Source organism: Streptomyces sp. NPDC003284 (assembly GCF_053589675.1).
The window spans coordinates 1-115,343 of sequence record NZ_JBSFSI010000021.1 but is presented as its reverse complement, the minus strand read 5'-3'; the positions used below and the strand labels follow the sequence as shown (position 1 = coordinate 115,343).

The 115,343-nt window shown below is 74.5% G+C and carries 64 protein-coding genes and 2 pseudogenes (1 of these 66 running past the window's edge); 39 read left to right on the top strand and 27 right to left on the bottom strand.

From position 1 onward, the window contains the following. From ACWDYF_RS31530 to ACWDYF_RS31520, 3 genes are all read right to left on the bottom strand, one after another. Nucleotides 1-900 carry the 5' portion of an ACP S-malonyltransferase gene (locus tag ACWDYF_RS31530; RefSeq protein ID WP_026252616.1) on the bottom strand. The gene continues 54 nt to the left of window position 1, outside the view, so the window shows 900 of its 954 coding nt (coding positions 1-900); its start codon is at nucleotides 898-900; its stop codon lies beyond the left edge, outside the window. Between the two features lie 85 nt (nucleotides 901-985). Then, the gene (locus ACWDYF_RS31525) at nucleotides 986-1,837 is read right to left on the bottom strand and encodes a mycofactocin-coupled SDR family oxidoreductase (protein ID WP_018568373.1); all 852 of its coding nucleotides are present in this window, start codon (nucleotides 1,835-1,837) and stop codon (nucleotides 986-988) included. Between the two features lie 310 nt (nucleotides 1,838-2,147). Beyond that, entirely contained in the window at nucleotides 2,148-3,671 is a 1,524-nt protein-coding gene (locus ACWDYF_RS31520) for an MFS transporter (RefSeq protein WP_018568372.1), read from the bottom strand. Nucleotides 3,672-3,832: 161 nt separating this feature from the next. Here ACWDYF_RS31520 and ACWDYF_RS31515 point away from each other — a divergent pair, with 161 nt between their 5' ends. Further along, nucleotides 3,833-4,660, top strand: a complete 828-nt coding sequence (locus tag ACWDYF_RS31515; protein ID WP_389471176.1) for an SDR family NAD(P)-dependent oxidoreductase — start codon at nucleotides 3,833-3,835, stop codon at nucleotides 4,658-4,660. Between the two features lie 30 nt (nucleotides 4,661-4,690). On the opposite strand, the gene ACWDYF_RS31510 is transcribed toward ACWDYF_RS31515, so the two are convergent. Further along, nucleotides 4,691-5,110 (bottom strand): VOC family protein, encoded by a 420-nt coding sequence (locus tag ACWDYF_RS31510; protein WP_381741660.1) that lies wholly within the window; start codon nucleotides 5,108-5,110, stop codon nucleotides 4,691-4,693. 230 nt (nucleotides 5,111-5,340) lie between these two features. On the opposite strand from ACWDYF_RS31510, the gene ACWDYF_RS31505 reads away from it, so the two are divergent. Together ACWDYF_RS31505 and ACWDYF_RS31500 are read left to right on the top strand one after the other, a co-directional pair. After that, nucleotides 5,341-6,528, top strand: coding sequence for a DUF993 family protein (locus ACWDYF_RS31505; RefSeq protein WP_018568369.1), 1,188 nt, complete (start codon nucleotides 5,341-5,343; stop codon nucleotides 6,526-6,528). Nucleotides 6,529-6,588: 60 nt separating this feature from the next. Next, nucleotides 6,589-17,226, top strand: coding sequence for a type I polyketide synthase (locus tag ACWDYF_RS31500; protein WP_389471322.1), 10,638 nt, complete (start codon nucleotides 6,589-6,591; stop codon nucleotides 17,224-17,226). Between the two features lie 105 nt (nucleotides 17,227-17,331). Here ACWDYF_RS31500 and ACWDYF_RS31495 read toward each other — a convergent pair whose 3' ends face one another. Continuing rightward, on the bottom strand, nucleotides 17,332-18,693 hold the full coding sequence (locus tag ACWDYF_RS31495) for an epoxide hydrolase family protein (protein ID WP_389471180.1): 1,362 nt from the start codon (nucleotides 18,691-18,693) through the stop codon (nucleotides 17,332-17,334). A gap of 286 nt (nucleotides 18,694-18,979) precedes the next feature. On the opposite strand from ACWDYF_RS31495, the gene ACWDYF_RS31490 reads away from it, so the two are divergent. The 20 genes from ACWDYF_RS31490 to mftE all read left to right on the top strand — a co-directional run bounded on the left by ACWDYF_RS31490 (nucleotide 18,980) and on the right by mftE (nucleotide 56,030). Then, nucleotides 18,980-20,209: a cytochrome P450 gene (locus ACWDYF_RS31490; protein ID WP_026252614.1), complete on the top strand. Its 1,230-nt coding sequence runs from the start codon at nucleotides 18,980-18,982 to the stop codon at nucleotides 20,207-20,209. Continuing rightward, nucleotides 20,203-20,412 carry a ferredoxin gene (locus ACWDYF_RS31485; protein WP_206311824.1) on the top strand — a complete coding sequence of 70 codons (210 nt, stop codon included), beginning with the start codon at nucleotides 20,203-20,205 and terminating at the stop codon, nucleotides 20,410-20,412. The genes ACWDYF_RS31490 and ACWDYF_RS31485 overlap by 7 nt, the downstream gene beginning before the upstream one ends. Nucleotides 20,413-20,428: 16 nt before the next feature. Beyond that, a complete protein-coding gene (locus ACWDYF_RS31480) occupies nucleotides 20,429-21,823 on the top strand; it encodes an FAD-dependent monooxygenase (protein ID WP_389471186.1) in 1,395 nt (464 codons plus the stop codon). A 217-nt stretch (nucleotides 21,824-22,040) separates the two neighbouring features. Then, entirely contained in the window at nucleotides 22,041-30,485 is an 8,445-nt protein-coding gene (locus ACWDYF_RS31475) for an SDR family NAD(P)-dependent oxidoreductase (protein WP_389471191.1), read from the top strand. 19 nt (nucleotides 30,486-30,504) lie between these two features. Continuing rightward, entirely contained in the window at nucleotides 30,505-35,427 is a 4,923-nt protein-coding gene (locus tag ACWDYF_RS31470) for a type I polyketide synthase (RefSeq protein ID WP_451584315.1), read from the top strand. After that, complete coding sequence (locus ACWDYF_RS31465) at nucleotides 35,405-41,497, top strand: type I polyketide synthase (RefSeq protein ID WP_389471197.1); 6,093 nt, start codon at nucleotides 35,405-35,407, stop codon at nucleotides 41,495-41,497. Before ACWDYF_RS31470 ends, ACWDYF_RS31465 begins: the two co-directional genes overlap by 23 nt. Before the next feature lie 13 nt (nucleotides 41,498-41,510). Further along, nucleotides 41,511-42,416, top strand: a complete 906-nt coding sequence (locus ACWDYF_RS31460; RefSeq protein ID WP_389471199.1) for a proline iminopeptidase-family hydrolase — start codon at nucleotides 41,511-41,513, stop codon at nucleotides 42,414-42,416. Between the two features lie 152 nt (nucleotides 42,417-42,568). Beyond that, nucleotides 42,569-43,165, top strand: coding sequence for a TetR/AcrR family transcriptional regulator (locus ACWDYF_RS31455; protein ID WP_018568359.1), 597 nt, complete (start codon nucleotides 42,569-42,571; stop codon nucleotides 43,163-43,165). Between the two features lie 296 nt (nucleotides 43,166-43,461). Then, complete coding sequence (gene mftA, locus ACWDYF_RS31450) at nucleotides 43,462-43,581, top strand: mycofactocin precursor MftA (RefSeq protein WP_018568358.1); 120 nt, start codon at nucleotides 43,462-43,464, stop codon at nucleotides 43,579-43,581. A 14-nt stretch (nucleotides 43,582-43,595) separates the two neighbouring features. After that, complete coding sequence (mftB, locus tag ACWDYF_RS31445; protein ID WP_389471205.1) at nucleotides 43,596-43,916, top strand: mycofactocin biosynthesis chaperone MftB; 321 nt, start codon at nucleotides 43,596-43,598, stop codon at nucleotides 43,914-43,916. Beyond that, nucleotides 43,913-45,130, top strand: coding sequence for a mycofactocin radical SAM maturase (gene mftC / locus ACWDYF_RS31440; RefSeq protein WP_389471208.1), 1,218 nt, complete (start codon nucleotides 43,913-43,915; stop codon nucleotides 45,128-45,130). Before mftB ends, mftC begins: the two co-directional genes overlap by 4 nt. 2 nt (nucleotides 45,131-45,132) lie before the next feature. Next, nucleotides 45,133-47,127, top strand: a complete 1,995-nt coding sequence (locus ACWDYF_RS31435) for an oxidoreductase (protein ID WP_389471326.1) — start codon at nucleotides 45,133-45,135, stop codon at nucleotides 47,125-47,127. Continuing rightward, nucleotides 47,124-49,091, top strand: coding sequence for a mycofactocin system FadH/OYE family oxidoreductase 2 (locus tag ACWDYF_RS31430; protein WP_389471211.1), 1,968 nt, complete (start codon nucleotides 47,124-47,126; stop codon nucleotides 49,089-49,091). The genes ACWDYF_RS31435 and ACWDYF_RS31430 overlap by 4 nt, the downstream gene beginning before the upstream one ends. Beyond that, entirely contained in the window at nucleotides 49,088-50,086 is a 999-nt protein-coding gene (locus ACWDYF_RS31425) for a mycofactocin-associated electron transfer flavoprotein alpha subunit (RefSeq protein WP_389471213.1), read from the top strand. The genes ACWDYF_RS31430 and ACWDYF_RS31425 overlap by 4 nt, the downstream gene beginning before the upstream one ends. Next, complete coding sequence (locus tag ACWDYF_RS31420; RefSeq protein ID WP_018568352.1) at nucleotides 50,076-51,437, top strand: FAD-dependent oxidoreductase; 1,362 nt, start codon at nucleotides 50,076-50,078, stop codon at nucleotides 51,435-51,437. The genes ACWDYF_RS31425 and ACWDYF_RS31420 overlap by 11 nt, the downstream gene beginning before the upstream one ends. Further along, a complete protein-coding gene (locus ACWDYF_RS31415; RefSeq protein ID WP_389471215.1) occupies nucleotides 51,434-51,799 on the top strand; it encodes a ferredoxin family protein in 366 nt (121 codons plus the stop codon). The genes ACWDYF_RS31420 and ACWDYF_RS31415 overlap by 4 nt, the downstream gene beginning before the upstream one ends. Next, a complete protein-coding gene (locus ACWDYF_RS31410) occupies nucleotides 51,796-52,827 on the top strand; it encodes a mycofactocin-associated electron transfer flavoprotein beta subunit (RefSeq protein WP_389471218.1) in 1,032 nt (343 codons plus the stop codon). The genes ACWDYF_RS31415 and ACWDYF_RS31410 overlap by 4 nt, the downstream gene beginning before the upstream one ends. 34 nt (nucleotides 52,828-52,861) lie before the next feature. Beyond that, nucleotides 52,862-53,719 carry a mycofactocin-coupled SDR family oxidoreductase gene (locus tag ACWDYF_RS31405; protein ID WP_389471221.1) on the top strand — a complete coding sequence of 286 codons (858 nt, stop codon included), beginning with the start codon at nucleotides 52,862-52,864 and terminating at the stop codon, nucleotides 53,717-53,719. Beyond that, nucleotides 53,716-55,161, top strand: a complete 1,446-nt coding sequence (gene mftF / locus ACWDYF_RS31400) for a mycofactocin biosynthesis glycosyltransferase MftF (RefSeq protein WP_389471224.1) — start codon at nucleotides 53,716-53,718, stop codon at nucleotides 55,159-55,161. Before ACWDYF_RS31405 ends, mftF begins: the two co-directional genes overlap by 4 nt. Next, the gene (gene mftE / locus ACWDYF_RS31395) at nucleotides 55,158-56,030 is read left to right on the top strand and encodes a mycofactocin biosynthesis peptidyl-dipeptidase MftE (RefSeq protein WP_389471227.1); all 873 of its coding nucleotides are present in this window, start codon (nucleotides 55,158-55,160) and stop codon (nucleotides 56,028-56,030) included. The genes mftF and mftE overlap by 4 nt, the downstream gene beginning before the upstream one ends. A 22-nt stretch (nucleotides 56,031-56,052) precedes the next feature. On the opposite strand, the gene ACWDYF_RS31390 is transcribed toward mftE, so the two are convergent. From ACWDYF_RS31390 to ACWDYF_RS31375, 4 genes are all read right to left on the bottom strand, one after another. Then, complete coding sequence (locus tag ACWDYF_RS31390) at nucleotides 56,053-57,057, bottom strand: NAD(P)H-dependent glycerol-3-phosphate dehydrogenase (RefSeq protein WP_389471230.1); 1,005 nt, start codon at nucleotides 57,055-57,057, stop codon at nucleotides 56,053-56,055. Between the two features lie 72 nt (nucleotides 57,058-57,129). After that, entirely contained in the window at nucleotides 57,130-57,918 is a 789-nt protein-coding gene (locus ACWDYF_RS31385; RefSeq protein ID WP_389471233.1) for a class I SAM-dependent methyltransferase, read from the bottom strand. Continuing rightward, nucleotides 57,911-59,053, bottom strand: coding sequence for a YcaO-like family protein (locus ACWDYF_RS31380; RefSeq protein ID WP_389471236.1), 1,143 nt, complete (start codon nucleotides 59,051-59,053; stop codon nucleotides 57,911-57,913). The genes ACWDYF_RS31385 and ACWDYF_RS31380 overlap by 8 nt, the downstream gene beginning before the upstream one ends. Continuing rightward, nucleotides 59,050-60,063, bottom strand: coding sequence for a TfuA-like protein (locus ACWDYF_RS31375; protein ID WP_389471239.1), 1,014 nt, complete (start codon nucleotides 60,061-60,063; stop codon nucleotides 59,050-59,052). Before ACWDYF_RS31375 ends, ACWDYF_RS31380 begins: the two co-directional genes overlap by 4 nt. Here ACWDYF_RS31375 and ACWDYF_RS31370 point away from each other — a divergent pair. Continuing rightward, a pseudogene (locus ACWDYF_RS31370) lies at nucleotides 60,007-60,987 on the top strand (IS630 family transposase); the annotation flags it as partial. The gene ACWDYF_RS31375 and the pseudogene ACWDYF_RS31370 overlap by 57 nt on opposite strands. Before the next feature lie 30 nt (nucleotides 60,988-61,017). Here ACWDYF_RS31370 and ACWDYF_RS31365 read toward each other — a convergent pair. Both ACWDYF_RS31365 and cutA read right to left on the bottom strand, forming a co-directional pair. Continuing rightward, a complete protein-coding gene (locus tag ACWDYF_RS31365) occupies nucleotides 61,018-61,527 on the bottom strand; it encodes a DinB family protein (protein WP_389471242.1) in 510 nt (169 codons plus the stop codon). 282 nt (nucleotides 61,528-61,809) lie between these two features. Beyond that, on the bottom strand, nucleotides 61,810-62,130 hold the full coding sequence (gene cutA, locus ACWDYF_RS31360; protein ID WP_389471245.1) for a divalent-cation tolerance protein CutA: 321 nt from the start codon (nucleotides 62,128-62,130) through the stop codon (nucleotides 61,810-61,812). Nucleotides 62,131-62,339: 209 nt separating this feature from the next. Here cutA and ACWDYF_RS31355 point away from each other — a divergent pair, with 209 nt between their 5' ends. From ACWDYF_RS31355 to ACWDYF_RS31320, 8 genes and pseudogenes are all read left to right on the top strand, one after another. Further along, on the top strand, nucleotides 62,340-63,584 hold the full coding sequence (locus ACWDYF_RS31355; RefSeq protein ID WP_389471250.1) for an FAD-dependent monooxygenase: 1,245 nt from the start codon (nucleotides 62,340-62,342) through the stop codon (nucleotides 63,582-63,584). Between the two features lie 313 nt (nucleotides 63,585-63,897). Further along, a complete protein-coding gene (locus ACWDYF_RS31350; protein ID WP_389471254.1) occupies nucleotides 63,898-65,382 on the top strand; it encodes an AMP-binding protein in 1,485 nt (494 codons plus the stop codon). Further along, nucleotides 65,379-66,632, top strand: coding sequence for a type III PLP-dependent enzyme domain-containing protein (locus ACWDYF_RS31345; protein ID WP_389471257.1), 1,254 nt, complete (start codon nucleotides 65,379-65,381; stop codon nucleotides 66,630-66,632). The genes ACWDYF_RS31350 and ACWDYF_RS31345 overlap by 4 nt, the downstream gene beginning before the upstream one ends. Then, on the top strand, nucleotides 66,629-67,129 hold the full coding sequence (locus ACWDYF_RS31340; protein ID WP_018568331.1) for a cobalamin B12-binding domain-containing protein: 501 nt from the start codon (nucleotides 66,629-66,631) through the stop codon (nucleotides 67,127-67,129). The genes ACWDYF_RS31345 and ACWDYF_RS31340 overlap by 4 nt, the downstream gene beginning before the upstream one ends. Beyond that, nucleotides 67,126-68,469 (top strand): methylaspartate mutase, encoded by a 1,344-nt coding sequence (locus ACWDYF_RS31335; protein WP_389471261.1) that lies wholly within the window; start codon nucleotides 67,126-67,128, stop codon nucleotides 68,467-68,469. The genes ACWDYF_RS31340 and ACWDYF_RS31335 overlap by 4 nt, the downstream gene beginning before the upstream one ends. A gap of 130 nt (nucleotides 68,470-68,599) precedes the next feature. Beyond that, a complete protein-coding gene (locus ACWDYF_RS31330; protein ID WP_389471264.1) occupies nucleotides 68,600-84,826 on the top strand; it encodes an SDR family NAD(P)-dependent oxidoreductase in 16,227 nt (5,408 codons plus the stop codon). A 105-nt stretch (nucleotides 84,827-84,931) separates the two neighbouring features. Further along, nucleotides 84,932-86,269: pseudogene (locus ACWDYF_RS31325) on the top strand (type I polyketide synthase); the annotation flags it as partial. A 58-nt stretch (nucleotides 86,270-86,327) separates the two neighbouring features. Next, a complete protein-coding gene (locus ACWDYF_RS31320) occupies nucleotides 86,328-87,080 on the top strand; it encodes a thioesterase II family protein (RefSeq protein ID WP_381741709.1) in 753 nt (250 codons plus the stop codon). 120 nt (nucleotides 87,081-87,200) lie between these two features. Here the strand turns inward: ACWDYF_RS31320 and ACWDYF_RS31315 are convergent, their stop codons facing one another. The 5 genes from ACWDYF_RS31315 to ACWDYF_RS31295 form a co-directional block, all read right to left on the bottom strand. Continuing rightward, nucleotides 87,201-87,995, bottom strand: a complete 795-nt coding sequence (locus ACWDYF_RS31315; protein WP_381741711.1) for an ABC transporter permease — start codon at nucleotides 87,993-87,995, stop codon at nucleotides 87,201-87,203. Further along, nucleotides 87,992-89,011: an ATP-binding cassette domain-containing protein gene (locus ACWDYF_RS31310; RefSeq protein ID WP_389471268.1), complete on the bottom strand. Its 1,020-nt coding sequence runs from the start codon at nucleotides 89,009-89,011 to the stop codon at nucleotides 87,992-87,994. Before ACWDYF_RS31310 ends, ACWDYF_RS31315 begins: the two co-directional genes overlap by 4 nt. A gap of 120 nt (nucleotides 89,012-89,131) precedes the next feature. Continuing rightward, nucleotides 89,132-89,974: a DUF4097 family beta strand repeat-containing protein gene (locus tag ACWDYF_RS31305; protein ID WP_389471271.1), complete on the bottom strand. Its 843-nt coding sequence runs from the start codon at nucleotides 89,972-89,974 to the stop codon at nucleotides 89,132-89,134. A gap of 120 nt (nucleotides 89,975-90,094) precedes the next feature. Next, nucleotides 90,095-90,643 (bottom strand): hypothetical protein, encoded by a 549-nt coding sequence (locus ACWDYF_RS31300; RefSeq protein ID WP_389471274.1) that lies wholly within the window; start codon nucleotides 90,641-90,643, stop codon nucleotides 90,095-90,097. A gap of 277 nt (nucleotides 90,644-90,920) precedes the next feature. Continuing rightward, nucleotides 90,921-92,225 (bottom strand): aminotransferase class V-fold PLP-dependent enzyme, encoded by a 1,305-nt coding sequence (locus ACWDYF_RS31295; RefSeq protein ID WP_389471277.1) that lies wholly within the window; start codon nucleotides 92,223-92,225, stop codon nucleotides 90,921-90,923. Nucleotides 92,226-92,660: 435 nt separating this feature from the next. On the opposite strand from ACWDYF_RS31295, the gene ACWDYF_RS31290 reads away from it, so the two are divergent. Both ACWDYF_RS31290 and ACWDYF_RS31285 read left to right on the top strand, forming a co-directional pair. Then, a complete protein-coding gene (locus tag ACWDYF_RS31290) occupies nucleotides 92,661-93,050 on the top strand; it encodes a hypothetical protein (RefSeq protein WP_381741721.1) in 390 nt (129 codons plus the stop codon). A 381-nt stretch (nucleotides 93,051-93,431) separates the two neighbouring features. Then, a complete protein-coding gene (locus ACWDYF_RS31285; protein ID WP_389471280.1) occupies nucleotides 93,432-98,795 on the top strand; it encodes an amino acid adenylation domain-containing protein in 5,364 nt (1,787 codons plus the stop codon). A gap of 134 nt (nucleotides 98,796-98,929) precedes the next feature. On the opposite strand, the gene ACWDYF_RS31280 is transcribed toward ACWDYF_RS31285, so the two are convergent. Together ACWDYF_RS31280 and ACWDYF_RS31275 are read right to left on the bottom strand one after the other, a co-directional pair. Then, on the bottom strand, nucleotides 98,930-100,186 hold the full coding sequence (locus tag ACWDYF_RS31280) for a helix-turn-helix domain-containing protein (protein WP_389471283.1): 1,257 nt from the start codon (nucleotides 100,184-100,186) through the stop codon (nucleotides 98,930-98,932). Nucleotides 100,187-100,622: 436 nt separating this feature from the next. Then, a complete protein-coding gene (locus tag ACWDYF_RS31275) occupies nucleotides 100,623-101,855 on the bottom strand; it encodes a beta-ketoacyl-[acyl-carrier-protein] synthase family protein (RefSeq protein ID WP_389471288.1) in 1,233 nt (410 codons plus the stop codon). Nucleotides 101,856-101,919: 64 nt separating this feature from the next. On the opposite strand from ACWDYF_RS31275, the gene ACWDYF_RS31270 reads away from it, so the two are divergent. Beyond that, nucleotides 101,920-102,537: a TetR/AcrR family transcriptional regulator C-terminal domain-containing protein gene (locus ACWDYF_RS31270; RefSeq protein WP_381741726.1), complete on the top strand. Its 618-nt coding sequence runs from the start codon at nucleotides 101,920-101,922 to the stop codon at nucleotides 102,535-102,537. A gap of 18 nt (nucleotides 102,538-102,555) precedes the next feature. On the opposite strand, the gene ACWDYF_RS31265 is transcribed toward ACWDYF_RS31270, so the two are convergent. The 3 genes from ACWDYF_RS31265 to ACWDYF_RS31255 form a co-directional block, all read right to left on the bottom strand. Next, on the bottom strand, nucleotides 102,556-102,999 hold the full coding sequence (locus tag ACWDYF_RS31265; RefSeq protein ID WP_389471292.1) for a hypothetical protein: 444 nt from the start codon (nucleotides 102,997-102,999) through the stop codon (nucleotides 102,556-102,558). A gap of 32 nt (nucleotides 103,000-103,031) precedes the next feature. Continuing rightward, nucleotides 103,032-103,415 carry a VOC family protein gene (locus ACWDYF_RS31260; protein WP_381741729.1) on the bottom strand — a complete coding sequence of 128 codons (384 nt, stop codon included), beginning with the start codon at nucleotides 103,413-103,415 and terminating at the stop codon, nucleotides 103,032-103,034. Nucleotides 103,416-103,492: 77 nt separating this feature from the next. Beyond that, the gene (locus ACWDYF_RS31255) at nucleotides 103,493-104,197 is read right to left on the bottom strand and encodes an acyltransferase domain-containing protein (protein ID WP_381741730.1); all 705 of its coding nucleotides are present in this window, start codon (nucleotides 104,195-104,197) and stop codon (nucleotides 103,493-103,495) included. 527 nt (nucleotides 104,198-104,724) lie between these two features. Between ACWDYF_RS31255 and ACWDYF_RS31250 the strand changes: the two genes are divergently transcribed. The 3 genes from ACWDYF_RS31250 (at nucleotide 104,725) to ACWDYF_RS31240 (ending at nucleotide 108,110) form a co-directional block, all read left to right on the top strand. Next, on the top strand, nucleotides 104,725-104,997 hold the full coding sequence (locus ACWDYF_RS31250) for a PqqD family protein (protein WP_037873735.1): 273 nt from the start codon (nucleotides 104,725-104,727) through the stop codon (nucleotides 104,995-104,997). Between the two features lie 163 nt (nucleotides 104,998-105,160). Further along, the gene (locus ACWDYF_RS31245; RefSeq protein WP_389471298.1) at nucleotides 105,161-107,755 is read left to right on the top strand and encodes a helix-turn-helix transcriptional regulator; all 2,595 of its coding nucleotides are present in this window, start codon (nucleotides 105,161-105,163) and stop codon (nucleotides 107,753-107,755) included. 103 nt (nucleotides 107,756-107,858) lie between these two features. Then, the gene (locus ACWDYF_RS31240; protein ID WP_018568312.1) at nucleotides 107,859-108,110 is read left to right on the top strand and encodes a phosphopantetheine-binding protein; all 252 of its coding nucleotides are present in this window, start codon (nucleotides 107,859-107,861) and stop codon (nucleotides 108,108-108,110) included. A gap of 106 nt (nucleotides 108,111-108,216) precedes the next feature. Here the strand turns inward: ACWDYF_RS31240 and ACWDYF_RS31235 are convergent, their stop codons facing one another. After that, nucleotides 108,217-109,038 carry an AfsR/SARP family transcriptional regulator gene (locus ACWDYF_RS31235; protein WP_026252606.1) on the bottom strand — a complete coding sequence of 274 codons (822 nt, stop codon included), beginning with the start codon at nucleotides 109,036-109,038 and terminating at the stop codon, nucleotides 108,217-108,219. A gap of 334 nt (nucleotides 109,039-109,372) precedes the next feature. Here ACWDYF_RS31235 and ACWDYF_RS31230 point away from each other — a divergent pair, with 334 nt between their 5' ends. Continuing rightward, on the top strand, nucleotides 109,373-110,170 hold the full coding sequence (locus tag ACWDYF_RS31230; protein ID WP_389471303.1) for a thioesterase II family protein: 798 nt from the start codon (nucleotides 109,373-109,375) through the stop codon (nucleotides 110,168-110,170). Nucleotides 110,171-110,252: 82 nt separating this feature from the next. Here ACWDYF_RS31230 and ACWDYF_RS31225 read toward each other — a convergent pair whose 3' ends face one another. The 5 genes from ACWDYF_RS31225 to ACWDYF_RS31205 all read right to left on the bottom strand — a co-directional run. Next, the gene (locus tag ACWDYF_RS31225; RefSeq protein ID WP_389471306.1) at nucleotides 110,253-111,185 is read right to left on the bottom strand and encodes a 4'-phosphopantetheinyl transferase family protein; all 933 of its coding nucleotides are present in this window, start codon (nucleotides 111,183-111,185) and stop codon (nucleotides 110,253-110,255) included. Continuing rightward, entirely contained in the window at nucleotides 111,182-113,077 is a 1,896-nt protein-coding gene (locus tag ACWDYF_RS31220) for a beta-ketoacyl synthase N-terminal-like domain-containing protein (protein WP_389471309.1), read from the bottom strand. The genes ACWDYF_RS31225 and ACWDYF_RS31220 overlap by 4 nt, the downstream gene beginning before the upstream one ends. Before the next feature lie 12 nt (nucleotides 113,078-113,089). Then, entirely contained in the window at nucleotides 113,090-113,800 is a 711-nt protein-coding gene (locus tag ACWDYF_RS31215; RefSeq protein ID WP_389471312.1) for a phosphopantetheine-binding protein, read from the bottom strand. A gap of 62 nt (nucleotides 113,801-113,862) precedes the next feature. Then, nucleotides 113,863-114,759, bottom strand: a complete 897-nt coding sequence (locus ACWDYF_RS31210; RefSeq protein WP_381741742.1) for an AfsR/SARP family transcriptional regulator — start codon at nucleotides 114,757-114,759, stop codon at nucleotides 113,863-113,865. A 305-nt stretch (nucleotides 114,760-115,064) separates the two neighbouring features. Beyond that, nucleotides 115,065-115,343 (bottom strand): carboxyl transferase domain-containing protein (locus tag ACWDYF_RS31205; protein ID WP_389471318.1); only part of this gene is annotated, 279 nt, incomplete at its 5' end.

Genomic DNA, 115,343 nt, shown 5'->3' with positions numbered 1-115,343 from the left:
CGAGACGACCCGGAAGTTCTTCGCGGCGGCGCCGACCCGGCCGAACAGGGCGTCCTGTCCGGCGACGCAGAGCGTGCCGACGCCCCGTTCGCGCAGCGAGCCGAGCGCGGTGGGCCAGTCGACGGCGCGGACGCAGCAGTCGAGCAGCAGGTCCCTGATCTCCTCGCCGGTGGTGAGCAGGGTGCCGTCCTGGTCGGAGACGACGGCCAGGGTCGGGTCGCGGAACTCCAGTCCGTCCATGACCTCGACGGCGGCCCGGCGGCGCAGTCCGGCGAAGGCGGCCGAGTGCATGGGGGGCCGCATGACGTACAGGGGCAGGCCGCCGGCGGCGCGCAGCCGCTGCTGGAGCCAGTCCAGCCGGGAGGCGCGCAGGGTGAGCATGGCGAAGTCCTCGTCGACCACGCAGGTGATGTCGTACCACTCGTCCTGCGCGGTGAGTTCGGCGAGGATCTCGTCGAGCACGGGGCGCGGGGTGCGGGCGAAGGACTGGGTGGCGACCTGTTCGGGGTACTCCTCGGCGAAGTACGCGTCGAGGGTGTGGGCGAACCGCTCGGTGAGGCGGACGCCGTCGGCGAAGGACAGGGCGCCGGAGCGTACGGCGGTGGCCTTGCCGCCGAAGCTGGGTCCGGTGACGAAGGAGGGTTCGAGGCCGAACTCGTGCTCTGCCCAGGCGGCGAGGGCGAGGCAGTTCACGAAGAAGGCGAGCTGGGCGGGGACGGAGTAGTCGCCCTCCGCCTCGCGGAAACCGTCGAAGAGGGAGCGGCCGAGGGTGTCGTCGGCCTCCGCGACCAGTTTCCGGGCGAACGGGTTGACCAGCATGAACTTGCCGACCTCGGCGAAGGGTGAGGGCCCCATCCCGGGGAACACCAGGGCGCTTCTCGTCCGGTTGTCAGTCTCCATGCGGCCCAGTGTGGTGAAGGGGCCGCCGGGCAAGAACCCCTAACGGCCCCTTACAACCGGCGCTCTCACCGGGTGGGCGGGTGCGTCACAGTCCGGCCTTGACCAGGGCGCCCGCGTCGATCTTGAGGTGCAGACCGGTGACGTAGCGGGACTCGTCGGAGGCGAGGAACACCACGGCGTGGGACACGTCGGCCGGGGCGACGTAGGGCACGGCCAGGGAGTGCATCGCGACGAAGCCCTGTTCGGCCTCCTCGCGGCCGGGGTTCTCCAGGTCGGGGCGGATGGCCCGGTACATGGCGTCGTTCTGCACCATGGCGGTGTCCACGTTGGTGGGGTGGACGGCGTTGATCCGGCGGCCGGTGGGACCGAGCTGGACGGCGAGGGTGTTGACGAAGTCGACCAGGGTGCGCTTGGCGAACTTGTAGGCGGCGAAGCCGGGGCCCGCCTGGGCGACGTCGCCGTGGCCGGGCATGAGTCCGGCGGCCGATCCGGTGACGACGACGGAGCCGCCCTCGCCGAGGTGCGGCAGGGCCGCGTGCACGGTGTTGAGGACGCCGCCGAGGTTGGTGTCGACGGTCTCGGTGAACGCCTCGATCGGGCGGTGGGCGCCGATCGGCAGGATGCCGGCGTTGGCGACGACGGCGTCGAGGCGGCCGCCGAGTTCGGCGACGGCCTCGTCGATCGCGGCGCGCAGCGCGGCGCGGTCGCGCACGTCGACCTGGCGGACGACGGCCCGGCGGCCGGTCTTCTCCACCAGGCGGGCGGTCTCGGCCAGTTCCTCGGCGGTGGCCAGCGGGTATTCGGTGATGCCGGTGTCGGAGGGGATGTCGATGGCGATGATGTCGGCGCCCTCCTCGGCCAGCCGGACGGCGTGGCTGCGGCCCTGGCCGCGCGCCGCTCCGGTGATGAGGACTGCCTTGCCCGTAACCCGGCCCATGCCTGGCTCCTTCAGTCGTCCGTTCGGTGGGGTCCCGGGTCCCGCCGGGCACATGTGTGTGTGCCGTACGCGGGTCGGTCCGTCGTCCTTCTTACTGCGATCCCGGCCCCGCGGGCCCGGACCGGGGCCCCCTAACCGGCGCGGGCGGGCGACTTTAGGGGGATGCGGTGTGCCGCGCGGGACTCCTCGCGGACCTACCGGGGCGGACATGCCGGGGCGGGTGTGCGGGGGCGGGTGTGCGGGGGCAGCGCGACGCCCCGGGCACCAGGTCGTGGTGTCCGGGGCGGGTGTGGGTGCGCGGCCGGGCCGGTCAGGCCGCTGCCGTGCTGTGCTCGCGTTCGGCGGCGGCCTCTTCCGCCGCGGGTGCGGCGGGGGCCTCGGGGACCACGTGCCGCAGGGAGATCAGGACGAAGACGGACATCAGCGCGAGGACGCCGATGGCGGTGTAGCCCGCCGGGGTCAGGGACTTGACGAACGCCTCCTGTGCGGTGTGGAACAGGTGTCCGGCCTGCGGTTCCTTCAGGGTCATGGAGTAGTTGTGCGCGCCGCCGAGGGTCTGGCGGGACGCCTCCAGGGCGCCGTCGGGCAGTCCGGCGGGGACGGTGCGGTCCATGGTGCTGCCGAAGACGGAGGCGCCGATGCTGCCGAGCACCGCGACGCCGAGGGCGCCGCCCAGCTCCTGGCAGGTCTGGAGCATGGCGGAGACCCGGCCGGACTGGGCCTCGGAGGTGTAGCCCATGATCTGGTCGGTGACGATGGTGTTGGAGATGACGACGCCGACGCCCATGCACACGGTGCCGCTGATGATCAGCGGGATGTTGCGGTCGGTGCCCAGCCGGGTGACCAGGAAGCAGCCGGTCGCGGCGATCAGGAACCCGGCGACGATGACGTAGGCCGGGCGGACCACCGCGGCCGTCTTCACCGCGATCGGCGCGAAGAACATGATGGCGACGGGGCTGGCCAGGGTCCACAGGGCGGCTTCGAGCGGGCTCATCCGCAGCACCTCCATGAGGTACTGCGTGGTGAAGATGCCGAAGCCGACCATGGTGAAGTAGGCCACCACGTTGCAGCTCATGGACGGGCCGAAGCCACGCCTGCGGAACAGGGTGAGGTCGATCATCGGGTGGGCGTGGCTGCGCTGGCGCAGTACGAAGGCGACGCCGAGGACGACGCCGATCGCCACGGAGACGGCCGGTTTCACGGAGAAGCCGTCGGCGGCGAACTTCTTCAGCGCCCACACGGTGGGCAGCACCGCGCCCATCGACAGCAGCGCGGAGGGCAGGTCCAGGCGGGTCGCGCGGTCGCGGTACTCGGGGACGAGCAGCGGCAGCGCGAGCAGCAGCACGGCGATGAACGGCAGGTTCACCAGGAAGATCGAGCCCCACCAGAACTTGGTGAGCAGCAGCCCGGACAGGACGGGGCCGATGGCCGAGCCCATGCCCATGCCGACGGTCCACACCGCGATGGCGTTACGGCGCTGCCGGGCGTCGTGGAACATGTTGCGGATCAGCCCGAGCGTGGAGGGCATGAGGGTGGCGCCGCCGACGCCCTGGAGCGCGCGGGCGGCGATGAGCACCGCGGGCGAGCCGGCGAAGGCGGCCAGGGCGGACGCGCCGCCGAAGACGATGCTGCCGAGCACGAGCAGGCGCCTGCGGCCGATGCGGTCGCCGACGCCGCCCATGGTGATGAGCAGCCCGGACAGGACGAAGCCGTAGATGTCGATCATCCACAGCTGCTGGGTGCCGGAGGGGTGCAGGCTCGCCGAAATCGACGGCAGTGCGAAGTAGAGGACGGTGATGTCCATGGACACCAGCAGCACCGGGAGGATCAGCACGGCGAGCCCGATCCATTCCCGGCGTCCTGCCTTGCTCGGGACGGGCGTTGTGGGGGGTGTATCTATACGCACGTCTCAGACTCCTGTATAGTACGGATGTATAGATGCTCGGTGGACGAAGAAGTGATCTGCCCAGCGCCAGGTCGAGAACGGAGAAAGCCATGAACCTGCAGGGCAAGACTGTGGTCGTGACCGGTGCCAGCTCGGGCCTCGGCGAGGCGGCGGTACGCCGCCTGCACGCCGCCGGAGCACAGGTGATCCCGGTCGGACGTTCGGCGGAGAAGACCGCTGCCGTCGCCGCCCAACTGGGCGCCGAACCGCTGACCGCCGATTTCTCGGAGCTGACGGAGGTGCGCCGACTGGCCAAGGTGCTGCTGGACCGCTGCCCCCGGATCGACGTGCTGGTCAGCAACGCGGGCTGCATCATGGCCAAGCACACCGTCACCAAGGACGGCTTCGAGGAGACCTTCCAAGTCAACACGCTGGCCCCGTACCTGCTGATGAACCTGCTGACCGAGCGGCTGCGCGACAGCGGCGGCCGGGTGGTGGTCACCTCGTCGCAGACCATCGAGGGCCGCCGCCAGCTCGACCCGAAGAACGTCAACGGCAAGGCCAAGTACGAGCCGTACGAGGCCTACGCCGACAGCAAGCTCGCGCTCGCGCTGCTGACCCGCGAGTACGCCCGCCGCCACCCGGAGATCCAGGTCGCCGACTTCCACCCGGGGGTGTTCGTCGGCGGTCTGGCCCGCGGGCTGTGGCGGGAGCGGCTGCTGACCAACAGCCCGCTGCGCGGGACGGTGGAGCGGTTCGTCGGCACCCCCGACAAGGGCGTCGACACCCTGCTCCACCTGGCCGGCACCGACACGCCGCTGCACGGCGAGTACTACAAGGACGGCCGCCGCACCGACCCCGGCGCCACCGCGGAGGACGCGGTCGTCGCGGGTCAGCTGTGGGACATCTGCGCGCATGGCACTGGCCTTCCGCTCTGATTCCGCCGTCGCCGGACCGGCCCGCACGGGTCAGTCCGGCGACGCCTGAAGCTCGATCAGGTGGCCGGCCGGGTCGCGGACGTAGGCCAGGACGGTCTCCGGACCCCACTCGGGGTGCGGCGCCGCCCCGGCGACGACGGTGGCGCCGTACTCCTCGCACAGGCTCTGCGCCGCCTCGACGTCGTCGAGGCGCAGGCAGAGCAGCGCCGTGTCGGCCGTGCCCTCGCGCACGTCGAGCATGGTCCGCATGGCCGCGCGGTCGATGAGCGCGAGCACCGGCTCCTCCTCGACGTTCCAGCGCGCGTACGGGCCCTGCGGGACGCCCTCGGCCACCTTGGCTCCGCACAGCTCGCCGAGCACGGCGTCGTAGAAGCGGAAGGCGGCGGCGAAGTCGTCGACCAGCAGCCGTGGATGGAGGGTCCCCACGAGAATGGGCGGTCGAGGGCTCATCTTCACTCCGTTTCTGGGTCGGACGACAGGGGTGTGCACGACTCGCCGACCGTAGCCAGCCCGGGGCGCCCCAGAGCACCCCTACCGGGCCCCGGCGGGGAGTTCAGGGGTGTTTTCAGGGGGCGTCAGCGGTGGAGATCTCCCGGCGCGCACGGCTTGAATGTGGCGGAAAGACCGCGGCTTCAGCACGCGGCCGAGGCCACCGCCGATCGAGTCTTGGAGCCACCTCCGTGATCGAACTTCCGGAATACGACGGCACACTGACGGCATATCAGCCGCGTACCGCACCCAGGGTGTTCACCCCTTCGGCCGATCCCATCCGCAGCCGGGCGGTGTTCTCCACCGCACATGTGGTGGCCGATCCGCTCGCCCCCAACTCCCCTCTCCTGATGGGCTGGGAGCCCTTCGCCGCGCCCGGCCTCGACTGGGACGCCACGCTGGCCTTCCGCCGCCACCTGTGGGCGCACGGCTTCGCGCTGGCCGAGGCGCTCGACACCCAGAACCGCGCGATGGGCCTGGACTGGGCCACCTCGGCGGAGCTGATACGCCGCTCGGCGGCCGAGGCCAGGGCCGTCGGCGGACGCATCGGCGGCGGGGTGTGGACCGACCAGCTCGACCCGATGCGCCCGCACACCCTCGACGCGGTCGTCGCCGCCTACGAGGAGCAGATCGAGACCGTCCAGGACGCGGGCGCCGAGCTGATCATCATGGCCAGCCCGCAGCTGCCCGCCGTCGCCCAGGGCCCCGACGACTACGCCCGCGTCTACGAGCGGCTGCTCTCACTGGCCGAGCGGAAGGTCATCCTGCACTGGGTGCTGCCGGAGTCCGACCCGCGGCTGACCGGCTACTGGGGCTACACCGAGTGGGACAAGGCCCTGGAGGCGTTCCTCGACGTCGTCCAGGCCAACGTCGAGCGCATCGACGGCGTCAAGGTGTGGCCGCTGGGCCGCGAGCAGGAGATCGAACTGCGCCGCCGCGTCCCGGCCGGGGTGCATGTCTACAACGGTGACATCACCGACTTCCCCGAGCTGATCGCGGGCGACGGGCAGGGCCACAGCGACGCGCTCGCCTCGGTCTTCGACCCGCTCGCGCCCATCGTCGCCGAGGGCTTCCGGGCGCTGGACGCCGGGGACGGCGACCGCTTCGCCGAGGAGCTGCGCAGCACGCTCCCGCTGGCCCAGCACCTCTTCGAGGGCAACGCGCTGACCATGCGCTTCTTCAAGACCGGCTTCGTCTTCCTGGCCTGGCTCTCCGGGCACCAGGACCACTTCCGGATGGTCTGGGGCGAGCAGTCCGCCCGTTCGGTCCCGCACCTGGCCAAGGTGTACCGGCTCGCCGACGGACTCGGCCTGTTCCCCGACCCGGAACTGGCGGAGCGCCGGATGCGGACGGTGCTGGCCACCGCCGGCCTGGACTGAACCCGCAGCCGCCCCCGCCCGCCCGGAGATTGGTGATCACCGATGTCGAACGACCAGAAGCTGCTCGATTACCTCAAGGCGGTCACCGCCGACCTGGCGCAGACCCGCAAGCGGCTCCAGGAGGCCGAGACGGCCGGCCAGGAGCCGATCGCCGTCATCGGCATGAGCTGCCGCTACCCCGGCGGCGTCGCCGGCCCCGAGGACCTGTGGAAGCTGGTCGCCGAAGGCCGCGACGCCATCGGTGAGTTCCCCGCCGACCGCGGCTGGGACCTGGACGCGCTGTTCGCCGAGGACGGGCCCGGCCGCACCGCCGTGCGGGTGGGCGGGTTCGTCCACCAGGCCGCCGACTTCGACGCGGCCTTCTTCGGCATCTCGCCGCGCGAGGCGGTGGCGATGGACCCGCAGCAGCGCATGCTGCTCGAACTGGCCTGGGAGGCCTGCGAACGCGCCGGGATCGACCCGCACGCGCTCGGCGGCGAACGCGTCGGCGTGTACGCGGGCACCGGCGCCCAGGACTACGAGTACGTGCACGCCCAGAACCCGGACGCGGTCGCCGACTACGGCGCCACCGCCACCGCGGCGGCCGTCCTCGCCGGGCGCGTCTCCTACACACTCGGCCTGGAGGGACCGGCCGTCACGGTCGACACCGCCTGCTCGTCCTCCCTGGTCACCCTGCATCTGGCGGCCCAGGCGCTGCGCGCCGGGGAGTGCTCGCTCGCGCTGGCCGGCGGCGCCGCCGTGATCTCCACGCCCGGCGTCTTCGTCGCGTTCAGCCGCCAGGGCGCGCTCTCCTTCGACGGCCGCTGCAAGGCGTTCTCCGACGACGCGGCCGGTACCGGCTGGGGCGAGGGCGCCGGACTGCTGCTCCTGGAACGCCTCTCCGACGCGCGCCGCAACGGCCACCCGGTGCTCGCCGTGGTGCGCTCCTCCGCCGTCAACCAGGACGGCGCCAGCAACGGGCTGACCGCGCCCAACGGGCCCTCCCAGCAGCGGGTCATCCGGCAGGCCCTGGCGAGCGCCGGACTGACCACGTCCGACATCGACCTGGTCGAGGCGCACGGCACCGGCACCACCCTCGGCGACCCCATCGAGGCACAGGCGCTGCTGAACACCTACGGGCAGAACCGGCCCGCCGACCGCCCGCTCCGGCTGGGCTCGCTCAAGTCGAACATCGGGCACACCCAGGCCGCCGCCGGTGTCGCCGGTGTCATCAAGACCATCATGGCCATCCGCAACGGCGTGATGCCCAGGACCCTGCACGTCGAGCGGCCCACCTCGCACGTCGACTGGGACTCCGGCCGCGTCGAACTCCTCACCGAGGCACGGCCCTGGCACACCGAGGACGGCCGGCCGCGCCGCGCCGGGGTCTCCTCCTTCGGCGTCTCCGGCACCAACGCGCACGTCATCATCGAGGAGGCCGTCGAGGACACCGCCGAGGAGCCCGCCGGGCAGCGTCCCGACGACGCCCCGCACACGGCCCGCACGGCCCCCACGGCTCCCGCGGGCACCGTCGTGCCCTGGCCCGTCTCCGCCCGCAACGCCTCCGGACTCGCCGCCCAAGCCGCCCGCCTGCACGCCGCGCTGTCCGGCACGCCCGGGGACGACGTACGCGACACGGCGTACGCCCTGGCCACCGGCCGGGCCGCGCTGGAGCACCGCGCCGTGGCCCTCGGCACCGACCGGGCCCAACTCCTGGACGCCCTCGGGGCGGTGGCCGAGGGCGGCGAGTCGTCGAACGTCGTGCGCGGCAGCGTCGTCACCGACGCGCCGCCGGTGTTCGTCTTCCCCGGACAGGGCTCGCAGTGGGCGGGCATGGCCGTGGAACTCCTGGACACCGCACCCGCGTTCGCCGCGTCGATGACCGAATGCGCCGAAGCCCTGCGCGAGTTCACCGACTGGGACCTGTTCGACGTCCTCAACGAGCGGCCCGGCGCCCCCACCTTCGACGAGGTCGACGTCGTCCAGCCCGTGCTGTGGGCCGTGATGGTGTCCCTGGCCCGGCTGTGGGAGTCCTTCGGCGTCCGGCCCGGCGCCGTCGTCGGCCACTCGCAGGGCGAGATCGCCGCCGCCACCGTCGCCGGGGCGCTCTCCGTGCAGGACGGCGCCCGCGTCGTCGCCCTGCGCAGCCAGGTCATCCGCGACGAACTCGCGGGCCTGGGCGGCATGATGTCCGTCGGCCTGCCCGCGCGCGAGGCCGCCCGCCGGATCGAGGACTGGCCGGGCAAGCTCTCCCTGGCCGCCGTCAACGGCCCCGGCTCCACCGTCGTGTGCGGCCATGTGGACGCCCTGGAGGAACTGCGCGACACCCTGGAGGGCGAGGGCGTACGGGCCCGGATGATCCCCGTCGACTACGCCTCCCACTCGGTCTTCGTGGAGAACGTCAGGGAACGCATCCTGGAGGTGCTGGCACCGGTCGCGCCGCGCTCCGCCGACGTCGCGTTCTACTCCACCGTCACCGGCGACCTCATCGACACCACCGTGATGGGCGCCGAGTACTGGTACACCAACCTGCGCCGGACCGTGCTGTTCGAGGATGCCACCCGCGCCCTGCTCGGCGCCGGTTTCGGGCTGTTCGTCGAGGCCAGCCCGCACCCCATCCTCAAGCTCGGGGTGGCGGAGACCTTCGCCGACGCCGGGGCCAACGCGGTGGCCGTGGGCTCGCTGCGCCGCCGCGAGGGCGGCCTGGCCCGGTTCGCGGCCTCCCTCGCCGAGGCGTACACGCACGGCGCGGCCGTGGACTTCTCCCCGCTGCTCGCCGGGCGCCCGGGGCGGCGCGTGCACCTGCCGACGTTCGCCTTCCAGCACCGCCGCTACTGGCTGGAGGCCGCGCCCGGCGCCGCCGGTGACGTCGTCTCGGCCGGTCTGTCGGCCGCCGGGCACTCCCTGCTCAGCGCGGTCGTGGTGGCACCCGAGGACGGCGGGGTGACCCTCACCGGCCGGCTCTCCGCGCACACCCAGCCATGGATCGCCGACCATGTGGTCCAAGACGCGGTGTTCTTCCCCGGCACCGGATTCGTCGAACTCGCCGTCCGCGCGGGCGACCAGGTCGGCTGCGCCTTCCTGGACGAACTCACCCTGAACGCACCGCTGGTGCTCGGCGCCGGTGAGGCCGTGCAGCTCCAGGTCGTCGTCGGCGGCCCGGACGAGACCGGCCGCCGCGAGCTGGGCATCCACTCCCGGCCCGAACAGGCCGGACCCGACGAGCCGTGGACCCGGCACGCCACCGGCGCGCTGTCCGCCTCCGCCGCCGCGGCACCCCAGGGCCTGCCCGAGTGGCCGCCGCGCGACGCCGAACCCCTGGACGTCTCCGCGCTCTACCCGGACCTCGCCGGGGCCGGACTGCGCTACGGCCCGCAGTTCCAGGGCCTGACCGCCGCCTGGCGCGCGGGCGGTGACGTGTACGCCGAGGTCACGCTCGCCGAGCAGACCTCCGCCGACCGCTTCGGACTGCACCCCGCGCTGCTCGACTCCGCGCTGCACGCCGTCGCCCTGACCGACGCGGTCGGTGACGAGGCGGCGCTGCCCTTCGCCTGGTCCGGTGTGCGGCTGCACGCCACCGGCGCCCGCACCCTGCGGGTCCGGCTGACCCCGGTGCGCGCGGGCGAGGTCGCGCTGACCGCCGTGGACGCCTCGGGCGCGCCGGTGGTCTCCGTCGACTCCCTGGTGCTGCGCCCGGTCGCGGGCGCCCCGGCACCGCGCCGCGTGGACTCCCTGTACCGGATCGACTGGCGGCCCGCCGCCACACCGGGCACCCCGGCGGGGCCGGTCGCCCGGACCGACTGGAGCGCCTGGGCGGACCGGGCGGACGCGGGGGTCCCCGTACCGGACGCGGTCGTCCTGGCCACCGGGCCCGGCACCACCACCGAGGCCGTGCACACCGGGGTCCACCGGGTGCTCGCCGCGCTCCAGCGGTGGATCGCCGACGAACGCCCGGAGGACTCCCGCCTGGTCGTGGTCACCCGGGGCGCGGTCGCCACCGGCGGCGAACCGGTCACCGACCTCGCGGGCGGCGCCGTGTGGGGCCTGGTGCGCTCGGCGCAGTCCGAGCACCCGGACAGCTTCGTGCTGGCCGACCTGGACGCGGACACCGCGCTCGACGACGTGCTCGGCGCGATCCTGGCCTCCGGCGAACCACAGGTCGCGGTGCGCGGCGGCACGGTCCTCGCCGCCCGGCTGGCCCGCGCCGTCCCCGGCGAACCCCCGGCCGCACGGCCCGCGTTCGGCCCCGACGGCACGGTCCTGATCACCGGCGGCACCGGCATGCTCGGCCGCCTCGTGGCCCGGCACCTGGTCGCGGAGCACGGCGTACGGCACCTGCTGCTGCTCGGCCGCCGCGGTCCCGACGCACCCGGCGCCGCCGAGCTGGTCGCCGAACTGGCCGCGCTGGACGCCGAGGTGACCGTCGCCGCCTGCGACGCCGCCGACCGGGAGGCGCTCGCCGCCGTGCTGGACGCGGTCCCGGCCGACCGGCCGCTCACCGGCGTGGTGCACGCCGCCGGTCTGCTCGACGACGGCACGCTCTCCTCGCTCACCCCCGAACGCGTCGACCGGGTGCTCGCCGCCAAGGCCGACGCCGCGCTCCACCTGCACGAGCTGACCGCGGATCTCGACCTGAGCGCCTTCGTGCTGTTCTCCTCCGCCGCCGGGGTCATCGGCGCGCCCGGCCAGGGCAACTACGCCGCCGCCAACGCCTTCCTCGACGCGCTCGCCGCCCACCGCGGCGCGGCCGGGCTCGCCGGGCAGTCCCTGGCCTGGGGCTTCTGGAGCCAGGCCAGCGGCATGACCGGCGACCTCGACGACACCGACCGCGGGCGCATGTCCCGCAACGGGCTGCTCGGGCTCGCCGACGAGCAGGGCCTCGCCCTGTTCGACGCCGCCGCGTCCTCGGCCGCCACGCTGCTGGTGCCGGCCCGGTTCGACCTGGCCGGGATCCGCGCCGACGACGCCGCCCCGCAGCCGGTCTTCACCGCACTGGTCCCGGCCGTGCGCCGGGGCACCGCCCAGGCCGCCTCCGCCGCCGGTTCCTTCGCCGAGCACCTGCTGCGGCTGCCCGAGACCGAGCGGACCGCGGCGGCCCTCGACCTGGTACGCCAGAAGGTCGCCGCCGTCCTCGGCTACGGCTCACCGGACGAGGTCGAGGCCGAACGCGCCTTCCGCGAGCTGGGTTTCGACTCGCTCAGCGCGGTCGAGCTGCGCAACCGGCTCGGCGAGGCGGCGGGCGTACGCCTGCCCGTCACCGTGGTGTTCGACCACCCCAACCCGACCGCGCTCGCCCGGCACCTGGTCACCGAGACCTGCGGCGACCAGGCCGCCACCGCGGCCCCCGCGAGCCGCGCGGCCACCACCGGCACGGCCGACGAGCCGGTCGCCATCGTCGCCATGGCCTGCCGCTACCCCGGCGACGTCCGCTCCCCCGAGGACCTGTGGCGGCTGGTCGCCGAGGGCACCGACGCCATCGGCCCGTTCCCCGCCGACCGCGGCTGGGACCTGGAGCAGCTCTACGACCCGGACGGCGAGCGCCCGCACACGACCTACGTCCGCGAAGGCGGATTCGTGTACGACGCGGGCGAGTTCGACGCCGACTTCTTCGGGATCAGCCCGGTCGAGGCCGAGGCCATCGACCCGCAGCAGCGGCTGCTCCTGGAGACCTCCTGGGAGGTGTTCGAGCGGGCCGGGATCGACCCGGCGGCCCTCAAGGGCTCGGCCACCGGCGTCTACGCGGGCGTCATGTCCCACGACTACGCCGCCAACAGCGGCACCGGCGCCATCGCCTCCGGGCGCGTCTCGTACACGTACGGCTTCGAGGGCCCGGCGGTCACGGTCGACACGGCCTGCTCGTCGTCCCTGGTCGGCATGCACCTGGCCGCGCAGGCGCTGCGCTCCGGCGAGGTCGACCTCGCGCTGGCCGGAGGTGTGACCGTCATGGCGAGCCCGGAACTCTTCGTGGAGTTCAGCCGCCAGCACGGTCTGTCCAAGGACGGCCGCTGCCGCTCCTTCGCCGGGGCCACCGACGGCACCGGCTGGGGCGAGGGTGTCGGCCTGCTGCTGCTGGAACGGCTCTCCGACGCCCGCCGCAACGGCCACCCCGTGCTCGCGGTGCTGCGCTCCTCCGCCATCAACCAGGACGGCGCCAGCAACGGCCTGTCGGCGCCGAGCGGCCCCGCCCAGCAGCGGGTCATCCAGCAGGCGCTGGCGACGGCCGGGCTCACCGCCGCGGACGTCGACGCGGTCGAGGCCCACGGTACGGCGACGACCCTCGGCGACCCGATCGAGGCGCAGGCGCTGCTGGCGACCTACGGCCAGGACCGGCCCGAGGACAGCCCGGTGTGGCTCGGCTCGCTGAAGTCGAACATCGGCCACGCCCAGGCAGCCGCCGGTGTCGGCGGCGTGATCAAGATGGTCATGGCCATCCGCGAGGGCGTCCTGCCCAAGACCCTGCACGTGGACGAGCCCACCCCGCACGTCGAGTGGGAGTCCGGCGCGGTCCGGCTGCTGACCGAGTCCCGTGCCTGGCCCGAGACCGACCGGCCGCGCCGCGCGGGCATCTCCTCCTTCGGCATGAGCGGCACCAACGCCCATGTCATCGTCGAGCAGGCCCCCGCCGAGGCCGAAGCGCCCCGGCCGGACACGGGCGCCCCCGACGCCCCGGGCACTGAGGAGATCCCGGACACCCCGGCTCCGGTCACGCTGCTGGTCTCCGCGAAGTCCGCCGAGGCCCTGCCCGCCCAGGCGCGGCAGCTCCACGACTGGCTGACCGCCCGCCCCGGCCACTCCCCCGCCGACGTGGCCCACACCCTGGCCACCGCACGCGGCACCCTCGACCACCGCGCCGCCGTCACCGGCCGGGACACCGAGACCCTGCTGCGCGGCCTCGACGCGGTCGCCGAGGACCGCGACCTGCCGGGCGTGACCGCCCGCGGGCGCGCCCAGGGCGGACGGCTGGCGTTCCTGTTCACGGGGCAGGGGGCGCAGCGGCTCGGGATGGGCCGGGAGCTGGCCGAGGCCCACCCCGTCTTCGCCGAGGCGTTGGAGGCCGTACTCACTGCTGTGGACGCGCACTTGGAGCGGCCGTTGCGGGAGGTGATGTGGGGCGAGGACGCCGACCTGCTCAACCAGACGCAGTACACGCAGCCCGCCCTGTTCGCCTTCGAGGTCGCCCTGTACCGGCTGGTCGAGTCGTGGGGCATCACTCCCGACCACCTGGCCGGTCACTCGATCGGCGAGATCGCCGCCGCGCATGTGGCGGGGGTGTTCTCGCTGGAGGACGCGGCCAAGCTGGTCACCGCCCGCGGACGGCTCATGCAGAGCCTCCCGGCAGGCGGCACGATGATCGCCGTACAGGCGACGGAGGAGGAGATCCTGCCGCTGCTCACCGAGCAGGCCGGGATCGCCGCACTCAATTCGCCTCAGTCCACGGTCGTTTCGGGCGCCGAGGCCGAAGTACAGGCCATCGCGCAGCACTTCGCCACGCAGGGCCGCAAGACCAAGCAGCTCGCCGTCAGCCACGCCTTCCACTCCCCGCTCATGGAACCGGTGCTGGAGGAGTTCCGGGCGGTCGCGGAGTCGCTGACGTACCACCAGCCCCGTATCGCGTTCGTGTCGACCGTCACGGGCGAGGCCGTAACCGACGAGCTGACCACCGCCGACTACTGGACCGAGCACATCCGCAAGCCCGTCCGGCTGACGGACGCGCTCGCCCGCATCCCCGCCGCCGCCTTCCTGGAGATCGGCCCGGACGCGGTGCTCACCGCTCTGGGTCCCGCGAGCCTGGACGAGGCCGTGTTCGTCTCCGCGCAGCGGCGTGAGCACGACGAGGCGGCCGGGCTGCTGCACGGGGTGGCGCGGCTGCATGTCGCGGGTGTGCCGGTCGACCGGGCGGCCTGCTTCGCGGGCGGCGGTGCCCGGCGGATCGACGATCTGCCGACGTACGCCTTCCGGCGCACCCGCTACTGGCTGGACGCGAAGGACTACTTCAGCGAGCTGTGGCACGGTGAGTCCGGGGCGGCGAACGTCGTCGGCGCCGGTCTGGAGACGGCGGCGCACCCGCTGCTCGGGGCGGCCGTGTGGTCACCGGAGTCGGACGGAGTGGTGTTCACCGGGCGGCTGTCGCTGGAGGCGCAGCCCTGGCTGGCCGGGCACGCGGTGCGCGGTGCGGTGCTGCTGCCGGGCACGGCGTTCGTGGAACTCGCGCTGGCGGCCGGCGCCCAGGTCGGCTGCGAACTGCTCGACGACCTCGCCCTGGAGGCGCCGCTGGTGCTCCCCGAGCGCGGGGGCGTGGCCTTCCAGATCACGGTGGGCGAGGACGCGGGCGGCAGCCGTACGTTCGCCCTGCACACCCGGGACGAGGGTGGCACGGGAGCATGGACCCGGCACGCCACCGGTCTGCTCACCACCGCCGCGCCCGTCCCGTCGGAGAACCTGGCGGTGTGGCCGCCGTCCGGTGCCGAGCCGCTGCCCGTCGACGGGCTCTACGAGGCCCTGGCGGAGGCCGGGTTCGGGTACGGGCCCGCCTTCCAGGGGCTGACGGCCGCCTGGCGCGACGGGGACGACCTGTACGCCGAGATCACCCCGCCCGAGGGCACCGACGTCGAGGGCTTCGGGCTGCATCCGGCGCTGTTCGACGCCTCCCTGCATGTGCTGGGGGCGGCCGGGGACGACGCCACGGCGCGGCTGCCGTTCGCCTGGTCGGGGGTCGCGCTGCACGCCTCGGGCGCGTCCCGGGTGCGGGTGCGGCTGCGGGCCCTGCCGGGCGGTGCCGTGTCGGTGCTGATCGCGGATGCGCTGGGTACGCCGGTGCTGACGGCCGAGTCGCTGGCGCTGCGCGAGCTGACCGAGGTGCCGCGGGCCGCCGCCCAGGATCTGTACCGGGTGGAGTGGACCGAGGTCGCGCCGCGTACCGGCGGCGCGGGGGCCGGGACCGGGTCCGCGTCCGGGTCCGGGTCCGGGTCCGGGTCCGGGGCGTCGGCGGCGGAGTACGCCGTGCTGCGCACCGAGCCGGGGGCGGGGGCCGCGCAGGCGCACGCCGCCGTGGCGCGGGCGCTGGCCGAGGTGCAGGCGCGGCTGGCGGACGGGACGCGGCTCGCGGTGGTGACGAGCGGGGCGGTGGCGCTGCCCGGCGAGGACGTCACCGACCCGGCCGGAGCCGCCGTCTGGGGCCTCGTACGCTCCGCACAGGCCGAGAACCCCGGCCAGTTCGTCCTCGTCGACACCGACAACTCCCTTCCGGGAGACACCTTCCTGGAGACCGCCCTCACCACGGGCGAACCCCAGGTCCTGATCCGGGGCGGGCACCTCCACGCCGCCCGCCTCACCCGGCACACCCCCACCGGGAGCGGCCAGCCCACAGCCGTCTTCACCTCCGACAGCACCGTCCTGGTCACCGGAGCCACCGGTGCCCTGGGGCGTACCGTCAGCCGCCATCTGGTCACCGCGCACGGCGTCACGCGTCTGGTGCTGGTGGGGCGGCGCGGCGCCGAGGCACCGGGGGCCGTGGAGCTGCGGGACGAACTGGCCGCTCTCGGTGCGGAGGTGACACTCGCCGCGTGCGACGTGGCCGACCGCGAGGCGACGGCCGCGCTGCTGGACGCGCATCCGGTGGACGCGGTGGTGCATGTCGCCGGTGTCCTGGACGACGGGCTCGTCACCTCCCTCACCCCGGAACGGGTGGCGGCGGTGCTGCGGCCGAAGGTGGACGCGGCCTGGAACCTGCACGATCTCACCCAGGACCGCCCGCTGACCGCGTTCGTCGTGTTCTCCTCGGCGGCGGGTGTCCTGGGCAACGCCGGACAGGCGTCCTACGCCGCCGCCAACTCCTACCTCGACGCCCTCGCCACCCACCGCGCCCACCACGGACTGCCCGGCCTCTCCCTGGCCTGGGGCCTGTGGGCCGGCGGATCAGGCATGGCGGGCGAGCTGGCCGAGGCGGACCGGGAGCGGCTGGACCGCTCCGGGGTGCGGGCGCTGGCACCCGGGGAGGCACTGGCGCTGTTCGACGCGGCGGGCGGGCAGGAGACGCCCGTGGTGGTTCCCATCCGGTTCGCGTTCGGCGCGTACGAGGGTGATGTCCCGGCGGTCCTGCGCAAGCTGGTGCGGGTCACCGCGCGGCGGGCGGCGGCCGCCGCCGGGCCGGACGCGGGCGGCGGGCTGCGGGAGCGGGTGGCCGGGCTGCCGGCGGCCCGGCGCACCGGGCTGCTGCTGGACGTGGTGCTCGAAGAGGCCGCGGCGATCCTGGGGCACGCGTCGGCGGCGGCGATCGATCCGGACCGGTCCTTCAAGGATCTCGGATTCGACTCGCTCGGCGCGGTGGAGTTCCGCAACGGCGTCAACGCGCGGACGGGGCTGCGGCTTCCGGCGACCCTGGTGTTCGAGTTCCCGAACGCGCGGGCGCTGGCCGAGCACCTGGCCGCCGAACTGGCGCCCGCCGAGGACACCGTGGCGGGCGCGGGTACGGGCACGAGTACGGGCTCGGGCGCGGGTTCCGCCGTGGAGGAGGAGCGGCTGCGGGAGATCCTGCGGTCGATCCCGGTGGAGCGGCTGCGGACGAGCGGGCTGGCGGACGCGCTGCTGTCGCTGGCCGAGGACGCGGGGGCGGCCGGTGCCGTGGCCGTGGCGGACCGGGAGGAGGCCGCCGGGGACGGCGACTCGCTCGACGACCTGGACGCGGACGCCCTGATCAACCTGGCGCTCGGGGACGCCTGACGGACCGGGCCCGGCCGCCCTCTCCCACCGGGGCGGCCGGGCCCTGCCATGCCGTGGACCTGCCGTCAGCGCAGCCGTGCAGCCGCCGTCACCGCGTCCCGGTGCCTACCGCAACGACCGGAAGGCGGTGCGGAGTTCGTCGGTGAAGATCTTCGGCTGCTCCCAGGCGGCGAAGTGACCGCCCTCGGCGACCTCGTTCCAGTGGATGATGTTGCCGTAGGCGCGCTCGCCCCAGCTGCGCGGCGCGGGGTAGATCTCGCCGGGGAAGACGGAGACGGCGACGGGCACCCTGGGGATGGAGACCGCGTCGAACGGACCGCCGCCGGCCTGGGTGCCCTCCCAGTACAGCCGGGAGGAGGACGTACCGGTGTTGGTCAGCCAGTACAGCGAGATCGCGTCGAGGATCTCGTCGTAGGTGAAGATCTTCTCCGGCCGGCCGTCGGAGTCGCTCCACTCGGCGATCTTGTCGTAGAAGTACGCCGCCATGGCGACCGGGGAGTCGGCCAGGGCGTAACCGATGGTCTGCGGGGACTGGTTCATCATCGCGGCGTAGCCGTAGCCGTCGCGGTAGAAGTGGAGCAGCCGGTCGTAGGCCCGCTTCTCGGCGGCCGACAGGTTGCCCGGGGCCGGGTCGTAGTTGCGCAGACGCCTGACGATCTCCTTGGGCACGGTGCCGGGCATGTTGACGTGGATGCCCAGCAGTCCCTTGTGCTGCTGGTCGGCGAGGACCTGGGAGATGATCGAGCCCCAGTCGCCGCCCTGGGAGACGTACTCCTGGTGGCCGAGGCGCCGCATCAGCTCGTGGAAGGCGCGGGCGGTGCGGGCGGGGTTCCAGCCGCTGCGGGCCGGGTTGCCGGAGAATCCGTAGCCGGGCAGCGTCGGCAGGACCAGGTGGAAGGCGTCGCGGGCCCGGCCGCCGTGTGCCGTCGGGTTCGTCAGCGGGCCGACGACCTTGAGGAGTTCGACGATGGAGCCGGGCCAGCCGTGCGTCATCAGCAGTGGCAGGGCGTCCTTGTGCGGGGAGCGGATGTGGGCGAACTGGATGTCCAGGCCGTCGATCTCCGTGATGTACTGCGGCAGCGCGTTGAGGCGGTTCTCCAGGACGCGCCAGTCGTACGACGTGCCCCAGTGCTCCATCAGCGGGCGCATCCGGTCGAGCTGGGCGCCCTGGGAGCGGTCGCGCACGGTCTCCCGGTCGGGCCAGCGGGTGTCGCGGATGCGGCGCCGCAGCGCGTCGAGTTCCCGCTGCGGGACCCTGATGCGGAAGGGCCGGATCCCGGAGCCGGGCCGCGGCGCCCACTCGGCGGCAGCGGCGGCGGGCGCCGGCGGTACCCCGGCAGCGGCCTGCGCCTGCCCGGCCGCACCCAGGGCGCCCGCGACGGCGGCGCCCGCGGTGCCTGCCGCCGCGTAGCCCAGGAAGCGGCGCCGGTCGGAGCCCAGCCGGTCCATGTGTTCGTGCTCTGTCATCACGTACTCCTTCAAGCTCGCCTGTTTCACACGTACTTGGGACATCCCGGTCAGCACACTACCCGAGTGTGCACACGTATCTACCGACGCCCCGCCAAAGCACATGTGAACTTCGGAGCGTCATCCTCCGGTCACCGGGCGGCCGGTGGTCACGCAAGTGGCAGGCCCTAGGGGGCGGTTAGGGGTGGGCCGAGGTGCGGGGGCTGCGTAGTTTCCGGATGAAGGATCGTCATCTCTTCGGTCCGGACAACCGTTTCGCGCCCACGATCGAGAAGGTAACTGTCACATGGCAGACCTCGCCAACGATGAACGAACGGAAACCGAGATCCCCTCTTTTCCGCTGGTGGAGAAGTGCCCGTTCCGGCACACCCCGGAATACGCGCGACTGCGGGCCGAAGAGCCGGTCTCGAAGGTCAAGCTGGAGGTGTCGGGCCGGGAGGCGTGGGTGATCGCCACCCATGACCTCGTCAAGCAGGTGCTCACCTCCCCGGCGATGAGCTCCAACTGGCGCAACCCGGGCTACCCGCACCAGGTCGCGCTGTCGGAGGAGATCCTCAACACCCTCGACCTGCCGCTGCTGGCCCTGGACCCGCCGGAGCACACCGTGCGCCGCCGGCTGCTGATCCCGGAGTTCACGGTCAAGCGCGTCAACGCGCTGCGCCCGCGCATCCAGGAGTTCGTCGACGCCTGCATCGACCGGATGCTCGCCAAGGGCGGCCCGGTGGACCTCGTCCAGGAACTGGCCGTGCCGGTGCCCACGCTGCTGTTCGCCGAGCTGATGGGCGCGCCCGCCGAGGACGCCACCTCCTTCCGCGAGCACGCCGAGGGCACCATGACGCGCGGGGTGGACTTCGACGAACTCGACCGTCTCCAGATGGAGATGGAGAAGCACCTGGCCGCGCTGGTCACCGAGAAGGAGCAGCACCCCACCGACGACCTGCTCAGCCGGATCATCGCCAAGAACAAGGAAGACGGCGCCCTGGAGCACCACGACCTGGTGGCCATCGCCCGGATGCTGATGTACGGCGGCTTCGACACCGCCGCCAACATGATCTCGCTCGGTACGGTCACGCTGCTCCAGCACCCCGACCAGCTCGGCCAGCTCAAGGCCGACCCGTCGCTGGCCCAGAAGGCGATCGGCGAACTGCTGCGCTATCTGTCGATCAACGACTCGGCGAGCGCGCGGGTGGCCACCGAGGACACCCGGCTCGGTGACGTGACGGTCCGCGAGGGCGAGGGCGTCATCCTGCTGTACGGCTCGGCCAACCGCGACGAGGCCGCCTTCGAGAACGCCGACGTGTTCGACATCCACCGCGACACCCGCGGCCATGTGGCCTTCGGCGGCGGCGTCCACCAGTGCCCCGGCGCGAGCCTGGTGAAGGTCGAACTGGAGATCGTCTTCAACACGCTGTTCCGCCGCATCCCGGAGCTGCGGCTCGCGGTGCCGTTCGAGGAGCTGCCGTTCAAGAACGACACGCTCATGTACGGCATGTACGAGTGCCCGGTCACATGGTGAGCGGGCTGCGGGTCAGCGTCGACCGGGAGCGGTGCACGGGCACCGGTTCGTGTGTGTTCGCCGCCCCCGCCGTGTTCGAGCAGGACGACGCCGACGGCCGCGTGGTCCTGCTGCGGGAGCACCCCGAGCCGGGTGAGTCGGACGACGTGCAGGAGGCGGCCGACGTCTGCCCCGTGGCCGCGATCAAGCTGCACCGACGATGACGTATCGGAGATCACCATGACCAAGGCAGTAGTGCTCGGCGGCGGGATGGCGGGGATGCTGGCGGCCTCCGTCCTGACCCGTCACGCCGACGAGGTCACCATCGTGGAGGGCGACCGGCTGCCCGACCGGCCCGTGCCGCGGCGGGGTCTGCCGCAGGGCTACCACAGTCACATGTTCATGGGCGGCGGGGCGCTGGCCCTGGAGGACCTGCTGCCCGGCGTCCTGGACCGGCTGTACGCGGCCGGCGCCTCCCGGCGGGGCATGCCGTGGAACACGCTGACGCTGTCGGCGGGCGGCTGGTTCCCGCGGCACCGCGGCGACGCGTTCATCGTGGTGTGCAGCCGGGAGCTCACCGACCACGTGGTGCGTCAGCGGGTGCTGGAGTCCGGCACCGTCGAGGTCGTGCAGTCGGCGAAGGTCGTCGGCCTGGCCGGGGACTCCGGCCGGGTGACCGGGGTGCGGGTGCAGGACGAGGACGGCGAGCGGGTGCTCGGCGCGGACTTCGTGGTGGACGCCACCGGCCGCCGCTCAAGGGCGCCGCAGTGGCTCGGCGAACTCGGCGTCCCCGCCGTCGAGGAGGAGTCCGTCGACCCCGGACTCGCCTACTCCACCCGCCTGTACCGGGCCCCGGAGGGCGTGCACCCGGACTTCCCGGCGCTGTTGATCCAGCCGCAGGCGGGCACCGGGCAGCCGGGCCGCGGCGCGACGCTGTTCCCGATCGAGGGCGGCCGCTGGATCGCCACGATGACCGGGACGCGCGGCGCGCAGCCGCCCACCGACGAGGCCGGGTTCGACGCGTTCGCGCGCGGCCAGCGGCACACGATGATCGCCGACCTGCTCGCCCAGGCCGAACCCATCAGCGAGGTCCGCCCCTACAAGGGCACCGTCAACCGGCGCAGGCACTACGAGCGCCTGCCGCTGCCGGAGGGCTTCGCCGTCGTCGGTGACGCCGTCGCCGCCCTCAACCCGGTGTACGCGCACGGCATGTCGGCCTCCGCGTTCGGCGCGCTCGCGCTGCGCGGGGCGCTGGAGGACACCGGTCTCAAGCCGGGCCTGGCCGCCACGGCGCAGTCGGCGATCGCCGAGGCCGTCGAGACGCCGTGGTCGATGGCCGTGCAGCAGGACGTGGCCTTCCCCGACGTCCGCATCGACAACGTGGTGGTGCCGGTTCCGGCGCCCGAGGAGCAGGAGTTCATGGCGCGGCTCGCGGCGACCTCGCTGAGCGAACCGGTCGTCGCGAACGCCATGTTCGGGGTGTTCACCCTGATGTCCCCGGCGTCCGGGATGGTCACCCCCGAGATCCAGGAACTGGTGCTGCGCGGTCCGAGCCGCCCGCAGCTGACCGCCGAGGAGGCCATCGCGCAGTTCCCGGAGCTGGGCGGCCTGCTCACCCCTGCCGCCGTGCGCTAGCCCGACAGGGTCTGGGCACGGTCTCTCCCGTACGCCACCGCCGTCCGGCCACACGGACGGCGGTGGCCGCCGGCCGGCGGGCCGTCAGGGTCCGCGGCTCGCCCGGGGCGGCGGCCGGACGACCGCGCCGCCCACCCCCCGGCGGCGGTCGCTTCGGCCGCCGCCGCTGAATCGTCCGCCGCTGACTTGAAGAGGGATGGCGTTGTCAAGGAATCTGGTGGCTTGGCCGGTCTCGGGCAAGAGTGCCGCCGCACTGCGTGCCCAGGCCCGGCGACTGCGCGATCATCTCGTGGCGACGCCGGGCACCCGGCCCGCCGATGTGGCGCTGACCCTGTCCGCACGGGCCGTGCTGGAGCACCGTGCCGTCGTCCTCGGTGCGGACGAGGAGCAGTTGCTCGCCGGTCTGGGCGCGGTGGCCGAGGGCCGCGGCGGCGCTCCGGTGCGCGCGGGCGTGGCGCACGGCGATCCGCGCCCGGTGTTCGTGCTGCCCGGCACGGGCGTGCCCGAGGACACCGCCCGACTGCTCGACGTCTTCCCCGCGTTCGCCGCGCGCATGGCCGAGTGCGCGCGGGTCCTGGACCCGCTGACCGGCGGAAGCCTGCTGGACGCGGCGCGCTCCGCCCGGACGGCGCCCGCCGCCTCCGGGCCGCTGCGCTGGGCGGTGTCGGTGTCGCTGGTCGCGCTGTGGCGGGCGCTCGGCGTACGGCCGGCCGCGCTGACGGGCGAGGGCGACGGGGAGACGGCGGCGGCCTGCGCGGCCGGTGCGCTGTCCCTGGAGGACGGCGCCCGGCTCGCCGTACGCGGCGGGCGCCCCGCACCCGGCACCCCGCGCACCGGTGGGTTCACCCCGTCCGCCGGGTCGCCCGAGGACACCGTACGGGCGCTGCGGGACAAGCGGCACGAGGTGTTCGTCGTCCCGGACGCGGACCTCGCCGCCCGGGTGGCCGCCGTCACCGGCGCGGAACGGGTCGTGGCACCCGACGGCGACGGGCTCCCCGGTCTGCTGGCGCAGGCACATGTGCGGGGCGTGACGGTCCGCTGGGGCGCCCTCCTGGAGGGTTCCGGAGCGAGGGGCACCGACCTGCCCACGTACGCCTTCCAGCGGCGCCGCTACTGGTCGGTGCCGGTCGTCGCGGCGGACGCCGCCGAACTGGGCCTGAACGCCGTCTCCCACCCGCTGCTGGGCGCTGCGGTGGAGCTGGGCGAGCGGGGCGCGCTGGTGTTCACCGGCCGTGTCTCGGCCCGCACCCACCCGTGGGTCGCCGACCACGCGGCGCTGGGCAGCACCCTGCTGCCGGGCACGGCCTTCGTCGAGCTGGCCGCGCACGCGGGCGGCACCGTGGGTCTGGACCTGCTGGAGGAACTGACCCTGCACGAACCGCTGGTGCTGCCCGACGAGGGCGCGGTGCTGCTCCAGGTGATGCTGGACGCGCCGGACGCCTCCGGCCGCCGTACGGTCACCGTGCACGGCCGGTCCGAGGACCAGGGCACTCCGTGGGTGCGGCACGCCACCGGTGTGCTGGCCACGGGCGCCGCCGAGGCCGCCGACCTCGCGCAGTGGCCGCCCGCGGGCGCCGAACCGCTCGCCCTGGACGGCCTCTACGAGCGGCTGCGGGCCCGCGGCTACGACTACGGGCCGGTGTTCCAGGGCCTGCGCGCGGTGTGGCGGTCGGGCGAGGACGTGTTCGCCGAGGTCGTGCTGCCCGGCCAGACCCGCGACGAGGCGGGCCGGTTCGGTCTGCACCCCGCGCTGCTCGACGCGGCCCTGCACGCCTCGCTGGCCGCCGAGGAGGCCGACGCGGCGGACGGTGCGGCGGACGGCGGCGAGGGCACCGGGACGGTGCTGCCGTTCGCCTGGACCGGGGTGTCCCTGCACGCCACCGGCGCCAGTGAACTGCGCGTGCGGCTCAGCCCGGTGGGCCAGGACGGTACGGCGATCAGCGCCGCCGACGCCACCGGGCGCCCGGTGCTGTCCGTGGCCTCGCTGGTGGCCCGGCCGGTCGCCGCGGGCAGCCTGGGCGAGCAGCCCTGGCGCCTGGAGTGGACTCCGCGGCCGCTGCCCGCTGCGGACACCGCGCACACCGCCGCGCCCGTCACGCTCGGCGCCCCTCTCCCCGGCCTGCCCGGGACACCCGCGTACGCCGACCTGGCGGCCCTCGCCGCCGCCGTGGACGACGGCCTGCCCGCGCCCCGGTGGGTGCTGTGCCCGCTCGCCCGCCCCGAGGGCGAGGTGCCGCAGGCGGTGCGCTCCGTCACCCACCACGCCCTGGACCTCGTCCAACGATGGCTGGCCGACGACCGGTTCGCCGACTCCCGGCTGGTGTTCGTCACCGAGGGCGCCGCCGCACCGGACGCCACGGATCTCGTCCTCGCCCCCGTGTGGGGCCTGGTCCGGGCTGCGGAGGCGGAGAACCCCGGCCGGTTCGTCCTCGCCGACCTCGACGGCACCCCCGGCACCCACGACCGGCTGACCGCCGTACTGGCCAACGGGGAACCGGAGTTCGCGCTGCACGACGGCACCCTGCGCGTCCCGCGCCTGGTGCGCGGCGCGGGCCCCGACACGGCGGCCGCCCCGGATCCCGAGGGCACCGTCCTGGTCACCGGAGGCACCGGCGGCCTGGGCGCGCTCATCGCCCGCAGGCTGGTCACCGAGCACGGCGTACGCCGACTGCTGCTGACCAGCAGGCGCGGCGCCGACGCCCCCGGGGCGGCCGAACTGACCGCCGAACTGGGGCGGTTGGGCGCCGAGGTGACCGTCGCCGCGTGCGACGTCGGTGACCGCGCCGCGCTCGCCCGGGTCCTGGCGGCCGTGCCCGCCGCGCACCCGCTCACCGGTGTGGTGCACGCGGCCGGTGTCCTCGACGACGGTGTCGTGGAGTCCCTGACCGCCGACCGCCTCGACACCGTACTGGCCGCCAAGGCGGACGGCGCCTGGCATCTGCACGAGCTGACCGCCGGGCACGACCTGGCCTTCTTCCACCTGTTCTCCTCCGCCGCCGGCATCCTGGGCGCGGCGGGCCAGGCCAACTACGCCACCGCCAACACCTTCGTCGACGCGCTCGCCCGCCACCGCCGGAGCACCGGCCTCCCGGCGACCTCGCTGGCCTGGGGCCTGTGGGCGACCGGCGGCATGGCCGAGCAGCTGACCGGCGCCGACGTGGAACGGCTGCGCCGCCAGGGCTTCCCGCCGCTCTCCGCCGACGAGGGCCTCGGCCTGTTCGACGCGGCCCTGCGCAGCGCCGAACCGCTGTTGCTGCTGCTGCGTCTGGACGTCACCGCGCTGCGCGCCCAGGCCGCGGCCGGGTCCGCGCAGACGGTCCTGCGCGACCTGGTCCCGGCCCCGGCCCGCCGCACGGAGGGCGGCACGGCCCAGGCCGCCGCCACCGGCGGTCTCGCCGAGCGGCTGGCCGGGCTGTCCGCCGAGGACCGCGCCCGCGAACTGCTGCACCTGGTGCGCGCCCAGGCCGCCACCGCGCTCGGCCACGACTCCGCCGACGCCGTCGAACCCGACCGCGCCTTCCAGGAGATGGGCTTCGACTCGCTCGCCGCCGTCGAGCTGCGCAACGCGCTGCGCGCCCTCGTCGGCCAGAGCCTGCCCGCCACGCTGGTCTTCGACCACCCGAGCGCCCGCGCGGTCGCCGCCCACCTGGACACCCTGCTCTCCGGCGCCGACGACCGCACGGCGGCCACCGCCCCGGCGCCCGGCGGCGCGTCCGGCGACGACGATCCGATCGTCATCGTCTCCATGGCCTGCCGCTACCCCGGCGACGTCGCCTCCCCCGAGGACCTGTGGAAGCTGGTCGCCGACGGGGTCGACGCGGTCGGCGGCTTCCCCGCCGACCGGGGCTGGGACGTCGAGGGCACCTACGACCCCGAGCCCGGCAACCCCGGGAAGACCTACACCCGTTCCGGTTCCTTCCTCTACGACGCCGCCGACTTCGACAACCGCTTCTTCGGCATCAGCCCGAACGAGAGCCTCGGCATGGACCCGCAGCAGCGGCTGCTGCTGGAGACGGCCTGGGAGCTGTTCGAGCGGGCCGGGATCGACCCGGCGGCGCTCAAGGGCTCGGCCACCGGCGTGTTCACCGGCGTCATGTACCACGACTACCCGTTCGCCTCCGCCACCGGCTCGATCATCTCCGGGCGGCTCGCCTACCACTACGGCCTGGAGGGCCCGGCCGTCTCCCTGGACACGGCCTGCTCGTCCTCGCTGGTCGCCCTGCACCTGGCGATCCGGGCCCTGCGGGCGGGCGAGTGCTCCCTCGCGCTGGCCGGCGGTGTGACCGTGATGTCGACGATGGAGACGTTCATCGAGTTCAGCAGCCAGCGCGGTCTGTCCGCCGACGGCCGCTGCCGCTCCTTCGACGCCGCCGCCGACGGCACCGGCTGGGGCGAGGGCGCGGGCCTGCTGCTCGTCGAGCGGCTGTCCGACGCCCGCCGCAACGGGCACCCGGTGCTCGCGGTGATCCGCGGCTCGGCCGTCAACCAGGACGGCGCGAGCAACGGCCTGACCGCGCCCAACGGGCCCGCGCAGCAACGCGTGATCCGCCAGGCCCTCGCCGACGCCGGACTCGGCACGGACGACGTCGACGCCGTCGAGGCGCACGGCACCGCGACCGTCCTCGGCGACCCGATCGAGGCCCAGTCGCTGCTGGCGACCTACGGCAAGGACCGGCCCGCCGACCGGCCGCTCTGGCTGGGCTCCCTGAAGTCGAACATCGGCCACACCCAGGCCGCCGCGGGCGTCGGCGGCATCATCAAGACCGTCCAGGCCATGCGGCACGGCGTCCTGCCCAGGACCCTGCACCTGAACGAGCCCTCCCCCAAGGTCGACTGGTCCGAGGGCCAGGTGCGGCTGCTGACCGAGGCCACCCCGTGGCCCCGCCAGGGCCGCCCGCGCCGCGCGGGAGTCTCCTCCTTCGGCATCAGCGGCACCAACGCCCACGTGATCCTGGAGCAGTCCCCCGACGAGGGCGGCCTCGCCTTCCTGTTCACGGGGCAGGGGGCGCAGCGGCTCGGTATGGGCCGGGAGCTGGCCGAGGCCCACCCCGTCTTCGCGGAGGCGCTGGACGCCGTACTCACCGCTGTGGACGCGCACTTGGAGCGGCCGCTGCGGGAGGTGATGTGGGGCGAGGACGCCGACCTGCTCAATCAGACCCAGTACACGCAGCCCGCCCTGTTCGCCTTCGAGGTCGCCCTCTACCGGCTGGTCGAGTCGTGGGGCGTGACCCCGGACCACCTCGCCGGACACTCCATCGGCGAGATCGCCGCCGCACACGTCGCCGAAGTCTTCTCCCTGGAGGACGCAGCACGGCTCGTCACCGCACGCGGACGCCTTATGCAGGCCCTCCCGGCGGACGGTGCGATGGTCGCCGTGCAGGCCACCGAGGACGAAGTGCTGCCGCTGCTCACCGAGCAGGTGGGCATCGCGGCCGTCAACGGGCCGTCGTCGGTGGTCGTCTCGGGCGCCGAGGACGCCGTCCTCACCCTCAAGGCGCACTTCGACAGCCTCCGGCGCAAGACCAAGCAGCTCGCCGTCAGCCACGCCTTCCACTCCCCGCTCATGGAACCGGTCCTGGAGGACTTCCGGGCGGTCGCGGAGTCGCTGACCTACGAGCGTCCCCGTATCCCCTTCGTCTCCACGGTCACCGGCGACACCGTCACCGACGAACTCACCACCCCCGCCTACTGGACCGAGCACATCCGCAAGCCCGTCCGGCTGGCCGACGCCGTCAGCCGCATCGCGGCCGCCTCCCACCTGGAGATCGGCCCGGACGCCGTCCTCACCGCCCTCGGCCCTGCCATCGCGGAGGACGCCGGCTTCACGGCGGCCCAGCGGCGCGGCCGCGGGGAGCGGGAGGAGTTCGCCGCCGCGATGGCCGCGCTCGGCGGCACCGAACGCGGCACGGGACCCGCGCTGCTGCCGCTGCTGCTGTCCGCGCGCACCGCCGAGGCGCTGCCCGCCCAGGCCGAGCGCCTGCACCGGCTGCTCGCCCAGGACCAGGCCCCCGGCCTCGCCGACGTCGCCTGGTCCACCGCCGCCACCCGCGTCCCGCTGGACCACCGCGCCGTCGTGTGGGCCACCGACCGCGCCGACGCCCTGGAGAGCCTGCGCGCCCTCACGGACGACCGGGAACTGCCCCAGGTCGTGCGCGGACGGGTCCAGGGCGGCGAGGGCACGGGCTTCCTGTTCACGGGGCAGGGGGCGCAGCGGCTCGGGATGGGCCGGGAGCTGGCCGAGGCCCACCCCGTCTTCGCCGAGGCGCTGGACGCCGTACTCGCGGCAGTGGACGCGCACTTGGACCGGCCGCTGCGCGAGGTGACGTGGGGCGAGGACGCCGACCTGCTCAACCAGACCCAGTACACGCAACCCGCCCTGTTCGCCTTCGAGGTCGCCCTCTACCGGCTGGTCGAGTCATGGGGCGTGACCCCTGACCACCTGGCCGGGCACTCCATCGGCGAGATCGCCGCCGCACATGTGGCAGGGGTGTTCTCGCTGGAGGACGCGGCCAAGCTGGTCACCGCACGCGGACGGCTCATGCAGAGCCTCCCGGCGGGCGGCACAATGATCGCCGTACAGGCGACGGAGGACGAGATCCTGCCCCTGCTCACCCAGCAGGCCGGGATCGCCGCCCTCAACTCCCCCCAGTCCACGGTCATCTCCGGTGCCGAGGCCGAAGTACAGGCCATCGCGGAGCACTTCGCCGCCCAGGGCCGCAAGACCAAGCAACTCGCCGTCAGCCACGCCTTCCACTCCCCGCTCATGGAGCCGGTGCTGGAGGAGTTCCGGACGGTCGCGGAGTCGCTCACCTACGAGCGTCCCCGTATCCCCTTCGTCTCGACCGTCACCGGGGAGTCCGTCACCGACGAACTCACCACCCCCGCCTACTGGACCGAGCACATCCGCAAGCCCGTCCGGCTGACGGACGCCCTCGCCCGTATCCCCGCCGCCACCTTCCTGGAGATCGGCCCCGACGCCGTCCTCACCGCGCTCGCGCAGGACATCGTGCCGGGTGCCACGGCGGTCGCGGCGCAGCGCAGGAAGCGGGTCGAGACGGAGGAACTCGCGGGTGCGGTCGGCCGGTTGCACACGGTGGGTGTGCGGGTCGACTGGGCGGCGTACTTCGGGGGCAGTGGCGCGCGGCGGGTGGAGCTGCCGACGTACGCGTTCCAGCGGGCCCGGTACTGGCTGGTGCCGCAGGACTCGGGCGAGGGTGTCGCGGGGATCGGGCAGGCGCCGGGCGGGCATCCGCTGCTGGGTGCCGAGGTGGAACTTCCGGACGACGGCCTGGTGTTGACCGGGGTGCTTGCTCCGGGGTCCGAGGGCCTGCTCGCCGGGCACGCCCTGCTGGGCACGCCCGTGCTGCCCGCCTCGGCGCTGGCCGAGCTGGCGCTGAGCGCGGGTGAGCGGCTGGGCTGCGGGACGCTGGCGGAGTTCGGGGTCGACCGGCCGCTGGTGCTCCCGGCGGACGCGGCGGTGACGCTGCGGGTCGTGGTCGGCGCGGCGGACGAGGCGGGCGGTCGGTCCGTGGCCGTGCACTCCCGGCGGGGCGAGTCGGACGGCTGGGTGCGGCACGCGGGCGGCGCGCTGCGTCCGCAGGAGGCCGAGGGGACGGCCGTACCGGAGGCGTGGGCCGAGGTCTGGCCGCCGGCCGGGGCCGTGCCGGAGGCGTGCGACGACGTGTACGACGTGCTGGCCGGGCGGGGGTACCACTACGGTCCCGGTCTGGAGCTGGTGCGGGCGCTGTGGCGGCGCGGCGACGAGGTGTTCGCCGAGGTCGCCCTCGACGGGGAGGAAGCGGCGGCCGAGGGCTTCGGGCTGCATCCGGCGCTGCTGGAGGCCGTGTTCCATCCGCTGTGGGCGGCGGGCGCGGACGCCGGGCCGGTGCTGCCGTCCGGCTGGCGGGAGGTGGTGCTGCACGCCGCCGGTGCCTCGGCGCTGCGGGTGCGGCTGGCCCCGGCCGACGACGGCTCGGGCGGTGTCACGCTGGGCGCCGCCGATCCCTCGGGTGCTCCGGTGCTGTCGGCGCGTTCCGTGGACTTCCGTGCGGTGGCGGCCGGTGAACTGGGCGCCGGGGAGGGCGCGGTGGCGCCGGTGCGGCGGCGTGCGGCGGTCCGGCGGGCCTCCGCGGGCGGCGCTGCCGGGCTGCGGGAGCGGCTGGCGGCGCTGCCCGAGGGCGAGCGCGACCGGGAGCTGCTGGAGCTGGTGCGCACGCAGGTCGCCGAGGTGCTGGGGCATCCGTCGGGTTCCTCGGTGGAGCCGGACGAGGCGTTCCAGGAGCTGGGCTTCGACTCGCTGGCCGCGACCGAGCTGCGCCGCAGGCTGGGCGCGGCGGCCGGGCTCGACCTGCCGGCGACGCTCGCCTTCGACCAGCCCAGCGCGCGGGCCGTGGCCGCGTATGTGCGGGCCGCGCTGGCGCCGCCGCCGGTGGATCCGGTGGCCGTGGTGCTGACGGAGGTGGACCGCCTGGCGGAGGCGCTGGCGTCGGTGCCCGTGGCCGGTGACGGCGAACGGGCCCGGGTGGGTGCACGGCTGGAGGCGCTGGTGCGCCGCTGGCAGGACCTCGCGGGGCGCGAGGACGAGGCCGCCGGGGAAGACCTCGGCGCGGCCACCGACGACGAACTGTTCGAGGCGCTCGACCGCGAACTCGGCTTGTCCTGACGGGAGAGTGTGGGAACCGATGGCGAACGACGACAGGCTCAGGGACTACCTCAAGCGGGCGACCGGCGAACTCCAGCAGGCCAAGCGGCGGTTGCGGGAGCTGGAGGACCAGAAGGCGGAACCCGTCGCGATCGTGGCGATGGCGTGCCGCTACCCGGGGGGTGTGACCTCGCCGGAGCAGTTGTGGGAGCTGGTCGCCGCGGGCGGTGACGGCATCACGTCCTTCCCGGACAACCGGGGCTGGGACGCCGAGGCGCTGTACGACCCGGAGCCGGCGACGCCGGGCCGGACGTACTCGACGCGGGGCGGCTTCCTGCACGACATGGGCAGCTTCGACGCCGATCTGTTCCGGATGAGTCCGCGGGAGGCGAAGGAGACGGATCCGCAGCAGCGGCTGCTGCTGGAGATCTCCTGGGAGGCGCTGGAGCGGGCGGGCCTGGATCCGACCGGGCTCAAGGGCAGCCGTACCGGGGTGTTCGCCGGGGTCGCCTACCACGACTACGCGGGGCGCAGCGGGCTCGGTGAGCGCGGGATCGGCACGCTGGGCAGTGTGGTGTCCGGGCGGGTGGCGTACAGCTTCGGTTTCGAGGGGCCCGCGGTCACGGTGGACACGGCCTGCTCGTCGTCGCTGGTGGCGCTGCACTGGGCGGTGCGCGCGCTGCGCGCGGGCGAGTGCTCGCTGGCGCTGGCGGGCGGGGTGACGGTGATGAGCACTCCGGACGCGTTCGTCGGGTTCAGCCAGGACCGGGGGCTGGCGCCGGACGGCCACTGCAAGTCGTTCGCGGCGTCCGCCGACGGCACCGGGTGGGGCGAGGGTGCCGGGATGCTGCTGCTGGAGCGGCTGTCGGACGCGCGCCGCAACGGGCATCCGGTGCTGGCCGTGGTCCGGGGCAGCGCCATCAACTCCGACGGCGCGAGCAACGGCCTGACCGCGCCGAACGGGCCCTCGCAGCAGCGGGTGATCCAGCAGGCGCTGGACGACGCGCTGCTGGCGGCCGCCGATGTGGACGCGGTGGAGGGGCACGGCACGGGCACGGTGCTCGGTGATCCCATCGAGGCGCAGGCGCTGCTGGCGACGTACGGGCGGGGGCGGCCGGAGGACCGGCCGCTGTGGCTGGGGTCGCTGAAGTCGAACATCGGGCACACCCAGGCGGCGGCCGGGGTGGGCGGGGTCATCAAGATGGTGCAGGCGATGCGGCACGGGGTGCTGCCGAGGCTGCTGCACCTGGACGAGCCGACGCCGAAGGTGGACTGGTCGGCGGGCGCGGTGCGGCTGCTGGCCGAGGACACGCCGTGGCCGGACGGCGGGCGGCCGCGGCGTGCGGGGGTCTCCTCGTTCGGGCTGAGCGGCACCAACGCGCATGTGATCGTGGAGCAGGCGCCCGCCGAGGCGGTGGACGCAGCCGGTGAACCGGGCGGTTCCGAGGGTTCCGGGACGGCGGCCGGGACCGGGCGGCCCGCGGCCGACGGCGGGCCGGTGCCGCTGGTGGTGTCGGGCAAGAGCGAGGAGGCGCTGCGCGCGCAGGCCGGGCGGCTCGCCGCGCATCTGGCGGAGAGCGGCGACACCGGCCTGCGGGACCTCGGGTTCTCGCTGGCGACCGGCCGGGCGGCGCTGGAGCACCGGGCGGTGGTGAGCGCCACCGACCGCAAGCAGGTGCGGCGCGCCCTGGCGGCGCTGGCCGCCGGTGAGCCCGCCGCGAACGTGGTCACCGGGGTGGCCCGGGGGGAGGCGGTCAACGCGTTCCTGTTCACCGGACAGGGCGCGCAGCGCCTCGGCATGGGCCGTGAACTGCACGCCGCGCAACCGGTGTTCGCCCAGGCGCTGGACGCGGCGCTGACCGAGCTGGACCGGCATCTGGACCGGCCGCTGCGCGAGGTGATGTGGGGTGAGGACGCCGAGCCGCTGAACCGCACCGAGTACGCCCAGCCCGCGCTGTTCGCGGTCGAGGTGGCCCTGTTCCGGCTGCTGGAGTCCTGGGGTGTCACGCCCGACTGCCTGGCCGGGCACTCCATCGGTGAGATCGCCGCCGCGCACGTGGCGGGTGTGTTCTCGCTCGCCGACGCCGCCGCGCTGGTCGCGGCGCGCGGCCGGCTGATGCAGGCGCTGCCCGCGGGCGGGGCGATGGCCGCGGTGGAGGCCACCGAGGAGGAGGTGCTGCCGCTGCTCACCGGGCAGGTGGGCGTCGCGGCGGTCAACGGGCCCTCGTCGGTGGTCGTCTCGGGCCCCGAGGACGGCGTCCTCGCGGTCGCGGAGGCACTGCGGGCGCTGGGCCGCCGCACCAAGCGGCTGAACGTGTCGCACGCCTTCCACTCGCCGCTGATGGAGCCGATGCTCGCCGAGTTCGCCCGGGTCGCCGAGGGCCTGTCGTACGCTCCCCCGGCGCTGACCGTCGTCTCCACCGTCACCGGCGCCCCGGCCGGCGCCGAGGAGCTGTGCTCCGCCGACTACTGGGTGCGGCACGTACGGGAGCCGGTGCGGTTCCTGGACGCGGTGCGCGCCCTGGAGTCGCGGGGCGTGACCACCTTCCTGGAACTGGGCCCGGACGCGGCGCTGTCGGCGACCGGACCGGACTGCCTGCTCGCCCCGGAGGAGGGTGTGTTCGCACCGCTGCTGCGCCGGGACCGCCCGGAGCGGCAGGAGACCGCGGGCGCCCTGGCCACCGCGTACACGCGGGGTGTACGGGTGGACTGGGCGGCGTACTTCGCGGGCGCGCGCCGGGTGGAGCTGCCGACATACGCCTTCCAGCACCGCTGGTACCTGTGGCAGCCGTCCACCACCGGGGGCGGCGGGGCCGATCCGCTGGACGCGGGCTTCTGGGACGCGCTGGAGCGGCAGGACGACGCGGCGGCGCTGGCCGGGCGGCTGGGGGTGTCCGGTGACGCGCTCGCCGAAGTGCTGCCCGCGCTGGGCGAGTTGCGCCGTACGCACCGGGAGCGGGCGCTGACCGACACCTGGCGCTACCGGGTGACCTGGCACGCGCTGCCGCGCCCGCAGGCCCCGAGCGGGCCCGCCGCGTGGCTGCTGGCCGTGCCCGCCGGGCGGGCCGCCGATCCGGCGGTGGCCGCGGTCGTGGAGGGGTTCCGGGAGCGCGCCGGGGACGTCACCGTGGTCGAGGTGGGCCCGGACGGCACACGGGACGCGCTCGCCGCGCGGCTCGGCGCGGCGGCGGACGACGTCCGTCCGGCCGGGGTGCTGTCGCTGCTGGGCCTGGACGGGGCGCCGCACCCGGAGCACCCGGAGCTGTCCGCCGGTACCGCGGCGACGGTCCTGCTGGCGCAGGCGCTCACCGACGCGGGCGTCACCGCTCCCCTGTGGTGCGTGACGGCGGGCGCGGTGGCCGTGGACGGCACCGAGTCCGTCGGCGAGCCGCTGGCGACCTCGCTGTGGGGCCTGGGCATCGGGCTCTCCCTGGACCAGCCGGACACCTGGGGCGGCCTGGTCGACCTCCCGGCGGGAGCGGACGCGGCCGACGCGGCGGTCCTCGACGGGCTGTACGCGGTCGTGTCGGCGGGCGGCGGCGAGGACCAGGTCGCGCTGCGCGCCCAGGGCGCCTACGGCCGCCGGATGGAGCGCGCGCCGCTGGGCGACCGGGAGCCCGCGCGGCCCTGGCAGCCGCGCGGCACCACCCTGATCACCGGCGGCACCGGCGGCCTGGGCGCCCATGTGGCCCGGCTGCTGGCCTCGCACGGCGCCCCGCACCTGGTCCTCACCAGCAGGCGCGGCGCGGAGGCGCCCGGCGCGGCCGGGCTGACGGAGGAACTGACCGCGCTGGGCGCCCGGGTGACGGTCGCCGCCTGCGACGTGGCCGACCGGGAGCAGGTGGCCGCCCTGCTGGCCGGGCTGCCCGAGCTGACCGCCGTGGTGCACGCGGCCGGTGCCGCGCAGCGGCCCGTCCCGCTGGGCGATCTGCCGCTGGCCGAGTTCGCCTCGGTCGGCACCGCGAAGGTCGCGGGCGCCGCCCATCTCGACGACCTGCTCGGGGACCGGGAGCTGGACGCGTTCGTGCTGTTCTCCTCGGGTGCCGCCGTGTGGGGCGGCGCCGGGCAGACGGCGTACGCGAGCGCCAACGCCTTCCTGGACGGGCTGGCGCGGCGGCGCCGGGCGCGCGGCCTGGCCGCGACCTGTGTCGCGTGGGGCTCCTGGGACGGCGGCATGGTCACCCCGGAGATCGCCGCGGCCTCGCGGCGGATCGGCGCGCCCGCGATGGCGCCCCGCTCGGCGCTGGCCGCGCTGCGCCGGATCCTGGAGCACGGCGAGTCCCATGTGGTGGTCGCCGACATCGACTGGGCGAAGTTCGCCCCCACCTACACGCTGGCCCGGCCGCGCCCCCTGCTGGACCTGCTGCCGGAGGCCGCCGAGGGCGGCGTACCGGAGCAGAGCGCGGGCGGCGGCGACCGCCAGGACCTGGCCGCCCGCCTGGAGCGGCTGACCGGGCCCGAGCAGGCGGCGGCCCTGCTGGACCTGGTCCGCACCCAGGTGGCGGCGCTCCTCGGCCACGAGGACGGCGCGGCGGTCGAACCCCACCGGTCCTTCCAGGACCTGGGCTTCGACTCGGTGTCCGCCGTGGACCTGCGGACCCGGCTGAGCGCGGCGACCGGCCGCAAGCTGCCCACCACGCTCGTCTTCGACTACACCACGCCGCGCGCCCTCGCCGACTACCTGCGCACCGAGCTGTGCCCGCAGGACGGCGGCGCGGGCGGCGGCTCGGTCGACGAGGAGCTGGAGCGGTTCGGCGCGTATCTGGCCGCTCTGACACCCCAGCAGGTCGAGGAGTCCCGCATCGTCTCCCGGCTGCACGCGCTGACCGCCCGGCTCACGGGCGGCGGCGGTGAGGAGGCCGGCGCCTCCGCTCAGGCCACACTCGAGTCCGCCAGTGCGGACGACGTGTTCGACTTCATCAACACCACGCTCGGACTCGATGTCGACTCGATCCGCGAATAGGACAGCAGCGATGACCAACCCCCAGACGGGCACCGATCAGAAGCTGGTGGCGGCGCTGCGCGCGTCGCTGAAGGAGAACGAACGGCTGCGCGCGCACCACCGCAGGCTCGACGAGGCCGCGCGGGAGCCGGTGGCGGTCGTCGCGATGGCCTGCCGCTTCCCGGGCGGGGTCAGCTCGCCCGAGGACCTGTGGCGGCTGGTCGCCGAGGGCACCGACGCGGTCGCCCCGTTCCCCGCCGACCGCGGCTGGGACCTCGCGAAGCTGTACGACCCGGACGGCGAGCGGCCCGACACCAGCTACGCCCGCGAGGGCGGGTTCGTGGACGACGCGGGCGGCTTCGACGCCGACTTCTTCGGGATCAGCCCCCGCGAGGCCCGCTACATCGACCCGCAGCAGCGGCTGCTCCTCGAAGTGTCCTGGGAGGTGTTCGAGCGGGCCGGGATCGACCCGGCGGCCCTCAAGGGCTCGGCCACCGGTGTCTACGCCGGGATGATGTACCACGACTACCCGGCCAACTCGAACACCGGTTCGGTGCTGGCGGGCCGGGTCTCGTACACGTACGGCTTCGAGGGCCCGTCCGTCACCGTGGACACGGCCTGCTCGTCGTCCCTGGTCGGCATGCACCTGGCCGCGCAGGCGCTGCGCTCCGGCGAGGTCGGCCTCGCGCTGGCCGGCGGGGTCACCGTCATGGCCAGCCCGGAGACCTTCGTGGAGTTCAGCAGGCAGCGCGGGCTGGCCCCGGACGGCCGCTGCAAGTCCTTCGCCGCCTCGACGGACGGCACCGGCTGGGCGGAGGGCGCCGGTCTCCTGCTGCTGGAACGGCTCTCCGACGCCCGCCGCAACGGCCACCCCGTGCTGGCCGTGATCCGCTCCTCCGCCATCAACCAGGACGGCGCCAGCAACGGCCTGACCGCGCCGAGCGGCCCCGCCCAGCGCCGCGTCATCCAGCAGGCGCTGAGCGCCGCCGGGCTCACCACGGCCGACGTCGACGCGGTCGAGGCGCACGGCACCGGCACCACCCTCGGCGACCCCATCGAGGCGCAGGCGCTGCTCGCCACCTACGGCCAGGACCGGCCCGAGGGCCGCCCGCTCTGGCTGGGCTCCCTCAAGTCGAACATCGGCCACGCCCAGGCCGCCGCCGGTGTCGGCGGTGTGATCAAGATGGTCATGGCCATCCGCGAGGGCGTCCTGCCCAAGACCCTCCACATCGACGAGCCCACCCCGCACGTCGACTGGGAGTCCGGCGCCGTCGAACTGCTCACGGAGTCCCGGGCCTGGCCCGACACCGGCCGCGCCCGCCGCGCCGGTGTGTCGTCCTTCGGCCTCAGCGGCACCAACGCCCATCTGATCATCGAGCAGGCCCCCGCCGAGGAGCCCGCCGCAGACCCCGGCGAGGAGCCCGCGCCGGGCGCGCGCCCGGCCGGTACGGTCCCGCTGGCGCTGTCGGCCGCCTCCCCCGAGGCCCTGCCCGACCAGGCCCACCGGCTCCACACCTGGCTGGCCGCCCGTCCCGGCACCGCCCTGCCCGACCTGGCCCACACCCTGGCCACCGCACGCGGCGCCCTGCGCCACCGCGCCGTCGTCTGCGCCGGGACCCACGAGGACGCCCTCCAGGGCCTGGCCGCCCTCGCCGAGGGCCGCACCGCGCCGGGCGTCCTGCGCGGCCGGGCGCGGACCACCGGGAAGCTGGCGTTCCTGTTCACCGGGCAGGGGGCGCAGCGGCTCGGCATGGGCCGGGAGCTGGCGGACACCTATCCGGTGTTCGCCCAGGCCCTGGACGCCGTACTGGCCGCCGTGGACGCCCACTTGGAGCGGCCGTTGCGGGAGGTGATGTGGGGCGAGGACGCGGACCTGCTCAACCAGACGCAGTACACCCAACCGGCGCTGTTCGCCTTCGAGGTCGCGCTGTACCGGCTGGTCGAGTCGTGGGGCGTGACCCCGGACCACCTGGCCGGGCACTCGATCGGTGAGATCGCCGCCGCACATGTGGCGGGTGTCTTCTCGCTGGAGGACGCGGCACGGCTCGTCACCGCACGCGGACGGCTCATGCAGGCCCTCCCGGCAGGCGGCACGATGATCGCCGTACAGGCCACCGAGGACGAGATCCTGCCGCACCTGACCGAACGGGTCGGCATCGCCGCCCTCAACTCGCCCGATTCCACCGTGATCTCGGGCGCTGAGGCCGAAGTACGGGCCATCGCGGACCACTTCGCCACCCAGGGCCGCAAGACGAAGCAGCTCGCCGTCAGCCACGCCTTCCACTCACCGCTCATGGAGCCGGTGCTGGACGACTTCCGGGCCGTCGCGGAATCCCTCACCTACGAGCAGCCGCTCATCCCCTTCGTCTCCACGGTCACCGGCGACACCGTCACCGACGAACTCACCACCCCCGCCTACTGGACCGAGCACATCCGCAAGCCCGTCCGGCTGACGGACGCCCTCGCCCGCATCCCCGCCGCCACCTTCCTGGAGATCGGCCCCGACGCCGTCCTCACCGCGCTCGGACCGGCCGTGGCCGAGGACGCCGTGTTCGTCCCCGCGCAGCGCCGCAACCGCGAAGAGCTACGTGAACTCGTCTCCGCGCTGGGTCAGTTGCACACGTCGGGTGTCCGGGTCGACTGGGCCGGGTACTTCGCGGGCACCGGTGTCCGGCGGGTCGACGACCTGCCGACGTACGCCTTCCGGCGCACCCGCTACTGGCTGACGCCCAAGGAGTACGCGGGCGGTTCCTGGCCGGGCGCGGGCGGCGGTGACGTGTCCGAGGCGGGGCTGTGGGCGCCGGAGCATCCGCTGCTGGGGGCGGCGGTGCCGTCACCGGAGTCGGACGGGGTGGTGTTCACCGGGCGGCTGTCCCGCGACAGTCACCCCTGGCTCGCCGATCACGCGGTCGGGGGCACCACGCTCTACCCGGGCACCGGTTTCGTCGAGCTGGCGCTGGCCGCCGGGGCGCAGACCGGCTTCGAGACACTGGCCGAAATGACCCTGGAAGCCCCGCTGGTGGTGCCCGAACAGGGCGGGGTCGCCTTCCAGGTCGTCGTCGGGGAGGGCACCGAGACCCGTACCGTCGCCGTCTACGCCCGGGAGGAGGACGCGGAGGCAAGCGCCTCCTGGACCCGGCACGCGACGGGCACGCTCAGCGCCACCCCGGCCTCCCCGACCACCGCGGCCACCGCGCCCGTCCCGTCCGGGGACCTGGCGGTGTGGCCGCCGGCCGGTGCCGAGCCGCTGCCCGTCGAGGGGATGTACGAAGAGCTGGCCGAGGCCGGGTTCGGGTACGGGCCCGCCTTCCAGGGGCTGACGGCCGCCTGGCGGGACGGGGACGACCTGTACGCCGAGATCGGCGCGCCCGAGGGCACGGTGGTCGAGAGCACGGCCGCCGAGGGCTTCGGGCTGCACCCGGCGCTGTTCGACGCCTGTCTGCATGTGTTCGGGCTGGTGTCGGACGGGGAGTCGGCGCGGGTGCCGTTCGCCTGGTCGTCGGTGGCGCTGCACGCCTGGGGCGCGTCGGCGCTACGGGTGCGGCTGACGCCGTCGGCGGACGGGGACGGCATGGCGCTGGAGGTCGCGGACGCCCAGGGCGCGCCGGTGCTGTCGGTGGGTTCGCTGGTGCTGCGGGAGGTCGCGGCGTCGCGTCCGGCGGGCGGCGACAGCCTCTTCCGGGTCGAGTGGACCCCGCTGGACGGGGCGCCTGCCCCGGCCGGGAGCGCGAGCACGGCAGCAAGCGGGGGCGCTGCGGCCGGGGTGGCGGTGCTGCGGACCCGGCCGGGGGTGAGCGCCGCCGAGACACACACGGAGGTGCTGCGGGTCCTCGGCGAGGTCCAGGAGGCGGTCACCTCCGGTGCCCGGCTCGCGGTGGTGACGAGCGGGGCGGTGGCACTGCCCGGCGAGGACGTCACCGACCCCGCCGGAGCCGCCGTCTGGGGCCTCGTACGCTCCGCACAGGCCGAGAACCCCGGCCAGTTCACCCTCGTCGACACCGACACCGACCCCTCCGCAGGAAACACCTTCCTGGAAGCCGCCCTCACCACGGGCGAACCCCAGGTCCTGATCCGGGGCGGGCACCTCCACGCCGCCCGCCTCACCCGGCACACCCCCACCGAGAGCGACCAGCCCACAGCCGTCTTCACCCCCGACAGCACCGTCCTGGTCAGCGGGGCGGGCGGCGCGCTCGGCCGGGCGGTCGGACGGCATCTGGCCGGCGCGTACGGGGTGCGGCGCCTTGTGCTGGCGAGCCGCCGCGGTCCGTCCGATCCGGCGATGACCGCGCTGCGCGACGAACTGGCCGCCCTCGGCGCGGACATCGCGGTCGCGGCCTGCGACCTGGCCGACCCGGCGGCCACGGCCGCGCTGCTGGACGCGCATCCGGTGGACGCCGTCGTGCATGTCGCCGGTGTCCTGGACGACGGGCTCGTCACCTCCCTCACCCCGGAACGGGTGGCGGCCGTCCTGCGGCCCAAGGTGGACGCGGCCTGGAACCTGCACCAGCTCACCCAGGACCGCCCGCTCACCGCGTTCGTGCTGTTCTCCTCGGCGGCGGGCACCGTCGGCAACGCGGGCCAGGGCTCCTACGCCGCCGCCAACTCCTACCTGGACGCGCTCGCCACCCACCGCGCCCACCACGGACTGCCCGGCCTCTCCCTGGCCTGGGGCCTGTGGGCCGACGGATCGGGCATGGCCGGGGAACTGGCCGAGGCGGACCGCGCCCGGCTGGACCGCTCCGGAGTGCGGGAGATGTCCGAGGCGGAGGGTCTCGCGCTGTTCGACACGGCGTGTGCGGCGGACCGGGCGGCGCTGGTGCCGATCCGGTTCGACTTCAAGGCGCTGGCCGCGGCGGGCGAACCGCCCGCGCTGTTCCGCTCGTTGGTGCGCACGGCCGTACGGCGGCGGGCCGCGGGCGACGACCCGGCGGCGCTGCGCGCCCGGCTGGCCCGGCTGGACGACGGAGAGCGGGAGCGCGAGATCCTGGCGCTGGTGCTGCGGCACTCGGCGACGGTGCTGGGGCACGGCGGCGCCGACGCGGTCGATCCCGAACGGGGCTTCCTGGAGGCGGGGTTCGACTCGCTGAGCGTGATGGAGCTGCGCTCGGCCCTGCACGACGACCTGGGCGTGACGCTCCCGTCGACGGCGGTCTTCGACAGCCGCACGCCCGCGGGGCTCGCCCGCAGGCTGCGCGAGGAGTTCACCGCGGAACCCGCGGCGAGCACGCCGGCCGCACGCGGCGAGACGGTTCCCGGGCTGTTCCGTGACGCGGTGCTGGCGGGCGACTCGGACGGCGGCTTCGCGCTGCTGCGGGCGGTGGCCGATCTGCGGCCGCACTTCGCCTCGGCGGCGCAGTTCACCGGCGAGCTGGGGCCGCAGCGGCTCGCCGAGGGCCCGGCGCGGCCGCGGCTGGTGTGCCTGAGCACGCCGATGGCGACCGGGGGCCAGCACCAGCACGCCCGGCTGGCCTCGCACTTCCGCGGGGTGCGCCCGGTGAGCACCCTGCCGACGCCCGGGTTCACCCCCGGCGACAGCCTGCCCGGCTCGGTGGACGCGCTCACCGCGATTCTCGCGGACGCCGTGCTGAACGCCGCCGAGGGCGAGCCGTACGTGCTGTTCGGCTACTCCTCCGGTGGTCTGATCGCCTACGCGACGGCGGCCCGCCTGGAGGCGATGGGGGCCGGGCCCGCCGGTGTGGTGCTGGTGGACAGCTACCAGGTGTCCGGCGGCGGGGTCAGCGCGCAGGTGTTCCAGGAGATGGCCGTGACGCTGGTCGAACAGGACGCGGAATTCGGCCTGTTCGGCAGTACGGGGCTGTCGGCGATGACCCGCTACTTCGATCTGCTGCCGCAGTGCCCGCTGGACCCGATCTCCGCGCCGGTGCTGTTCCTGGGCGCCGACCGCTCGTTCCTGCCCGAGGAGTCGGCGGCGGCCGAGGAGGAGTGGCGGGCCAGGCCCTGGCGTCCCGAGCACACCTACCGGCCGGTGCCGGCCACGCACTTCACCGTCATCGAGGACGACGCCGAGGCCACCGCCGCGCTGGTGGAGGAGTTCCTCGGCACGCTCGCTCCCGTTCCCGCCCGTACCTGACGAGGTGTCCGACATGTCCGTGCCCCACACCGTCAAGGGGACCGTCCCCTTCGGCGAGTACAAGACCTGGTACCGCCTCAGCGGCGATCCGGGCACCTCCCCGCGGCCGACGCTGGTGGCCGTGCACGGCGGGCCCGGCAGCACGCACGACTATCTGCGCGCCCTGGAGGTGTTCGCCGCGGTGGGCTGGCCGGTGGTCCTCTACGACCAGCTCGGCAACGGCGGCTCCACGCATCTGCCGGACAAGGGACCGGAGTTCTGGACGCCCGAGCTGTTCCTCGACGAGCTGGACAACCTGCTCGACCGGCTGGGGATCGCGGACAACTACGTGCTGTTCGGGCAGTCCTGGGGCGGTCTGGTGGTCGCCCGGCACGCCGCGGCACGGCCCCGGGGACTGCGCGGCCTGGTCGTCGCCAACGCCCCGGCGTCGTACCCGCTGTGGCTGCGGGAGATGGAGGTGCTGCGCGCGCAGCTGCCGCCCGGGGTCAACGACGTGCTGCTGCGGCACGAGGCGGCCGGGACGACGGACAGCGAGGAGTACCACGCGGCGATGCGGGTCTTCTACGACCGGCACGTGTGCCGGCTCAAGCCGTGGCCGCGCGACTACCAGGCGTCGTTCTACGAGATCACCAACGACCCGACCGTGTACCACGCGATGAACGGCCCCAGTGAGTTCCATGTGATCGGCACGCTCAAGGACTGGGGGGTGGAGGACTGCCTGCCGGACATCGAGGTGCCCACGCTGGTGCTGTCCGGCGCCCATGACGAGGCCACGCCCGAGACGGTGCGGCCGTACGCGGAGCTGATCCCCGACGCACGCTGGGAGGTCTTCCCCGAGTCGAGCCACCTGCCGCACCTGGAGGAACCGGAGCGGTTCATCGCCACCATGATCGAGTACCTGAAGGGGCTGCCCGGCTGACCCACGCCTGCGGGCGGGCACACGAGAACACGGGAGCCGCCCTCCGGGACACACCCCGGGGGGCGCCCGGCCACCTACGGCGACAGACACCAGACGACTGTATAAGACGCTTGACTTAGACGGTCGTATGGAAAATGTGGTAAGGTCGTGGAATGGGACATCGCGACGCTCTACTCGAAGGTGCGAAGCAGTGCCTGACTGAAAAAGGCTATGCGCGCACGACCGCCCGTGACATCGTCGCCGCTTCCGGCGCGAACCTCGCCTCCATCGGCTACCACTACGGTTCCAAGGAGGCGCTTCTGAACGAGGCGCTGATCCAGGCGAACGCCGAGTGGGGCGAGGCCCTGGAGAAGTCCATGGTCTACGACGCCGACGCCACCGCCGCGCCGCACGAGCAGTTCGAGGCGATCTGGACCAAGGTGATCGAGCTGTTCTCCGGCCACCGCCGGCTGTGGGCCGCCAACTTCGAGGCGTTCACGCAGATCGAGCACTCGCCGGAGATCCGCGAGGCGCTCGCCAGCGGTCTCCAGGAGGCCCGGTTCGGCATGGGCGAGAGCCTGCTGGCACGGCTGGCGGAGGGGCACGACGAGCGGGCCGTGCGCGCGGTCGGCTCCTTCTTCCAGGCGCTGCTGACCGGCGTCATGGCCCAGTGGCTGATCGACCCGGAATCCGCGCCCACCGGCCAGGACCTTTCCTACGCACTGCTCGCGATCACCGCCGGGCTGCGTGAGAAAGAGATGTCCGAGTGAGCGGACGCACCGGCCGGTGAACGGGCGGAAATCTGGCTGACCCGGCCCCGCCCATTACCGGCGGCCTTTCCCGGACGCCCGACGCCCTTTCCGGCACACCACGCGATGGACCCGAAAGACCTGCGCTCCCCGAAAGACCCGAAAGATTGCAAGTCCCGCAAGACCTGCAAGACCTGAAGGCCCGCAAGCCCCGAAGGACCACCCCTGATTTGTTAGGGGTGGTCCTTTTCCGCGTCCTCCTGCACGCTTTTTCCCAGGACGGTCACCCACCCCATCTCAGCGAAGGAGGGCCGACTGTGGACGGCGAGGAGACGACCCGGACCGCCGAGGCGCCCGAGTTCCCGGCGGAGGCCGAGTACACGGAGGAACTGCTCGTCGAGGAGGTCTCCATCGACGGCATGTGCGGCGTCTACTGACCGGAGGCCCACCCGTGTTCACCCCCGAGCGCCCCTACCGGTGCTCCCCCAGCGTGGCCCTGCGCCCGGAGCCCTTCGGGGCGCTCGCCTACCACTTCGGCACCCGCAGGCTCTGCTTCCTGAAGACCCCCGAACTCGTCACGGTCGTCACCTCGCTCGCCGAACACGCCGATGTGCACGCCGCCCTGGACGCGGCCGGGCTGCCCGCCGGGCAGCGGCCCGGCACCCTGCACGCCCTCGCCGCGCTCGCCGCCGGGGGCGTGATCGAACCGCGCGGCGACGCGGCCGCCGGTCCGGCGCCGCGCTCCGGCGACCTTCTGGAGGAGACAGCGTGAAGCTCGTCGACCACTTCGAGCGCGGCCTCGACGCCCCCATCTGCCTCACCTGGGAGCTGACCTACGCCTGCAACCTGGCGTGTGTGCACTGCCTGTCCTCCTCCGGGCGGCGCGACCCCCGGGAGCTGACCACGGCCGAGTGCAGGGCCGTGATCGACGAGCTGGAACGCATGCAGGTCTTCTACGTCAACATCGGCGGCGGCGAACCCACCGTGCGCCCCGACTTCTGGGAACTCGTCGAGTACGCCACCGCCCACCGGGTCGGGGTGAAGTTCTCCACCAACGGGGTGCGGATCACCCCCGAACGGGCCCGGTGGCTGGCCGCGAGCGACTACGTCGACGTGCAGATCTCGCTGGACGGCGCGGACGCCGCGACCAACGACGCGGTGCGCGGCCCCGGTTCGTTCGACACCGCGATGACGGCGATCCGCAATCTGGCCGACGCCGGGTTCGGCGGCTTCAAGCTCAGCGTGGTCGTCACCCGGCAGAACGCCGGCCAGCTCGACGCCTTCAAGGCCATCGCCGACGCCCACGGCGCCCAGCTGCGGCTGACCCGGCTGCGGCCCTCCGGGCGCGGCGCCGACGTCTGGGACGAGCTGCACCCCACCGCCGGACAGCAGCGCACGCTGTACGAGTGGCTGCTCAAGCACGGCGAGACCGTGCTGACCGGCGACTCCTTCTTCCACCTCAACGCCCTCGGCCCGGCCGCGCTGCCGGGCCTGAACCTGTGCGGGGCGGGCCGGGTGGTGTGCCTGATCGACCCGGTCGGCGACGTGTACGCCTGCCCGTTCGCGATCCACGACACGTTCCTCGCGGGCAATGTGCGCGCCCCGGGCGGATTCACCACCGTGTGGCGCGAGTCCGAGCTGTTCACCGAGCTGCGCTCGCCGCAGTCCGGGGGCGCCTGCACGTCCTGCTCGGCGTACGACGCCTGCCGGGGCGGCTGCATGGCGGCCAAGTTCTTCACCGGGCTGCCGCTGGACGGGCCGGACCCCGAGTGCGTCAAGGGCAACGGGGAACGGGCGCTGGCCGCGGTCGGCGCGGGCGCGGCGCCGCGCCCCTCCGGCGACCACTCGCACCGTACCCGCGCCGCCCGCGGCCCCGTCCCGGTCACCATCGGACGGCGTCCGGCGCACCCCGCGGCCGTGCCGGACCGGGCCTGCGCGACCAGTCCGCTGGCCGGGTTCGGCACCGGCCGTCCGGGGGCGGCGTGACCATGCGCCTGACCGAGCCCGTCACCCTGGGCCCGCGCACCGCCCCCAGCCGGGTGGTGTTCGGGCCGCACGAGACCAACCTCGCCCGCGGCCGGGCCCTTTCGGACCGGCATGTCGCCTACTACGCGCGGCGCGCGGCCGGCGGCGCCGGCCTGATCGTCACCGAGACCGCGAGCGTCCACCCCTCCGACTGGCCCTACGAGCGTGCCCCGCTGGCCGCCGACTGCGGCCCCGGCTGGGCGGCGACCGCGGCGGCCTGCGCCCCGCACGGGGCACTGGTGGTGGCCTCCCTCGGCCACTCCGGATCGCAGGGCTCGTCCGCCTATCACCAGTCGGCGCTGTGGGCGCCGTCCCGGGTCGCCGACGTGGTGAGCCGGGAACTGCCCATGGAACTGGAGGAACCCGAACTCGACGCGCTGCGCGCCGGGTTCGCCGACGCCGCCCGGATCGCCGCCGCGAGCGGCCTGGACGGGGTGGAGATCGAGGCCGGGCAGCACAGCCTGCTGCGCCAGTTCCTGTCCGGGCTGACCAACCAGCGCCAGGACGCCTACGGCACCGACCGCGCGCTGCTGCTGCGCCAGGTGCTCGCCGCCGTACGCGCCGGGATCGGCGCCGGACGGCTGCTGGGCCTCAGGCTGTCCTGCGACGAACTCGCCCCCTGGGCGGGCATCACCCCCGCGCACGCCGAGGAACTGGCCCGCGAACTCGCGCCACTGCTCGACTACTTGGTGGTGGTGCGCGGCTCCGCGATGGCCGTCTCCGCCACCCGCCCCGACTTCCACACCCCGGCCGGATTCAACACCGAGCTGTGCGCGGCCGTGCGCGCGGCGGTGGACGGCCGGGTACCGGTGGTGCTCCAGGGCTCGGTGACCGACCCGGCCCGCGCCGAGGACGCGCTGACCGGCGGGACCGCCGACCTGGTGGAGATGACCCGCGCGCAGATCGCCGCACCGGAGCTGGTCGCGCTGGTGCGCTCCGGGCACCCCGAGCGGGTGCGGCCGTGCGTGCTGTGCAACCAGAAGTGCCGCGTACGGGACAACCGCAATCCGGTGGTCTCGTGCGCCGTGGACCCCCGCAGCGGCCACGAGACCGAGGATCCGCCCGACTTCCCCCGCGGGCGTCCGGTGGCCGGGGCCGCTGCGGAGCGGAGAACGGACGCGCCCGGGAGGCCCGACGACGTGCCTCCCGGGACGTCCGGATCCGGAGAGCCGGACGCGGTGCTCGTGGTCGGCGGCGGCCCCGCCGGTCTGGAGGCCGCCCGGGTGCTGGCCGCGCACGGACGGCGGGTGGAACTCGTGGAGCGCGCCGGACGGCTCGGCGGCATGCTGCGTGTGGCTGGGGAACGCTGGAGCCCGCTGCTGGACTGGCTGGAGGCGGAGGTGCGGCGGCTCGGTGTCACGGTGCGGACCGCGACCGCGGCCGGTGAGGCGCAGCTGACCGGCCGCCGGGTGGTGCTCGCCACCGGCTCCCGGCCCGGCCCGCGCCGCTACGACATCGACGGCGGTACGGTCCTGGAGGCGGCCGACGTACTGGCGGGCCGGGCCGAAGTGCCCGACGGGCCGGTGCTGGTGGACGACCCGGTCGGGGACGCCACCGGGGTCGCGGTCGCCGAACTGCTGGCCGCGCGCGGCACCGCCGTGCTGTTCGTCACCCAGGACCCGGTAGCCGGAACCCAGTTGGCGCTGACCGGGGACCTCGCCGACGCCCACGGACGGCTGGTGCGCGCCGGGGTGACGCTGCTGCGGCGCACCGTGCTGCGCTCGGTGCTCGCCGACGCCGCGCTGGTCGAGGACGTCCTCACCGGTGAGCAGCGCAAGGTGGGCTGCGCGGCGGTGGTGCACTGCGGGCACCGGCTGCCCGACACGGAGCTGAGCGGCCCGGACGGCGCCGTGCACGCGGGCGACCGGGTCGCGCCGCGCACCGTGCACGAAGCGCTGCTGGAGGGCCGCCGGGCGGCGCTCGCGCTGTGCGGGGCGGACGGGGGCGGTGCCCGATGAGCGGTTTCCGGCACCTGTTCTCCCCGCTGCGGCTGGGTCCGCTGACCCTCGCCAACCGGATCGTGTTCTCGGCCCACTTGACCAACTACGCCGAGGACGGCCTGCCCAGCGAGCAGCACGCGGCGTACTACGCGGCGCGCGCGGCCGGCGGCGCGGGGCTGATCATCACCGAGGAGCACTCCACCCACGTCACCGACTGGCCGTACGAGAAGCTGATCCACGGGTTCAGCCCGCGGGTGGTCGCCGGGTACCGGCGCATCACCGAGGCCGTGCACGCGCACGGCACGCCGATCCTCGCCCAGCTCAACCACAACGGCGGCCAGGCGTCCTCGATGTACTCCCGGCTGCCGGTGTGGGCGCCCTCACCGGTGCCCGACCCGCTCTTCCGCGAGGTGCCCAAGGAGGTCACCGTCGCGGAGATCGCCGAGATCGTGGCCGGGTACGCGGCTGTGGCCGCGCACTGCGCCGAGGGCGGCTTCGACGGCGTCGAACTCCAGTGCTCGCACTCCTCGATCGTGCGCGGCTTCCTCTCCCCCGCCACCAATCTGCGCACCGACGCCTACGGCGGCCCGCTGGAGAACCGGGCGCGGCTGCTGCGGGAGATCGTCGACGCGGTGCGCGAGGCCATCGGACCCGGCCGGGTGCTGGGGGTGCGGCTGTGCGGCGACGAACTCATGGACGGCGGCACCGCCATCGCCGAGGCCGTCGAGACGGCCCGGATGGTGGAGGCCACCGGCAAGGCCGACTACATCAACACCTCGATCGGCGTGGCCACTTCGACCCTGTACATGATCGAGGCGTCGATGTCGGTGCCGCCCGGCTACGCCCTGTTCATCTCCAACGCGATCCGCCGCGCGGTACGGCTGCCGGTGATCGGCGTGGGCCGCATCAAGGACCCGGTGCAGGCCGAACGGGCGCTCGCCGAGGGCCACTGCGACCTGGTCGGGGTGGTGCGCGGGCAGATCGCCGACCCGGACTTCGCCGCCAAGGCCCGCGCCGGGCACACCCCGCACATCCGGACCTGCCTGTCCTGCAACCAGGAGTGCGTGGGCCGGATGGGCCTCAACCGCTGGCTGGGCTGCGTGGAGAACCCGCGCGCGGGCCGCGAGGCGGTGCCGCTGCCCGCGCCGGGCCCCCGGCCGCGCCGGATCCTGGTCGTCGGCGGCGGCCCCGCCGGACTCCAGGCCGCCGCGACGGCCGCCGGCCGCGGGCACGCGGTCACCCTCTTCGAGCGTGCCCCGGCCACCGGCGGCCAGGTGGCGACGGCCGCGACCGCGCCCGGCCGCGCCGAGTTCCTCGACGTGGTGCGCAATCTGCTCGCCGAGTGCGTACGGCACGGCGTGGACATCCGCACCGGGACCGAGGCCACGGCCGAGTCGCTGCGCGCCGAGGCGCCCGACGCGGTCGTCCTCGCCACCGGGGCCCGGCCGCAGCCGCCGTACTGGGCGGGCGGCCTGGAGCATGTCGTGGACGTACGGGACGTCCTGGAGGGCCGGGCCGCGCCCGGCGCCGGACAGCGCGTCCTGGTCGTCGACGAACTGGGCTTCCACCAGGCCACGTCGGTGGCGGAGCTGCTGGCCGACCGGGGCTGCCGGGTGCGGATCAGCACGCCCGCGATGGTCGTCGGACAGGACCTCGGCGTCACCCTCGACCTGGAGACGTACAGCGTGCGCGCGCACGGCAAAGGCATCGGACACGCCACCGACCAGGTGGTGACGGGCGCCCGGCCGGGCCCGGAGGGGAGCGGGGCGGTGGAACTGGACATCCTCACCCACACCACGGGCGAGGTGGCGCAGGAGCGGTACGACTGGGTGGTGTGCGCCCTGCACCAGACACCCGAGGACGCCCTCTGGCACGCCCTCAAGGACGCCCCGTTCCCGGTCCACCGGGCGGGCGACTGTCTCACCCCGCGCCGCGCCCACGCGGCCGTCGTCGAGGGCCACCGGGCGGGGGTGGCGCTGTGAGCGGACAGGAGAGCGCCGGTGCGCCCGCCGGGCGCGTCGCCGTCGTCGTCGTACGGGACGGGCAACTGCCCCTGGGCGCGGACGAGTCCGCCGCGGAGGCGGACGGGAACGTCCTGGTCGCCGGGACCGGCGCGCGCGAGGGCGCGCTGCGGCTGGTCGCCGGGCGCCGGATCCGGGCCGCCGAGACCACCACGGCCCCCGCCGCGCTGGCCGCCGCGCTCGCCCCGCTGCTCGCGCCCGCCCACACCGTCGTGCTGCCCGCCTCGCCGGACGGCCGCGACCTCGCGCCGCGCCTGGCCGCCGCGCTGGGCCGCCCGCTGCTCGCCGGGGCGCAGGAGATCCTGGCGCACGGCGCCGACGTACTGCGGCTGGGCGGCAGCGCGCTGGTCGAACTCACCGTGGACGGGCCGTTCGTGGCCACCCTGGAGCCCGGGGTGCGCGGCGCGCTGCCGGTCGCCGAACCCCCCGAGGTGAGCGATCTCGTCCTGCCCGCGCCCTCGCCGTCCGCCGCGAGCGCGGGCCCGGACGCGGTGCACACCGGCGCCCTGGACACCTCGGCCCAGGCCGCCGACCTCGCCGGGGCCCGGCGGCTGCTCGGCGCGGGCGGCGGCCTGCGCGGGCCCGAGGCGGTCGCGCTGCTCGGCGAACTCGGTGCGGCGCTGGACATGGCGGTGGGCGGCACCCGGGTGGTCACGGACGCGGGCTGGCTGGAGTACGCCCGGCAGATCGGCACCACCGGCGTGACCGTCGACCCCGATCTGTACGTCGCCTTCGGGATCTCCGGCGCCCCGCACCACACCGGCGGCCTGGGCGCGCCGCGCCATGTGGTGAGCGTCAACACGGACCCGTACTGCCCGATGACCGCGATGGCGGACCTGGGCGTCGTGGCCGACGCGCCCGCCGTACTCGCCGCGCTGCTACGGAAGGTGCGGGAAGTGAGCGGGGACGGCGAGGAACTCCCGGCGGGGAGCGGGGAGGTGCGCGATGCCGCCTGAGAGGCGCACGGAGGCGAGCGCGGCAGCGCGGACGGAAGGCGACACGGACTTCGACGTGGTCGTCGTCGGCGCGGGCCCGGCCGGGTCGGCCGCCGCGCTGGAGGCGGCCCGCGCCGGACTGCGGGTGGCCCTGCTGGAGCGCGGGCCCTACCCGGGCGCGAAGAACGTGTACGGCGGGGTCGTCTATGGCCGGATCCTGGACGAACTGGTCCCCGGCTGGTGGGAGCACATGCCCGTGCAGCGCTGGGTGACCCGGCGCTCCACGATGGTGCTCACCGGCCACCAGGCGCTCACCGTCGACTTCCGCACCGAGGACTGGGGCCGCCCCCCGTACAACGGTGCCACCGCCTTCCGCTCCGAACTGGACGGCTGGCTCGCCTCGCTCGCCGAGGACGCGGGCGCCGTGCTGGTGCCCGCCACCACCGCGACCGGGCTGCTGCGCGGCCCCGGCGGCCGGGTGAGCGGGGTGCGCACCGACCGGCCCGACGGCGACCTCACCGCGCGGGTGGTCATCGCCTGCGACGGCGTCAACTCCTTCCTCGCCAAGGAGGCGGGCCTGTTCGCGAAGGTGCCGGGCCGGCAGTCCGAGCACACCTCGCTCGGGGTGAAGGAGACGCTGGCGCTGCCGCGCGAGGTCATCGAGGAGCGCTTCGGGGTGAGCGGGCGGCACGGCCAGGACATCGAGATCCTCGGCTGCACCGGCTCCGTGCCCGGCGGCGGGTTCCTCTACACCAACCTGGACTCGGTCAGCGTGGGCGTGGTGCTGTCGCTGACCGGGCTCGCCGCGTCGGGGCGCCGCCCCGAGGAGGTGCTCGCCGGGCTGAAGTCCCACCCGGCCGTCGCCCCGCTGCTGCGCGGCGCCGAACTCAAGGAGTACTCGGCCCACTTGATCCCCGAGGGCGGCTACGACAGCATGCCCGAGCTGGCCGGGGACGGCATCCTCGTCGCCGGGGACGCCGCCGCGATGTGTCTGGCCGCCGGGGTCTGGCTGGAGGGCGTCAACTACGCGTTGGGCGCGGGCATGCACGCCGGGCGGGCCGCCGCCGCGGCGATCGCCGCGGGCGACACCTCCCGGGCCGGGCTCGCCGGTTACCGCGGGCGGCTGGAGGAGTCCTTCGTGCTGGCCGACCATCGCAGGCTGCGCCGGGTGCCGGGACTGGTCTTCTCCGAGCGGATGCAGCAGACGTACCCCGGGCTGCTGTGCGACGTGGCACAGGGGTTCTTCACGGTCGACAACCCGCGTCCCAAGCCGGGCCTGCGCAGGCTGCTGACCGGCGCGGCCCGCCGGCGCGGCCTGCGGCTGCGCCATGTGCTGTCCGACGCGTTCACGGGAACGAGGTCCTTCGGATGAACCGGACGACGACGAGGGCCGGGGCCGCCGCGGCACCGGACGCGGCACCGGCACCTCCTGACGTACCGTCACCGGCGCCGCCGGAGGTGTCCTTCGAGGACCGGATGGCCACGGTCGAGTTCCGGGTCGCCGAGCAGGCGCACATCACCGTCGACACCGATGTGTGCCGCTCCTGCGAGGTCCGCACCTGTGTGCACGCCTGCCCGGCCGCCCTGTTCGTGCCCACCGGCGACGGCGGGATCCTCTTCAACTACGAGCAGTGCTTCGAGTGCGGCACCTGCTACCAGGTGTGCGACGCACCCGGCGCGATCACCTGGACCTACCCCGAGGGCGGCCACGGTGTCGCCTTCCGGCAGGGGTGAGCGCCGTGCTGGTGGTGGCCGCGCTGCGCAGCGCCGATCCGCGCGCCCTGGCGCACCCGTTGACCGGTACGGTCCCCAGCGCGCCGTACGCGGCCGGGGCGGGCCCCGCCGACCGGTGCGCCCTGGAGCACGCGCTGCGGCTGGCCGAGCGGCTCGGCGGCCGCTGCGTCGCGGTGACCGTGGGGCCGCAGGGCGCCGAGGAGATGCTGCGCGAGGCGCTGGCCGCCGGTGCCGACGAGGCGCTGCGGATCCAGGGCCCGGACGGGGACGAGGCGGCCACGGCGCACACCCTGCTCGCCGGGCTCGCCGCGGCGGGCCTGCCCGCGCCCGACGTGGTGGTCTGCGGCGACCGCTCGGTGGACCGCGGCACGGGCGCCACACCGGCCCACCTCGCGGCCCGGCTGGGCGCGGCCCAGGCGCTCGGACTGCTGGAACTGGCCGCGGGGGAAGGGGAGTCGGAGGGCCGGGCCGAGGCTGCGGCGGGCGGCGGCACGGGATCGGCAGAGGACGTAGAGACAGGGGATGTAGAGGCAGGGGACGTAGAGACGACGGCCGGAAAGACGGCGGCCGGAAAGGCGGCGGCCGGGGCGCGTCCGGAGGCCGTGCGTCTGGAATCCGTGCGTCTGCGGGCCGTGCGGCGGCTGGACGGGGGCCGGGCGGAGCGGCTGGAGGTGCCGCTGCCCGCCGTGTGCTCGGTGGAGCCGGGTTCGGCGCGGCCGCGCCGGGCGCCGCTCGGCGCCGCCCTGGCCGCGCGGCGGGCCGCGATCCCCGTGGTGCGGGTGACCGGCACGGACGGCGCGGGCGGCGCGGGCACGGTGCGCGCGGGCCGGGTGCGCCCCTACCGGCCGCGGGCCAAGGCGCTGCCGGCCCCCGAGGGCAGCACCCGCAAGCGGCTGCTGGCCCTGACCGGCGCCCTGGCCCCGCAGCGGACCCCGCCCCGGGTGGTGACGCCCGCCACCCCGGAGGAGGCCGCCGAGCTGCTGCTCGCGCACCTTCGGGAGCACGGCGTGGCGGCGAAGCCCGCCTGACGGACCGCCGGTGCGAGAGGAGGACCCCCGGACCATGAACACGGACTGCCGGACCACGGACACGGACACGGAAGCGGAAGCGGAAGCGGACAGGGCCGAGGAAGCCGGGCGGCGCACCGCCGTCGTCACCGGCGCGGCGCGCGGCATCGGCGCGGCCGTGGCGGACCGGCTGGCCGCGGACGGCTGGCTGGTGGTGGCCGTGGACATCTGCCGGGACCTGCCCGGCGTCGGCTACCCGCTGGGCACCGACAAGGAACTCGACGCGCTCGCCGAGCGGCATCCGGGCGCCGTGCTGCCGGTGGTGGCCGACGTCCGCGACCGGGCGGCCCTCCAGGATGCGGTGGACCTCGCCTACCGGCACGGCGGCGGACGGCTGGACGCCGCCGTGGCCGCGGCGGCGGTGATGGCGGGCGGCCGGCCGCTGTGGGAGACCACCGACGACGAGTGGGACGCCCTGTTCGAGACGGGGGTGCGCGGCGTGGCCAACCTGGCGCGGGCCGCCGTACCCCGGATGCTGGCCGGGCCCGCGCCGCGCACGGGCCGGTTCGTGGCGCTCGCCTCGGCTGCGGCGCACCACGGCCTGTGGCACCTGGCCGGGTACAACGCGGCCAAGCACGCGGTGGTGGGGCTGATCCGGGGCCTGGCCGCCGATCTGCGCGGCACCGGCGTCACCGCGACCGCCGTCTCCCCCGGCTCCACCCGCACCCCGATGCTGCGCGCCAGCGCCGATCTCTACGGCCTCGCGGACACCGACGAGTTCGCCCGGCACCAGTTGCTCGAACGCCTGCTGGAACCGGAGGAGGTCGCCGCCGCCGTGTGCTGGCTGTGCGGCCCCGACGCGTCCGCCCTGACCGGTACGGTCGTCCACGCCGACGGAGGTTTCACGCCGTGAGTTCCGTACCCGCACGCCCCACGCCCGCGGCGCCGCCCGCCGCGCCGGAGACGGCCGCCACCGCCGTGCCGCTGCGCCTGGACCCCGATCCCTCCCTCAGCAGACTGTCCGGCGGCCGGACCCTGCTCGGCGGCGCCCCCTACCGGGTGCTGCGGCTGTCCGCCGCCGGGGCCCGGCTGGTGGACGGCTGGCTCGCCGGGGAGCCGGTCCCCGCCCGGCCGGGGCAACGGCGGCTGGCGGACCGCCTGATCACGGCCGGACTGGTCCATCCCCGTTACGTGGCGGGCCCGTTCACTGCGACGGACGTGACCCCGGTGGTGCCGGTCCGCGACCGTCCGGAGGTGAACAGCACCCTGTCGGCGCTGCGTTCGCCGGGCGGTCCGGCCGCGGCGGTGGTCGTGGACGACGGTTCGCGGGTGCCGCTGCCCGGCGCGGCGGTGCGCCACCCGGTCTCCCGGGGTCCGGCCGCCGCCCGCAACAGCGGCTGGCGGCTGGCCGGTACGGAACTGGTGGCGTTCCTGGACGCCGACGTGGTGCCCGAACCGGGCTGGCTGGAGGCGCTGTTGCCGCACTTCGCCGACCCCCGGGTGGCCGCGGTGGCGCCCCGGGTGCGCAGCAGGCCCGGCGGCAGTGTGCTGGAACGCTACGAGCGGGAGCGCTCACCGCTCGACCTGGGCCCGCTGCCCGCCGTGGTCCGGCCCGGCAGCCGGGTCAGCTACGTCCCGACGGCCGCGCTGGTCGTCCGGGTCTCGGCGCTGCGTGCACTGGACGGCTTCGACGAGTCGTTGCGCTACGGCGAGGACGTGGACCTGGTGTGGCGGCTGGCCGCGCGGGACCTGCTGGTGCGCTACGAGCCGGGCTCCGAGGTCCGGCACGCGCCGCGCGGACGCTGGTCGGCGTGGGCGCGGCAGCGCTTCGACTACGGCACCTCGGCGGCGCCGCTCGCGCTGCGGCACGGCCCGGCGGCGGCGCCGGTACGGGTGTCGCCGTGGACGCTGGCCTGCTGGGGAGCCGTCGCGGCCGGGCGCCCCGCCGCCGCCGCGGGCACCGCGCTGATCACCGCCGCGCTGCTGCCGCGCAAGCTGCACGGGGTGGGGGTGCCCGCGCAGGAGTCGGTGGCGCTGGCGCTGCGCGGCCACTGGGGCGCGGGCCGGATGTTCGCCGACGCGGTCACCCGCTCCTGGTGGCCGGTGGCGGTGCCCGCGCTGGCCGCGTCCCGGCACGGACGGCTGCTGCTGGCCGCCGCCTGGGGGCGCCATGTGACCGACTGGCGGGCGGCCCGTCCCGGGGTGCCGCTGCCCGGCTGGGTGGCCGCCCGGATCGCCGACGACCTGGCCTACGGCGCCGGTGTCTGGTGGGGCGCGCTGCGCCACCGCACCCTGGCGCCGCTGCTGCCGGACCCGTCGCCCTGGCCGGGACGGGACGGGGTGCGGCAGGCGTGAACGGACCGCGCAGGCTCTCCGGGGCGACCTGGCCCGAGGTGGCGGCGGTCGCCGCCGACCGCGTACTCGTCGTACCCGTCGGCTCGACCGAACAGCACGGCCCGCACCTGCCGTTCACCGTGGACACGGACATCGCGCTGGCACTGGCCGAGCGGCTGGCGGCGGTCCGGGAGTGGGTGGTGCTGGCACCGCCGGTCCACTACGGCTCCAGCGGTGAACACGCGGGCTTCCCCGGCACGTTGTCCATCGGCCAGGCGGCGACCGAACTGCTGCTCACCGAACTGGGCCGCTCCGCCGACGCGTTCGCCGGCGTGGCATTCGTCTCGGGGCACGGCGGCAACGCCGTGCCGATACGGCGCGCGGTCGGGCGGCTGCGGAGCGAGGGGCGCCGGGCGTTCTTCTGGGAGCCCTCCGGCGACCCGGCCGACAGCCACGCGGGCCGCGACGAGACCTCGGCCATGCTGGCACTGCGCCCCGGCGCCGTGCGCCGTGACCGCGCCGAGCCCGGCGACACCCGCCCGCTGCCGTCCCTCCTGCCCGCGCTGCGCCGCGGCGGCCTCCGCGCCGTCACCCCCAACGGCGTCCTCGGCGACCCCACCGGCGCCCGCGCCGACCACGGCCGACGCCGCCTCGACTCCTGGACCGCCGACCTCCTCACGGCCAGCACCCGCTGGCACCCCTGCTGCTCCCCGGCCCCGACGGCCCGCACCGCCCCACCGACCCCCCGCACCCCAGCCCCGCCGCCCCCCACCGCCACCCGCACCGCACTCCGGACAGCCCCCGCCCCCACCCGCACCGCACGCCCGACCACCGCCTCCACCACACGCACCACCCCACCCACCGCACGCAGAGGCCCCCGGCCCACCTGACCGCACAGCGGCCGGCGCGCGGTCAGACCTCGGCCTTCGCGGCGCGCGACATCAAGGCGTCCATGACGTCCTGGGGATCCCGGCCCTCGTGGATCATCCCGGTCACGGCCCGGGTGATCGGCAGCTCCACGCCGTGGCGCTCTCCGAGCGTGCTCACCGCCTTGCAGGACGCCACGCCTTCAGCGGTCTCCTCGGCCAGAGCGCGCGTCTCCTCAAGTGTCATCCCGGAGCCGATGCGGCGGCCGAAGGAGTAGTTCCTCGACAGGGCCGAGGCGCAGGTGGCCACCAGGTCCCCCATTCCCGCCAGTCCGGCGAAGGTGAGGGGGTCGGCGCCCATGGCGACGCCGAGCCGGGTGACCTCGGCGAGTCCGCGGGTGATGAGCGACGCTTTCGTGTTGTCCCCGAGGCACATGCCGTCGCAGACACCGGCGGCCAGGGCGATCACGTTCTTCACGGCGCCGCCCAGCTCGCAGCCGATGACGTCGGTGTTCGTGTAGCAGCGGAAGGTGCTGGTGTGGCAGGCGGCCTGGATCCGGGCCGCCGTGCTCTCGTCGGCACAGGCGATGACACTCGCCGCCGGCTTCCGGAGCATGACCTCGCGCGCCAGGTTGGGGCCGGACAGGACGGCGATCCGGTCGGGCGACGCACCGGTCGTCTCGGCGATGACCTCGCTCATCAGCTTCGTGGTGGCCAGCTCGACGCCCTTCATCAGCGACAGGAACACGGTCCGCGGCCCCCACGACTCGCGCCACTCCTCCAGCAGCGGCCGCACGTGCTGCGCGGACACCGCGAGGACCACGATCTCCGCACCGCGGGCGGCCTCGGCCGGGTCCGCCGTCGCCCGCACGGCCTCCGGGAGATACGCCGCGCCCCGTACGTAGTCGGGATTGCGGCGGGTCTCGTTGATCGCGTCCACCACGCTCTGCCGACGCCCCCACAACGTGACCTCGCACCCGGCGTCGGCGAGAACGAGCGAGAACGCGGTCCCCCAACTCCCGGCACCGTAGACGGCGATACGACAGCTCATGCAGCACTCTCCTTGCTTCGGTGCTTCGGTGTTCCAGGGCGCGACGGATGCCGGGCTCTCCCCACGGCGGGGTCAGGCGCTGGGACGCCTCAATGTAACGACGACGGCCAGACGCTGGGCGAGGAACGGTGTGCGTGCCTCGGCCTCGGCGAGCATGCCCTCCGCCTGCTCGTGGCCGAGCTCTTGGCGCAACTCGTCCTCGTACTCGATCCACAGCTCGAACAGGCGTCGCCACATGCCCGGCTCATGCGGCCGTTCCTGCTCCGCTTCAAGGAGAAGGCCGGCCTCTTCGGCCTGCCTCGCCCACGGCGCCAGGGACGGTGCCACCCGGGAACGGTTGGACGTGACGACCGCGCGACCACCCGGCTTGAGGACGCGCCGGACCTCCCGGAGGGTTCCTGACCGGTCGCGTCCGCTGCCCAGAGCATCCACGCAGATCAGCCCGTGCGCGTACGCGTCGGGCAGCCCGGTCGCCGCCCGCGACCCCACTTTGAAGGCCGCTCGCTCCTGGGGCAGGGAGAAGTCCTGCACGCTGTCGGTGGCCAGCTTCGCGGCCTCGCCGGACACGTCGATGCCGGTCACGCAGACGCTGAACGCACGGGCCAGCCACAGGCCGACGCCGCCCGTTCCGCACCCCAGATCGACCAGCCTGTCCCCCCGGCTCATCCGCAGCGCGCCGATCATCGTGCCGAGGAGCGGCCAGTCGGCGGAGCTGGAGGCGTCCAGTTCGGCCGGGTAGGCATCGCCCATGGCGCGGGCGGACAGCCTGCTGGTGATCGTGCTGCGCGCGCGGGCGGCGTGCATCGCGCCGAACGCCGCTGCGTACGCCTGTTCCGACTCGGTGAGGACCGGATCAGCCACGGCGGCCCCCGGGGCGGGGGATCGAGCGGGTGATGCGCATCTCCAGTCCGGGGGCGACGACCTTCACCGCGGCGTAGGCGGGCGAGTCGTGCAGTGTGAACGCCACGGGCTCGTACCCGGTGACGGCGCCCACAGTGAAGGCGATGCTGCCCAGATGTCCGGCCAGATCCTTGTCCTCCGGTTCAAAGGGGTGCGCGACGGGCCAGGCCCTGACCGGCAGTTCGGCGAGGGCGGGCCTCTCCGGGCTGGCGGCGAACGCGTTCTCGTGCGAGTCGAGATCGTCCCGCGTTCCCGCGATGCAGGTCAGCCGGGATTGCGCGGCTTCGGTGGGCGCGCGCGACAGCGCGATGCCCGGCCGGAAGTGGCAGCCCGATCCGGCGAAGACGATCGGGTAGTCCTCCGACCAGATGTAGGCCGCGCACACCGGCAGGCCGAAGACGTTGCCCACCCACGCGATCTCCAGCCACATGCCGACGCCGAGGAACGTGTCGATCAGGTTCCGGCAGTACGGATCGGTCACCGTCGCCGGGTCGACCAGCGTCCTGTCCCGGCCGCCGTCGGCGTAGTCCTCGTGCAGGGCATGACGCTCCACGGTCTCCAGCAGTGCGTGCAACTCGGCCTCCGTCGGCGTGTTCCCGCAGGCGAGTCCGTTGCTCGTGACGTGGAAGATCTCCGGCTCGCTGACGGGCCGCAGCTCCCGGCGTACGACGTCGGCCGGGACGAGGACCGGCTCTCCGGAGACCAGGCCACGGCCGGTGACCCAGTCGAGAGGCACGTCGGCGAGCGAGGGATGGTCGATCTTCACGGGCAGCTCATACAGCGGATACGGAACGTCCAGACGGCGGTGCGGGCTGCGGACGTCCGGGGTCAGCGGCTGCTCGGCGTGCCACAGTTCGGCGGCCTCCAGCACCGCCGAGATCTTCGCGAGGGTGTCGGTGGCGCCCTTGCCCTGCGAGGTCACCAGCGTGTGAGCGGAGTGCCGTACAGCCGTCCAGACGGGAATGCCCAGGTGGCCCAGGCCGGTGAGCCGGGCGACGCGGCTGATGCCGAACCGGCCGATCTCGGGCTTCAGCGCCTCCCAGGTGTCCTCGGGAGCGCGGGCGCGCACCGTGCCGGTCAAGGTGATGGAGGTCAACGTCGAGCCGCCTTCTGGTCCTTGAGGAAGCCGAGTACGAACGGGCGCGCCGCCTCGACGGCTTCGCGGGCGCCGTGCAGGCCGCGGTGCTCCGCCGCCTCGTCAAGGTCATCCGGGCTGACGCGCCACACCTGCGCGAGCATCTGCCGCACCACGTCCTCCTTGATCGCCTCGGGGAAGAATCCGCGGTGCGCCTTGCAGGCCGCCTCGTTGACGTTTCCGTAGCGGGCGACGTCGGCGCGGTCGGCCTCGGTCTCGTGCGCCAGCAGACGCGCGGCCATCGCCTCGTCGGTCAGGTCGGCGTGCGGGTTGATCACCGCGCACGCCACAGACCGGGGCAGACCGATCGTGCCGAGGGCGCGCAGGTAGGCCCACCAGAGCCGTGGGAAGTCGGGATCGAAGATCTGCTGGTAGGTGACCCGCCGCAGGGTCGGGAGCCGGCCGGACTCGGTGTCCTGCGTTGCGAAGGCGTTCGCCCACTGCCGGTAGCAGCGCGTGGACCACGTCAGACCCTCCACCGGCCGGCAGGGCTGCTCGGCCAGCTTGCAGGCCACCCGCACGGCCTGCAAGGCGTCGTCGCGTTTCACGTCCCCGAAGTGCGTGTCGTCGGCCACCTGTGCGGCCAGCCACTCGGCGAAGACGGACAGCTTCTCGCGCCTGCTGACACGCAACACCGCCTCCAGCGACCGGTGGGGGTAGTAGACCTCGGCCAGCGTGCCGATCAGCCGGTCCCCTTCCTGCACGGTGAGGAGGCCGGTTCGCTCGGCGTGGGCGACCACCTGGCGCACCCGCACGAGCGGCCACGTGCACGCGCTCAGATCGCCGTCCGTGGACTGAGCGACGGCCACCTCGTCGTCGCCGTCGAGCAGCCCGCTCATGTAGGCGCGCCAGACCGAGCCGACGCCGAGCATCCCCACGTCGGCCAGCTCGGCGGCGCGCAGCGCGCCGATGCTCCCGGCGCCGCCCAGCTGGTGCAGGCCGACGAGGACACCGTCCGGGACGTCATCCACCGGTTCAACGAGATCGGCCTGGCCTGCCTGGACCCTCGATGGGCGGGAGGCCGTTCCCGCCTGCTCAAGCCTGACGACGAAGAGTTCGTCGTGGCGACGGCCATCACCAGACCGGCCAAGCTCGGCCAGCCCTTCACCCGCTGGTCGCTGCGCAAGCTGGTCGCCTACCTGCGCAAAGTCCACGGCCGGATCATCCGCATCGGCCGCGAAGCATTACGTTGCCTGCTCGCCCGCCGGGGCATCACCTTCCAGCGCACCAAGACGTGGAAGGAATCTCCGGACCCCGCGCGTGACACCAAACTGGACCGGATCGAGGGGGTCCTGGACCGTTTCCCGGACCGGGTCTTCGCCTTCGACGAGTTCGGCCCGCTCGGCATCCGCCCCACCGCGGGCTCGGGCTGGGCCGAACAGGGTCGTCCCGACCGGCTGCCCGCCACCTGTCACCGCACCCACGGAGTGCGCTACTTCCATGGCTGCTACTCGGTCGGCGACAACACCCTGTGGGGCGTCAACTGCCGCAGAAAGGGCGCCGCCAACACGCTCACCGCGCTGAAGTCGATCCGTGCCGCCCGCCCGGACGGCACACCGATCTACGTGATCCTGGACAACCTGTCCGCCCACAAGGGCGCCGACATCCGCCGCTGGGCCAAGAACAACAAGGTCGAGCTGTGCTTCACCCCGGCCTACGCCTCATGGGCCAACCCGATCGAAGCCCACTTCAGACCGCTGCGGCAGTTCACCATCGCCAACTCCCACCACCCCCACCACACCGTGCAGACCCGGGCCCTGCACGCCTGCCTGCGCTGGCGCAACGCCAATGCCCGCCACCACGATGTCCTGGCCGCCGAACGCAAAGAACGCGCCCGCGTCCGAAGCGAAAGGGGCATCCGGTGGGGCGGACGCCCTCTCATTGTTGCGGCCTGACGACCCGACGAACCTCACTCGGTCACAGGACTATCCGGTGTAAGGGTTGCCGCCGAGCCAGGTGGTGCCGTCGATGAGTTCGCGTGCCGCGTCCAAGTGGCCACAATGGCAGGCGACTTCGGTGAGCACATGGATCACGATGTGCCGCACGTCAGGCAGCCGCCAGGTCGGCCAGATCTCCACGGGCCACGCGGCGGGCTCCTGCTCCAGGCTGGCAGCGGCGAGTACCGCGTCCGCGCGGGCGATGGCTGCCCGATAGGCGGAGAAGACCTCGCCGCTGGTCATCCCCTCGGGTACGTACCAGTGCGCCTCCGCCCCTGCCGCGAGTTGCCCAGCCACATCCGGCTCGCCCGCGATCACCCCGGGGAACCAGAAGCGTTCGACATCCAGGGTGAGGTGGCGCAGCAAGGCCAGGCAGCTCCAACCGCTAGGCAACACCGGCCGCCGCAGATCATCCTCCGAGAGCCCTTCGAGGATCCCGAGGACGTGCGCGCGCTGGTGGTCCAGGGCACCCTTGAGCGCGTCGAGTTCGGCGTTCACCCGCCGCGCTTGTCCTCCGACGCCTGCCGTACTCGTCATCCGCCCGCCTCCGTCAACCGCAGAACATGAACCCGACTTCGGCCCGGACGCTACACCGGGGATACGACAACGCTTCGCTGGAGACGTACCACGTGCCGCCGGTTGGACGGCGATCAAGGACTGCCCCAGCAACCCGGCGAACCTTCGCGGTCACAGCACTAGCAGTCAGGAGCCGGAAGGCCAGGTAACTGAGCCTCATCAGCTACCACTTGACAGTCCCAAGGTCTGCTTTCGATATACGGCCTAGTTCGGAGAGACGTTCTCCGAGATCCACTTGAGGCACCGGGAGGCTCCGTCGATCGGGACGGCGATGACCTCCGGGCTGTCCCATGGGTGGTTCTCAAGGATGTACCGCTCAAGTTCCGGATACCGTTCCCTGGTCGTGGTGAGCAACAGCCGCCATTCCTCGCCCTCACCGAACTCGCCCAGGTGCCGGAACACCGAGGTGACGGGCCCGATGATCTGGGAGCCGGCTGCCAGACGCCCTTGGACGGCTCCCCGGGCAAGATCGACGGCGTTCCGGCGTTCCGGCGTGGCGGTGGAGACCTGCACATGCTCAGTCATGGTGGGAGGGTAGCGAGCCGACCGCAGCCGAGCCTACGGCCGAATGCCCCATGAACCTCGGCCGCTCCCGCCCCCCTCCTCCTCCCCCCCGCCCCCGCCGCCACCCGAAGCGATCGTTTCCGGTCGCCCGGCCCTGCATGGCGGTTTCCCGGCGGCTCCTGGGACACAATCTGCGTGAGTGTTCCGGGTCCGTCCACGGGAGAGACATCGTGCGCGAAGAAGCCAGCCCCGACGCCCTGCGCGACCGGCGCGTCCTCATCTCCGGAGCGAGCGTCGCGGGGCCGGCCCTCGCGCACTGGCTGGCCGCCCACGGCTGCGCCGTGACGATCGTGGAGAAGGCACCGGCGCTGCGCCGGGGCGGCTTCGCGGTGGACTTCCGGGGAGCGGCCCACCGGGAGGTCCTGCGCAGGATGGGGCTGTGGGACGCGGTCCGCGAGCGGCAGACGCACATGGGCACCCAGCACTTCATCGGCCCCGACGGTCGGGAACAGGCCAGCCTGCCGCCGGAGTTCATGAGCGGCGACGTGGAGATCTTCCGCGGCGACCTCTCGGAGATCTTCCACGAGCACACCAAGGACCGCGTCGAGTACGTCTTCGGCGACTCGTTGGCCACCCTGGAGCAGACCCCCGACGAGGTGCACGTCACCTTCGAGCGGGGCGCGCCGCGCACCTTCGACCTGGTGGTGGGCGCCGACGGGCTGCACTCCACCGTGCGGCGCCTGGTCTTCGGCGACGAGGCACGCCATCTGCGCTTCCTGAACCACTACGTGGCGGTCTACGACGCCCCCAACCACCTGGGCCTGGACCGCACGGCGCGCTGGTTCAACGCGCCGGGCCGGGCGGTGGGGCTCGCGCACTACGGCGGCGACCCGGCGAAGGCCCTGGTGACCATGGTGTTCGCCGAGCAGGATCCCGGGTACGCCCGACTGGGGCCCGAGCGGCAGCGGGAGATCCTGCGCGAGCGGTACGCGGGGCTCGGCTGGGAGGTGCCGCGGGCACTGAAGGCGCTGGAGGAGACCGAGGACCTCTACTTCGACGCGATGGCACAGGTCCGCCTTGACCGGTTCTCCGAGGGCCGGGTCGTGCTGCTGGGCGACGCCGGGTACGGGGCGACGATGGGCGGCCTCGGGACCGGGCTCGCCCTGGTGTGCGCGTATGTGCTCGCCGGGGAGCTGGCCACCCGGCCCGGTCACCGCGCGGCGTTCGCGGCGTACGAGGAGCAGATCCGGGCGTACGCGCTGGGCTGCCAGAAGAACGCCGACAGCGCGGGTCCGATGCTCGCGCCCGCCACCGACCGGCGGATCCGGCTGCGGAACCTGACCTACCGGGTGCTGCAACTGGGGCCGCTGTCGGCGCTGTTCTCCAGGCTGTCGGTGCGGGCGGCGGAGGCGATCGAGCTGAAGGACTATCCGCTGCCGGTGTCCGGCGCCCGGTCGAGCGGCGTTCGAGACTGAATCCGGCATCAATCGAGGCTGAGTACAGAATTAGTACTGCGCGGCCTTCGGACACCGCGGCGAACCCCTCAAGGACTCCTCGAATCGACTCCCCCTCTCCGGATTGCACCAGCCTTGTCCGGTACCTCTAGGGGGAGTTAGGGGTTTGACCGCTGCCGCACCCCCCATACCGTGGCCAACGAGCTAATCGGCGAAAGCGGATTTCGGCGAACCGAGCCACAACTCAAAGCGGGGTGCGACGTTGGTCAGCCACTCGTATTCGTCACTGAAAGAATCCGAAGCGCATGACGGGCGGGCCGCCCGGAGCAGACTCGTGCACGGTCTCCTCGACGAGGCCGTGGACGAGGTGCCGCACGCCCCCGCGGTCCGGGACGCCGCGGGCGGCTGGAGCTACCGCGAACTGGCCGCGTACAGCGAGGCGTTCGCGGCCTGGCTGCACGCCCGCGGGGTGCGCCGCGGCGACCGCGTCGTGCTCCAGCTGCCCACCACCCGGCAGTTGGCGGCCATGTTCTACGGCGCGTCCCGGGCCGGTGCGGTCTTCGTCCCGCTGAACCCGGCGATGAAGATGTTCCATCTGCGCCAGGTCGTCGCCAACGCCGAACCGGTGCTGGTCATCGGCGACGCGGCCAGCGGGGACGGTCTCGCGGAGATCGCCGGGTCGGTCCGGCTCTTCGAGGAGCTGTGGCCCGAGGTGGAGGAGCTGCGCGAGCGCGGCGCACGGGCGGACGGCGGGCAGGAGGCCCGGCCGGACGACGTGGCCACCCTGATCTACACCTCCGGGTCGACGGCCGCGCCCAAGGCGGTGATCTGCCCGCACGCCCAGGTGACCTTCGCGACCCGGGCGCTGACCGAGGGCCTCGGCTACCGCCCGGACGACGTGGTCTTCTGCCGTTTCCCGATGTCCTGGGACTACGGCCTGTACAAGGTCCTGATGACGTGTGTCGCGCGCTGCGAGGTCGTCCTCGCCGACCGCGACTCCGATCTGCTGCTGCTGCGCCGGATGCGGGAGACGGGCGCCACGGTCGTCCCGCTGGTGCCCTCGCTGGCCTCGATGATCGTCACCCTGGCCGAGCGCGAGGACGGACCGCAGGCGCCGGTGCGGATGTTCACCAACACCGGTGCGGCGCTGCCGCAGGCCACCATCGACGCGCTGCGCCGGCACTTCCCCGGTGTGCGGGTGGTGCGCCAGTACGGGCAGACGGAGGCCAAGCGGATCACCGTCATGCCGCCCGGGGAGGACACCGAGCGCCCCGGCGCCGTCGGACTGCCGCTGCCCGGCACCCGGGTGCTGATCCTGGACGCGGACGGCCGCCCGGTGCCCGTCGGCGAGGTCGGCGAGATCGTCGCCGTGGGCCCGCACGTGATGCCCGGCTACTGGAAGAACCCCGAGGTCAGCGCGAAGACCTTCCGCACCGACCCGGAGAGCGGCGAACGCCGGCTGCACACCGGCGACTACGGGCGGCTCGACGAGGACGGCTATCTGTACTTCGAGGGCCGCCGCGACGACATGTTCAAGCGCAAGGGCTTCCGGATGAGCACCCTGGAGATCGAGGGCGCCGCCATGGACGTGCCCGGCGTGCGGGCGGCGGCCGTGCTGCCGCCGAGCGACACCCACGACCTGGCGCTGTTCGTGGAGAGCGACCTGCCGCCGCGCACCGTCCTCAAGGAGCTGACCCAGCGGCTCGAACCCGCCAAGGTGCCGGCGATCTGCCGGGTGCTCAGCGACTTCCCGCTCACCCAGCACGGCAAGAACGCACGCAAGGAGCTGGCCCTGATGCTCGACGGGAGCGGCAAATGACCCAGTCCACGGACCCCACCGAGCTGGCCCGCCGGTTCGGCACCCCCTTGTACGTGTACGACCTGGACCGCGCGCGGGCGGCCCGGCGCGACCTGTTCTCCTGGCTGCCCGAGGGCTTCGAGGTGTTCTACGCCTTCAAGGCCAACCCGCACGTGGACCTGGTGCGCGCACTGCGCGGCGGCGACGGCGACGGGCCGGGGTGCCGGGCCGAGATCAGCTCCACCGGCGAGCTGGAGGCGGCGCTCGAAGCCGGCTACCAGGGCTCGGAGATCCTCTACACCGGGCCCGGCAAGACGCCCGGCGAGCTGTCCGAGGCGGTCGGCCGGGGCGTGCAGACCTTCTCCGCCGAGTCGCTGAGCGATCTGCGGCACATCGGCGAGGCGGCCCTCGCGCACCGTACGGTGGTCGACTGCCTGCTGCGCATCAACAGCGCCACGGCCAGCGCCACCACCAGCATCCGGATGACGGGCGCGCCCACCCAGTTCGGCATCGACAGCGAGACCGTCGCCGAACTCGCCCCGGAACTCAGGTCGGTGGCCGGTACCCGGCTGGCCGGGCTGCATCTGTTCTCGCAGTCCAACGCCAAGGACGAGGACGCCCTGATCGGCGAGCTGACGCACACCCTGGGGGTGGCCGCCGCCATCCAGGACGATCTGGGGGTGCCGCTGCGGCTGCTGGACATCGGCGGCGGCTTCTCCGTGCCGTACGCGCAGCACGGCGGCCGGGACAGCTATCCCAAGCTGCGCACCGAGCTGGAGGCGGCGCTCGACGTGCACTTCCCGTCCTGGCGGGAGGGCACCCCGCGGCTCGCGGTGGAGTCCGGCCGCTATCTGGCCGGGGACTGCGGCACGCTGGTCACCCGGGTCAGCAATGTGAAGGTGAGCCGGGGCAAGAAGTTCGTGATCGCCGACGCGGGCATCAACACCTTCGGCGGCATGTCGGGGCTGGGCCGGCTGATGCCGGTCACCGTGCATGTGCCCGTGGACGGCGGGACGGAGAAGGCGAGCCTGGTCGGCCCGCTGTGCACCCCGGGCGACGTCCTGGGCCGCCAGATCGAGCTGCCCGCCGACGTGCGCGACGGCGACCTGCTCGCCATCCCCAACACCGGTGCGTACGGGCCGACGTCGAGCCTGCTGATGTTCCTGGGCCGCCCGGCGCCGGTCGAGGTCGCGGTGTCCGGCGGCGAGGTGGTCTCCGCCACCCGGATCGCGCATGTGCGCACGCCGGTGGAGAACGGAGGCCGCAGGTGAGCCGCCCGCTGCTGCCCGAGGAGAGCGGCAGCAAGGACGCCGAGCGGTCCAAGGGCACCGTCATCGTCACCTCGGTGGCCTCCGACTCGCACACCTGGAACCTGGTGTTCCTGCAACTGCTCATCGAGGAGTGCGGGTACACGGTCGTCAACCTCGGTCCGTGTGTGCCCGACGACCTGCTGGTCAGCGAGTGCCACGCCCTGGAGCCGGACATGGTGGTCGTCAGCAGCGTCAACGGGCACGGCTACCAGGACGGCATGCGGGTGATAGGCCAGCTCAGGGCGCTGGCCCCGCTGGCCGCCACACCCGTCGTGATCGGCGGCAAGCTGGGCACCGACGACGCCGAGGCGGCCGTACGCGCCAAGGAACTGACCGCCGCCGGGTTCGACGCCGTCTTCGAGGACGGCCAGGACCCGGTCGGCGCGTTCCGCGGCTTCCTGACCACGCTTCCGGCGCCCGAGCGCAGCCTCGACAAGGCCGGCCGGGTGGCCCTGTGAGCGGCCGCCGCCCCTTCCGGCAGCGCCGGTCGCCCGCCGTGCCCGCGCCCGTGGACTTCGGCGCGTTCGTGCGCGCGGCGGGCGCCGACGGGCGGCTGGTCGTCCAGCCCCGGATGGGTTTCGGCGATCCGGGGCTGATGCGGGAGGGACTGGTCGCCGCCAAGGGGGCGGACGCCACCACGGTCGGCACGCTCACCCTGGACAGCTACACCCGGGTCGGGGAGCTGGCCGCCGTGGAGGAGGCGCTGCGCGAGGGCATCAAGCTGAACGGCTACCCGGTCGTCAACCACCCGCCCGCCACCACCGAGGCGGTGCTCGCGGGTGTCCGCGACGCCACCTTCCCGGTGCAGGTCAGGCATGGTTCGGCGACGCCCGTCGACATCTTCTGGGCGCTGCTGCGGCTGCGGCTGAACGCGACGGAGGGCGGTCCGGTCTCGTACTGCCTGCCCTACGGGCGTACGCCGCTGGCCGACGGGGTGAAGAACTGGGAGGCCTGCTGCGAGCTGTACACGCGGCTGCGGGACACCGGTGTCGAACCGCATCTGGAGACGTTCGGCGGCTGCATGATGGGGCAGTTGTGCCCGCCCTCGCAGCTGGTGGCGATCAGTTTCCTGGAGGCGATGTTCTTCGCCCAGCACGGCATCCGGTCGCTGTCGCTGAGCTACGCCCAGCAGACCGACATGGGCCAGGACCGGGAGGCGGTGGGCGCGCTGCGCCGGCTCTGCCAGGAGCTGCTGCCCACGGACAACTGGCATGTGGTCATCTACGCGTACATGGGTGTGTACCCGGAGACGTACCGGGGCGCGCACCGGCTGCTGGGCCGGGCCGCCGAGCTGGCGGTGACCACGGGCGCGCACCGGCTGATCGTGAAGACGGTCGCCGAGGCCCGCCGTATCCCGACGATCGCGGAGAACGTGCTCGCCCTGGAGTACGCCGACGCGGTGGCCCGGCGCACCGCCCCCGAGCGTCCGGGGGCGCCCGACGTCCTCGGGGACTCGCCGACGTACGCGGAGGCGCGGGCGCTGGTCGACGCGGTGCTGGGGCTCGACGACGACCTGGGGCGGGCGCTGCTGGCCGCGTTCCGGCTCGGCTATCTGGATGTGCCCTATTGCGTCCATCCGGACAACGCGGGCCGGGCGCGCAGTTATATCGGCCCGGACGGGCGGATGCGCTGGGCGGACATCGGACGGCTGCCGCTGCGCGGAATAGCGGAACAGGGCACGGCGAGGAAGATCACGTCGGCGGATCTCCTCAAGGATCTCTTCCATGTCCGGCAGCGGTACGACGAAGCGGCGCTGGAGATCACCGAAGGCGCCGGGGCGGAACTCCTGCCGGGTTAGTGGCACCGGTAGGGGTGGATAGGGGTGTGGCCGTTTCGCGGCCCGACCTAGAGTCACAAATCCGGGACCTTTTCTCGGGTTGTTCCCAATTTCTGGCTGTGGCAACAGTGATCAGGTGTGGAGTGTGCAGATGAGTGGGTCCGGAAGCCATGTTTCTGATGCCCAGCACGGACCGGACGACGCACTGGCAACCCGGTCCGCACTGGTGAACCGGCTGGAGAGCCTGCCGGCCGCCGAACAGACGCGCGTGCTGCTGGACCTGGTGAGCGCTCAGGCCCTCGCGGTGCTGCGCTCGGTCCACCCGGAGCCGCCGGCGTCGGTCCGCCCGGACCTGCCGTTCAAGGAGCAGGGCCTGGACTCGCTGGGCCTGTCCACGCTCCAGCTGCGGGTGAACGCCGTCACGGGCCTGAGCCTGCCGCCCACCGTCGCCTTCGACCACCCGACGCCGGCCGCGCTCGCCGCGTTCCTGCGCGGTGAACTGCTCGGGGTGGAGCCGGACGTGTTCGTGCCGGAGCCGGTGGCCGCCGCGGCGGCCGACGACAGCGACCCGATCGTCGTGGTCGGCATGGCCTGCCGCTTCCCGGGCGGGGTGGAGAGCCCCGAGGACCTGTGGCGGCTGGTCGACGAGGGCCGCGACGTGCTCGGCGACTTCCCCACCGACCGCGGCTGGGACGTGGACAACCTCTACGACCCGGATCCGTCCGCGCCCCGCAAGAGCTATGTGAACAAGGGCGGTTTCCTCGCCGAGGCCACCCGGTTCGACGCGGACTTCTTCGGGATCAGCCCGCGCGAGGCGCTGGCCATGGACCCGCAGCAGCGGCTGATGCTGGAGACGGTGTGGGAGGCGCTGGAGAACACCGGCATCGCCCCCGACTCGCTGCGCGGCAGCCGCACCGGTGTGTTCATCGGCGCCGAGGTCCACGAGTACGGCGTCAAGGCGCACGAGGCCCCCGAGGGCCTGGACGGCTATCTGATGATCGGCAACGCGCCGAGCGTCGCCTCCGGCCGTGTCTCGTACACCCTCGGTCTCGAGGGTCCGGCGATGACGCTGGACACCGCCTGCTCCGGAGCGGTGGTCTCGCTGCACCTGGCGGCGCAGGCGCTGCGCAGCGGCGAGTGCACGCTCGCCCTGATCGGCGGCGTCACCGTGATGGGCTCCCCGGGCATCTTCACCTCCTTCAGCCGTCAGCAGGGCCTGGCCGCCGACGGCCGGGTCAAGGCGTTCGCCAACGCCGCCGACGGCACCGGCTTCTCCGAGGGCATCGGCCTGCTGGTCGTGGAGCGGCTGTCGGACGCGCGGCGGCACGGGCACACCGTGTACGCGGTGGTCCGCGGCACGTCCGTCAACCAGGACGGCGCGAGCAACGGCCTGACCGCGCCCAGCGGCATCTCCCAGCAGCGGCTGATCCGGCAGGCGCTGGCCAACGCGGGCCTGGCCTCGGCGGACGTCGACGCGGTCGACGCGCACGGCACCGGCACCCGGCTGGGCGACCCGATCGAGGCGCAGGCCATCATCGCCACGTACGGGCAGGGCCGGCCGGAGGACAAGCCGCTGTGGCTGGGCTCGGTCAAGTCCAACCTGGGGCACACCCAGGCGGCGGGCGGCGCGGCCAGCATGATCAAGATGATCATGGCGATGCGGCACGGGGTGCTGCCCCGCACCCTGCACGTGGACGCGCCCAGCCCGCACATCCGCTGGGACGCCGGGAACGTCGAGCTGCTGACCGAGGCCCGCGCCTGGGAGCACGACGCGGACCGGCCGCGCCGCGCGGGCGTCTCCGCCTTCGGCATCAGCGGCACCAACGCGCACGTCATCCTGGAGGAGCCGCCCGCCGACGACGAGGACGACCTCCTCGACCCGCCGGCCTGCGACACGGACAGCACAGACGGCACAGGCAGCACGGACGGCGCGGACGGCACGGCCACCGGACCGCTGCCGCTGGTGATCTCCGCCCGCGGCGGCGCCGCGCTGCGCGCCCAGGCCGAGCGGATGCTGACGTTCCTCGCCGAGCGGCCCGAGGTGCCCCTCGCCGACATCGGCCACTCGCTGGCCACCACCCGCGCCTCGCTGTCACACCGCGCGGTGGCGCTGGCCGCGGACCGCGCCGAGTTCGAACGCGCGCTGCGCGCCGTGGCCGAGGGGCACTCGGCGCCCGGACTGTTCGCCGACCCCGAGGGCGCGAGCGCTACGTCCGGGCGGCTGGCGTTCCTGTTCACCGGGCAGGGCAGCCAGCGCCTGGCCATGGGCCGCGAGCTGTACCGCGCCCACCCGGTCTTCGCCAAGGCCATGGAAGACGCCATCGGCCACCTCGACCTCCAGCTCGACGTCTCCCTGTGGGACGTGCTGTTCGCCGCCGAGGGCACCCCCGAGGCCGAGCTGCTGCACCGGACGCGGTACGCGCAGTGCGCGCTGTTCGCCGTCGAGGTCGCCCTGTTCCGGCTCGTCGAGTCCTGGGGCATCGCCCCCGACTACCTCGCCGGGCACTCCATCGGCGAGATCGCCGCCGCGCACGCGGCCGGTGTGTTCAGCCTGGAGGACGCGGCGACCCTGGTGGCCGCGCGCGGCCGGCTGATGCAGGAACTGCCCGCGGGCGGCGCCATGATCGCCGTACAGGCCACCGAGGACGAGGTGCTGCCGCTGCTGGCCGAGCACACCGGCCTGGTCGGCGTCGCCGCCCTCAACGGGCCCTCCTCCGTGGTGATCTCCGGCGACGAGGAACGCGCCCTGGCCGTCGCCGCCCGCCTGGCCGAGCAGGGCCGCAAGACCAAGCGGCTGCGGGTGAGCCACGCCTTCCACTCGCCGCTGATGGAGCCGATGCTCACCGAGTTCCGGCGCGTCGCCCAGGTGATGACGTACAAGGCGCCGCGGATCCCGGTCGTCTCCAACGTCACCGGCACCCTGGCCACCGCCGAGCAGCTGTGCTCCCCGGAGTACTGGGTGGAGCACGTACGCGAGGCGGTCCGCTTCGCCGACGGCATCCGCTTCCTGGAGGAGGCGGGCGTCACCTGCTTCCTCGAACTCGGTCCGGACGCCGTGCTGTCCGCGATGGGCCAGGAGTGCGTGACGCGGCCCGGCGCCACCTTCGTGTCCGCGCTGCGCCGCGACCGCGACGAGCAGCGCGAACTGCTGTCCGCCGTCGCCCTGTTGCACACCTGCGGCACCGCCGTCGACTTCGGCGCCTGCTACGCGGGCCGCGGCGCGCGCCGCGTCCAGCTTCCCACGTACGCCTTCCAGCGCCGCCACTTCTGGCTGAACGCGCCCGAGGGCGGGAGTGATCCGGCCGGACTCGGCCAGCTCGCCGCCGGGCACCCGCTGCTCGGCTCGGTGGTCCGGCTGGCCGGTGCGGGCGGCGGGGTCGTGCTCACCGGGCGGCTGTCGCTGCGCACCCACCCGTGGCTCGCCGACCATCTGATCGCCGGGGTGGCACTGCTGCCCGGCACCGCCTTCGTCGAGCTGTCCGTACGGGCCGGTGACGAGGTCGGCTGCGACCTCGTGGAGGAACTGACCCTCCAGGCACCGCTGGTGCTGCCGCCCTCCGGGGGCGTCGCCCTCCAGGTCGTGGTGGGCGCCGCCGACGCGCGGGGCTGCCGCTCCGTCGACTTCTTCTCCCGGCCCGAGGACGCCCCCGAGGACACCGAGTGGACGCGGCACGCCACCGGTGTGCTCGCCGCCTCCGCCGAACCCGCCGCCGACGCCGCCGACTTCGGCATGACCCAGTGGCCGCCGGCCGGCGCCGAGAGCGTCGACATCAGCGGCCTGTACCCGCAGATGGCCGCCCAGGGCTACGGCTACGGACCGGCCTTCCACGGGCTGCGCGCCGTGTGGCGGGCCGGCGGCGAGGTGTACGCCGAGGTCGCGCTGCCCGGCGAGACCGCCGCGCAGGCGGGCGCCTTCGGACTGCACCCGGCGCTGCTCGACGCCGCCCTGCACGCCACCGACTTCGCCTCGCCCGAGCCCGTGGCGGACACCACCCGGCTGCCGTTCGCGTGGACCGGTGTGTCCCTGTACTCCTCCGGCGCCTCCGCCGTCCGAGTGCGGATCGCCGCACACGGCACCGACGCGGTGTCCCTGTCCGTCGCCGACCCGTCCGGCGCGCCCGTCGCACGCATCGGCTCCTTCGTGCTGCGCCCGGTCGACACCGAGCAGTTGCGCGCCGCCCAGGGCGGCGCGGGCACCCCGCTGCGCGTGCAGTGGACGACCCTGCCCGTCCCGGCGGCGGCCGACGCCTCCGACGCGACCGTGGTCGAGGTCACCGCACCGGCCGGACAGGACCCGCTCACCGCCGTACGCACCGCCACCGGCGAGGTGCTGGAGCGGCTGCACACCTATCTCGCCGACCCCGACGCCGACGGCCGCCTGGTGTTCGTCACCCGCCGCGCGGTGCCCGCCGCCACCGGTGAACTGCCCGACCTGGCACAGGCCCCGGTCTGGGGCCTGGTCCGGGCCGCCCAGGCGGAGAACCCCGGCCGGATCGTCCTCGTCGACCTCGACGACGACTCCGCCCGCGGCCTGCTGCCCGCCGCCCTCGCCACCGGCGAGCCCGAGCTCGCGATCCGCGCGGGCGAGATACGTGTGCCGAGACTCGCCCCCGCCGCCGACCTCCCCGAGCTGGACACGCCGTGGGACGACGAGGGCACCGTGCTCGTCACCGGCGGCACCGGCGGCCTGGGCGCCCTCGTCGCCCGCCACCTCACCACCGAACACGGCGTACGCCACCTGATCCTCACCAGCCGACGCGGACCCGACGCCCCCGGCGCCACCGAACTCGCCGCCGAACTCACCGCACTCGGCGCCCACATCACCCTCGCCGCCTGCGACGCCACCGACCGCCAAGCCCTCACCGACCTGCTCGACGGCATCGACCCGGCCCACCCGCTCACCGGAGTCGTCCACGCCGCCGGCATCGTCGACGACGGGCTGATCCCGGCGCTCACCCCCGAGCGGATCGACGCGGTCCTCGCCCCGAAGGCCGACGCCGCCTGGCACCTGCACGAGCTGACCGCCGAACGGGCCCCCGGGCTCAAGGCGTTCGTGCTGTACTCGTCCACCGCCGGATTCCTCGACGGCGCCGGGCAGGGCAACTACGCGGCGGCCAACGTCTTCCTGGACGCCCTCGCCCACCACCGCCGCGCCACCGGACTCCCGGCCACCGCCCTGTCCTGGGGCCTGTGGACCGGCGACGCGGGCATGGGCGCCGCCCTCGACGCCGCCGCCCTCCAGCGCATCGCCAAGCTGGGCCTGGAACCCCTGTCGGCCGCCGAGAACCTGGCCTTCCTGGACGCCTCGCTGCGCCTGGACGCCCCGCACCTGGTCCCCGTACGGGTCAACTCCCGTGCGCTCCAGGACCGTTCGGACGGTGTCCCGGCGGTGCTGAGCGCGCTCGCCCCGGCCCGGCCCGCCCGCCGCGCGGCGGCCACCGCGCCCGCCGCGGGCGCCGGTACGGTCTCCGTCGCCGACTCGCTCGCCGGCCAGCTCGCGAACCTCTCCTCCGACGACCGCGCCGCCGCCCTGCTGGACCTGGTCCGCACCCACGTCGCCTCGGTCCTCGGCCACGACGGCGCCGACGCGGTCGACCCGGGCCGCGCGTTCAGCGAGAGCGGCTTCGACTCGCTGGCCGCCGTGGAGCTGCGCAACAGCATCAACGCCGCCACCGGACTGCGGCTCACCGCCACCCTCGTCTTCGACTACCCGACCCCGAGGGCGCTCGCCGAGCACATCGGCGCCAAGCTGGTCCCGGCCGAGCAGACCCCGGCGGCCGTGGCGGCCGCGCCCGTGCCCGCCACGGCCGCCGCCGACGACGACCCGATCGTCATCGTCGGCATGAGCTGCCGCTACCCGGGCGGTGTCACCACCCCCGAGGAGCTGTGGGACCTGGTCGCCGAGGGCCGCGACGGCATCTCCCTGTTCCCGTCCGACCGCGGCTGGGACGTCGACGCGCTCTACGATCCCAAGCCCGGCATCTCCGGCAAGAGCTCCACCCGCGAAGGCGGCTTCCTGTACGACGCGGCCGACTTCGACCCGGAGTTCTTCGGGATCAGCCCGCGCGAGGCACAGGCCATGGACCCGCAGCAGCGGCTGCTGCTGGAGACCTCCTGGGAGGCCCTGGAGCGGGCCGGCATCGACCCGCTGTCCGCGCGCGGCACCAGCACCGGTGTCTTCGCGGGCGTCATGTACCACGACTGGGGCACCCGCCTGGGCGACCGCGTCCCCGACGAGGTCGCCGGGTACCTGGGCAACGGCAGCCTGGCCAGCGTCGTCTCCGGACGCGTCTCCTACACCCTGGGCCTGGAAGGGCCCGCGGTGACCGTCGACACCGCCTGCTCCTCCAGCCTGGTCGCCCTGCACTGGGCCGCGCAGGCCCTGCGGGCGGGCGAGTGCTCCCTCGCGCTGGCCGGCGGTGTGACCGTCATGGCCACCCCGGACACCTTCATCGACATGAGCCGTCAGCGGGGCCTCGCCTCGGACGGCCGCTGCAAGTCCTTCGCCGCCGCCGCCGACGGCACCGGCTGGGGCGAGGGCGCGGGCATGCTCGTCCTGGAGCGCCTCTCCGACGCCCGTGCCAACGGCCACCGCGTCCTCGCGGTGGTACGCGGCTCGGCCGTCAACCAGGACGGCGCCAGCAACGGCCTCACCGCGCCCAACGGCCCCTCCCAGCAGCGGGTCATCGAACAGGCCCTCGCCTCGGCCGGACTGTCCCCCGCGGACGTCGACACCGTCGAGGCGCACGGCACCGGCACCACCCTCGGCGACCCGATCGAGGCACAGGCGCTGCTCGCCACCTACGGGCAGCACCGCGCCGACGGCGAGCCGCTGTGGCTCGGCTCGATCAAGTCCAACCTGGGCCACACCCAGGCCGCCGCCGGTGTCGCGGGCATCATCAAGGTCGTCATGGCGATGCGGGAGGGCGTCCTGCCCGAGACCCTGCACGTGGACGAGCCGTCGCCGCAGGTCGACTGGGAGGCGGGCGCCGTCGCGCTGCTCACCGAGTCCCGGGCCTGGCCCGAGACCGGGCGCGCCCGCCGCGCGGGTGTCTCCTCGTTCGGCATCAGCGGCACCAACGCGCACGTCATCATCGAGCAGCCGCCCGCCGACTCCGCCTCCGTCCCGGACGAGACGCCCGAGGAGGCCCCGGTCGTCGCCTGGCCGGTCAACGGCCGCACCCCGCAGGCCGTCCGCGCCCAGGCCGCCCGGCTGCGGGCGTTCCTGGACACCCTCGCCGAGGGCGAGCTGACCACGGCGGCGAGCGCCCTCGCCACCACCCGCGCCGCCCTCGACCACCGCGCCGTCGCCGCGGGCACCGACCGCGCCGAACTGGCCGACGCCCTGGACCGCATCGCCACCACCGGCAAGGACATCGAGGAGGCCGCCGGAGGCAAACTGGCGTTCCTGTTCACCGGGCAGGGCGCCCAGCGGCTCGGCATGGGCCAGGAGCTGGCGGGCACCTATCCGGTGTTCGCCCAGGCCCTGGACGCCGTACTGGCCACCGTGGAAGCCCACTTGGAGCGGCCGTTGCGGGAGGTGATGTGGGGCGAGGACGCGGACCTGCTCAACCAGACGCAGTACACGCAGCCCGCCCTGTTCGCCTTCGAGGTCGCGCTGTACCGGCTGGTCGAGTCGTGGGGCGTGACCCCTGACTACCTAGCCGGTCACTCCATCGGTGAGATCGCCGCCGCACATGTGGCGGGGGTGTTCTCGCTGGAGGACGCCGCCAAGCTGGTCACCGCCCGGGGACGGCTCATGCAGAGCCTCCCGGCAGGCGGCGCCATGATCGCCGTACAGGCCACCGAGGACGAGATCCTGCCGCACCTGACGGACCAGGTCGGGATCGCCGCCCTCAACTCCCCCCAGTCCACGGTGATCTCGGGCGCCGAGGCCGAAGTACGCGCCATCGCGGACCACTTCGCCGCCCAGGGCCGCAAGACGAAGCAGCTCGCCGTCAGCCACGCCTTCCACTCCCCCCTCATGGAGCCGGTGCTGGACGACTTCCGGGCGGTCGCGGAATCCCTCACCTACGAGCGCCCGCGGATCGCCTTCGTCTCCACGGTCACCGGAGACGTCGTCACCGACGAACTCACCACCCCCGCCTACTGGACCGAGCACATCCGCAAGCCCGTCCGCCTCACCGACGCGCTGACCCGGCTGCCCGCCGCCACCCACCTGGAGATCGGCCCCGACGCCGTCCTCACCGCACTCGGTCCTGCCGTGACCGAGGACGCCGTGTTCGTCCCGGCCCAGCGCCGGGCACAGGGCGAGGCGCTGGAGCTGGTGCGGGGTGTCGGGCGGGTGTACGCGCGGGGTGCCGCCGTGGACCGGGCCGCGTTCTTCGGGGAGCGCGACGGTGCGCGGCTGGACCTGCCGACCTACGCCTTCCAGCGGGAACGCTACTGGCTGGACCCGACCGCCCCGGTGGGCGACGTCGGTTCGGCCGGGCTCACTCCGGTGGACCACCCGGTCCTCAGCGCCGTGGTGCCGTCGCCGGACTCGGACGGGCTCGTGCTCACGGGCCGGCTGTCCGTCGCCACCCACCCGTGGCTGGCCGACCACGACGTACTGGGCACGGTGCTGCTGCCGGGCACCGGGCTCGTCGAGCTCGCGATCCGCGCGGGCGACGAGGCGGGCACCCCGCACCTGGAGGAACTGACCCTCCAGGCCCCGCTGACGCTGCCCGAGCGCGGCGCGCTGGCCCTCCAGGTCGTCCTGGGCGCCCCGGACGCGACGGGCCGCCGTACCGTCGCCCTGCACACCCGGCCCGAGGACGGGCACTCCGCCTGGACCCGGCACGCGACCGGCACGCTGACGGCCGCCGCCGACGCGCCCGCCTTCGACCACAGCGTGTGGCCGCCCGCCGGGGCCACCGCGCTGCCGCTGGAGAACGTCTACGAGCGGCTGGTGGGCCGGGGCTACCACTACGGTCCCGTCTTCCAGGGCCTCAAGGCGGTGTGGCGCGACGGCGACGACATCTACGCCGAGGTGTCCCTGCCCGAGAGCGCCCACGCGGACGCGCTGCGCTTCGGGCTCCACCCGGCGCTGCTGGACGCGGCGATGCACGGCGACCTCGTCGACGAGCACGGCGAGGCATCGGGCGAGACGCTGCTGCCGTTCTCCTGGAACGGGGTGACGCTGCACGCGAACGGCGCGACCGAACTGCGGGTGCTGCTGCGCCGGGTGCGCGGCGACGAGGTGTCCGCGATGTGGGTCGCCGACGGCACGGGCCGTCCGGTGGCCACGGTGGACGAGCTGATCTCCCGGCCGGTCGCGAGCGAGCAGCTGGAGGCGTCCCGGCCGGGCCGTCCGGACGCGCTGTTCCGGATCGGCTGGAGCGCGCTGCCGCTCCCGCAGGCCCCGGCCTCGGGTGTCGTACGGCTGGCGGGAACGGCCGATCCGACCGGTCTGGTACCGGAGTTCGCGGATCTGGCCGCGCTGGGTGCCGCCGTGGAGGCGGGCCGCCGGCCGGTGCCGGACGTGGTGCTCGCTCCGGTGGCCGGTGCCGGTACCCGTTCCGGTGCCGACGGCGACCTGCCGGGCGCGGTGCGCGCGGTGACGTCGTCGGTCCTGGAGACCGTCCGCGCCTGGCTGGCCGACGACCGGTTCGCCGGTTCCCGGCTGGCCGTGGTGACCGGCGGCGCGGTCGCCGCCGACCCACGGGACGCGGTGGACCTGACGCAGGCCCCGGTGTGGGGTCTGGTGCGGGCCGCCGAGGCGGAGAACCCCGGCCGGTTCGCCCTGCTGGACACCGACGGCACCGAGCCGTCGGCTGCGGCGCTGGCCGCGGCCGCCGTCTCCGGGGAGCCGGAGGCGGCCCTGCGCGAGGGCGCGCTGTCCGTGCCCCGGCTGGTGCCCGCCACCGGTTCCGGCACGGCTTCCGCCGGGACTTCGGACGCCGCCGAGTCGCCGTGGGACGGTGCGGGCACCGTCCTGATCACCGGCGGCACCGGCGGCCTGGGCGCCCTCGTCGCCCGCCACCTCACCACCGAACACGGCGTACGCCACCTGATCCTCACCAGCCGACGCGGACCCGACGCCCCCGGCGCCACCGAACTCGCCGCCGAACTCACCGCACTCGGCGCCCACATCACCCTCGCCGCCTGCGACGCCACCGACCGCCAAGCCCTCACCGACCTGCTCGACGGCATCGACCCCGCCCACCCGCTCACCGGAGTCGTCCACGCGGCGGCCGTGGTGGACAGCGGTCTGGTCGCCACGCTCACCGAGGAGCAGACCGGGAAGGTGTACGGCCCGAAGGCCGACGCCGCCTGGCACCTGCACGAGCTGACCGCCGAACGGGCCCCCGGGCTCAAGGCGTTCGTGCTCTTCTCCTCGGCGGGCGGCCTGGTCCTCGCGGCCGGACAGGCCAACTACGCGGCGGCCAACGTCTTCCTGGACGCCCTCGCCCACCACCGCCGTACCGCCGGACTCCCGGCCACCGCCCTCGCGTTCGGCATGTGGGCGGTCGACACCGGACTCGGCGGTCCGCTGGCCGACTCCGACCTGGACCGGATGCGGCGGCTGGGCATGCCCGCGCTGGAGACCGCCGAGGGCCTGGCCCTGTTCGACGCGGCCCTGGCGAGCGGCGAGCCGCTGCTCGTCCCGGTCCGGGTGGACCGTACGGCCCTGCGCTCGCGCACCGACGAGCCGCCCGCGCTGCTGCGCGGCATGGCCCGCGGCGCCGGGCGCCGCACGGCTCAGGCGGCGGCGGCCGAGGAGACCGGCGCGCTGGCCCAGCGCCTGGCCGGTCTGAACGACGCCGAGCGCGACCGGGCCCTGCTGGAGCTGGTCCGCCGCGAGGTGGCGTCCGTGCTCGGGCACAGCGGCATCGAGTCGGTCGGCCCGGAGAAGGCGTTCCGGGAGCTGGGCTTCGACTCGCTGGCCGCCGTCGAGCTGCGCAACAACCTCAACGCGGCCACCGGACTGCGGCTGCCCGCCACGCTCGTCTTCGACCACCCCAGTGCCCGCGCGGTGGCCGCGCTGATCAAGGAGAAGATCTCCGGCACCGCCGCACCCGCACCGGCGCAGGCCGCGCCGCGCACCGCCGCGGCGGCCGACGAGCCCATCGCCGTGGTCGGCATCGCCTGCCGCTTCCCCGGCGGGGTCCGCTCCGCCGAGGACCTGTGGCGGCTGGTCGCCGAGGGCCGCGACGCGGTGACCGGCTTCCCGGCCGACCGCGGCTGGGACCCCGAGGGCATCTACGACCCGGAGCCCGGCACGCCCGGCAGGACCTACACGGTCCAGGGCGGATTCCTGCACGACGCCGCCGAGTTCGACCCGGAGTTCTTCGGGATCATGCCGCGCGAGGCCGTGGCGATGGACCCGCAGCAGCGGCTGCTGCTCGAAGCCTCCTGGGAGGCCGTCGAGCGGGCCGGCATCGACCCGTCGTCGCTGCGCGGCAGCCAGACCGGTGTGTACGTCGGCGTGATGTACCACGACTACGGCACCCTGCACGGCTCCGCACCGGACGAGCTCTCCCCCTACCTGGGCAACGGCAGCGCGGGCAGCATCGCCTCGGGCCGCGTCGCCTACACCCTGGGCCTGGAAGGACCCGCGGTGACCGTCGACACCGCCTGCTCCTCCTCGCTGGTCTCCCTGCACATGGCCTGCCAGGCGCTGCGGCAGGGCGAGGTCACGATGGCGCTGGCCGGCGGTGTGACCGTCATGCCGACGCCGGAGATCTTCGTCGACTTCAGCCAGCAGCGCGGGCTCGCGGCCGACGGACGCTGCAAGGCGTTCTCGGCGGCCGCGGACGGCACCGGCTGGTCGGAGGGTGTGGGCCTGCTGCTGGTGGAGCGGCTGTCGGAGGCCGAGCGCAACGGTCACCCCGTGCTCGCCGTGATCCGCTCCAGCGCCACCAACCAGGACGGCGCGAGCAACGGCCTGACCGCGCCCAACGGACCGTCCCAGCAGCGCGTGATCCAGCGCGCGCTGGCGGCGGCCGGACTGACCACGCAGGACGTGGACCTGGTCGAGGGCCACGGCACCGGCACCACCCTCGGTGACCCGATCGAGGCGCAGGCGCTGCTGGCCACCTACGGCCAGGACCGGCCCGAGGACCGGCCGGTGTGGCTGGGCTCGATCAAGTCCAACATCGGTCACGCGCAGGCCGCTTCGGGCATCAGCGGGGTCATCAAGGCGGTGATGGCGGTCCGTGCGGGCGTCATGCCGAAGACCCTGCACGTGGACGAGCCCTCGCCCAAGGTCGACTGGTCGGCCGGTTCCGTCCGGCTGCTGACCGAGGCCCGCGACTGGCCCGAGACGGACCGGCCGCGCCGGGCAGCGGTGTCGTCCTTCGGCCTCAGCGGCACCAACGCGCACGTCATCGTCGAGCAGGCCCCGCAGCCGGCCGGACAGCAGACCACGCCGGCCGAGGCGTCCGCTCCGGCGGCCGGGTCGGACGCGGACCGTACGGCGGTGCTGCCGCTGTCGGCCAAGGACGCCCGGAGCCTGCCCGCCCAGGCCGCACGGCTGAAGGAGCTGTTCGCGGCGGCCGACCGCCCGGCCCTGTTCGACGTGGCCCACTCGCTGGCCACCACCCGCGCCGCCCTCGACCACCGCGTGGCGGTCCTGGCGTCCGGCACCGACGAGGCGCTGCGCGCCCTGACCGCCCTGGCGGAGGGCGCCCCCTCCCCCTCGGTCGTCACCGGCCCCGACCGCGCCGATGCTCCCCTGGCCTTCCTGTTCACCGGACAGGGCGCCCAGCGGATCGGCATGGGCCGGGAGCTGGCGGACACCTATCCGGTGTTCGCGCGGGCGCTCGGTGCCGTGCTCGCGGCCGTGGACGCGCACCTGGACCGGCCGTTGCGGGAGGTGATGTGGGGCGAGGACGCCGACCTGCTCAACCAGACGCAGTACACGCAGCCCGCCCTGTTCGCCTTCGAGGTCGCCCTCTACCGGCTCGTGGAGTCGTGGGGCGTGACCCCCGACTATCTCGCCGGGCACTCCATCGGTGAGATCGCCGCCGCGCACGTCGCCGGGGTCTTCTCCCTGGAGGACGCGGCACGGCTGGTCACCGCACGCGGACGGCTCATGCAGGCCCTCCCGGCAGGCGGCGCCATGATCGCCGTACAGGCCACCGAGGACGAGCTCCAGCCGCACCTGACCGGCCAGGCCGGGATCGCCGCCCTCAACTCCCCCCAGTCCACGGTCATCTCGGGCGCCGAGGCCGAAGTACGCGCCATCGCGGACCACTTCGCCGCCCAGGGCCGCAAGACCAAGCAGCTCACCGTCAGCCACGCCTTCCACTCCCCGCTCATGGAGCCGGTGCTGGAGGAGTTCCGGGCGGTCGCGGAGTCGCTCACCTACGAGCGTCCCCGTATCCCCTTCGTCTCGACCGTCACCGGCGAGTCCGTCACCGAGGAACTCACCAGCGCCGCCTACTGGACCGAGCACATCCGCAAGCCGGTCCGGCTGACGGACGCCCTCGCCCAGCTCGCGCGGACCGGGACGTCGGTCTTCCTGGAGATCGGCCCGGACGCCGTCCTGACCGCCCTCGGACCGGCCACGCACGACGACGCCACGTACATCGCGGCGCAGCGGCGCGACCGGGGCGAGGAGCGCGAACTCGTCGCCGCGCTGGGCGTGCTGTACGCCACGGGCCGCCGCGTCGACTGGGCGGCGCACTTCGCGGGCACCGGTGCCCGGCGGGTGGACCTGCCGACGTACGCCTTCGAGAAGCGGCACTTCTGGCTGGAGGCGCCGCAGCCGGAGGCGGGCGCGGCGGCCACGGGCGCGGCCGGGCACGGGCAGTCCGCGACCGGGCACCCGCTGCTGAGCGCGGCGATCGACCTGCCGGACGGCTCCGTCGTCCTCACGGGCCGGCTGTCCGTCGCCACCCACCCGTGGCTGGCCGACCACGACGTGCTGGGCACGGTGCTGCTGCCCGGTACCGGACTCGTCGAACTCGCCGTCCGGGCGGGCGACGAGACCGGCACCCCGCATCTGGAGGAGCTGACCCTCCAGGCCCCGCTGACCCTGCCCGGCCGGGAGGCGCTGGCCCTCCAGGTCGTGCTGGGCGCGCCGGACGCGACGGGCCGCCGTACCGTGACGGTCCACACCCGGCCGGAGGACACGCAGGCCGCCTGGGTGCGGCACGCGGAGGGCACGCTGACCACCGCGGCCCCGGCGCCCGGCTTCGACCTGACCGCCTGGCCGCCCGCGGAGGCGGTACCGCTGCCGCTGGAGGGCGTGTACGAGCGGCTGGCCGGGCGGGGCTACCACTACGGTCCCGTCTTCCAGGGCCTCAAGTCGGCCTGGCGGCACGGCGACGACGTGTACGCCGAGGTCGAGCTGCCCGAGGAGGCCCGCGCCGACGCCCTGCGCTACGGGCTGCACCCGGCGCTCCTGGACGCGGCGAGCCATGTCGACCTGCTCGACGACGCGGAGTCGACGCTGCTGCCGTTCGTGTGGAGCGGGGTGAGCCTGCACGCCTCCGGGGCCGGTGCGCTGCGCGTGCTGCTGCGCCGGGTCGGCGGTGACGAGGTCACCGAGCTGCGGATCGCGGACGCGCACGGACGTCCGGTGGCCACGGTGGAGCGGCTGGTGTCCCGGCCCGTGGCGCGCGAACAGCTCGCCGCACCCGCCGAGGACCTGTACCGCTTCGGCTGGCTGCCCGGCCCGGCCGCTCGCGCCGGTTCCGGCGCCGGACTTCCCGCCCTGGACGAGGTGCTGGGCGCCCCGGCGGGCGATCAGGGCGGCGCCGTGCCCCCGTACGCGCTGCTGCGGGTGGCCGAGGCCGTCCCGGCCGGTGCGGAGGTCACCGGGGACGCCGCCGCCGGTGCGCACGCGGTGGTGCACGATGTGCTCGCGGCGGTGCAGGGCTGGCTGGCCGAGGACCGGTTCGCCGGGTCGGCGCTGGTCGTGGCGACCCGTGGCGCGGTGTGCGCGGCGGACGGCGAGGAGCGGGTGGACGTGGCGCAGGCCCCGGTGTGGGGTCTGGTCCGGGCGGCGCAGGCCGAGCACCCCGGGCGGCTGGTCCTGGCCGACCTGGACGGCACCCCGGAGTCCGAGGCGGCGCTGTCCGCCGCGGTGGCCTCCGGCGCCCCGGAACTGGCGCTGCGCGCGGGCACGTTGCTGGTGCCGCGGCTGCGTCCGGCCACGGCCGGTGACGAGGCCGCGCCGTGGGACGGCGAGGGCACGGTCCTGATCACCGGCGGCACCGGTGGTCTGGGCGCCCTGGTCGCCCGGCATCTCGCCACCGAGCACGGCGTACGCCACCTCGTCCTCACCAGCCGGCGCGGACCCGACGCACCGGGCGCCGCCGAACTGTCGGCCGAACTCGCCGCGCTGGGCGCCGAGGTGACCCTCGCCGCCTGCGACGTCGCCGACCGGCAGGCGCTCGGCGACCTGCTGGACGCCGTCGACCCGGCGCACCCGCTCACCGCGGTGGTGCACGCGGCCGGTCTGGTGGACGACGGGCTGATCGCCTCGCTGACGCCGCGGCGCTTCGACGCGGTGCTCGCGCCGAAGGCGGACGCGGCCTGGCACCTGCACGAGCTGACCGCCGAACGGGCGCCGCAGCTCCGGGCGTTCGTGCTGTTCTCGTCGACCACCGGCTTCCTGGACAACGCCGGACAGGCCAACTACGCGGCGGCCAACGTGTTCCTGGACGCGCTGGCCCAGCACCGGCGGAGCGCGGGCCTGCCCGCCGTCTCCCTGGCCTGGCACCTGTGGGAGGGCGACGGCATGGGGGCGCGGCTCGACCCGGCGGTGTTCGAGCGGCAGCGCCGCCTGGGCACCCCGGCCCTGTCCCCGCGCGACGGGCTCGCCCTGTTCGACGCGGCGCTGGCCACCGGGCACACCGCGCTCGTCCCGCTGCGTCTCGACGCCGCCGCGCTGGCCGCCTCGGGCCCGGTGCCCGCGGCGCTCAGCGAGCTCGCGGGCCCGGTCCGGACGCGTACGACGCGGGCCGCGGCCACCGGCACCGAGCCCCTCACCACGGATGAGGGCGGGGCGCCGGAGACGGAGTCCCTGGAGCAGCGGCTGACCGGGCTGGCCCGCGAGGACCAGGTGCAGATCCTGCTGGACGTCGTACGCGAGCAGGTGGCCGCGGTGCGGCACGACGACCCGGACGCCATCGACATGCGGCGCGGCTTCACCGAACTGGGCCTGGACTCGCTGGCCGCGATCGAGCTGCGCAACCAGCTCGGCGCGGCGACCGGGCTGCGGCTGCCCGCGACGATGATGTTCGACTACCCGAACCCGGAGACGCTGGCGGAGTTCCTGCTCACGGAGCTGGCACCGCCGGTGGCCGAGGACGAGCAGGCCGCGCCCGCGGCCGGGGAGTCCGCCCCGGCGGGCGGCGCCATCGCCGACATGGGCATCGACGATCTCGTGCGGGCCGCGCTCGCCGCGAGGTCGTCGGAGTGAGGGCGGCGGCCCGGTGAACCGCGAGGGTCACCGGGCCGCCGGGCACGCCGAGTTACCAGGTACGAGGTACGAGGAACGAGGACCGAGGGGAAGGCCCCGAGCCACGTGGACACCAACGAGATCGTCGAGGCGCTGCGCGCCTCGCTGATGGAGAACGAGCGGCTGCGCACGGAGAACGAGCGGCTGGCGGGCCGCCAGGCCGAGCCGATCGCGATCGTGGGCATGGCCTGCCGGTTCGCCGGCGGGGTGGAGTGCCCCGAGGACCTGTGGCGGATGCTCGTCGAGGAACGCGACGGCGTCACCGAGTTCCCCGGCGACCGGGGCTGGGACGTCGAGGGTCTGTACGACCCGGAGGACGGCGCGCCCGGCCGGAGCATCACCCGGCACGGGGCGTTCCTCGCGGACGCGGCGGGGTTCGACGCCGAGCTGTTCGGCATCTCGCCCCGTGAGGCGCTGGAGATGGACCCGCAGCAGCGGCAGTTGCTGGAGACGGCGTGGGAGACCGTCGAGAACGCGCGGATCGACCCGCTGTCCCTGAAGGGCAGCAGGACCGGGGTGTTCACCGGGCTGATGTACCACGAGTACGAGGGCGCGAGCACCGGCGGCAGTCTGATCAGCGGGCGGATCGCGTTCACGCTGGGCCTGGAGGGTCCGGCGGTGACCGTGGACACGGCCTGCTCGTCGTCGCTGGTCGCGCTGCACCTGGCGAGCCAGGCGCTGCGGTCCGGTGAGTGCTCGCTGGCGCTGGCGGGCGGGGTGACGGTGATGGTCACCCCGGAGACCTTCCAGTACTTCACCAAGCAGCGCGGGCTGTCCCGGGACGGCCGGTGCCGGTCCTTCGCCGAGGCGGCGGACGGCACGGGCTGGGGCGAGGGCTCCGGCATGATCCTGCTGGAGCGGCTGTCGGACGCGCGGCGCAACGGGCGGCGCATCCTGGCGGTGATCCGTTCCTCCGCGCTCAACCAGGACGGCGCGTCCAGCGGTCTGACCGCGCCCAACGGGCCCGCGCAGCAGCGGGTGATCCGGCAGGCGCTGGACAGCGCCGGGCTGCGGCCCGACGACGTCGACGCGGTCGACGCGCACGGCACGGCGACCAAGCTGGGCGACCCGATCGAGGCGCAGGCGCTGCTCGCCTCCTACGGGCGGGCCCGGCCCGCCGACCGGCCGCTGTGGCTGGGTTCGGTCAAGTCCAACCTGGGGCACACCCAGGCCGCCGCCGGTGTGGCCTCCGTCATCAAGATGGTGCTGTCGCTGCGGCACGGGCTGCTGCCGCGGACCCTCGGTGTCGACCGGCCGACGCCGCAGGTCGACTGGGAGGCCGGGCATGTGCGGCTGCTCACCGAGGCGCAGCCGTGGCCGGAGACCGGCAGGCCGCGCCGGGGCGGAGTCTCCTCGTTCGGCATCAGCGGCACCAACGCCCATGTGATCCTTGAGGAAGCACCCGCTGCCTGACGTACCGTCAGGCAAGTGGCACGACACAGAAACAGAAGTGGAGCCTGACGTGACCACCGAGGCAACTGTCGAGACCGGCGCGTGGATACGGCGCTTCCATCCCGCTCCGCAGGCCGCGCACCGCCTGGTGTGCTTCCCGCACGCGGGGGGCTCCGCCTCCTTCTACTTCCCGGTCTCCCGCACCCTCGCCCCGCACGCGGACGTGCTGGCGATCCAGTACCCGGGCCGCCAGGACCGGCGGCACGAGCCGTGCGTCGACAGCATCCCGGCGCTGGCGGACATCCTGGTGGACGAGCTGGCGCCGTGGTGCGCCGACCGGCCGGTCACCTTCTTCGGGCACAGCATGGGCGCCTCCCTGGCCTTCGAGGTCGCCTCCCGGCTGGAGGCGCGCGGCACGGTGCTGCACGGCCTGTTCGCCTCGGGGCGGCGGGCGCCGTCGACCGCACGGGACGAGCGGGTGCACCTGAAGGACGACAACGGTCTGATCGCGGACATCACCCGGCTCAGCGGCACCGACACCCAGGTGCTCGGGGACCCGGAGGTGCTGCGCATGATCCTGCCCGCGGTCCGCGCCGACTACCGGGCCGCCGAGACGTACCGCTGGACGGGCGGGACGAAGCTGTCCTGCCCGGTCGCCGCCCTCACCGGCGACGACGACCCGCAGGTCACCCTGGACGAGGCGCGCGCCTGGGGTGAGCACACCTCCGGTCCCTTCGACCTGAAGGTGTTCCCCGGCGGGCACTTCTACCTCAACTCGCAGGCCGCCCAGGTGATCGCGGCCCTGAAGGACCACATGAAGTGACCGGCTCCGGCGCACGGACGTGCCCGCCCGGACCGCTCGCGCGGTCGGGGCGGGCACGTCCCGTTCCGGTCCCGGTTCCAGTCCCGGTTCCGGTCCGGTCCTCGGGGGGGGCGTCCGCGCTCACTTCGGGTCGCGGTCGTACACCGTCTTCGCCCAGCGGTAGCCGAGCACCGCGAGGCCCACGCACCAGGCGACGGCGATCCAGCCGTTGTTCCCGGTGCCGGTGCCCTCCAGCAGGCCGCGCAGCGTCTCGATGGCCGGGGTGAACGGCTGGTAGCGGGCGATCGGCTGGAACCAGCCCGGCATCGCGTCGACCGGCACGAAGGCGCTGGAGAGCAGCGGCAGGACCATCAGCGGCAGCGCGTTGTTGCTGGCCGCCTCCGCGTTCGGGCTGACCAGGCCCATGCCGACGGCGATCCAGGTGAGCGCCAGGGAGACCAGGGCCAGCAGTCCGACCGCGAGGACCCAGTCCAGGACACCGGCGTGCGGGGCGCGGAAGCCGATGGCCACCGCGACGGCGCCGACGAGGACCACGCTCAGCACACACTGGATCACGCTGCTGACGACGTGCCCTATGAGCACCGAGCCGCGGTGGACGGCCATGGTGCGGAAGCGGGCGATGATGCCCTCGGTCATGTCCATCGACACCGACACCGCGCTGCCGATGGTGGTGCCGCCGATGGTCAGCATCAGGATGCCCGGCACCAGGTAGGTCAGGTAGGCGGACCGGTCGGCCCCGCCGTCCCCGAGTCCCGCGGCCATCACGTCGCCGAAGATGTAGACGAAGAGCAGGAGCAGCATCACCGGGGTGAGCAGCAGGTTCAGCGTCATGGACGGGTAGCGCCGGGCGTGCAGCAGATTGCGCCGCAGCATCGTGGACGAGTCGCGCACGGCAAGGGTCAGGGAGCTGCTCATCGGGCGTCCTCCTGGGACTGGGCGGGCCGGCCCGGCACCGGCGACGGCACGGCGGAGCCGGTCAGGGCGAAGAACACGTCGTCGAGGTCGGGGGTGTGCACGGTCAGCTCGTCCGCCTCGACACCGGCCGCGTCGAGCCGGGCGAGCAGGTCGCGCAGCGCGCGCTGGCTGCCGTCGCTGGGGATCTGGAGCGTGAGGGCCTCGTCGTCGCCGGTGGCGCCGGTGGCCTCGGTGAGGGCCGGGGCGGCGGCGCGGTACGCGGCCGGGTCGAGGAAGCGCAGTCGTACGTGACCGCCGGGGACGATCCGTTTCAGCTCCTCGGCGGTGCCCTCGGCGGCGATCTTCCCGTCGTTCAGAACCGCGATGCGGTCGGCGAGTTCGTCGGCCTCCTCCAGGTACTGGGTGGTGAGGAAGACGGTGGTGCCGCCCGCGACGAGTTCGCGGATGATCTGCCACATGGTGTGCCGGCTGCGCGGGTCCAGGCCGGTGGTGGGTTCGTCGAGGAAGATGACCCGGGGGCCGCCGACGAGGGTCATGGCGATGTCGAGACGGCGCTTCATCCCGCCGGAGTAGCTCTGCGCGGGCTTCTTCGCGGCGTCGGCGAGGCCGAACCGCTCCAGCAGCTCGGCGGCGACGCGCCGTCCCTCGCGCCGGGGCAGGTGGTGCAGGTCCGCCATGAGGAGCATGTTCTCCTCGCCGGTGATCAGCCCGTCGACGGCGGAGAACTGCCCGGTGACACCGATCGCGGCGCGCACCCCGTCCGGCGAACCGGCGATGTCGTGGCCCGCGACCTGGGCCTGTCCGCCGTCGGCGGTGATGAGCGTGGTGAGGATCTTCACGGTGGTGGTCTTGCCGGCGCCGTTGGGTCCGAGCAGCGCGAACACGGAACCGGCCGGGATGCGCAGATCGATACCGTCCAGGACGGTCTTGTCGCCGTACGCCTTGCGCAGGCCGGCGGCCGAGACGGCGGGCGGCGCGGAGGCAGATATGGACATGGGCATGACAGAAGAAGGCATGGAGCCCTCCGTTCAGAGGCTGAGAAGGACGGGTTCGTACGGCCTGGGGCCGCCGGGTCAGGGCGGTACGGCTTCGGGGGCAGGGCCGTACGGCTTCAGGGTCAGGGCCGGGCCGCCGGGTCAGGGCCGGGCGCGCAGGACGTCGATGCTGCCGTAGCGGGTGCGGGCGTGGATCTCGACGGTCTCCTCGGTCTCCGCCGGGGCGTCGGACGCGGCGAGCCGGTTGCGCACCTGCCCGGAGTCCGAGTGGGCGTCGAGCCAGGCGGCCGTGCCCTCGCGGACACCGACCTCGATGGCACCGTAGGAGGTCTCCAACCGCACACTGCCCCGCACCACTTCGCCCACCCGCAGATTCCCGTGCGCGGTGGTGGCGGTGAGCGGCCCCTCGGCGCGCCGGATCTCGATGTCGCCGTTGGCGCCGCTCACCCGCAGCTCGCCGGTCGCGGCCTCGACGGTCGTGGTGCCGTGCGAGTTCTTCAGGACAGCGGGACCCTCGACGAGGCCGACGCGCACGCTGCCGGAGCTGCTGGTGATCTCGGCCGTGCCCTCGATCCGGTCCACGGTGGCCGAGCCGTGCGAGGTGGTCAGCTGGAGCGGCCCGGTCGTGTCGAGGCGGACGTCGCCGACCGACGTCTTGACCCGCACCTCGCCGAACCGGCCCTCCCCGAGCACCTGGATCCAGGAGCCGGTCACGTCGAGGTCCGAACCGGCGGGCAGTTCCACCGTCACTCCGACCGTGCCGGTGGGTCCGATGAAGGCGCGCTGCTTGGTCCTGATGGTCAGCGTGCCGTTGGCGTACGTCACCTCGGTCTGCTCGGCGGCCCGTACGTCCTTGTCCCGCTTCGGGTCGCCGGGGCGCACCGAGACGGCCGTGTCGGTGCGCTCCCCCGCGGTGAACTGGACGGAACCGGCGCCCACATGGGCGGTCACGGCGATCGGTCCGGGGGTCTCGAACGTAGGCATGGCTGTACCGTCCTCTTGGATCTTCGGGGCGTCCTCGCAGGTGGGACGCGGTGTGGGTGAAGTGAGCTGCGGGGCGGTGACGTCAGGCGGGCGCGGGTCCCCGTACGGGTCCCCGTGCGGTCAGCGCACCCAGCCCGTGAAGCTCTGTCCTACGGTGCGGGTCTTTCCCGCCGTACGCGGCCGGGCACCGCCGTCGACCGCGGCCGAGACGGCGCGCACCAGCCAGGCGTTGACCGACAGGCCCTCACGGTTCGCGGCCTCCTCGGCGCGCGCCTTGAGGTGGGCCGGGAGCCGGAGGTTGACGCGGGCGGTGCCGCCCTCGTCGCCCTCGCCGGGCGCGGGGGACGCGGGGGACGCGAGAGCCGCGGGGGCCGCAGACGGTTCGGCGGCCGGGGCCTCGTGTGCCGCCGCGGGGCCGCCGCCGGTGGGCGGCGGCGTCACCACGAAGTCGGGGTCGAGCCCGCGCAGCCGTACGTCGACCGAGCCGGGGGCGAGTTCACGGGTGATCTCGTCCATCGCGGCGGAGAGCACGTGGAGCAGGGTCAGCCGGGTCGCCGACTCCAGCGGAGCGGTGAGCCGCTCGGCCAGCTCACGGGCGTCCTCGCCGCCGGCTTCGGCGGCCACCGCGAGTTCACGGCGGAGGGTCTCGACATACGGGGTGAGGTCCATGACGCCATCATGGCACCACAATGGTGCCATGCACAAGGGGCGATGACGCCATGACGGCAGCCGGGCGGGCCACCGCCTCGCGAATGTGGCGCTGACCTGGGGGGATGTGCGGGAAAGTCGTGTGCCACGGCGACATCACATGCGTGGGCATCCCTTCCCGGCGGGGCGGAGTGGCACCATGGGACGCCGCAGGGCACCCCCGCGCCCCGGGCAGCGGCGAACCCAGGTCACGACGGAACGTCATGACCTGGGTTCTGGACCGACTCGTCCGGACCGCTCAGGGGGCGGGCACCAGGGACAGGTGGCGGCGCCCGGACGGACGGGGACGCGGGACCGGCGCTCCGGCCGCCACCGCCGACACCGGTACGGAGGCGGCTGCGGAGGCCACGACGCGCAGCCCCGCACGTGCCCCGGCAGGTACGGCCGCCGGTGCCCCGGCCGGTGCGGGGACCGGCGCGGGAACCGCCGCCGCCCCGCGCCCGTGCCGTACGCCCTCGCGCACGCCCTCGCGCACGGCCTCGCGCAGCGCCTCGGCGAACCGGTCCACGTCCTGTACGGAGTTGTCGCCGTGCACCGAGGCACGGACGGCCGTGGTGACCCCGCGGCCGGGCAGGAACAGCGGTGTCTCCTGCGCCACGGTTTTGCGGACCACGACCCCGCGCTCGGCCAGCCGCCGCCGGATGAGCGCGGCGGGCAGCTCGGCGTGCCGGAAGGCGAGCACGCCGGAGTGGGTCCGCCCGGGGGCGATCAGTTCGGCGCCGGGGATCTCCTCGACGGCCGCGCGCAGCGCCGGGGCCAGCTCCCGGTACGCGTCCGCCGGTGCGGGCAGGGCGAGGGCCGTGTTCAGCGCGGCGACGGCCGCGCCGTGCGGGGCGGCCGCCGGTGCCACGCCGTACGGGGCCAGGGCCTGGCGCAGCCTCGGTGCCGCGTAGGCGAACCCGATGGACTCCGGTCCGCGCAGGAACCGCCAGCCGTCCCCGGTGAGCAGGTCGCAGCCGATGCGGGCCGCGTCCACGGGGAGCTGGCCGACGGAGTAGGAGACGTCGACCGCGTACAGGGCGCGGTGCGGGGCGAGGACGCGGCCCGCCTCCTCCACCGGGTTGACGATGCCGCAGCCCGCCGGGACGTGGGTCAGGGAGACGAGGGCGACGTCGTCGTCGATGTGCGCGGCCATCCACTCCAGGTCCAGGTCGCCGTCCGGGCGCAGCGGCACGACGTCCAGGGCGCAGCGGGTGCGGTCGCGCAGCGCGAACAGGGTGGTGAGGTGGGCGACACCCTCGTAGGGCGTGGTCCAGACGCGGTCGCGGGGGCCGAGGGGCAGCCGGGACACGACGGTGTCGAACGCGTCGGCGGCCCCCTTGAACAGGACCGTGTCGCCGGACGGCGCGCCCAGCAGGTGCGCGAGCCGGGCGTCCAGTTCGGGACGCACCTCGTCGTGGACGTGTTCGTCCAGCTCGTACGGCCCGTGGCGGTCCTCGTGACGGGTCCGTTCCCTGAGGACGGCACGCGCGGCGGCCGGCATGCGGCCCAGGTCCGCGGTGTCGAGATGGACCCAGCGCTCACCGTGGGAGATCGCGTTCATTCCGGGGCCTCCCCCCGTTCGTCGGCAATCTGTTGCCACTTTCATGGCAACAGATTGCCAAGCCGTACGGCGACTTGGCAACGTACGCTCAGGCGGCGCTCTAGTGACGGGGCTCCGGCAAGGGCTTCCGGGCGCCGTAGGCCCCCGGATCGCCCGCCCTGGCTTCGTTCTCGAACCGGCCCGGCTCATTTCCCGAGGAATTGCCCAGCGTTGTCAAAGCCGCGCGGCAGCTGCCGGTTCCCGGCGTTTCCGCAGCTCGAAGCGGATTCAGTGAGGCAACTGCGGCACCCTGTCCAGCGTTCTGGAGGGTTTCTGGTGGCCTCCTCGACTCGATCTCGAACGATTCCCCACCGTTTCCCGAGATTCCCTTGCCAATCTTCTTGGCAAGAGGTTGCCAAGCAACGAACACGGACTTGTCACAGGGGAGTCAGTCACATGAACCGCATCGCCCGGATCGCCGCCGTCGCCGCCGCCACCGTCGCCCTCTCCGCCGCCGGGGTCGGTGTCGCCTCCGCCGACGACATCGGCTGGCCGGTCGCGCCCCACACGGTCTCCGCCGCGGCCACGGACGACATCGGCTGGCCCGTCGCCCCCACCACCGGCCCGGCCGACAAGCCCGCCGGGGACATCGGCTGGCCGGTCGCCCCCGCCTCCGCCACCACCGTCAACAAGCCCGCCGGGGACATCGGCTGGCCCACCGCCACCCAGGCCGTCGCCAAGCACAGCGACGACATCGGCTGGCCGGTCGCGCCGGGCACCGCCTCCCCCGCCGCCGCCGACAAGCCCGCGGGCGACATCGGCTGGCCGCTTGTCGCCTCCGCCTGACCACCGCCCTTCCGGGCAACCGGAGCCCGCTCCACCGTGACGCCCCCGCCGGCCTTCGCGCCGTGGCGGGGGCTTCGGCGTGTGCCGGGTCGGGGCTGACGGCTTCCGGGGTCCGGGGTCCGTCCGGGTTCCGGCGGACGGCTTACGGCGGGCGGCTTACGGCTGGCGGCTGGCGGCTGGCGAGGGCGGGGCGCGCCTTGCCACCGCCCGTTCGCCTCCCTGCTTGGCAACCCCTACCCACCCCTGGCACACAATCGCGCCCCGCCCACCTGCGACTCCACCCGCACTCCACCATTCCAAGACACCGTCTCAGGAATGCCTTGCCAAGCTTCAGGCAACGTTTTGCCAAGCCCGGAAGGCGCTGTCCTAAGGAGCGAGTCGATGTCCATCTCCGGTCTCATCGAGCAGCAGGTCCAGGCACGGCCCGACGCGATCGCGGTCGCCTACCCCGGGCTCGGCGGCGACGGCGCGTCCCTCACCTACGCGGAGCTGAGCCGCGCGGCCAACCGCCTCGCCGCGCATCTGCGGGCCCGCGGCGTGGGCCGGGGCGACCGGGTGGTGACCTCGCTCAGGCCGGGACCGGAGCTGGTGACCGCGTTCCTCGGGATCGTGCGGGCCGGCGCCGCCTACGTCCCGGTCGACCCGGCCGACCCCGCCGAGCGGCGCCGGCTGATCGTGCGCGACAGCGCGGCCCGCACCGTGCTCACCGAGGGCACCGGCGCCACCGAGTACCGCGGCCAGGACCTCACCGTCGTCGCCCTGGACGCCGAGGCCGCCGAGATCGCCGCCCGCCCCCACACCCCGCGCGCCGAGGACATCACCCCCGAGGACACCGCCTACGTCTGCTACACCTCCGGCACCACGGGCACACCCAAGGGCGTCGTCGTCCCGCACCGGGCCGTGCTGGACCTGGTGGGCTCCACCGAACACCTGCGGCTGACCCCCGCCGACACGGTGGCGCAGGCCGCGAACCCGGCCTTCGACGCGGTCACCTTCGAGGTGTGGGCGACGCTCGCGGCGGGCGCCCGCCTGGTCGGGCTGAGCCGGAACACCGTCACCGACCCCGACTGCTTCGCCGAGGCCGTCCGCACCCACGGCATCTCCGTGGCCTTCCTGACGACCGCCCTGTTCCAGCTGATCGCCCGCGAACGGCCCGCCGCGTTCGCCCCGTTGCGCGCCCTGCTCTTCGGCGGCGAGATCTGCGACCCGCGCCGGGTGCGGGAGGTGTTCGCCGCCGGGGCGCCCGAGCGGCTGCTGCACATGTACGGGCCGACCGAGGCCACCACGTTCGCCACCTGGCACGAGGTCACCGAGCCCGCCGAGGGCGACCGCACCGTCCCCATCGGCCGCCCCCTCGGCGCCACCACCGCGGTCGTCGTGGGCCGCGACGGCACCCCGGCCGCGGCCGGGCAGACGGGTGAACTCCTGCTCGGCGGGCCCGGTCTGGCCACCGGATACCTGAACCGGCCGCAGCTGACCGCGCAGCGGTTCGTGACCGACCGGTTCACCGGTGGCGGCGGAGTGCTCTACCGCACCGGCGACCTGGTGACGGTCCGCGAGGACGGCGCCCTGGAGTTCGCCGGACGGCTCGACGACCAGGTCAAGCTGCGCGGCCACCGGGTCGAGCTGGGCGAGATCGAGTCGGTGCTCACCGCCCACCCGGGCGTGGCGGCCGCCGCGGTGTCCGTGCACGAGACACCCGACGGCGACAAGCACCTCGTGGCCCACGTGGTCCCGGCGGCGCCGGGCGCGGGGACGGCGGGCCCCGGTCCGGACGCGCAGCTCGCCCGGATCACCCAGTGGCAGGAGATCCACGAGACCCTGCACGACCACGCGGAGGCGGAACAGACCGAACTGGGCAGCGACTTCACCGGCTGGCACAGCAGCTACGACGCCCGGCCGATCCCCGCCGAACAGGTGCGGGAGTGGCAGCGGGCCACCCTGGAGCGGATCCGCGAGCTGCCCCGGCGCCGGGTGCTGGAGATCGGCGTGGGCACCGGCCTGCTGCTCAGCAGGCTCGCCCGTGAGCCGGAGTGCGAGGAGTACTGGGCGACCGACCTGTCCGCCCCCGCCGTCGCCGCGCTCACCGCCCGGCTGGCGGACGACCCGGTGCTCGGCGGCAAGGTCCGGCTGCGCCGGCAGAGCGCCGAGGACACCACGGGGCTGCCCGCCGGTCACTTCGACGTGATCGTCCTCAACTCCGTCGTCCAGTACTTCCCGGACCTGTCCTACCTGCGCACCGTCATCGAGGCGACGCTGCCCCTGCTGGCCCCGGGCGGCTCCCTGGTCCTGGGCGACCTGCGCAGCCTGGACCTGTCCCGCTGCCTGGAGACCGGCGTCGAACTCGCCCGGCCCGACGCCTTCGAGGCCGACCGCGACGCCCAGCGCCGCCGCATCGACCAGCGCGTCGCCACCGAGACCGAACTGCTGCTCTCCCCCGCCCTGTTCGACGCCCTCGCCCGCGAACTGCCCGCGGTGCGCGCCGTGGACGTACGCGTCAAGCGGGGCGTCCACCACAACGAGCTGACCCGCTACCGCTACGACGCGGTGCTGTCCACCGCCGAGCCGGTCGCCGACCTCGCCGCGGCCCCCACCGCCGTCTGGGACCGCGACATCACCTCCGCCGCCGGTGCCGCCGCCCACCTCGCCGAGCACCGGCCCGCCGTGCTGCGCCTGGCCCAGGTGCCCAACCGCCGGGTGCACGACGAGTACGCCGCGATGGAGGCGCTGGACAACCCGCTCGAAGGGCTCGACCTGCCGCCGCAGGACGCGCCCGCCCCCGACCCCGAGGCGCTGTGCGCGGCCGGCGAGCGGCTGGGCTACCGCGCCCTGCCGACCTGGTCCGGGCAGGGCGCCCGGTTCCTCGACATCGTCTACGTCGACCCGGACCGGGTCCCGGCCGGTGCCCTGACCGGCGTGCGCACCGGGCCCGCCGCCGCCGTGGCGGACTGCGCCAACACACCGGTCACGTTCGACCGGAGCGTGGACCTGGAGGTCGTCCTGCGCACCCATCTCCAGGAGCGGCTGCCCGGCTTCATGATCCCTTCGGTGCTGGCCACCCTGGACGCGCTGCCGCTGAACGCGCACGGCAAGGTCGACCGGGGCGCGCTGCCCGCCCCGCAGCTCACCGCGCACCGCCCCGGCACCCAGCCGGGCTCGCCGGTCCAGGAGATCGTGCGCGATCTGTTCGCGGAGGCGGTGGGCCTGCCGCGCGGCGCGGTGGACGCCGACTCCGACTTCTTCCGCATCGGCGGCCACTCGCTGGCCGCCGCCCGGCTCCTGTCCCGGGTCCGCGAGACCCTGGGCACCGACCCCGGCAGCCGCGCCCTGTACGAGGCGCCGACCCCGGCCCGGTTCGCGGCGCTCGTCGGCGACACCCCGGCCACGGCCACCGGCCCGGCCGGCGCGGGCAGTGACAGCGCGGTGCTGCCGCTGCGGCTGCGCGGCGCCCTGGACCGGCGGGCCCTGGACGAGGCGCTGGAGGACCTGGGCCGCCGCCACGAGGTGCTGCGCAACTCCCGGCTCGGCTCGGCCGGTACACGGCTGCGCGGCATCGCCGCCGACGACCACCTGCTGGACCTGGCGCTGCCCGCCGACTCCGTGGACCTCTGGTCCCATCTGCCGCTGGCCGCCGAACTCGCCCAGGCGTACGGGGCACGCGCCACCGGCGGCACCCCGCGCCGCTCCCCCGCCGCGCTGGACGCGCCCTCCCGCGCGTTCCTCGGCGATGTGGCGCCGACCCCGCTGCCGGGCTCCGCGCCGCGCGCCGCGCACAGCTCGTACGCCACGCTCGACGCGGAGCTGGGGGCCGAACTGCACGACGGGCTCACCCGGTTCGCGGCCGAGCACGGCACCACCCTGTTCATGGTGGTGCACGCCGCGCTGACCGCGGTGCTGTCCCGGCTGGGCGTGTCCGGCGAGGTCACCGTGGCCGCGCCGGTCCCGGCCCGGGGCAGCGCCGGACTGCGCGGCGCGGTGGGCGCCCACGGACGGGTCCTGGCGCTGTCGGCCGACCCCTCGGGCGACCCCGCGTTCGAGGAACTGCTGCGCCGGGTCAGGGCGGCCGACCTGGCCGCCTACCGGGACGGCGGGGCCGCGCTCGCCCGGCCGGGCGGCGTCGCGCTGACCGTGTTGCAGGCGGACACCGGACGGCGGTTCACGGCGGCCGGGCTGACCGTGGAGGTGGAACAGGCCGAACTGCCGCTGCCCGAGGCCGATGTGGCGTTCGTGCTGACCGAGCGGCAGAGTCCGGCGGGCGCGCCCGCGGGCATCGCCGTCGCCACCTCGCACCGGCTGGAGACGGTCGGTGAGGCGGCGGCGGCCTCGCTCACCGGGCAGTTGACCGCCGTGCTCCAGGCGGCACTCGACGCGCCGGACACCGCGCTGAGCCGGCTGCGGCTGCTGCCCGGACCGGCCGGGCGGGGCGGGGTGTGGGCGGTGCCGAGCGCACCGGTCCCGGTACGGGGCGTGGCCGAGCTGTTCGCGGCGCAGGTGGCGCGGGCCCCCGAGGCACCCGCGCTCGCCGGGATGGACTACGCCGAACTCGACGCCCGTTCGGACCTGTTGGCGCACGCGCTCATCGAGCATCACGCGGGTCCCGGCACATCGGTGCTGACCGCGCTGTCGTCACCGTCCGGGTTCGCGGTCGCCGCGCTCGCCGTGGCCAAGACGGGCGCCGCGCTGCTGCCGGTGCTCCCGTCGGGTGAACTGCCGGACGCCGTACGGCCGGTGGTGCTGCTGCTGGACGAGACGGCGGACCTGCTGCTGCCCGCCGTGCCCGGGGCGGCCCGGCTGGTCCGGGACGACGCGGCCGACCGGCTGCCGTCGGCGGGCCACTGGCCGGTGAGCGACGCCGACCGGACCCGTCCGGCGCGGTCCGGTGACCCGGCGCTGCTGATGCCCGCCGAGGACGGCACGGTGGTGATCGGTCCGGAGGCGGTCGCCGCGGCCACGCTCGCCGGACCGGCCGACGCCGCCTGGCTGGTGCGCGGCTATCCGGACGGGGACGCGGCGCTCGGTCTGCTGGGCGCGCTGGTGCGCGGCGCGAGGGTGCGGATCCCGGACGCCTCCCTCACCCACGCGGTGCCGCACGAGGTGCTGAGCTGGCTGCGGCGGTGCGACGCCCGGGTGGTGCTCGGCGGCGCCGACGACCTGCTGTGCGCGCTGGTCGCGCTGGCCCGCGCGGAGGGCACCGGGCTGACCGTGAGCGGCGGCTGGGCCGAGGGCCGGCTCGTCGTCGAGCAGGGCCCCGGCCGCCCCGCCCGCCCCGCGCCCGGCCACCGGGCGTATGTCCTGGACGCCCGGCTGCGTCCGGTGGCCGCCGGGGAGACGGGGGCGCTGTACATCGCCGGTGCGGGCGTGGCGCGCGGCTACGCCGGGGCGCCGGGGGCCACCGGGGAGCGGTTCCTGCCGGACCCGTTCGCCGCCGGGGAGGGGGCCGCCCACGGCGCCGCGGAGGCCGGTGCGGACGCCGGTGCGGACGGCCGTACGCCGCTGATGTGGCGTACCGGACGGGCCGCCCGGCTGGACGCGGACGGCGGACTGCGGGTCCTGGACCACCCGGCGGCGGACGACCCGTTCGCCGACGAGTTCGCCACGTTCGTGGTCCTGGCGGACCGCTTCGGGCACCACGCGCTGTGGCCGTCCGCGGCGGCCGTGCCCGCGGGCTGGCACGAGAGCCACGCCGAGGACCTGTACGAACTGTGCCTCGACCACATCAACGACCGGCTGGGCCACTCGCTCTGAGGCTCGGGCGGCGGCAGCAGCGCGCCGAGGGGGATGCGCCGCACCACGGCGCATCCCCCTCGGTCCGTCTCCCCGCTCCCGCCTCCCGGCCTTCCCGTCTCCCGGCTTCCCGGCTTCCCGCCTGCTGGGCTCGGTCAGGCGATGTCCCGTTCCCGGGCCGCCGGGGCGGCGGGGTCGCCTGCGGGCCCCCGGCTCTGGGCGAGCGCCTCGGCGAGGATGCGCCAGATCTCGGCGGCGAGGTCGATGTTGGCGTCCGCCTGGGCCTGTTCCGCCAGGGCGCGCAGCCCGGCCACCCCGCTCTCGTCGCCGGACAGGATCCGGAGCTGGTGGCGGAGGATGTCGAGGCGGACGCGGTCGCGGTAGGTCATCCGGGGCTGTTCGCGGGCGAGTTCGCCGAGCAGGGTGCGGGCGTCGTCGTAGTTCCCGGTGAGGAAGGCGAGGTCGGCCTTGAGCGCGGTGAGTTCCTGGCGCAGGCCCGGGGTGCCGACGAAGGCGAGGGCCGGTTCGGCGGCGGCGACGCACCGCTCGGCGGCCCGCGGGTCGGCGGGGACCTTCTGGAGGTGCAGCCGTCCGGCGGCGAGCCGCAGCCGGAGCCACAGCACCAGGTCCTCGCCGCTGCTGAACTTCTCCAGGGCCTGTTCCAGGCAGTGCTGGGCGGCCGGGTAGTCGCCCTGGCGCATCCGGACGGCGGCCGCGGTCCACATCGCCTCGGCCCAGAGGGTGTCGGTGCGGCCCTCCACGAGGACCGTCAGTTCGTCGGTGTGGGCCCTGGCGTCCGGCAGCCGTCCGGCCTCGGCCTCCACGGACACCAGTGCCAGCAGTACCGTGGCCCGGTCCTCCACGCCGAGCGCTCCGTCCCGGGCGAGGTGGTGGGCGGTGACGGCGGCGTCCAGCGCGGCGGAGATCTCGCCGAGCGAGCGCAGGCAGCGCGCGAGCCGGGTCAGGCCGCGGACCCGCAGCTCGGTCAGCGCGACCTCGTCGCCGAGCTGGACCAGCTCCTCCAGATAGCCGCGCTCGCCCTCGTGGTCGCCCTGGAGGCGCCGGTGCCGGGCCAGTTGCCACAGGGCCTGCCAGCGCAGTACGGGCGCTTCGTGCTGTTCGGCGGCCAGCGCCTCGCGCAGGGTCTCGACGGCGTCCTCGGAGCCGGTGGAGGCGACGAGGGTGAGCGCGTGGGCGAGGGAGCCGCCCGCGGGTTCCTCGAAGTCGTCGGGTTTCCTGCCCAGCCGCTCGGCGAGGTAGGCGACGGCCCGCTCGGTGGGCTGCCGGGCGCCCGACTCCAGCCGGGACAGATACCCGGTGGACATGCCGTCCCCGGCCAGCGCGGTCTGGGAGAGGCCCTGGGCCGTACGCAGCTTCCGCAGGCGGCGGCCGAACGCGGGCTGTCGGAGCATGTGACCATTCCCTCGGAAGGACGCGCGGACGGAGGCGACCGCGAACGGATGGGGACCACCGGGGCCGCATCGAGCGTAGGGCGGCGGGCAAGGCGCGGGCAAACCTTTGCCAGCCGCCGTGCCGGTGCCTCGTGCGGCTCTCGCGGCGCCCTCACGCGTTCCTCGCCTGCTTCTCCAGCGGTTCTCGACCGGTTCAGGCGAGGATCTCCAGTGCCCGCCGGAACACGCCCGTCCGTCGTCCGACCTCGCCCGGGAGTCGTCCATGAAGCACTCGGTTGCTGCCTGCCGGGCCGCACCCGTGAGCACCGGCATGCCCAAGCGCACGGCCCGGGGCGCGCTGTCCCGTTCCGACGACGACGACATCGGCTGGCCCAAGTGATCTCGCCCAAGAGATCCTGTCCAGAAGCCCTGTTCCAGGAGATGAGGCGCGCGCCGATCAGGATGCTCCGGTGACGACGAGGGAGACGTTCTGCCCGCCGAAGCCGAAGGAGTTGCTGAGCACGGCGTCCTGGGGGACGTCCCGTCGTTCGGTGACGACGTCGAGGCCGATGCCGGGCCCCACGCCCGCCGCGGTGAGGTTGCGGGTGGGCGGGACGACGCCGTGCGCCACGCTGAGCACGGCGACGACCGCTTCGATCGCCCCGGCGGCGCCGAAGAGATGGCCGAGGGCCGCCTTCGGGGCGGTCACGGTGGCGGCGCGGCCGAAGACCTCCCCGATCGCGTGCGCCTCGGCGATGTCGCCGACGGGGGTTCCGGTCGCGTGGGCGTTGATGTGACCGACCCGTCCGGGCTCCAACTCCGCCTGGGCGAGGGCCTTTCGCATGGCCGCGATCTGTCCTGAGCCCTCGGGGTCGGGCGCCGTGATGTGGTGGGCGTCGGCGGCGATCCCGGCGCCCGCGAGCACGGCATGGACGCGCGCGCCGCGGGCGGCGGCGTGCCCGGCGCTCTCCAGCACCATGACGGCCGCCCCCTCGCTGAGGACGAAGCCGCTGCGGTCGGCGGCGAACGGCCGTGAGGCGCAGGCGGGTTCGCCGTCGTACCGCGACAGGGCCTGCGCCTGGGCGAACCCCGCGACGGTGATCGGGGTGAGCGCGGCCTCGGTGCCGCCCGCGATGACGACGTCCGCCTCGCCCGCGCGGATGAGTCTGGCCCCCAGAGCGATCGCCTCGGCACCCGAGGAGCACGCCGAGACGGGGGTGTGGGCGCCCGCCCGTGCGCCGTACTCGATGCTGATCAGCGCGGCGGCCGCGTTGGGCATGAGCATCGGGACCGTACGTGGCGAGACGCGCCGGACCCCGGCCGTCTCCCGTACGTCGTCCTCCTTCAGCAGGGTCCGTACGCCGCCGATGCCCGTGCCGACGGCGGTGGCGAGCCGGTCCGGGTCAGGCTCGGGGGTACCGGCGTCGGTCCAGGCCTCGGCCGCCGCGACCAGGGCCGCCTGCTGCGAACGGTCGAGCCGCCGGGCCCGTACCGGCGGCAGCAGCCCGGCGGGGTCGACCGCCAGGGTGCCCGCGACGACGCCGGGCGGGCCGATGTCCTCGTGGCCGCTCAGGACACCGCCGCGGACACCGGACTCGCCGGCCAGCAGGGCGTGCCAGGTGGACGCCACGTCACCGCCGAGCGGTGTGGTCGCGCCGAGTCCGGTCACGACGACCTCGGTCCGTTGCATGCGCTCCGACCTTTCTTGTATGCGATACAAGTGCGAGCCATTTTGTATCACATACAATGAGGGCGTGGAGAAGAAGCGAACCGAGGCACGGGCGACACCGACTCCGGCACTGGACCGCGGCCGCGCCACCAGGCGCCGGCTGATCGAGGTCACCGCGCGGCTCTGCCGGGAGCGGCCCGGCGCCGAGGTGAGCGTCGCGGAGATCGCGAAGGCGGCCGGGGTCTTCCCCAACCAGGTCACGTACTACTTCGGCTCCAAGGACTCGCTGCTCGTGCACGCCGCCTTCCTCGGCCTGCTGCACGACACCCGGCGCATGGAGCGCATCGGCCGCCAGGCCCCCGACGCGGCGGCGTTCCGGCGCAACATCGCGCGCGCCGTCCTCGCCCTGCCCTCGCTCCCGTCCATCGCGCGCGCCCTGGCGGCCGGGATCTCCAAGCCCGAACTCGCCCCCGTGGTCGACCAGCACCTCCAGCTGCTGTTCCGGCAGTCCGAACGCTTCGTGAGCCGCCTCGTCGAGGCCCGCGGCTGGCAGGCCCGGCGGCCGCTCGGTGTGGAGGCCAGGACGTTCTGGAGCACCGCGCTCGGCGCCGTCCTCCTCGTCCGCGCCGGAGCCCACGGCACCGGCGCCGACCTCGACCTCGCCGGGGCCCTGACCATCCACGACGGAACCGAGCCCGCCTGAGAGGGCGGACGCGGCCCGCTACCGGCGCTCGCCCTCGCACGCGTCGAGACGCACACCCGGCACATAGTGCGTACTGCGCGGATTGGTGCCCGCGGCCAACAGCAGCTGGCGGTCGGCCGGTTCGAGCACCTCGGCCAGTTCGTGGACCGGATAGCCGAAGAGGTCCAGATCACCGAACGCGACCGGGACGGCGGCGGCCTGCTCCGGGACCCGCTCCGTCCGCTCGACGACCAGATGCCCCAAGTCCTGCCCGTCACAAGCCGCGCACGCGTACGCCGTCACCATGACGTCCCGGTGGACGAAGAAGAAGGTCCAGCGCACCCCGCACATCCACCCGCCGACACGGATGTCCGCCAGCGTCGACGCCGCCCACTGCGCCGCACGCTCGCTCATGCCGAACCGCAGCACACCGGCGCTCCCCGGCAGGACCAGCCCGGTACCGGGCAGCAATCGGAAGACCACGGGGACAGTGTGCCGCGACCGGGACGCCTCGGTCAGAGCGGCCGGATCCGGGTGTGCAGGAGGCAGAACTCGTTGCCCTCGGGGTCGGCCAGGACGTGCCAGTTCTCGGTGCCGCTCTGGCCGACGTCGGCGGGGCGGGCGCCGAGGGCGAGGAGGCGTTCCAGTTCGGCGGCCTGGTCGCGGTCGGTGGCGCTGACGTCGATGTGCAGCGGGAGCTTCCCGGGGCGCGGATCGCTGCCGGGACTGAGGATCAGGGTGGGCTGGGGGCCGCCGAACCCGGTGCCGGGCGGGCCGATCTCGATGCCCCCGTCCGCCTCGCGGCCGAGTTCGACGTAGCCGAGCACCTCGCTCCAGAACGCGGCGAGCCGCTCCGGATCGGCGCAGTCGAGGACCAGTTCACTGATGCGGCATGCCATGCGCGGCAGTGTAGGCACCCACGGCGCCGGACGCCCGCGTATTCCGGCGCATTCCGGAGGGGGTGGCGGCGGGCCGCTCAGCGCCGCGGGGCGGACGCGGCCACGGCAGGGCCGGGGCGCCCGGAGTGCCACAGGCCGTCCCAGTCGATGCGCGGTCCGCAGAGCTGGAGCCCGGCCACGGCGGTCAGCAGTCCGGGGACGTCCCCGACGACGGCGCAGCCCTCCGCGCCCGCGGCGAGGGTGCCCTCAGCGGCGGGACCGCAGGCCAGGACGCGCCGGGAGCCGGTCGTGCGCAGCACTCGTACGGCGCGTGCCTCGTCGCGCCCCCGGGTGCGGCGGCCGGTCAGCGCCCGCCGCGCGGCGGTCCTGAGGTCCAGCCGTCCGGTGACGTGCGCGGCCGTGAGCGCGCCGACGCCGTCCCCGGCCACCGCGGCGATCCGCAGGCCCCAGTCCTGCCACGTCCGGTACAGCGCGACCTGGTAGGCGAAGAGCGCGGCCCGGCCGAAGTCCATGCGGTGCAGCAGGCGGCTGTCCACGCCGCGTTCCGGCGCGAACACCGCGACGGCCAGCGGCAGCGACAGGCGCGGGTCCAGGGCGCGGCACACCGTGTCGAACTCCCCGCGGAAGGCGGGGAACGTCCCGTAGAGCGCGCGGGCCATGCCCGGCCGCACCCGCCGGGCCCTGGGGAACAGCACCGCCGTGCCGCCCTCGACGGATCCCGGCACCGGCGGGCGTTGCCTGCCCGCCGGCCGCAGGGCGGTCCCGGTCGGTACTGCCGTCATGGATCAGCCTCCTCCGGTGCTGCGGCTGGGTTCCGACGGTCTCGCGGTGCGCCGGAGACCGGGACGAGACACTCTCGAACGGCGCTGGTGCGAGGCCGCCGCCGGGTCGCGGGCGCGTTCCGCGGTGCTCCGGCCGGCGGCCCGCTCTTCCGGTCCCCGCGCGAAGTCCCCGCAATGCGCGGCGGAATTCCCCCGACGCCGGTTCACCGGTTCACCGGCCGTCGCTTCGGCGATATCCGGCCAGTTTCCCGGGGATTTCGGAAATGCATTCGGCCGGTTCTCTCCGTCCGGGGGCGGACGCCGGGGGCGCACGGGCCAAACGCGCAGCCCACCCCTACGGCGGGGGCGCTCGCGCACTCCCCTGTAGGGGGGCGCCAGTGTTGCCACCCGCCGGGCGCGCACAGGACGATGGATTGCATGCTCTCGCCGCCGCAGCGTGCTCGGTGCCAATTGTTTTCCGGTTCCTGTCCCAGACGCGAAAGCGTTGGCCCGAAGAGCCGTGGCCAGGTCGCCGGCTGGAGGTGCTCGTGCGTGTTCGACCCGTGCCCGGCCTGAACGTCAGCGTGGACGCGGACGGGCGTCTTGACGTGGCGGCCCCGGCCCGCAGATTCCGCTGCGGGCCCGCGGGCACCGCGATGTGGCTGGCGCTGTGCCAGCACGACGGGGACGTGGCCGCGGCCGCCCGCATGCTCGCCTCCCTGTGGGAGACCGAACCCGACAACGCCCGCGCCGACCTCGACATCTGGGTCGAGGAGATGCGCGACGCGGGCCTGGTCCGCAGCGAACCGCGCCTGCCCTGACACCGGCCGACCATCACCCCGGCGGAGCCGTCCGCGCACCCCGACCGGTCGGCCGTACGGCCGTACGGCCGACCGGCTGTTCAGCCGCGGCTCGACCACCCCTGTAGCCGGTCCGCCCATGCTGGCCCAGGTTAGGGGTGGACCAATCGGGGACGGGGCGACTATGACGTTGGTCGGCAGGACGGCGGCGATCGGAACACTGGACCAGGCCCTCGCGGACTGCGCGGCGGGCCGGCCCCGTACGGTTCTGGTGGAGGGGCCCACGGGCTGCGGCAAGAGCGCCCTTCTGCACACACTCCTCGAACTGGCCGCGACGGGCGACGCGTTGACGCTGTGCGCGGCCGGCTCCCCCGCCGAGCGCGGCACCCCGTACGGCGTGCTGCGCCAACTGGCGGGCAGCGCCCGGGGGCTGGCCCTGGACGGCACGGACCGGGTGTGCGGTACGCCGCCGCGGGCCGAGACGATGCAGGCGCTCTGCGCGGAACTGCGGGAACTGAGCGAGCGGACCCCGCTCGTGCTGTGCGTCGACGACGTGCAGTACGCCGACGACGAGTCGCTCGCCTTCCTCCAGTACCTCGCCCGCAGCGTCCGCGCGGGGCGGCTGCTGCTGGTGGTCACCGACTCGCTGCACCACGAGGCGGGCGACCCCGCCTTCACGACCGAGCTGATGCGCCAGCCCGCCTTCCGGCGGATCCGGCTCGACCGGCTCTCCCGCGCCGACACCCGCACCCTGGCCGAGGGCCGCGGCCGGGGCGGCGGCGCGCGGGCGCTGCACGAGATCTCCGGCGGCAACCCGCTGCTGCTGCGGGCCCTCCTGGACGAGGCGGGCGGCGCCGGGGGCGACGAGGTCGCACCGGTGCCCGGCGGCTCGTTCGCCCAGGCCGTACGCGCCTGTCTGCACCGCACCGGCCCCACGGCCGCCGCGGTCGCCCAGGCCGTGGCGCTGCTGCGGACCGCCGACAGCGCCGAGGAGGCCGCCGAGCTGCTGGAACTCTCCCCGGCCGCCGTCCGCCAGGGGCTGAGCGCCCTGGCCGCGGCGGGCCTGGTCGACGGGGTCCGGCTGCGCCATCCGGCGGTCCGCGACGCCGTACTGAGCGGACTGGCCACCGCCGACCTGATCGCCCTGCACCGCCGGGCCGCGCTGCTGCTGCGCCGGTGGGGACGTCCGGCCACCGAGGCGGCCGGGCACCTCCAGGCGGCCGCCGCCCACCGGCACACGCGGTGGACGGCCTCGGCCGCGGAGACCGAGCTGCTGTGCGAGGCGGCCGAGGCCCGGCTCGCCGCCGACGACGGCCGCCCGGCGCTGCGGCTGCTGGAGCTGGCGCACCAGGTGTGCGAGGACGACCGGCAGCGCCATGTCATCGAGGCCCGGCTGGCGCAGATCACCTGGCGCTTCGACCCGGCGGCGGCCGAACGCCGGCTCGCCGGGCCGCTGGCCGCGCTGCGCTCGGGCCTGCTCGACGGCGAACCCGCCCAGCCGCTCTCCCAGTTGCTGCTGATGCAGAGCCGCCTCACGGAGGCCGCCGAACTGCTGGGCGACCGCGACGAGGAGGACGACGAGCAGGGCGTCTCGCCGCTCGACCTGGTGATCGACACGGGCGCCACGACGGCCGAACGCCTGCTGCGTTCGGCCACGTTGACCGAGGCGACGCTCACCGCCGTCGTCCAGGCGGTCCGTTCGCTGCTGCTGTGCGACCAGCCGGAGCGGGCCGTGCCGTGGAGCCGGACCCTGCTGGAGGACGCGGAGCGCCGGGGCGCGCCCGGCTGGGCCGCGGTGTTCGCGACCCTGCACGCGCAGGCGCTGCTGCGGATCGGCGATCTGGCCGGGGCGTCCTCGTTCGCCGGGCGCGCCCTGGAGGCGCTGCCGGAGGGCGGCGGCGGTACGTTCCGGTACGCGGCCCTCGCCGTGCTGGTCGGCGCGCACAGCGCGATGGGGCACTACACGGAGGCGTCCCGGCAGTGCGACCGGCCGCTGCCGCACGGGCTGCTCGACAGCCTGCACGGCCTGGCCTTCCTGCGCGCCCGGGGCCTGCACCACCTCACCGGGAACCAGCCGCAGGCGGCCCTGACGGACTTCATGGCGATCGGCCGGATCATGCAGAGCCGGGGCATCGACCGGCCGGCCTTCCTGCCGTGGCGCAGCGACGCGGCGCAGGCCCTGCAACGGCTGGGCAAGCCGCAGCAGGCGGAGCGCCTGGTGCTCCAGCAGCTCGCCCTGCCCGACGCCCGCCGGCCCTGGGTGCGCGGACTGTCGCTGCACCGGCGGGCGCTGAGCGTCGGCTCGTCGCGGCAGCGCATCTCGCTGCTGGAGCAGGCGGTGGACGAACTGCACCGCTCGGGCGACCGGCTGGCCACCGCGCAGGCGATGGCGGACCTCGGGCAGACCATGCAGGCGGACGGCAACGCGCCGATGAAGGGCACGGCGACCACCCGGGCGGCCTGGAGCCTGGCCCGGCAGTGCGGTGCGACGGCGCTGTGCAAGGAGATCCTGCCCGACGCCCCGCTGAGCGATCCGGCGCCCGAGCGGATCGTCGAGCCGGGCCCGGAGCGGCCGGAGACCCGGCTGAGCAGTTCCGAGCAGCGGGTGGCCACCCTGGCGGCCCAGGGGCTCACCAACCGGGAGATCTCGACCAAGCTGTACCTGACGGTCAGCACGGTCGAGCAGCATCTGACGAAGGTCTACCGCAAGCTGCGGATCAACGGCCGCGCGGACCTTCCCATCGACCTGGCCCTCGGAGCCGTACAGGCCGGGAAATAGGGGCCGGTCAGGGGTGGGGGACGGGTTCCCCCACCCCCTCGGCCCGGCCTTAGCTGACCGACACAGAAGAACGACCGACACAGTGGAAAAGGGTGGGGTCACCATGGCGTGGGACCAGAAGTTCGAAGAGCTGCTCCGCGAGTACCTGCCGTTCCTGGACGGCGAGGAGCCGCTCGCTCCCGACACGGACCTGCGGGACTGCGGGCTCGACTCGCTCGGCGCGGTGGAGCTGCTGGGTTCGCTGGAGAGCGCCTACGACGTCCGTTTCGTGGACGAGGCGCTGTCGCTGGACACGTTCGCCACGCCGGAGGTGCTGTGGGAGACCGTCAAGCGGCTCCAGACGGCGGGTCTCTGAGCCCGCGGGGCGCAGCGCGCCACCGGACGGCCACCACCGCGCGCCGGTCCCCTCGGGGGCCGGTGCGCTCGGTGTGTGGGCCCGGGGCCGCCGTGCGCGGTCGCGGTCAGGCCGCGAACAGGTCGAACGTGGAGGTGTTGCGCGGTCCGGCCAGCACATCGAGCTGCGGGTCGACCGAGAGCACGGCCTGGTGCATGCGCTGGAGCTGCGGCGAGGGCTCGACACCGAGTTCGTCGATGAGCCGCATCCGCAGCCTGCGGTAGACCTCCAGCGCGGAGGCCTGCCGCCCGGAGCGGTACAGCGCCACCATGGCCTGCGAGTGCAGTCCCTCGTGGTGCGGGTGACGTGCCGTCAGGTCCGCCAGTTCCGCGATGAGTTCGGCGTGGCGGCCGAGGCGCAGATCGGCGTCGATGCGCCGCTCCACGGTGACCAGCCGGCTCTCCTGCAACCGCATGACCTCGATCTCCAGGACCGGGCCGACCCGCACGTCCACCAGCGGGGCGCCGCTCCACAGCCCGAGGGCGGCCCGGAACCGGGCGGCGGACACATCGTTGTCACCTGCCTCGAAGGCGGTCTGCCCCTCCCGTACCAGCTTCTCGTACTGGTGGACGTCGACGCAGTCCTCGTCTATCTGGAGCAGATAGCCCCCGTGCCGGGTGGCCAGGACGTCCTTGGCGCCCGCCGGGGAGGCCGGCCCCATCGCCGTACCGAGTTTTCTGCGCAGTTGCAGGATGTACGTCTGTAGTGTCGTGAGCGCGCTCGCCGGGGGTTCCGTGCTCCACAGCTCCTCCATCAGCGTGGGGACGGGCATGACCCGTCCCGGATAGAGCGCCAGGAGCGACAGGAGCTGCCGCGGCTTGCCGGCCGACGGAACGATCGACCCCCCGTTGACCTCGGCACTCAACGGACCCAGAATTTGAATCTTCACGGTGTCCTCCGTACCTCGTCGAGTTCCCTGTTCAGTTCCTGCCGTTGGCCAGAAATCTTCGCCACTAAGCACGCTAGCCGCGTCCGTGCCCGCCGAGCGTTTTTCTGTAGTGGTCCTCTAGCGGACTTCCAAGTGCGGTGTTGCGCACGGCGTTCGAAGCGCTCAAGAACACTTGCACGGACACTGGAGGTGAACTGTGGATTCCGGCGCGACGATCCATGGATTCGAGTCCGGGGCGAGTGCCGGTGGATAACCTGGCGGCGCGGGTGTTTCCTGCCGGTGGCTTTTCCCCGGCGGTGATTTCCCTTCCGCGCCCACCCAGGACGGAGTCTCGATGACATCGCTCGGTTCACTCCCACGCGACGGGCGGTCCGGCACCGGTGACGGGCCGCGCCTGTACGTGTTCCCGCACGCGGGCGGCTCCGGGCTGGCCTTCCAGGGCTGGGCGGACCACGCCCCGGCCGGCTGGCGGGTGCTGCCCGTGGACGCCCCCGGGCACGGCTCGCTGCTGGGCCTGCCCCTGGTCAGCGACGGCGCGGCCCTGGTCACGCACTTCCTGGACCGCCTGGGTCCCGAACTGGAGGACGACGAGGCGCCGTTCGCCTTCTTCGGGCACAGCATGGGCGCCCTGGTCGCCTACGAACTCACCCGCAGGCTGCTCGCCGAGGGCCGCAGGGCCCCGGTGTGGCTGGGCGTCTCCGCCTGCGGGGTGCCCTCGGCCGACGGGCCGCGCGTGCCGGTGCCCCTGCGGGACCTGACCGACGAGGAACTGCGGCGCCGGATGGCCCTGCTGGGCGGCACGCCCGCGCAGGTCCTCGACCATCCCGGCCTGTGGCAGGTCTTCGCCCCGGTCATCCGCGCCGATCTGCACCTGGTGGCGAACTGGCGCTCCGCCCCCGCGGCCGGGCCGCTGCCCGTGCCGGTGTCCGTCTTCGGCGGCACCCACGACGGTGCGGCGAGCCCGGAGGAGCTGGCCCGGTGGGCGGGGCTGTGCGCGCGCTTCCTCGGCGTCCATCTCTTTCCGGGCGGCCATTTCTACTTCCAGGACGATCCGCGGCCCCTGTTCGAGGTGCTGGCCGGCGAGGTCCGTACGGCACTGCTCGCCCGGCGCGACCGGGTGGCCGGCCGCTGAATACGGATGTCCCCCAGGCGTCCGCCGACCACGAAAAGGCGTCCGGCGGACGCCATGCTCCAAAATGCACGCGGAAAACGCGCTATCCGTGAATTCCGCCCACCGGTTCGGGCAGCTCGATGTTCCGCGGGGCCGCCCTGCCCCAGGGAAATCCATGATGGAGCTGGAGTTCCGGCGGCTGCCGTCCGTCGTCGGGCACGGCCACGGCGGCGAGGACGTCGGGCACCGGTTCCAGCTCCACGAACCGCCACCGTCCGAAACGGTCCTGAGCCGGTGGCCGGAAACCGGTCACCCCGTGGTCGTCGGCGAGGGTGAAGGCGAACTCGTCGAAGGGCAGTCCGAGGCCGAGGCCGAGCGCCTTGGAGTACGCCTCCTTCAGGGTCCACAGGCGCAGCACCCGCCGGTCCCGCTCCCGTCCCGGGGCGGCCCGCGCCACCCATTCCTGCTCCTCGGGCGCGAAGGTGCTCGTGATGGTCTCGATGGCCTGGGCGTCGCGGTCGAGCCGTTCTACGTCGACACCGATGCGGTGCCGCCGGACGATGCCCAGCAGGTTGTAGCCACCGGCGTGCGACAGGTTGAAGTCGAGGTGCGCGCCGCCGCGCGGCAGTCCGCCCGGCATCGGCTGGAGGAAGGGACGCCCGCGCCGGGAGCGCCAGATGACGAGTTCGGCCTCGGCGACCCCGGCCTCCAGGGCGAGCGCCCGCCGCACCAGGGTGTGGGCGACGAGGTACTGGCGGCGGTCGCGTTCGAAGAGGAACCGCCCGGCGGTCTCCCGTTCCGTCTCGTCGAGCCAGTGGGCGGCCAGGACGGCGGCGAGGGCGGGGGCCAGGTCGTCGTTGGGGCACAGCCACAGCTTGACCGGCGCGGGCGGGGCGGACCCGTCGGCGGGCGCGGACAGCGGCTGCGCGGCGGGCGCGTCCTGCGGGGCATGCGCCTCGGAGGCTCGCGGCTCGGAGGCTCGCGGCTCGGACGCGCGGGCCTCGGGGGCGCGGGGTTCGGACGTGGTGAGTGTCATCGTTCCTGCTCGTCCGTCCTCGGGCGGGCGGCCGGCAGCGGCCGGCGCAGCAGCGGGGTCAGGGGCAGCGGCAGCACCGGTCCCGTGCCCGCCGCGCGGGCCGCCGTGACGTCGACGCCCGCGAGCCAGAGCCGGGCCAGCGCGTCCAGCCGGTGTCCGCGCCACAGGGCCGCGAGGTAGTCGTCGGTCTCGGGGAGGTCCCCGAGCAGCGGGGACCCGCCGGACCCGGAGCGCAGGTCGGCGTGGCGGACACCGCCGCTCCCGGCCGCACCGGAGCCGGAGCCGGGTGCGGCGGCGGAGCCGGGTACGGCGGCGGGGGCGGACTCCGCGGCGAACGCGCCGAGCGCGGCGGCGAGTTCGGCGGTGCTGCGGACGGTCACGGCCAGACGGCAGGGCAGTACGGCCCGGCCCAGGCGGAGTTCGCGGGCGAGCGCGGTCAGGTCCCTCGGCACGTCCGGGCTCGCGTCGGCCCGGCCCACCCGCTCGGCGAGCCGCCGCGCGGCGGCCGCGAGGTGTCCGGGGGTGGGCGCGGACAGCAGGACCAGTTCCTCGCCCTGCCCGGCGGGACCGCCCGGTGGCGGGGCGGTCCGTCCCGGCTCGGGCCGGGTGCGCGGGGCCTCCTCCACGATCACCTGCGCGGCGGTGCCCGCCGGATCGCGCACGGTGACGGCGGCGCGGCGCGGGAGTTCACGGCCGTGCGCGTCGCAGGGGCGGGGCCAGACGGCGGCGGCCGGGCCGCCCGGTACGGGCAGCAGCGTGCCGTGGCGCAGTTGCAGTACGGCCCGGGTGAGGGCCACGAAGCCGGTGGCGGCGCCCGTGTCCCCGGTGGTGGCCGCCGCGGTGGTGCCGGTCTCGCGCAGGGTGGGCCGCGCGGTGTCCGCGCCCGCCGCCGCGGTGCCCCGGTCCAGCCGTTCGGTGACCCTTGCCTCGGGGGCGCGCCCGGCGTGGACGACGGCACCGGAGCGGACGACCGCGTGCACGGTGTCGCCCGCCGCGCGGGCGGCGGCCAGCGGCCGGAGCAGGAGGGCACCGGCGCCCTCGCCGCCGCCCGCGACCTGGCGCGCCGGGTGCAGCCGCAGATCGACCGCGCCGACCAGCGCCGCCGCGCACTCGCCCGCGCGCAGCGCGCCGAGCGCGTGGTGCAGGGCGACGAGGAAGGACGAACTGCCGCTGTCCACGCAGTGGCTGGGCCCGCGCAGGTCCAGGAACGCGGACAGCCTCCCGGCCAGCCCGCCGCGGCAGCCCGCCGGGAACGCGCCGCCCTGCTCCGCGGCGAGCAGGGCGTGGTCGGCGGGGCCATGGGCGAGGTAGACGCCGACGTCGCGGGGCTCGCCGTCCTCGGTGGTGAGGGCGTCGAGCCGGGCGCCGGTGTAGCCGCCGCCCTCCAGGGTCTGCCAGACCGTTTCGAGCAGGACGCGTTCCTGCGGGTCGAGCAGGGCGGCCCGGTCGGGGGCGAGCCCGAAGAAGGCGGCGTCGAACTCGGCGACGCCGTCGAGGAAGTACCCGGGTTCGGTACCGGCGGGGCGGCCGGGCGGCGGCGCCGAGGCGGTGTCGCGCTCGTCGAGTGCCGTACGCCAGAAGGCTTCCAGGTCATCGGCCTGCGGGAAGCGTCCGTGCAGGGCCGTGACGGCGTACGGGCCGGTGCTCTCCGGCTCGCCGCCGCCCGCCGGCGCGGTGGCCGGGACACGCGCCGGCGGGGGTTCGGGGGCGGCGGACGGCACGCCGCGCACGGCGCGCCCGGTCGCGGTCGCGGCCGGAACAACGGGCGCAGCGGGAACGGCCGGAACAACAGACACAGGGGGAACGGCCGGTGCGCCGGTGAGCAGGGCCACCGCCTGTTCGCGGCCGAGGGCGCCGCTCTTGAAGCCGGTGAGGATCTCCTTGTCGTCCATGCGGGTCCTCACTCAGACGGGCCGGGACGACAGCAGCGTGACCGCCTCGTCGACGCTGAGCATGTCGTCTCGGACGGCGTCCAGCAGGGCGTTCACCTCGTCCGGGGTGAGGGCGGCCCGTGGACCGGGCGGCGCGGTCGCCGCTCGGGCCGCGGCGCCGGGCGCCGGGGCGCGGACCGCGGCGATGTGCTCGGCCATCGCCGTCAGGTCGGGGTGGTCGTAGAGCGTGACGGGCCGCTCGCGCAGTCCGTACGCGGAGTTGACCGCGGCGACGAACTGGGCGCCCAGGATGGAGTCGAGGCCGAGCAGCGGGAACGCCTCCCGGGCGTCGATCTCGTGCGGGTCGCAGTGCAGGATCCGCGCCAGGTGCGCGCGCAGTTCCGCCAGGACGGCCGCCGCCGCGGGCCCGTCCTGCTCCCCGGTGTCCGCGCGGGCGCCGGGACCGGTGGCGTCGGCCTCGATCCGGTCGGCGAGCGCCGCCGGTGTCGGGTGGTCGTAGAGCACGGCCGCCGCGAGCCGGATGCCGAAGCGGGCGTTCACGGCGGCGACGAACTCGGCGGTCAGGATGGAGTCGAACCCCAGGACGTGGAAGGGCTGGCGCGGATCGATCCGGTCGGGTTCGATCTCCAGCAACTCGGCCAGCACATCCGTCAGTCCGGCGAGGGCGTCGGTTCCGGCGGCTGCGGGGACCGGCTGCGGCGGGGTCCGCGGCTCGCTGGTCATGGGGGTTCCTCCTGGGTAGGTGCCGTTCCCGGGTACGGAGGACCGGGCGGGCGCGTACGGTGTCAGCTCGCCTGGGCCAGGCGGCGGTCCCGCCGGAGCGGTCCGGGCTCGGCGGCGGGCCCCGGCTGGGTGTGCTGGGCGGGCTGGGCGGACGGCACGGGGGCGCAGTCGGCGGCGGCGACCAGGATCGAGTGCTGCAACCGGTGCAGGCGCGGCGACGGTTCGAGGCCGAGGTCACGCACCAGGGTGGTGCGCAGCCGCTGGTACACACCGAGCGCCTCGCCGCGCCGGCCCGAGCGGTGCAGGGCCAGCATGAACTGGGCGTGCAGGTTCTCGTGGGTGCGGTAGCGGCTGGTGAGCACGGTCAGCTCGGCCAGCAGCTCGCGGTGCCGGCCGAGCCTGAGGTCGGCCTCGATGCGCTGGTCCAGGGCGCACAGCCGGCTCTCCTCCAGGCGCTTGGCCTCCATGCTCAGCTGGGGTCCCTGCTGCACGTCCGCGAAGGCCGTGCCGGACCACAGGTCGAGCGCGGCGCCGAGCAGCCGGGAGGCACCGGCGAAGTCGCCCGCGTCCATGGCCCGGTAGCCGGTGCCGGCCATCCGCTCGAAGGCGCGGATGTCGCTGCTGACGTCGTCGCCGGAGAGCAGATAGCCGCCGGGGAGGGTCATCAGCACGTCCTTGGCGGTGCGGCGCCGCTGCCCGTCGCCGCCGGCCGGTCCGGGGTCCCGGGCCAGTGCCGTGCCGATGAGTTCGCGCAGTTGCAGCACATAGGTCTGGAGGGTGGTGCGGGCGCTGCGCGGCGGCCGGTCCGACCACAGCTCGTCCACCAGTGCGGCGACCGGCACGACGCGGCCCGCGTGCAGCGCCAGCAACGCCAGGACCTGGCGTGGTTTCGGCGCTGTCGGAGCCACGGACATCCCGTTCTCCCTCACGTCCAGTGCGCCCAGTACGTCGATGTCCACGCCGTCTCCCTCATCCGCATGCGCTGCTGGCGACTTCGATTAGAAAACAGCACGACCGGTCTGTCAATAGCAAACCGGCGTGGCTGTTTTTAGCACATCCCCAGCAACCCTGGAGCGGAGTGGCAGACACCCGCACCGACCTGCAACTACGGCCTTCCATAGCCCGGTTGATCCCCACCCACCCGAGCGGCCGGGCGAGCACGCATCCTCGCCGCACACCGACTCGCCACTCCCTCACACCGGCCAAACAAACCAACCGACGCCCCGAAGAGGACAAGTAACAGACTGCACGGTTTTTTATCCGGTCACTGCGGCTGGTTGCCGTGCTTCCGCGAGGGCAGTTCGGCGTGCTTGGTGTGCAGCATCGCCAGCGACCGGATGAGGGTCTCCCGGGTGTCGGCCGGGTCGATGACGTCGTCGACGAGACCGCGCTCGGCGGCGTAGTACGGGTGCATCAGCTCGCTCTTGTACTCCTGGACCATCTTCTGCCGCATGGCCTCGGGGTCGGGCGCGTCGGCGATCTGGCGGCGGAAGATGACGTTGGCCGCGCCCTCGGCGCCCATCACCGCGATCTCGTTGGTCGG

Excerpts from the sequence above, each read along its gene's own strand:
- ACWDYF_RS31285 (WP_389471280.1), top strand. The coding sequence starts at position 93,432 with ATGTCCATCTCCGGTCTCATCGAGCAGCAGGTCCAGGCACGGCCCGAC.
- ACWDYF_RS31300 (WP_389471274.1), bottom strand. The coding sequence starts at position 90,643 with ATGGACCTCACCCCGTATGTCGAGACCCTCCGCCGTGAACTCGCGGTG.
- ACWDYF_RS31455 (WP_018568359.1), top strand. The coding sequence starts at position 42,569 with ATGGGACATCGCGACGCTCTACTCGAAGGTGCGAAGCAGTGCCTGACT.
- ACWDYF_RS31460 (WP_389471199.1), top strand. The coding sequence starts at position 41,511 with ATGTCCGTGCCCCACACCGTCAAGGGGACCGTCCCCTTCGGCGAGTAC.
- ACWDYF_RS31415 (WP_389471215.1), top strand. The coding sequence starts at position 51,434 with ATGAACCGGACGACGACGAGGGCCGGGGCCGCCGCGGCACCGGACGCG.
- ACWDYF_RS31240 (WP_018568312.1), top strand. The coding sequence starts at position 107,859 with ATGGCGTGGGACCAGAAGTTCGAAGAGCTGCTCCGCGAGTACCTGCCG.
- ACWDYF_RS31215 (WP_389471312.1), bottom strand. The coding sequence starts at position 113,800 with ATGACCAGCGAGCCGCGGACCCCGCCGCAGCCGGTCCCCGCAGCCGCC.
- ACWDYF_RS31430 (WP_389471211.1), top strand. The coding sequence starts at position 47,124 with ATGAGCGGTTTCCGGCACCTGTTCTCCCCGCTGCGGCTGGGTCCGCTG.
- ACWDYF_RS31260 (WP_381741729.1), bottom strand. The coding sequence starts at position 103,415 with ATGGCATGCCGCATCAGTGAACTGGTCCTCGACTGCGCCGATCCGGAG.
- ACWDYF_RS31495 (WP_389471180.1), bottom strand. The coding sequence starts at position 18,693 with ATGACAGAGCACGAACACATGGACCGGCTGGGCTCCGACCGGCGCCGC.
- ACWDYF_RS31275 (WP_389471288.1), bottom strand. The coding sequence starts at position 101,855 with ATGCAACGGACCGAGGTCGTCGTGACCGGACTCGGCGCGACCACACCG.
- ACWDYF_RS31310 (WP_389471268.1), bottom strand. The coding sequence starts at position 89,011 with ATGCCTTCTTCTGTCATGCCCATGTCCATATCTGCCTCCGCGCCGCCC.
- ACWDYF_RS31255 (WP_381741730.1), bottom strand. The coding sequence starts at position 104,197 with ATGACGGCAGTACCGACCGGGACCGCCCTGCGGCCGGCGGGCAGGCAA.
- ACWDYF_RS31280 (WP_389471283.1), bottom strand. The coding sequence starts at position 100,186 with ATGCTCCGACAGCCCGCGTTCGGCCGCCGCCTGCGGAAGCTGCGTACG.
- ACWDYF_RS31490 (WP_026252614.1), top strand. The coding sequence starts at position 18,980 with ATGGCAGACCTCGCCAACGATGAACGAACGGAAACCGAGATCCCCTCT.
- ACWDYF_RS31405 (WP_389471221.1), top strand. The coding sequence starts at position 52,862 with ATGAACACGGACTGCCGGACCACGGACACGGACACGGAAGCGGAAGCG.
- ACWDYF_RS31295 (WP_389471277.1), bottom strand. The coding sequence starts at position 92,225 with ATGAACGCGATCTCCCACGGTGAGCGCTGGGTCCATCTCGACACCGCG.
- ACWDYF_RS31465 (WP_389471197.1), top strand. The coding sequence starts at position 35,405 with ATGTCGACTCGATCCGCGAATAGGACAGCAGCGATGACCAACCCCCAG.
- ACWDYF_RS31470 (WP_451584315.1), top strand. The coding sequence starts at position 30,505 with ATGGCGAACGACGACAGGCTCAGGGACTACCTCAAGCGGGCGACCGGC.
- ACWDYF_RS31515 (WP_389471176.1), top strand. The coding sequence starts at position 3,833 with ATGAACCTGCAGGGCAAGACTGTGGTCGTGACCGGTGCCAGCTCGGGC.
- ACWDYF_RS31435 (WP_389471326.1), top strand. The coding sequence starts at position 45,133 with ATGCGCCTGACCGAGCCCGTCACCCTGGGCCCGCGCACCGCCCCCAGC.
- cutA (WP_389471245.1), bottom strand. The coding sequence starts at position 62,130 with ATGACTGAGCATGTGCAGGTCTCCACCGCCACGCCGGAACGCCGGAAC.
- ACWDYF_RS31305 (WP_389471271.1), bottom strand. The coding sequence starts at position 89,974 with ATGCCTACGTTCGAGACCCCCGGACCGATCGCCGTGACCGCCCATGTG.
- ACWDYF_RS31525 (WP_018568373.1), bottom strand. The coding sequence starts at position 1,837 with ATGGGCCGGGTTACGGGCAAGGCAGTCCTCATCACCGGAGCGGCGCGC.
- ACWDYF_RS31345 (WP_389471257.1), top strand. The coding sequence starts at position 65,379 with ATGACCCAGTCCACGGACCCCACCGAGCTGGCCCGCCGGTTCGGCACC.
- ACWDYF_RS31420 (WP_018568352.1), top strand. The coding sequence starts at position 50,076 with ATGCCGCCTGAGAGGCGCACGGAGGCGAGCGCGGCAGCGCGGACGGAA.
- ACWDYF_RS31510 (WP_381741660.1), bottom strand. The coding sequence starts at position 5,110 with ATGAGCCCTCGACCGCCCATTCTCGTGGGGACCCTCCATCCACGGCTG.
- ACWDYF_RS31225 (WP_389471306.1), bottom strand. The coding sequence starts at position 111,185 with ATGACACTCACCACGTCCGAACCCCGCGCCCCCGAGGCCCGCGCGTCC.
- ACWDYF_RS31330 (WP_389471264.1), top strand. The coding sequence starts at position 68,600 with ATGAGTGGGTCCGGAAGCCATGTTTCTGATGCCCAGCACGGACCGGAC.
- ACWDYF_RS31485 (WP_206311824.1), top strand. The coding sequence starts at position 20,203 with ATGGTGAGCGGGCTGCGGGTCAGCGTCGACCGGGAGCGGTGCACGGGC.
- ACWDYF_RS31315 (WP_381741711.1), bottom strand. The coding sequence starts at position 87,995 with ATGAGCAGCTCCCTGACCCTTGCCGTGCGCGACTCGTCCACGATGCTG.
- ACWDYF_RS31245 (WP_389471298.1), top strand. The coding sequence starts at position 105,161 with ATGACGTTGGTCGGCAGGACGGCGGCGATCGGAACACTGGACCAGGCC.
- ACWDYF_RS31290 (WP_381741721.1), top strand. The coding sequence starts at position 92,661 with ATGAACCGCATCGCCCGGATCGCCGCCGTCGCCGCCGCCACCGTCGCC.
- ACWDYF_RS31220 (WP_389471309.1), bottom strand. The coding sequence starts at position 113,077 with ATGGACGACAAGGAGATCCTCACCGGCTTCAAGAGCGGCGCCCTCGGC.
- ACWDYF_RS31230 (WP_389471303.1), top strand. The coding sequence starts at position 109,373 with ATGACATCGCTCGGTTCACTCCCACGCGACGGGCGGTCCGGCACCGGT.
- ACWDYF_RS31390 (WP_389471230.1), bottom strand. The coding sequence starts at position 57,057 with ATGAGCTGTCGTATCGCCGTCTACGGTGCCGGGAGTTGGGGGACCGCG.
- ACWDYF_RS31480 (WP_389471186.1), top strand. The coding sequence starts at position 20,429 with ATGACCAAGGCAGTAGTGCTCGGCGGCGGGATGGCGGGGATGCTGGCG.